Origin of the sequence: Roseovarius confluentis (assembly GCF_002917925.1) — a bacterium.
Lineage (GTDB): Bacteria > Pseudomonadota > Alphaproteobacteria > Rhodobacterales > Rhodobacteraceae > Roseovarius > Roseovarius confluentis.
Genome location: NZ_PPFE01000001.1, coordinates 168,709 through 281,057, shown reverse-complemented (window position 1 = coordinate 281,057; position 112,349 = coordinate 168,709). Strand labels below are relative to the sequence as shown.

The window sequence follows — 112,349 nt, the reverse complement described above, 5'->3', positions numbered from 1 at the left end:
CTTGCAAAACGCGCCGAGACGGCCGCGCAAGAGGCCGAAAAGGCCGAGACCGCCGCCGAGGAGAAATCCGCCGCCGAACGCGAGTTCAACGCGGGCCGCCGCTACTCCGGGTCCCGGGTCGATCGCTCGTCCTCGCGCAGCCGCAGGGAAAGCGACAGTATCGGCGGTGCCGTGATGAACGCCGTGGTCAAGGAACTGGGCGGCACCACCGGGCGCCGGATCGTGCGCGGCATTCTGGGCGGGCTCTTCAAGGGCAGGTAGCCATCGCCGTCCGGGGCACTTCACGAGGCGCGCCTGCCGGATCCTTAGCCTCAGGAGCTCCCGGATCAAGTCCGGGATGCGACTGGCTTTAACCAACGTTTAACAGCTAAGGCGCACGGTTTGTTAAATTCGGTCGCCGGAACCTGGCACCGTCGCGATACCGTAGGAATACCGACGCTTTACCGACGTGGTTTTCGCGCCTCCGCTGCCGTTAACCTTCGAGTCGCCTAGCGCCCGATCCGTTCCAGGTCGGCCAGCAGCGCCTCCGACATTTGCCGGGCCCGCCGCACCCGGCTTTGCGAGAGGTTCCGGGTCTCGGCCCGCAACAGCGCCTCCACCGCGATGAAGAAGGGCAGGGTCAGTTCCCGCTCTTCCGCCGACAGCCGGAACGCGTCGCAAAAGGCGATGAAGCCTTGCCGGTCCACACCAAGGCAGGCCTCGCCCGACGGGATCATCGCGCGACGGCCCATATGCATCAGGAACCGCGCCATATCCTTGTATATGGGCGCCGGACGCGACCCGCCACAGTCAATTCCGGTCACCATATTTTCGTTCACGATCAAATTGTTGGGGTGAAAGTCCCCATGCGACACGGCAAACCGCCACTGGCTTTTGTCCATCAGCGGCACCAGGCGCTGGATTTCCTGCAGGATCGGCTTTTCCACTTGTTTCAACCGGGTGAACGCCTGCGTCTTCGCCGCCCGCTCGGCCCGCTTGGCCCATCCCGCGGGCTGGGCGGCGGCCTCGGTTTCGGTGCATTCCGTATAAGCCCGCAACCACCGCGCCGCGGGCTCCAGGTACCGCGCCCGCTCGGCCTCCGGCGCGCGGTAGATCCATTGCAGCAAGGGCGTGCCCTCGACCTCCGACACCGCCAGAAGGCCGGCTTCGGGTGCAAATCCCAGCGGCGCGCAGACCCGCAATTCGCCTTCACGCATCTTTGGCCAGATACGGCACAGCTCGTTCCAGTCCCGCGTGCAGTCCTCGACCCGGTCGAGATAGAGCCGGAAAACCGCCCGCTGCCCCCCGATCCGGCCACGCAGCACGACCCGCTTACCCGAAACCTCGCGGATGAGCTCCGTCACCTGAGTTGTTGAAAACGCGGCATCTTCCGCCGTCGCAGAATCCAGCCGCCGGGCGACTAGACTGGACAAGTCGGGGTCGGCCACGGGCGCGGCATCGGACGTGGAAAAGGGCTTCATGGCCGGTATCCTTCCCCATGCCCTGCGGGGCGTCAACCGAATTGAAGCCCGCGCCGCGCAACGCTATGGTGCCTGTTGAAAACCCATGCAAGAGGCCCCTGAAATGGACGACGACGCGATCAACACCATGTCTTTCGAACAGGCGATGAAGGCGCTCGAGGACGTCGTTACCCGGCTGGAGCGCGGCGACGTGCCGCTGGACGAATCCATCGCCCTGTACGAGCAGGGGGCCAAGCTGAAAAAACGCTGCGAAACCAAGCTGAAAGAAGCCGAAGAGAAAGTCGCGGCCATCACGCTCGACGGCGAGGGCACCCCCAAGGGCACCACCCCGGTCGAGGGGCTCTGATGCTTCAGTCCGCGCTCGCGGCGGACGCGACGGCCATCCGAAGCTGCCTCGAGGCGCAAATCACCGGCGATCTTCCCCTGCATGCAGCAATGCGCCACGCGCTCTTCGGCGGCAAGGCCCTGCGCGGCTTTCTGGTGATGGAAACGGCCCGTTTGCACGATGTTAACCCTTCGCGGGCAGTCTTTCCCGCGGCAGGAATCGAGGCGATGCACGCCTACAGCCTGGTGCATGATGATCTGCCCTGCATGGATGACGACGATCTGCGTCGGGGGCAGCCCACGGTGCACGTGAAATGGGACGAAGGCACAGCCGTTCTTGTGGGCGACGCACTGCAATCGCTGGCGTTCGAACTTGCGGCCCATCCCGAGGGCGCCGACACATCCGAGGCCCGCGCCGAGCTTGCGCTGACGCTGGCGCGCGCAGCGGGAAAGGACGGCATGGTCTTGGGGCAGGCCCTTGATATCGCGGCGGAAACAGCGTCGGACCCATTGACGTTGGACCAAATCATCGCGCTGCAGGATGGCAAGACCGGCGCGCTTTTCGGCTGGGCTGCCTGCGCAGGCGCGGTCATGGCCCGCGCCGACATCGCGCCGCTCGCCGCCTATGCCAAGGCGCTTGGCCTGGCGTTCCAGATCCAGGACGACGTCATTGACGAGACGGGGGATGCCGCCGCCGTGGGCAAGGCGGTGGGCAAGGACGCCGCCGCCGGCAAGGCCACGTTCGTGTCGCTTCTCGGTCTCGAAGGGGCGCGACGGCGCGCCGCTGCCCTTGTTGACACCGCCTGTGACAGCTTATCTGCTTACGGAGAGGGGGCCGACCGCTTGCGCGACTTGGCCCGCTTCGTTATCTCGCGGCAGAGCTAGCCGCCCGGTCCGGGCCGGCAGCCAAATTCAAGGAGCGGCGACGCGTGACACGCCCCCAGACCCCCTTGCTGGACACGGTGTCCAGCCCCGCCGAGCTCAAGCGTTTCTCCGATGCGGAGCTGCGTCAATTGGCCGACGAACTGCGCACCGAAACCATTTCGGCCGTGTCGGAGACCGGTGGGCATCTGGGCGCGGGCCTCGGCGTGATCGAACTGACCGTCGCGCTGCACCACGTTTTCGACGCGCCGCGGGACAAGATCATCTGGGACGTGAGCCACCAGTGCTATCCGCACAAGATCCTGACCGGCCGCCGTGACCGTATCCGCACCATCCGGCAGGAGGGGGGCCTCAGCGGCTTTACCAAGCGCTCTGAAAGCCCCTACGACCCTTTCGGTGCCGCGCATAGCTCCACGTCGATCTCCGCCGCCCTGGGTTTTGCCGCGGCGCGCGACCTTGGCGGGGCCAGCGACACCGGCCATGGCGATGCCATCGCGGTGATCGGCGACGGGGCGATGTCTGCTGGCATGGCCTTTGAGGCGATGAACCACGCGGGCCACCTGAACAAACGCCTGATCGTGATCCTTAACGATAACGAGATGTCCATCGCCCCGCCCGTGGGGGCGCTGTCATCCTACCTGTCGCGCCTCTATGCGGGTGAACCGTTCCAGGAGTTCAAGGCCGCCGCCAAAGGTGCGGTGTCACTGCTGCCCGAGCCGTTCCAGATGGGCGCGAAACGGGCCAAGGAGGTGCTCAAGGGCATGGCCGTGGGCGGGACGCTGTTCGAACAGCTGGGGTTCAGCTATCTCGGTCCGATCGACGGGCATGACATGGACCAGTTGCTGCCGGTACTGCGCACGGTCAAGGCCCGCGCGCAGGGTCCGATCCTGATCCACATGATCACCAAGAAGGGCAAGGGCTATGCCCCCGCCGAAGGCCGGCGCGACGGGGGGCACGCGACCGCGAAATTCGACGTGGTCACGGGCGAGCAGAAGAAATCGCCTTCGAACGCGCCCAGCTATACCAAGGTCTTTGCCGAGGCGCTGCTGAAACACGCCGCCGAGGATGACCGGATCTGCGGCGTCACCGCCGCCATGCCGGACGGCACCGGGCTGGACCTGTTCGAGAAGCGTTACCCGTCGCGTTGTTTTGACGTCGGCATCGCCGAGCAGCACGCCGTCACCTTCTCCGCCGGGCTGGCCGCGGGCGGAATGCGGCCGTTCTGTGCGATTTACTCCACCTTCCTGCAACGCGGGTTCGACCAGGTCGTGCACGATGTCGCCATCCAACGCCTTCCGGTGCGCTTCGCGATCGACCGCGCGGGGCTGGTTGGGGCCGACGGTGCCACCCATGCTGGCAGCTTCGACGTGGCCTTTCTTTCGAACCTGCCGGGCTTTACCGTCATGGCCGCCGCCGATGAGGCCGAGCTGGTGCACATGGTCGCGACCGCCGCGGCGCATGACAGCGGGCCCATCGCGTTCCGCTATCCCCGCGGTGAGGGCGAGGGCGTCACGATGCCCGAACGCGGCGAGGTGCTGGAGATCGGCAAGGGCCGCATGATCCGCGAAGGCTCGCGCGTTGCGATCCTGTCCTTCGGCACCCGTCTTGGCGAGGTGATGAAGGCCTGCGAGGGGCTGGGCGCGCGGGGTATCACGCCGACCGTGGCCGATGCGCGGTTCTCAAAGCCTCTGGACACCGACCTGATCGACCGACTGGCCGCGGATCACGAGGCGCTGATCACGATCGAGGAGGGCGCCATCGGCGGGTTCGGCAGCCACGTGGCGCACCACCTGGCCGAGCAGGGTGTGTTCGACGAAGGCTTGCGGTTCCGCTCGATGGTGCTGCCGGACATTTTCATTGATCAGGCGAGCCCGGCCGACATGTACGCCGTTGCCGGGCTCAATGCCGCGCAGATCGAGGCGAAGGTGCTGGATGTGCTTGGGATTGGCCAGATCGCGGGAAGACGAGCCTGAGCGGGCTACACCGGATCGGCGCGACGGATGGCCCGCAGCATCGGGCGCGTCCGGCTCATTGATCTTCGACGGACTTGACCGAGATGCCTTGCTCTAACGCCGACGCCAGATTGTTAACCCCGCCTTGTGCGGTTTGCAGTGCGCCCAGGCAAAGCCAGGTGACGGCCGCCGCCATCACGACCCAGTCCACGGTCACGGCGCCGTCTTCTTCGGCGATGAATTTCTGGAGTGCGGAAAACATGGCAGTGTCTTTCCTAGTTGGTTGCGGAGCCGGTGCCCTTGGCGTTGCCGGCGAAAGTTAAGGTTCAGGGGTCAACACCCTCGACTGTCTTCGTTTCGACCGACGTCTTGATCGAGTCGGCAAGGCCAAAGGTTCCGTCCCGGGCCGTGCCGACCGTCAGGCATCCAAGGCAGATCACGCTGAATCCAAGAACGATCCAGTCAACGCTCACCACGCCGGTGTCGTCGGTCAGAAAGTTTCTCAGGTGGTCCAGCATTCGGCTTCGGGCCATTGGTATTGTCTCGGTCTTTCGAAGTTGCCGCGTTTCGAAAGCAGCTTCGGCACGCATCGACGAGGATGAAGGTGGGTCTGAAATGGGGCGGAAATGTGGCAAATGGGGCAAAAGCGGGATGTTAACCTTTTCTAGGGCCAAATTTATGCCCCTTTCTGTGATGCCGAGATTTCAATGGAGCCGCATGTCGAAAACCGTTGAGTAGAGCGAAACAGTCAAACCGGGTCGGACCACGCAAATGCCATCTGATTGTCACATTGCACGAATCAATTTTAGCAAATTTTGCGTTGTCAGCGGATATGCTCAGTCTGCCTGATCAAGCGTAGCGCCTTTGAAAAAAGGCCGGTGCGCCGAGCTACGATACAAGCACCGCGACGCAAGCGCCCAAAGTGAGCAGAAATTTGAACCCACGCGCCTCATTTTGACCCAGTTTCGACGGGCAGCCTCCACAGAAGACCTTAGCGCAGGGCGTCAGCCGTGTAGGACCGCGACCTCTAGGCAATCAGGACCGTTCATGGCAACCTGACTGCGATATCGTTTTGGGAATATTGGGATTAGAAGCATGTCCAGATATTTCGCCGCCCTGCTTGCCATCGTGACGATCAACTTGGCGGCTCCCTCTGCTGCACAAGAGAACCCCGAGTCTGTCTTTCGGGATTATGACCACATGCGCAGCATCATGGATGACGGCATGATGAACCAGAACATCGTCATGCTGATGCGCGCGTTCGGTGCGTCCGACGAGATGACGGCCGACGAATTGCAAAGCCTCGAGGCACAGGTGAAAGCGCTCTTTCCCAAGCCGCTGGATACGGTCGAAGTCATGAAATCCGAAAAGCTGGGCGATCATTGGACGCGCGAGATGTACGTCTACTACAGCGGAATCAATTACATCTACGCCTTGGTGCTGTTTCATACACGGCCAGACGCCGTGGTCGCCGTCAACTTCAAGTTCAACACCGATCCCATTGTTCTGCTGGGCGAATTCTGAGCCACCGGGGCAGGGCGGTTACACCCGAGGCGCGTGAACTAGACAGACAGCCTTGCCGCCTGGCTGCCACGCTCGCGGTAGGGCGTGGTGTTGTAATGCGAACGGTAGCATTTCGAGAAATGCGACGGCGAGGCAAAGCCACAGGCAAGGGCCACGTTGATCACTGTCATGTCGGTCTGCATCAGCAGGTTGCGGGCTTTTTGCAGGCGCAGTTCCATGTAGTAGCGCTTCGGCGAACGGTTCAGATAACGCCGGAACAGCCGCTCCAGCTGCCGCGTGGACATGGCCACCTGCTTGGCCAATATCGCGGGGCTGATCGGCTCCTCGATATTGCTCTCCATCATCTGGATGACCTGGCTGAGCTTGGGATGCCGGACCCCGATGCGCGTGGGCACGGACAGCCGCTGCGTGTCCTGGTCGGTGCGGATCGAGGAATAGATCATCTGGTCGGCCACTGCGTTGGCCAACTGCTCGCCATGGTCGTCGGCGATGAGTTTCAGCATCAGGTCGATGGACGAGGTGCCACCGGCCGTCGACATGCGGTTTCCGTCGACCACGAAGACGGACTTCGTCAGTTCCACCTCGTCGAATTCCTCGGTAAAGCTGTCGTGGTTTTCCCAGTGGATCGTCGCGCGCTTGCCATCCAGCAGCCCGGCCTTGGCCATGATATAGGACGCCGTGCAAAGCCCGCCGATCCGCGGGCCCCGGCGCGCTTCGCGGCGCAGCCAGTTCAGCATTTTCTTGGTAGCCGCTGTCTGGATGTTGGCACCGCCACACAAAAGGACGACGTCCTCGCGGCGCAACTCCTCAAGCCCGATATCGACCTTGAACCGCGTTCCTGCCGAGCAGGATACGGTCTCCTCGTCGTCGGAGTCACCCGCCATAACCCATTCGTACAGGGTCTCGCCGGCCATGCGATTGGCGATACGCAAACAATCAAGCGCCGAGGCAAAGCTCAGCAGCGAGAAATTCTCCAGCAATACGAAAACGAAACGTTTTGGCCCGGACGTGGGGCCAGCGCTTGTTTTGGTCGCTTCCGTGCGCATGTTCTCTACTCCCTGCGCAATGGCCTATCGGATAGCTGTTCCACGAAAACCGCGAGGTTGGCAAGAGCACCGGCGGTCAATTTCCGACATATTCTGTCGAACTCGTATGGTGTCGTCCGGCCTGCTTTAGTATAGACGGGTCTCGTAATTCGATGAGCGGAGAAGAACGATGAGCGATTGGCAGAAATCGGACTGGCGCAGCAAGCCGCGGATCCAAATGCCCGATTACACCGATGCAGAGGCGCTGCAAGCGGTGGAGTCGAAGCTGTCCAAGTATCCGCCTCTGGTGTTTGCCGGCGAAGCACGACGCCTGAAGAAAGAGCTCGGCGCAGCATCGCGGGGCGAAGCGTTCCTGTTGCAGGGCGGTGATTGTGCAGAAGCGTTCGACCAATTCTCGGCCGACGCGATCCGCGACACGTTCAAGGTGATGCTGCAGATGGCGATGGTGCTGACTTACGGTGCCAAGGTGCCGGTGATCAAGGTCGGACGCATGGCCGGTCAGTTCGCCAAGCCGCGCTCGGCACCGACCGAGGTGGTCGATGGCATGGAATTGCCCAGCTACCGCGGCGACATCATCAACGAGCTGGCCTTCACGCCGGAGGCACGGATCCCCGATCCGAACAAGATGCTGCAGGCCTACACGCAGGCGGCCGCCACGCTGAACCTCCTGCGGGCTTTTTCAACCGGGGGTTATGCCGACGTGAACCAGGTGCATGCTTGGACGCTGGGCTTTACCGACGGCGAAAAGGCGGAACGCTACCGCGAGATGGCGTCGCGCATTTCCGACACGCTGGACTTCATGCGTGCGGCGGGCGTCGACAGCGCCAGCGCTCCGACGCTGCACTCGGTCGATTTCTATACCTCGCACGAAAGCCTGCTGCTGGAATACGAAGAGGCGCTGGCGCGCGTGGACTCGACCTCGGGCAACTGGCTGGCGGGGTCGGGGCACATGCTTTGGATCGGCGACCGCACGCGGCAGCCGGACGGCGCACATGTTGAATTCCTGCGCGGCGTGCTGAACCCGATCGGCCTGAAATGCGGCCCGACGATGGAAACGGATGACCTGAAAAAGCTGATGGCGACGCTGAACCCGGAAAACGAGGCCGGGCGTCTGACGCTGATCGCACGCTTCGGTGCGGGCAAGGCGGGCGAACACCTGCCACGTCTTATCAAGACTGTTCGCGAAGAGGGGGCCAACGTGACCTGGGTCTGCGACCCGATGCATGGCAATACTATCAAGTCGGCCTCGGGCTACAAGACGCGCCCCTTCGACAGCGTGCTGCGCGAAGTGCAGGAATTTTTCGGCGTGCACCGGGCCGAGGGCACCATCCCCGGCGGCGTGCATTTCGAGATGACAGGTCAGGACGTGACCGAGTGCACCGGCGGCGTGCGGGCGGTGACCGAAGAGGACCTGTCGGACCGTTACCACACGGCCTGCGATCCGCGGCTGAACGCCTCTCAGGCGCTTGAGCTGGCCTTCCTCGTGGCGCAGGAACTGTCGGACCTGCGCGAAAGCCGGGCGGCTCAGAAAGTCAGCTGAAGCGATTGAAAAGAAAAGGAAAAGGCCGGCGCATTCGCGTCGGCCTTTTTTCGCGGAGCACCGTGAACGCGCGCGCAAAAACGCATTCGCCTTCGTGACCGAAGACGTGAAAAGGTTCTGCCTGGCAGCTTTAGCGCGGCCTCAGAACCAGCTTTGAACGCCGCGCGACGCGCCGGAAATATCCCGGCCGACACCTTCGATCGTGGCGCAGCCAGACAGGGCTGCGGCGATCAGCGCGAAAACAGCGATTTTCCTCATGATACCTGCTCGATTGTTACTGTCGTTTTTTATTGTTCACTTGCCTCGGACCACCAGACCTCGGGCAGGAACCAGATCCCGTCCCCGTAGACCGGCAGTCGGTCGGAAGGGTATTTCAAGTGGCTGAGATGCGCAATCCTGCCGACGGCATACTCGTGGATCGGGATGACATAGCGACCTGAAATCAACACCCTGTCCAGCGCGCGCACAGCGGCGACAAAGTCTTCGCGGCTGGTGGCGTTCAGCATAGTGTCGATCATCGCCTCGGCGGCGGGGGACTTCATGCCCATCACGTTGCGGCTGCCGGGGATGTCGGCGTACTCGGCGCCCCAGTAATATATCTGCTCGTTGCCGGGGCTGAGCGAGAACGCGCGGCGAAAGAAGGTGAGGTCGAAATCGAAATTCTGCTCGCGCTCGTTGTACTGCGCGGGATCGGTGGTCTCAACGGTCAGGTCGATGCCGAGACGCTCCAGCGCCTGGGCGTAGATCTCCATGTAGGTCACGGCCTGCTGCAGCAGCCCGTCCTGACGCAAAAGTACGGTCAGCTCCAATGGCGCGCCCTCGGCATTGCGCAACTCACCCTCTTCGACGGTCCACCCGGCTTCGTTCAGCAGGTTCATCGCCTTGCGGATATTGCCGCGGTTGCGCTTGGTGCCGTCGCCGTGGGGCACCGTGTAGCCCTCCAAAGCCCCGGGCAGAAGCGTATCGGCGTAAGGTTCCAGCAATGCGCGCACGCGGCCCGTTGCGGGGCCGTCACGCATACCCAGTTCGGAGCCCGAAAAGTAGGAAGTGATGCGCGGCTGCCGTCCGCCGGTCAGCGTGTCGTTGATATATTCGAAATTGAAGGCGAGGATCAGCGCCTCGCGCACGCGCCAATCGTCGAGCGGCGCGCGGCGGGTGTTGAACACGAAGCCGGTCATGCCCGAGGGCTTGCCGTGCGGGATTTCCGACAAGGTGACATCCCCGGACTGCACGGCCGGAAAGTCGTATTGCGTCGCCCATTTCTCGGCGTTCAGTTCGCGAACGTAAGAGATCGCTTGCGCCTTGAACGCTTCTTTCAGAACGGCATCGTCGCCGTAGAACTCGATGCGGATCTCGTCGAAATTGTTGGTGCCACGCCGAAAAGGCAAGTCATTGCCCCAGTACTCCGGGTTGCGCTTCAGCGTCACATGCCGCCCGACTTCATAGTCCGCGACCACGTAAGGCGCCGAACCGATGGGCACGTCGGCCAGCGCGGCCTCGGAGAAATCCTTGCCTTCCCACTGGGCCTTTTTAAGGATCGGTCGCAGACCGGCAATGAGGGCCAATTCGCGGTCCTCTGTGTTGAAGGTCAGCCGGACGCTGCGCGGGCCTGTGGCCTCGATCTTTTCGACCTTCTGCCAGAAGCCGCGATAGCGACCGTGACCTTCGGTGCCAATGGTCTGGTAGGACCAGATCACGTCGTCGACCGTGACGGGGGTGCCGTCGGAAAATTCGGCCTCTTCGCGCAGGGTGAATTCGACCCATTCACGGTCGGGACCCGTTTCGACCGATTCGGCCAGAAGGCCGTAAAGCGAGAACGGCTCGTCATAGGAGCGGCCCATCAGCGACTCGTGCGTGAGGTGGCGCAACTGCCAGGGCGGTTCGCCTTTCTGGACGAATGGATTGAGGCTGTCGAAGCTGCCGACATTGCCGCTGACCAGCCGACCGCCCTTGGGCGCATCGGGGTTGGCGTAGGGTAGGGACACGAAATCTGGTGGCAGGGCGGGGTCGCCGTACATAGCTATGCCATGCGACGGCTCGGCCATGCCGGGCGCGGCCGCTAAACCGGCGCCAAGAATCGCGACTGCGTGCAGCGCGCGGTGGAAAAAATCTAATCCCATTTGGGCAACAATCCTGCTCGGGCCTTGTTTGTCTGACCAACGAGGTTAAAGGCGGATTTACGTCTTTTCAAACTTTTAGCTTGGATCATCACGGTGAATTGCGTATAAAGGTGTCACTGCTCGATAGGTTTCTTGCCTGTATGAAACCTGCCTCAATAACTTAACGCCGGCCTTGTGCCGGCGTTTTTTTTACGCGATCGGCAGTTTTTTCTCAACATGACCAACATGCGCCCATATGCGCCAAAACCCGTGTATGGCAGGTTTTCAACGGCCCGCGAAACGCGCTAGGTCTGACGAGCAAGTTAACAAAAGGGTGCTGTCTCATGTCTCTCGCCGGAAAAACCGCAATCGTCACCGGATCGACCTCGGGAATCGGTCTTGGAATCGCCACTTCTCTGGCCGAGGCAGGAGCGCGTGTCGTGCTGAACGGGCGGGCCGCGCGGGACGAGAATTACGAAATCGCGGAAAGAATTCGTAAAGACACCGGGGCGGAGGTGGAATTCATCGCCGCGGACATGAGCGACCCCGAGGCCTGCCGCAGGCTGATCGAGGAGGCCGGAGGTTGTGACATCTTGGTGAACAATGCGGGCGTGCAGCACGTGGCGGGCATCCCGGACTTCCCGGTCGAGAAATGGGACCAGATCATCGCGGTGAACCTGAGCTCGGCCTTTCACACCACCGCCGCCGCGCTGCCGGTGATGCGCGAACGGGGTTGGGGCCGAATAATCAACATCGCCAGCGCCCATGGCCTGACCGCGAGCCCGTTCAAATCGGCCTATGTGGCGGCCAAGCACGGGATCGTGGGGCTGACCAAAGTGACGGCGCTGGAGACGGCGGAAGAGCCGATCACCTGCAACGCGATCTGCCCCGGCTACGTGATGACGCCGCTGGTGGAAAAGCAGATCCCGGACACGATGGAAAAATACGGCATGGGCCGCGACGAGGTGATCCGCGAGGTGATCCTGGAACGCCAGCCGTCCAAGCAGATGGCGACGGTGGAGCAGATGGGCGGGACGACGGTCTTTTTGTGTTCCTCTTCCGCAGAGCAGATCACCGGCACGACGATCAGTGTCGATGGCGGCTGGACGGCGCTGTGACAGGACGGGCCGAGGGGCCAGCCCCTCGGGCTCCCCGGGATATTTATGGCCAGAAGAAGAGCGTGTGACTTGGGTGGCAAACGGATCAATCTGGCATTGCAGGGCGGGGGCGCCCACGGGGCGTTTACCTGGGGTGTTCTGGACCGACTTCTGGAGGAGGAAGCGATTGAGATCGCAGGCATTTCCGGCACGTCAGCCGGGGCGTTGAACGGGGCGGCGCTGAAGGCCGGCCTGTTGGCCGGAGGCCGGGAGGGGGCGCGCGAGAACCTTGATTGGCTTTGGGCGCAGATGGGCGCGGTGGAGGATTTTCGCCTGCCCGCGTGGATGGCGGGCCGGTTGCCCGGGATCGGCACGTTCAGCGACGTGCTGGAACTGTCGCCGGCCTATACGCTGGCCGACGCGGCCAGCCGGGCCATCTCGCCCTATGCCTATGGTCCGTTCTACGTGAACCCTTTGCGGCGGGTGGTGGACAAGTTCGCCTATGACAAGGTCTGCAAGATCTGCGAGCCGCAATTCTTTGTCGGCGCCACCAACGTGCATACCGGCAAGATCCGGGTGTTCGAGGGCGATGCGATCACGTCGGACAGCCTGCTGGCCTCGGCCTGTCTGCCGACGCTGTTCCAGGCGGTCGAGATTGACGGCGCGCATTACTGGGACGGGGGGTACAGCGGGAATCCTGCACTATTTCCGTTATACCGCAATGAGTTGCCGGACGACATCGTGGTCGTCAACATCAACCCGCTGGTGCGCGACGAGGTACCGAAATCGCCGCAGGAGATCCAGAACCGGATCAACGAGATCAGCTTTAACGCCGCGCTTCTGCGGGAGTTGCGGGCGGTTCATTTCGTGCAGGGCCTGATCGATGCCGGCACCATCGCGGAGGGTGCGATGAAGCGGGTCAGGGTGCACATGATCGCCGATGACGACCTGATGCGGGAGCTGTCGGTGGCCACGAAACTGGTGCCGAGCCCGCTGTTGCTGGACCGGCTGAAACGGGCCGGACGGGCGGCGGCAGAGCGGTTCCTGGAGACGGATTTCGAGGCTGTCGGTACGCGCGATACGGTCGATCTGGAGGCGATGTTCGGCTGAGTCGCCGCCGCATGGTTAACGGCGCCGGACAGGCCAAAACCGAACGTCGGTATCGCGTCGGTATTCCAGTGGTATTGCGACGGTGCGAAAATCCCGCTCGGCGCTGATCAAGAGACCGGTTGCCGCATTTACCGGCCGGTAACCATTTCAGTGCTCACTGTCGGGCTGGACCACCTTGCCATTCTGCCCCGGATAAACCAGCCCGGCGGAGATCACCAGCTTGGCCGCGTCCTCGATCGACATGTCCAGCTCGATCACGTCGGAGCGTGGAAAGAACAGCAGGAAGCCCGAGGTCGGGTTCGGTGTCGTGGGCACGAAGACGCTGAGCATGTCCTCTGATATCTGCGCCTTTTCGGCGACCTCGCCCTTGGCCTGGGTCGAGATGAAGCCGACGGCCCAGATGCCCTTGCGCGGGTACTGGATGAGGCAGGCCTTTTCGAAGCTGCGTTCGGATTGGGCAAAGACCGTCTCGGCGATCTGCTTGACCCCGGAATAGATCGAGCGGACGACCGGCATCCGGTCCACCAGGCTTTCGCCGTAGCGGATGAGCGAGCGGCCGATCAGGCCCTTGGCGACCCAGCCCACGAAAAGCGTGAACACGAGAAAGACGATCACGCCCACGCCGCGAATGTTGAAGTGGACCCAGTCGGCATCGTCGGGGCGCGTGTTGCCCAGAACGAAGCGGTTGATCAGGTATTCCGGCTGATAGATGTCCGGGACAAACGGCAGAACGAACCCGTCGACCCAGCCGACCAGCGTCCAGATCAACCAGATGGTCAGAACAACCGGCGCAATCACCACGATGCCGGTCAGAAAGCTGGCGCGCAGCCCCGCGAACCGTCCGGGTTTCTTGGGCGGGGGCGGGGGATCTTCGTCGAAAGGGGTGTTCATTGGCGCCTTCGGGGGTTCTGTCTGGCGATATCTAGGCGCTTCAAGGGGACGCTACAACGGATTTCAGCGCCGAGCGCCGCTTTGAGGCTCATTGATTAGGCAGGTGGCGATTTTCGCGGCAAGCCTGGCATTGTTGACAACCAGCGCGATATTGGCGTCGAGCGAGCGGCCCTCGGTAAGGGTGTAGATCCGGTCGAGCAGGAAGGGCGTGACCTCCTTGGCGGTGATGCCCCGGTCGGCGGCCTCTTGCGTGGCCTGTTCGATGATGGGGGTGATCTCGGCGGCGGAGATTTCGGCCTCGGCCGGGATCGGATTGGCGACAAGCTGTCCGCCCGGCAGGCCGAGCGCGGCGCGGGTGAGATGCGCGCGGGCGATCGCGTGCGCATCGTCGAGGCGCAGGGGCGCGGGCAGGTTCGAGCTGGCGGACCAGAAGGCCGGCAGGCTGTCCTGACCAAAGGCGATGACCGGCACGCCGAGAGTTTCCAGCACTTCCAGTGTCTTGGGCAGGTCGAGAATGGCCTTGGCCCCGGCGCAGACCACGGTAACGGGGGTTTGCGCCAGTTCCTGCAGATCGGCGGAGATGTCGAAGCTGTGTTCGGCGCCGCGATGCACGCCGCCGATGCCGCCCGTGGCGAAGGTGACGATGCCGGCGGTGTGCGCGGCGATCATGGTGGCGGCGACGGTGGTGGCGCCGGTGCCGCCGGTGGCCAGGCAGACCGCGAGGTCGGCGCGGCTGAGCTTGGCGACGTTCTGCGCCTTGGCGAGCGCTTCGAGCTGGCCTTCATCGAGGCCGATATGCAACTGCCCCTCCAGCACGGCGATGGTGGCCGGGGTCGCGCCCGCCTCGCGCACCGCATCCTCGACCTGCCACGCCGTTTCCAGGTTCCGCGGATAGGGCATGCCGTGGGTAATGATGGTGCTTTCGAGCGCCACGATGGGGCGCCCCTCGGCGCGGGCGGCGGCGACCTCGGGCGAGAACTGCAGGGGCAGGGTGGTCATGACGGGATCTCTCCGGAAATGTGGGTGGCGGCGGCCTGAAGCGCGCGGTCGAGGGCGGTGGCGCGGTCCTCGCCACGTGTTTCGGCGGCAATATGCGCGGCCATGAATGTGTCGCCCGCGCCGGTGACACGGGTGACGAGCACGGGCGCCGGCTGGCCGGTCAGAAGGCCGCCCGGATGGGCGTCGGCGGCGGTCTCTGCGCCGTTGGTGACGACGGCGCGGGCGGCGCCCCGGTCGCGCAAGGCCTGCGCTGCGCCGGAGGCGGAGGCAAAGGTTCGGCCGCAGAGGATGCCTGCCTCTTCGAGGTTGACATAGAGGATGCCCCGCCCGGTTTGCAGGAACGGCAGCAGGCGTTCGGCCTTGCCCGGCGAGGCAGGGGCGACACGAAGGTCGGCGGCGGAAAAGGCGGGGTCGTGGGCGATCCGGCTCAGCAGCGTGGTCGTCAGGTTGCCGTCCAGCGCGATGGGGCCGGTATGTGGCTGGGCGGCGCTGCCCAATGTGCCGTCTTGCAGCGGCGCGAGAATCCGGTCTCCGGCGGCTTCGAGCGAATGGGCGTCGGCGATGGCCGCCACCAGTCCGCCCGCGCCCTCAATGGCCATGTATTGATCGGTCGGCAGCTCGGACGAGCGCCAGACATGGGACGTGTCGATGCCGCGCGCGGTGCAGAGCGCCAGAAGCTCTTCGCCCGGGGCGTCGCGGCCCACGGCGCTGAGCAGGGCGGGGCGCAGGCCGAAGCGCAGCAGGGTGAGCGCGATGTTGAGCGCCACGCCGCCGGGGCCGCGGGTGATGCGGCCGGGCACGTCCGAACCCTGGCGCATCGCGCTGGCGGAGCGGCCGATGATGTCCCACAGGACCGAGCCGATGCAGAGGATGTCGGGCGGAGGCGTCATGCGATCATTTGCACCGCCGGGAACGGCGAGAGCAAGCGGTTTGCGAGGCGCGGTGACGCGGCGTAGGGTGGCGCAATGGAAAAGGCTCGTCGCTTTCGCATCCCGCTGAGACCCGTGCTGGCGCTTCTGGTGTTGGCGGCGGTTGCCGCGAACCTGCCGGCCTCGTGGTTCACCGAAGAGACGGCAAAGGACCGGCGGGCGGAAGTGTTTTCCGCCTTTGCCAACCTCAGCGCCGCGCCGGGGGAGGGGGCCTTTGCCTTTCTCGGCACGGTCGCGGACCTGTCGGGACAGGAGGCGCGGGTGCGTCGGGACCGGCGGGCGCATGTGTTGCCGGGGCTGCTGGACGCCTATGCCGACCGGATCGACATGCCCGCCGACTGGCTGCGGGACGCGGTGCTGGACCCCGACTATGCGCATCCGTTCGATATAGCGGCATTCGAGGTGACCGCGCCCGCATTCGACCGATACGGGTCGCAGGGCGACTGGCAGTGGGGTCTGGCGGCCAGCGGGACCGAAGGTCTGTCGCCAGAGGACGCGGTCACGAATTGGTGCGCACGATGGCTGGTGGTTTGGGATGATGCGGAATGGTTTTATGCGCCGGTCGGGACCGAGGTCCTTGAAGACATGCTGGCCGAGGCAGCGCCTGAACTGGCGGAGATCCGACTGAGCGAAGTGTGCCTTTAGCCCAAAGTCTTGGAGCGGGCTGGTGCAGATTACCAGCGGAAGTTTGACGATAGTTGCGCGAAGAAGGCGTTAATGGTACACTTATTGCGCGAGTGCCGGCCCTGGGCGTTTTTGTATCCACGGGTCGCCGGCCCTGTGTGCATAGTTTTTTAAATCTATTTCCAAAGCCGCCTGAACTGGCGTCAAAACTTTGATATTACGGAGAATTTTTCATGGCTATCTCGATCAATTCAAACACCGGAAACATCTCGGCAGGCGGTGACAACACCGATGGTGACCTGCTTTTGAACGCCAATGACGGCACGCGGCGCATTCACCTGGATGCGGGCAGCGGCAACGCGTATCTGGGTGGCAACGGTGCCGACGGGGACCTGGTGCTTATGCCCGCCGGGGCGACCAGCCAATCGGCCTCGGCGGGTACAATCCACATGAGCGGCGACTCGGGCAACTATCGCGCCGGGGGCAATGGCGCGGACGGGGATATTACGCTGAATTCGAACAGTGGCGACCGGCGCATCCATCTCGATGCGGGCGGCGGCAACCTGTGGCTGGGGGCGAATGGCGCCGACGGCGACCTAGTTCTTTTGCCAAGTGGTGCGACCACCCAATCGACCGCCGCGGCGACAATCCACATGAGCGGCGACTCCGGTAACTACCGCGCTGGCGGTAATGGTGCCGACGGAGATATCACGCTGCAGGCCGATAACGGCGACGACCGCATCCGGCTGGACGCGGGAGGGGGCAACATGTGGATCGGTGGGAATGGCGCCGACGGCGACATCGTGGTGTTCGCTTCGGACGGGGACAACACGACGCTGAGCCAGGCCACGATCCATATCAATGGCGACGCCGGTGACATCATCATGCAGAACGCCGACTTCGCCGAGGATTTCGACGTGGCCGCCTGTGCCGTGGCCGAAGCAAGCCCCGGCACGGTCATGTCGCTCACCGATGACGGATCGCTGGTACCGTGCGAGCGCGGCTATGATCCGAGGGTCGTGGGCGTGATCTCGGGCGCCGGAGACTTCAAGCCGGGGATCGTCATGGACAAGCGCCACGACGTCGAGGACCGGATGCCGATCGCTCTGGTCGGCAAGGTCTATTGCAAGGTCGATGCGCGCATGGCCGCGATTTCGGTCGGAGACCTGCTGACCTCGGCGGACATGCCGGGCCACGCGATGAAGGCGGTCGACCGCGAGCGCGCATTCGGCGCCGTGCTGGGCAAGGCGCTGGCACCGCTGGAGCAGGGCACCGGCCTGATCCCGGTCCTGGTCAACCTGCAATAGGAGGCCGGGACATGAGTGCAAGCATCAGAAACGTGGCGGACACGTGCCTGGACAAGACCGGGCGCCTGTCGCTGCGCGAGGACATCCTTGGCGTCTATGCCAATGACAATCCCCGCAACCGGTCGGTCCTGGCGCAGATGGACCGCATCCAGAACATGCCCTTCGTCAAGGTGGCGCTGGTCACGATCCAGGGGGCCACGCCCCAGATTCAGCGCGACCTGGACAATGGCAATGACGTTTACCAGAATGAGTGCGATGTCTGGATCTATCCCACGGACAGCATAACCGTGAACAACCCCGGGCTGCTGGTGTTCGAGCAGGACGATTGCCGGGGCAGCGGGCACAGTGTGAGCGACGACGAGGACGAACTGTTCGACCTGGGCCGGAACCTGGGTGCGAATATCGTCGGGTATTACGTCAACAACCCCAGCCCGTTCGGCTGTGCCGCGCACCCGTCCGACCGGCGCGGATTCTGGGTGGGGCCGGGGGCGTCGCCCTGGACTTGGGTGCATGAATTGACCCACGTTGTCGGGGACAATCCCCATATCGACAGCGATGACAGTTGCGACCTGACGAACCTGATGACCGGGTGCGGCACCAACAACATCAACGTCGCGCTGCCCAACCTGAACAACACGCAATGCGACAACATCAACGACGACGACGATGTCGAGGAATGCTGAGGAGGCAACAATGGCAGAGCTAGACAACATTGCCGAGCGCATGCTGGCCACCGATTGTGGCCATTCGCTGGAGGAACTGGCCCGCAAGGCGACGGCCGAGGACCTTGCCGCGCTGGTCCGGGTGATCGAGGAGAACAGCGCACCCGATGCCCGGAAGATCCGTGCGATGTTCGTGCTGGGGCGCATGAACAAGAAGGAAGCGGTGCAACCGATTTTGAAAGCGCTGCCCAAGCTGGACACGGGCGGAAAGCTTGCGGCTGCGGATGCGCTTGGCCGTCTGGGCGGAGCCAAGGCTCGGGGTGAGTTGGTCAAGATGACGGCAGCAGATGATGCTCAGATCCGCAAGGTTGCTTCGCAGGCGCTGGCACGGATCGGAGACAAGGCGGCAATGGACCGGTTGAAGGAGATCGCCGAGAGCGATGCCGAAGCCTTTGTGCGCCGTGCCGCCCGAAAGAAACTGGACCGCGCGAAATAGACCCGCGCGGGCGCCGACGCTGCGCGGCGCACGGCCTTTCCAACAACGCTCTTGCAAAGCGATCGGCTTTGGTTTAGGTCCGCGCCATTCAATCCCGCAGGTATGGGCGGGCTTTTCGGGGGAGACATCCCCGGAAGTCCACCGGTTGAAGCATCCGCTTCTCATCCCGTACCGAGGCGCAAACCGGAAAGGAAAAAGACCATGGCTCTTCCAGAGTTCTCCATGCGTCAGCTGCTTGAAGCTGGCGTTCACTTCGGCCACCAGACGCAGCGTTGGAACCCCCGTATGGGCGAGTTCATCTATGGCGCGCGCAATGGCATCCACATCATGGACCTGACGCAGACCGTGCCGATGCTCGACGCGGCGCTGAACGTCATCCGCGAGACCGTGGCCAAGAACGGCCGCGTGCTGTTCGTGGGCACCAAGCGGCAGGCCAGCGCGCCGATCGCCGAAGCCGCTGAAAAATGCGCGCAATACTACATGAACCACCGCTGGCTGGGCGGCACGCTGACCAACTGGCAGACCGTGAGCCAGTCGATCAAGCGCCTGAACGAGATCGACGAGATCATGGAAGGCGGCGCCGAGGGGCTGACCAAGAAAGAGCGTCTGGGCCTTGAGCGCGACCAGGAGAAGCTGAACGCGTCGCTGGGCGGTATCCGCCAGATGGGTGGCGTGCCCGACCTGCTGTTCGTGATCGACGTCAAGAAAGAATCGCTGGCCGTGGCGGAAGCCAACAAGCTGGGCATTCCCGTGGTCGCCGTGGTCGACACCAACTGCTCGCCCGATGGCATCGACTACATCATCCCCGGCAACGACGACGCGGCACGCGCGATCTCGCTTTACTGCGACCTGGTGTCCCGCGCCGCGCTGGACGGCATGTCGGCGCAGATGGGTGCGGCCGGTATCGACGTGGGCGCGATGGAAGAGGCCCCGACCGAGGAAGCCGTGAGCGAAGCGCCGGCCCCGGCCGCCGAAGCGCCCGCACCGAGCGACGAGGCGATGCACGACGACTCCATGTCCAAGGACGCGCCGCTGGACATCGAGTCCGCCGAAGAGGTCAAGAAAGAGGCCGCTGACAGCTGAGCCTGTCACGAAACCTATACCTTGTTGATATAACTGGGCGCGGGTCGACCTGCGCCCATGACAGCCCCAATATTCGAGGAGAGCCAAGATGGCGATCACAGCTGCAAGTGTGAAAGAGCTGCGCGACAAGACCGGCGCGGGCATGATGGACGCGAAGAAAGCGCTGACCGAAACCGATGGCGACATGGACGCCGCCGTTGACTGGCTGCGCACCAAGGGCCTGGCGAAAGCCGCCAAGAAATCCGGCCGCACCGCCGCCGAGGGCCTGGTGGCCGTCAGCGTGACCGGTGGCACGGGCGTTGCCGTCGAGGTGAATGCCGAGACCGACTTCGTTGCCAAGAACGCCGATTTCCAGAAGATGGTGGGCGACATTGCCGCCGCCGCCGTGGGCGTGGCCAATATCGACGCGCTGCAATCGGCAGAGATCGGTGGCAAGAGCGTGGCCGACACCATCACCGACAAGATCGCCACGATCGGCGAGAACATGGGCCTGCGCCGCATGGAGAAGATCGAGGGCGACACCGTGGTGAGCTACATCCACAACGCCGCCACCGATGGCATGGGCAAGATCGGCGTGCTGGTCGCCATGAAAGGTGGTGACGAGGCGTTCGGCCGCCAGGTCGCGATGCATATCGCCGCCACCAATCCCGCCGCGCTGAACGAGGCGGAGCTGGATCAGGCCGTTGTCGACAAGGAACGCCAGGTGCAGATCGACATCGCCCGCGAATCCGGTAAGCCGGAGCAGGTAATCGAGAAGATGATCGAGGGCCGCATGAAGAAATACATGTCCGAGATCACGCTGGTGAACCAGTCCTTCGTCATCAACCCCGACGTGACCGTCGGCGCCGCCGCTGCCGAAGCGGGCGCCGAGATCACCGGCTTCATCCGCATGGAAGTGGGCGAGGGGATCGAGAAGAAAGAAGAGAACTTCGCCGAGGAAGTCGCCAAGGCGGCTCAGGGCTGAGCTTGGCTTGACCGTGGGACCGAGGGGCCAGCCCCTCGGGCTACTGGTTCAAAGCGGGGGGCAGCCCCCCGCACCCCTCGGGATATTTCCGGCCAGAGGAAAATGGGCGCGTTCCGAGTCATCGGGGCGCGTTTTTTGCTTGGTTCGACGCAAGAGTTGTTGCTAGATCGGAGCCGGGCAGAGGCGATGGCGTCGCCGGGCCGGGTGGCGTTGTCCTTTCATCACATCCTGTACGCCGGGGCCGTCGGAAGATCGGCGGCCGCGCGATTTGCGTGTCGTATCTGCGCGACGCCTTTGCTTTTGGCGGCAAGCTGCATTGGGCGGGTAGGGCGCCAAGAGAAACGGTGCCGCCCGGGCGGACGACACCGTCATTCCTTGCACCTGAAACGGGATGAGACGGTGCAGGCAAATCCGGCCGGTCCGCCGATGAATAGGCAAACCGACCGGCCTCCGGCAAAACCGGCAGGCCGGTTTCTCCCTGGTATCGCAGAGAGGTCCGACCCATGTTCCCAGGCTTAAAAGCCACCACTCACGGAACGCCCCAATAATGCGACGTAACGTCAATTCGGGGAAGTAAGGGAATCCTTACCAAGTGGTAAAACATGTCGCCAGGAGGGAAGTATTTGAAACTATATTTCGCGCATAGGTTGCGCCGATGTCAGGTTTCGAGCACGAAGATCTGATTCTGGAACGCGGCCTTGAGCACCGCCTGAGCGGTGGTCTCGACGCTCAGGGCCTCGCGCGCGAGGCGCAGGTGCTTTTCCACCGTGGCCGGTGTCAGTTCCATCAGGAGCGCGATGTCCTGGATTGTTTTGCCGTCGCCAACCCAGCCCAACACCTCTTTCTGGCGCCTGGTCAAGGACCGGCCCGGGGCCTCGTAGGGCAGGGTGAGGATGCGCAGATGCACGATGTTGTTGAGCAGGATGATGTCGTCGCCATGCTGTTCCCACAGCGTGTCGCAGGCCGCCTGGTCACGATCGGCATGCGCAGTGAGCGCGACGGCGCCCTTGGTGCGCGGCGACATGGATTTGAAACTGATCGAGTAGCCGCAGGTCACGCCCATCGAGGCGTTGAATTCGACCACCTTGCGTTCCTGCGGGGTCAGCGTATCGGTTTCCAGCATCTCGGCCATGACCCGCCAGGAACAGGCGCCTTCGTTGTCCAGCGCCCAGCGGACCATCGGCGCGTGGTGATAGAGACCGTCGCCGATGAACGTGTCCATGTATTCGGGCGAATGGTTGCTGAGCAGGACAAAATCGTCCGGGTCGCCCAGCGACGTCGACGTCCGGTACCGGGTGAAGCCGTAGATCAGCCGGTCGAAGCCGTAGTCGGCCATTTGCGCGACGTGCATATCCCAGAGCTCTTCGACGCTGGGTGCGTTCAGGAGCGTGTTGAGATGCGCGGTTGAGATCACGTGGTAGCCTCCAGGTGGTTGGCCATGGCCTGAAGCGCGAGCGTGTAGCCATGCGCGCCGAAACCGCAGATCACCCCGAGGGCGACTTTTGCGATGTAGGAGGTGTGACGAAACTCTTCGCGTGCGTGGATATTGCTGAGATGCAGCTCGATCGTGGGGATCCCGACGCTGGAGATCGCGTCCATGAGAGCGATGGAGGTGTGTGTGTAGGCGCCGGCGTTGAGGATGAGGCCGTCATGCGTGCCGCGGGCCTCATGGATCATGTCGACCATCGCGCCCTCGGAATTGGATTGGGCAAAGGCGAGGGTCAGGCCGAGCGACCGGGCCGCCTTGGTGCATTGGGCCTCGATGTCACCCAGCGTCGTGGTCCCGTAGACCTCTGGCTGGCGGGTGCCGAGGAGGTTGAGGTTGGGCCCGTTGAGGATCAGGATGGAAGTCATGTGGCGCGCGTCCTTTCCGCTACGTCATAGACCGTGACATACGGTGGTGTCGAGTGAGAGTTGCGGGGTCTGGCTCTCTGTGCGGCAGTGTGGCATCGTGGCTGACGACTTCGGTACGAGGGTGAGCTGATCCGGTCAAACCTTTGCTGTGTCTGGGTTTTAGCTGGCCGAGGGAGTTTTCCGGGATGCCTACATATTTAACATAATACTGATTATGCGCTTACCACGTATCAGGAAGTGTCCGGTTGGAAACTTCTCGCCCCGTGTTTGCGTGGCTTTACATGACCTGTATCCGCGCATGGACCGGGACACGACGCCAGGGAGACGCTTGATGGCCGCGACAGACCCCACCCCGACCGCAACGCCAGTGACCCTGCGCGTGGGACGCACGTTGATCGCGGTGTTGTTCCTGGCCGGTGCGGTGCAGAAAGCGTTGGGACCAGAGCAAGGCATGGCGCTGCTGGGTAATCTGGGCTTGCCCGGTTGGCTGATCTGGCCCGCGCTGGTGTTCAACGCGGTGGCCGGTCTGGCATTGTTGATGGGATACGCCACGCGTTGGGTGGCGCTGGCGCTGAGCGTCTATTGCATGGTGACGAGCATTTTCCACTTCCAGCCCGAGGATGGCTGGCAGATGTCGATCTTCGTCAAGAACTGGGCAATTGCCGGCGGCCTGCTGGTGCTGAGCGATTACGCGCGGCGGTTCACCGGCAACGGCCCGTAGAGCAGGGCAGTCCCCTGCCCCGCAACGCCTTGTTTCGGCTTCAGAAAAACGCCTGAAGCCCGGTTTGCGCGCGCCCGAGGATAAGCGCGTGCACGTCGTGTGTGCCTTCGTAGGTGTTGACGGTTTCGAGGTTCATCATGTGGCGGATGACGTGGAATTCCTCGGAAATGCCGTTGCCGCCATGCATGTCGCGGGCCTGTCGCGCGATATCGAGCGCCTTGCCGCAATTGTTGCGCTTGATGAGGCTGATCATCTCGGGCGCGGCCTGGGCGTCGTCCATCAGGCGACCGACGCGCAGCGCGGCCTGAAGGCCAAGGGCGATTTCGGTCTGCATGTCGGCCAGTTTCTTTTGAAAGAGCTGGGTCTGGGCCAAGGGACGCTTGAACTGCTTGCGGTCGAGGCCGTATTGGCGCGCGGCGTGCCAGCAGAACTCGGCCGATCCCATGACGCCCCACGCGATGCCGTAGCGGGCGCGGTTGAGACATCCAAAGGGGCCTTTAAGCCCTTGAACATTCGGCAAAAGTGCATCCTCTCCCACCTCGACGCCGTCCATGACGATCTCGCCGGTGATCGAGGCGCGCAAGCTTTGCTTGCCCCCGATCTTGGGGGCGCTGAGGCCTTTCATGCCCTTGTCGAGCACGAAGCCGCGGATCTTGCCGTCATGGGCGTCGGACTTGGCCCAGACGACAAAGACATCAGCGATGGGCGCGTTCGAAATCCACATCTTGGAGCCGGAAATCTTGTAGCCGCCATCGGTCTTCTCGGCGCGGGTTTTCATTGCGGCGGGATCGGAGCCCGCATCGGGCTCGGTGAGGCCGAAACAGCCGATCAGCTCGCCCGAGGCAAGGCCCGGCAGGTATTTCCGGCGCTGTTCCTCGCTGCCATAGGCGTAGATGGGATACATCACGAGGCTGGACTGCACCGACATCATCGAGCGATAGCCGGAGTCGACGCGCTCGATCTCGCGCGCGACGAGGCCGTAGGTGGTGTAATTGGAGCCAAGCCCGCCGTATTCCTCGGGGATGGTGGTGCCCAGAAGGCCCATCTGCCCCATCTCGCGGAAGATGCCCGGATCGGAGGCCTCGGTCGCGTAGGCGTCCTTGACCTTGGTCTGCAGCGTCTCCTGCGCGAAGGTGCGGGCGCTGTCGGCGACCATGCGCTCGTCCTCTTCCAGCTGGGCGTTCAGCAGGAAGGGATCGGCCCAGTCGAACCCGGCGAGGTCGGGCTTGTCCTTGTCGCGCAGTTTGGGGGCGTCGAGGCTCATGGCGGTCTCCTTATACAGGGCGAATGTGCTTTGGCTTGAATTTATCCTGAGATAAGCGCAATAAAAAGCGGCAATTCGGCATATGTTCATGAGGAAACCGCATAGATGTCCCTGCCCCGTCGCTTTCTGCCATCGCTGGGCGCCTTGCGCGCGCTGGAGGCGCTGGAGCGGCTGGGCAGCCTGACGGCGGTGGCCGAGGAGCTGAACCTGAGCCAGAGCGCGGTGAGCCGGCAATTGCAGACGCTGGAGAGCCAGCTGGGCGTGCCGTTGTTCGTGCGCGAAGGGCGGCGCGTGCGGCTGACACCCGAGACCCGGGAATACGCCGGCGAGACGCGCGCGGCGCTGACCCGGATCAGCCAGGCCTCGCTTAAGCTGGCGCTGAACCCCGGGGGCGGCAGTCTGAACCTGGCGATATTGCCGACCTTCGGGATGCGCTGGCTGGTGCCGCGGCTGCCGGAGTTTGCCGCGGCGCATCCGGAAGTGACACTGAACCTGTCGACCCGGTTGAAGCCGTTCAACTTTGCCGCGGAACCGTTTGATGCGGCTATACTTTTCGGGGATGGTGGCTGGCCCGGCACGCAAAGTCTGCGGCTGAAAAGCGAGGCGGTGGTGGCAGTTGCCGCGCCAGCGCTGCTGGAACGGATGCAGGTATCGGGACCGGGCGATGTGCTGTCCCTGCCTCTCATGCATATCGAGACGCGGCCCGAGGCGTGGCGCGCGTGGTTCGCCGCGCACGGTGTCGAGACGGGCACGGTGGCGGGCACGATCTATGACCAGTTCTCGACCATCACGCAGGCCGCCTTGCACGGGCTGGGCGTGGCGCTCTTGCCGGACTACCTGGCCGAACAGGACCTGGCCACGGGCAAGCTGGTGACCGTTTGGGGTGGGCGCACGGACAGCCCGGGCGCCTATCACCTGGTCTGGCCCGAGGAGAAGGCGCAGGACAGCGCGGTGGTGAAGTTCCGCGACTGGCTGGCGCCGCAGGCGGAGGACGAAGACCCCCTGCCCCGGTAACATGTGGCGTGACCCGATTGTGTGGCTGCGCCACGCTTTATTTTTTTGATTTGAGTATTTGGAGCAAGAAAAAGCCGGGCGCATCCTGCTGCTTTTTCTTGCCGAAAATACTCATGTCTCGCCGCCGACCACGGGCGCGCGGTCAGCCGAGGGAATACCCGGCTCCGCGCACCGTGCGCAGCGGGTCGTCGCCGCCATGCTGACAGAGCGCCTTGCGCAGCCGGCCGATATGGACATCGACGGTGCGGGTGTCGACATAGATGTCGCGGCCCCAGACGCGGTCGAGCAGTTGTTCGCGGCTCCAGACGCGGCCCGGTTTTTCCATGAAGGTCGAGAGCAGCCGGAACTCGGTCGGGCCCAGTTTCAGGCCCTCGCCCTTGCGGGTGACGCGGTGGGTCTCGGAATCGAGGATGATATCCTCGTATTCCAGCCGTTCGCCCACGGTCGAGGGCCGGGTGCGGCGCAGTTGCGCGCGGACGCGGGCCATGAGTTCGATGACCGAGTATGGCTTGATCACGTAGTCGTCGGCGCCGGTTTCGAGCCCCCGCACGCGGTCCACCTCCTCGGAGCGGGCCGAGAGCATGATGATGGGCACGTTGCGCGTTTCCGAGCGGGTCTTGAGCTGGCGGCAGACCTCGATGCCCGACACGTTGGGCAACATCCAGTCCAGCAGGATGAGGTCGGGCGCGCCTTCCTCGACCAGCATCAGGGCCTCTTCGCCGTTTTCCGCCTTGGTTACGGCAAAGCCGTCGGCCTCGAGGTTGTAGGCCAGCACTTCGCGCTGTGCCGGTTCATCCTCGACCAGAAGAACGCTGGGCTGTTCGCTTGCCATGACGATTGATGTCCTTCGTTATGCGCCGACCTGGGGCGAGACCTTGGGATCCAGCGATGTCTTGTCGCTCTTGGGGCGGCCGTCCTCCGGCATGGTGCCGGTGACGAGATAGACCACCTGTTCGGCGATGTTGGTGACGTGGTCGCCCATGCGCTCGGTGTTCTTGGCGATGAAATGCAGGTGCATGCAGGGCGTGATGTTGCGCGGGTCTTCCATCATGAAGGTCAGGAACTCGCGGAAGAGCGCGTTGTACATCTGGTCCACGTCGTGGTCGCGCTGGATCACCTCGCGGGCCAGCTCGGCGTCGCGCTGGATATAGGCGTCCAGCACGTCGCGCAGCATGCGTTCGGTCTCGCGGGCCATGCGGCGCAGCGAGGCGGTGGCGCCGGTGATCGGGGTCATCTGCGACAGCACCGTGGTGCGCTTGGCCATGTTCTTGGCGTAATCGCCGATGCGCTCCAGGTTCGAGGCGATTTTCATCACCGTCAGGATGACGCGCAGGTCGATGGCGGTGGGCGCGCGCAGGGCGATGGTCCGCGCGGTTTCCTGGTCGATCTGCTCTTCGAGGTCGTCGATCACGCGGTCGCCGGCACGGACCTTTTCGGCCAGTTCCTCGTCGCGGGTGTCGAGCGAGATGGCGGCGTTCATGATCGCCTCTTCGACCAGGCCGCCCATCTTCATGATTAGCGCCTGGACGGTTTCGAGGTCGCGGTCGAAGGCCGATGAGATGTGTTCGTCGTTCATAGCGTGCGCTCCTTAGCCGATCCGGCCGGTGATGTAGCTTTCGGTGCGGGGATCTTCGGGGTTGGTGAAGATCTTGCCGGTTTCGCCGAATTCCACGAGGTTGCCCAGGTGGAAGAAGGCGGTCTTCTGGCTGACGCGCGCGGCCTGTTGCATCGAGTGGGTCACGATGACCACGGAATACTGCGTGCGCAGCTCGTCGATCAGTTCCTCGACCTGGGCCGTGGCGATGGGGTCGAGCGCTGAACAGGGCTCGTCCATCAGGAGCACTTCGGGCTCCGTCGCGACGGCGCGGGCGATGCAGAGACGCTGCTGCTGGCCGCCCGAAAGCCCGGTGCCGGGCGCTTGCAGGCGGTCCTTGACCTCGTCCCAGATGGCGCCGCGGCGCAGGGCACGTTCGACGATCTCGTCCAGGTCTGCCTTGTTCTTGGCCATGCCGTGGATGCGGGGGCCGTAGGCGATGTTGTCGTAGATCGACTTGGGGAACGGGTTGGGTTTCTGGAACACCATGCCGACCTTGGCGCGCAGTTGCACCGGGTCCACTTTCTTGTCGTAGATATCCTCGCCATCGAGCAGGATATCGCCCTCGACCCGGCAGATGTCGATCGTGTCGTTCATCCGGTTGAGACAGCGCAGGAAGGTGGACTTGCCACAGCCGGACGGCCCGATGAAGGCGGTGACGGTCTTGTCTTCCAGCGCCACGTCCACGTCCTTGATGGCGTGGGTGTCGCCGTAATAGACCTGAACGCCCTTGGCCGAGAATTTGATGTCTTTCTGATCCACGGCTCTCTCCGTATTTGGCGTATCGTACATGGGGAGGTCCCTTTCTACCAGCGGCGCTCGAAGCGGCGGCGCAGGATGATGGCGATGATGTTCATGGTAAGCAGGAAGGCCAGCAGGATGATGATCCCGCCCCAGGCTTTCTCATAGAAGCTGGCGTCGGCGCGGGCGGCCCAGGTGTAGATCTGGGCGGGCATGGCCGAGTTCGGTTCGGTGAAGCCGGCGACGAAGCCGTCGGGGTAGCCGCGGGCGACGAAGCCGACCATGCCGATGAGCAGCAGCGGCGCGGTTTCGCCCAGGGCCTGCGCGAGGCCGATGATGGTGCCGGTCAGGATGCCGGGCATGGCCAGCGGCAGGACGTGGTGAAAGACCGCCTGCATCTTGGACGCCCCGACCCCGAGCGCCGCGTCACGGATCGACGGCGGCACGGATTTGAGCGAGGCGCGGGTCGAGATGATGATCGTCGGCAGGGTCATCAGTGTCAGCACCAGCCCGCCCACCAGCGGGGCCGATTGCGGCAGGTGCATGAACTGGATGAAGACGGCAAGGCCAAGGATGCCGAAGACGATGGAGGGCACGGCGGCGAGATTCGAGATGTTGACCTCGATGAGGTCGGTGAAGCGGTTCTGCGGTGCGAATTCCTCGAGATAGATCGAGGCGGCGACGCCGATGGGCAGCGACAGGACCAGCACCACCAGCATCATGAAGAACGAGCCCACGACCGACGCACCGATGCCCGCGCCGCCGGGGTTGTCCACGCCGGAATCCGCGCCGGTGATGAAGTTCCAGTTGAACTCGGACTTGATGATGCCCGCCTCGGCCATGGCATCCACCAGATCAAGGTCGGAAGCCATGAGGAACCGGCTGTCCTGCATGCTTTCGCGGGTGACGCGACCGTTGAAATAGCCGTCGACGCGCGACGAGGCCGAGAGCGAGAACTCCACCGGCTCGCCAATGCGGTTCTGGTTGCCGGCATAGTATTCGCGCAGGTTGCCGCCGACCTTGCCCAGCAGGCGTTCGATGGCGGCTTCGTCGAAGTCCAGCTCCAGCCCGCGTTCTTCGAGTTGCTGCTGAAGCTGGGTGATGAACAGGTTGGAATAGGCCTTGGTCTTGAAAAGCTGGCCCTCGGCCTCCTCGTACTGTTCCTGCGTGATGGTGAACTCCATCTCCACCACGGTCTGGGTGAAGGCCGGAAGGCCCGAGCGGATGATCGAGAAGAACAGCACCACGAGGAAAAAGAGCCCGATGCCGATGGCCGCCATGCCGTAGGCGCGGAAGCGTTTCTCGGCCGCGTTTCGCCGTTTGGTGTTCGCGTCGATGGTCTTGAGCGAGGAGCGGCCGTGGCCGCCGCCGCTGGCGCCGTTGAGCGTTGCGTCGGTCATTCGTACTGCTCCCGGTATTTGCGCACGATGTAGAGGGCGAAGACGTTGAGCCCCAGCGTGATGACGAAGAGGGTCATGCCCAAGGCGAAGGCGACCAGCGCCTCGGGCGAGGCGAAGTCGGCGTCGCCCGTCAGCTGGCTGACGATCTTGGCGGTGACGGTGGTCATGGCCTCGAACGGGTTGAGGCTGAGCCTTGCCGCGGCCCCTGCCCCCAGAACCACGATCATCGTCTCGCCGATGGCGCGGGACGCGGCCAGCAGGATGGCGCCCACGATGCCCGGCAGCGCGGCGGGCAGCACCACCTGGCGGATGGTTTCCGATTGCGTGGCGCCAAGGCCGTAGGAGCCGTCGCGCATGGACTGGGGCACGGCGTTGATGATGTCGTCGGAAAGCGAGCTGACGAATGGGATGAGCATGATGCCCATCACCAGACCGGCGGTCATGACGGCGGTGCCGGCCTGCATGATGCCAAGCCCGTCATCGCCGAAGACCTTCAGCAACAGCGGGCCGACCGTCAGCAGGGCGAAAAGACCGTAGACGATGGTGGGGATACCCGCCAGCACCTCGAGCAGCGGCTTGGCGACAGAGCGAACCTTGGGCGAGGCGTACTCCGACAGGTAGATGGCGGCGAAAAGCCCGATGGGCACGGCCACGGCCAGCGCCACGATGGAGATGTAGAACGTGCCCCACAGAAGCGGCAGCACGCCGAGGTCGGAACTGCCGCCCCGGCCCGAGAAGCTGGGCGCCCAGTTGGTGCCGAAGAAGAAATCGGACGCGGGATAAAGCCGGAAGAACTCGATCGTGTTGAACACGAGCGACAGGATGATGCCGATCGTGGTCAGGATGGCGATGGAGGCCGCGCCGATCAGCAGCGCGCGGATGCTTTTCTCGACCGTGTTGCGGGCACGGAAATCGCCGTGGGATTCGCGCAGGCCCCAGAGCGCGCCGAGCACGGCCAGCACGAGCACCGCGATGGTCATCATGAGGTTGCCGGTGGCGTTCATGACCCGGTAGCGCTGCGCAGCGTTCAGGATGGGCTGGGTCACCTCGGAGGTGACGATCTGGCCCGCATCCTTGAGCCGCTGTGTGACATCGGCGAGGTCGGCGCGAGCGTTGTTGACGAAGTCTTCGTCCATCAGCCCCTGGGCAATGGCATTGTCGAGGCCTTCGGCGGTGCGGCGGACCTCGGCCATCACCAGCCCCAGCGAGCCCTTGTTGTCGACCGAACGGTCAGGGATCATGCCCGAGATCGTGTTGCCGACCACGATGGGCTGGATCAGCAGCCAGGCGATCATCAGCAGAAAGGCTGGCACGACCACTTTGATCAGGACGTTCGATCCGTAATAGGACGGCAGGGAGTGGAGCTTGCGGTTGTCGCCCTCCACGCTTTGAAGCGCCCGCCCGCGCCCGAGCACATAGCCCGCGGCCGCGACGCCAAGCACGATCAGGAATAGCCAGAGTGTCGGCATGAGCCCCCCATCCGTCTGTCTGGAAAAATTACCTAAAAGGGGTTGGGGGCGGCGGAATATGCCGCCCCCGGAAGGTCAGAGGCTCAGGAGCCGCTGCCCATGGTTTCTTCGGCCTCGACAGCCGACTGCGTGGCCGCCAGTTCCGGGTCCGCGACCAGGCCGTAGTTCGACAGCGGGCCGCCGGGGCCTGCGATCTCGTCGGCGACGAAGAACTGGGCGTACTCTTTCAGGCCGGGGATCACGCCGATATGCGCTTTCTTGACGTAGAAGAACAGCGGGCGCGACACCGGATATTCACCCGAGGCGATGGTGTCGGTCGAGGGCTCGATGCCGCTCATCGTGGCGACCTTCAGTTTGTCGGTGTTGTTCTCGTAGAACGCCAGGCCGAACACGCCGATGCCGTTGGTGTTGGCGTCGATGCGCGCCAGGGTTTCGGTGTAGTCGCCGTCGATATCGACCGACTTGCCGTCCTGACGGACGTCGAGGCACGAGTCCTCGGCTTCGTCTTCGCTCATGCCGCTGTCCAGCATGGCCTGCATCGCGCCGGTTTCCTCGCAGCCGATCAGCAGAACCTTCTCTTCGAAGACTTCGCGGGTGCCGTGCTTGGTGCCGGGGATGAACATCGCGATTTCGGCATCGGGCAGGTCGGAGTTGAACTCGGCCCAGCTTTCGTGGGTGTTCTCGACCAGCTCGCCGTCTTTCAGGACGGTGGCGCCGATGGCGTTGAAGATGTCGGTGGGCTCGAACGCGGTGAACGCGGGACCGGACTGCTGGCTGGCGAAGACAATGCCGTCATAGCCGATGCGCACTTCGATGATGTCGGTCACGCCGTTGTCGGCGCAGGCCTGGATCTCTTTTTCGCGGATGGCGCGCGAGGCGTTCGCCACGTCGATGGTGTTTTCGCCAACGCCTTCGCAGAAGCGTTTCAGGCCAGCCGACGAGCCGCCCGATTCCACGACCGGGGTCGGGAAGTCGGTGTTTTCGCCGAAGAGCTCGGCCACGATCGACGCGTAGGGCAGAACGGTGGAAGAACCGGCAACCTGGACGTTGTCACGTGCAGCGGCAGCGGTGGCCGAAACGGCCGCGATCGCCAGGGTGGAGGCGGTCATTTTCATGAAGGACATATATAGCTCCTGATATCCATGTATCCCGGTCACCTTGCAGCGGGCGACCTTGGCGCTCTGCTACGCCTCGGGCACGACGCTTCTGTTACAGTTTTGTAACGGTTTCATGACAGGCTGCATTTTCCGGGCGTTAAGGACGAATTAATTGAGGTTGACGTCGGGGCGCGAAAATGAGCGGTGCATCAGGTCTGCTGCGCGGTCGGGCGCGAGGGCAGAATCACGTCGAATCGGGTGCCCTGCCCCAGTTCCGAATGCACCTTCAGTCGCCCGCGGTGGCGGTTGACGATGTGCTTGACGATGGCCAGCCCCAGCCCGGTGCCGCCCATCTCGCGCGAGCGGTGGCTGTCGATCCGGTAGAATCGTTCGGTCAGGCGGGGGATGTGCACCTCCTCGATGCCGGGGCCCTGGTCGATGACGGAAATCACCGCCGAGGGGCCGCGCAGCGCGGGGTGATCGGCATGGGCCTCGAGCATCAGGGTGACGGTCTTGCCGGGGCCGCCATACTTGATGGCGTTCTCGATCAGGTTGGTGAGGATCTGATGCAGCTGGTCGGCGTCGCCGGGCACGGTGACGTCGGACAGAGTCGTCTCGAACGCGATCTCGACGCCGGCCTCGTCCGCGATCGGGCGCGTGGCATGGATAACGGCGCGCATCAACCGGACCAGATCGACCCGGTCGGTGGGACGCACGCGTTCCTGCGCCTCGACCCGGCTGAGCGAAAGCAAGTCCTTCACCAGACGCTCCATCCGGCTGGCCTCGACTTGCATGGTGCCCAGGAAACGCTCGGTCGCGGCGGGATCATTGCGCGCCGGGCCGCGCAGGGTTTCGATGAAACCGAGAAGCGCGGTCAAGGGCGTGCGCAATTCGTGGCTGACATTGGCGACGAAATCGCGGCGCATCTGGCCCACCTGTTCAAGATGGGTGACATCCTCGAAACACAAGAGCACGCCGGAGCCCGCCTCGGTCTCGACCGGGCTGCAGGTGACGGCAAAGGCGGTGTCCTGCGTGCCCGCGCTGGAAAGGTAACGTGTCTGGCGCGTCTCGCGGTCGCGCAGGGACGCCTCGACCGCGTCCAGCACGGTGGGCTGGCGAATGGCGGTGATGAAATGGCGGCCGATCAGCCCCGGCCCCAACAAGGCCGCGGCGCGGTCGTTGGCACCGAGAATGCGCTCGCCCCGGCCGATCAGCAACGAGGCCAGGGGAATCGCCTGCAAGAGCGTGGCGATATTGCCCTGGTTCATTCGATCTCGACGCGGCGCATCCCCGCCCGGTAGCGCGCGGCGTTCTTCTGATAATGCAGCGCGGTGGCCTTGAACGCCGCGATGGCCTTGTCGTCCAGGTCGCGCACGATCTTCCCGGGCGCGCCCATCACAAGGCTGCCATCGGGGATCTCCTTGCCCTCGGTGATCAGCGCACAGGCCCCGATCAGGCAGTTCTTGCCGATCTTCGCGCCGTTCAGCACCGTGGCCCCCATGCCGATCAGGGAGTTCTCGCCGATGGTGCAGCCATGCAGCATCGCCTTGTGCCCGATGGTACAACCGCGCCCGATGGTCAGCGGAAAACCCGGGTCGGTGTGCATCACGGTGTTTTCCTGCACGTTGCTGCCCTGCCCCACGACGATGGGCTCGTTGTCGCCGCGCAGCGTGCAGCCGAACCAGACCGAGGCGTTTTCCTCCAGCACCACCTTGCCGATGATGTTGGCGTCAGGCGCGACCCAGGCGCCCTCCTCCAGTTGCGGTATCACGTCGTCAAGCGCGTAAATGGGCATTCATCTCTCCTCGAATTCGGCCTGAAGGCGTTGCACGTGGGCATTCAGGTCGGGCTGTTGCAGGCGGCGCAGGCGGGCGGCCGAGACGATGGTCTTGAGGGCTTTGTCCGTTGTCTCGAGGTCGTCATTGACCAGCACGTAGTCATATTCGCCCCAGTGGCTGATCTCGTCCCAGCTTTTCTGCATCCGCTTGGCGATGGTCTCGGGGCTGTCCTGGCCGCGGGTTTCCAACCGGCGGTGCAGCTCGGTGATGCTGGGCGGCAGGATGAAGATCGACAGGGTATGCGGGCCGAGGACCGAATTCTGGATCTGCTGCGCACCCTGCCAGTCGATATCGAACAAAACGTCGCGGCCTTCGTCGATGGCGGCCTGCACGGGGCCGCGGGGCGAGCCGTAGAAATTGCCGAAGACATGGGCGTGTTCCAGCATCTCGCCGGCCGCCACCTGTTTGCGAAAGGTGCTGTCGTCAAGGAAGTGATAATCCTGCCCGTCCACTTCGCCCGCACGCGGGGGGCGCGTGGTGGCCGAGACGGAAAACGAGATCGTCTCGTCCCAGTCGCGCAGGCGGCGCGACAGCGTGGATTTGCCCGCGCCCGAGGGCGAGGACAGGATGATCAGAAGGCCGCGGCGGTGTTTCATGGGGCCTCCGGTATGGGCGCATGGCCCGGCTTTTTCTTGCCCAAAATACTCATGCAAGCGCCGAAGGCGCGCTGCGGCGACGCCGAAGGTGGCGCAAACCCTTTAGCCGGGAGGTCCCGGGTCATGCCCGGGACAGGCAGGGTCAAGCCCGGGACGTGGTAGCGCAAAGAGGCCAGGAGATCCCGGATCAAGTCCGGGATGACCTGCAAAATTTTGTTTTGCAGGTCACTCCACATTCTGCACCTGTTCGCGCATCTGCTCTATCACGCTTTTCAGCTCCAGCCCGACGCTGGTCAGGTCGCTGCTTTGGGCCTTGGAACACAGCGTGTTGGCCTCGCGGTTGAATTCCTGCGCGAGGAAATCGAGCTTGCGGCCCGCGGGGCTGCCCCCGGCGATAAGGTCGCGGGCGGCAGCGACGTGGCTGCGCAGGCGGTCGATCTCCTCGGTGACGTCGGACTTGACCGCCAGCACCGCCAGTTCCTGGGCGATGCGGGCTTCCTCGATGCCGTCGGTGTTGTCCATCACGTGCTGAAGCGCGGCACGGAAATTGGCCTCGGTCTCGGGGCGGCGGGCCTCGGCGGCGGTGGCGGCGGCGTCCGTCAGCGCGGCGATCCGGTCCAGCTGGCCGGTCAGAACCTCGGCCAGCGCCACGCCTTCGCGGCGGCGCATCGACTGGAAACTGCTGAGCACGGTTTCGAAATCGGCCACCAGCGCCTTGCCCAGGGCGGCGGTATCCTCGTCCTGCGCGCCCGGCTCGAACACGCCGCGCAAGCCCAGCACATCGGCGGCGTTGGCGGGCGCGAGCGACAGGCCAAGCGCCATGGCGCGGGATTCGATCTCGGTCATTGCCGCCAGCACGTTGTCCAGTTGGGCCGTGTCCAGTTGCGCGGCGGCGCCGCCATCCTGGGCCTGCAGCTTCAGCGACAAGGTGACATTGCCACGCCCGAGCGCCTTGGTCAGGCGTGCGCGCAAGGCGGGCTCAAGCCCGTCGATCCAGTCCGGCACCCGCAGCCGCAGATCCAGTCCGCGCCCGTTGACCGCGCGCAAGTCCCATGTCCAGCCGAAGCGGCCATGCATTCCCTGCCCCGAGGCATAGCCGGTCATGGAGTTCAGCTGCGCGGGGGCTTGGGTCACGGTCATTTGATCCTTTGCGGGGCGGGCCGCGAAAGGCCCGTTGTTGCAATGGTTTCCTAGTGCGTCGGCGGCCTGTTCGCAAGCGTCACGCGACGCCGGGCGTTAACCACTCGGCAAGAAAGTTGAACAAAATCGGGCGGAAATGTGGCAAGCTTGTTTCAAGTTGAACTGCATCCGATTCAAGTTGAGCCTTTCAGGTGGATCGGGCCGCAGGGACGCGCCGGGGCGGCTTGCCTCGGTCGCGGAACCGCAGGACCGGGGCGGGTGGCCCTGGTGACGGGATTGAAAATTGAGTGGCGAGACCGGCCCCTGCGCCGGATGGGGAAAGACCGATGAAGGATGATTCTGGAAGCTCATTTTTGGACAAGTTTGCCGATCTGCGGCCCTCGGGCAGCGGCGGTCACAGCGCCCGCGTCGAGGCCGATCTGCAAAAGTTCGTCGGCTACTGGTCGGGGATGCGCCGGGGCGGCGACGTGCCGCTGCGCACCGAGATCGATCCGCGCGGCATCGAAAGCCTGCTGAGCAACGCCTTCATTGTCGAAAAGGTCGCCCCCGGCATCGCCCGGCTTCGGATCGCCGGCACGCATCTGTCGGACGTGATGGGCATGGAAGTACGCGGCATGCCCCTGTCGGCGCTGATCGCGCCCGAGGATCGGGGGCAGTTGGCCGACGCGATGGTCGACCTGTTCGAGCGGCCCGCGACGCTGCGGATTGACCTGACAGCGCCCGGCGGCCTGCGCCGCGCGGCGATGGCCGCGACGCTGATCGTGCTGCCGCTGCGCAGCGACCTCGGAGATATCTCGCGTGCGCTGGGGTGTTTCGTGTCCTCGGGGCCGATCGGCACCACGCCGCGCCGGTTCAAGATCGTGGAGAGCAAGGTGACGCCGCTGGACCTGACCGACACCAAGGCCACCGGATTCAGTGAAGAGCAGGCGCCACTGGCCGCCCCTGCCCCGAAGGACCGCCAGGAGCAGTCCGCGGACCTGTCACATCCCAGCGAGCGGCCCTACCTGCGGTTGGTTCACAGCGACTGAGCCGCGTCCAGCCGGGCCTTGAGAGCGGCGTTCTCGGATCGCAGATCGGCCAGTTCCTGCTGGAACGGCGCGAGGATGGGGTCGAGTTCCTCCATGGTCAGACGGACGGGAATGTGCTGCGGGCAATTCCAGTCGAAGCCTTCGACGGTGATGACCACGGCCCGTTCTGGGCGCGCCTTGTAGCCCTCGTCCATCAGTCGGGAAATCAGGTCGGGATCGTCGCTGATCCTCACGCGGCCCAGGATCTTGAGCCGGGCGCTGTTGGGGTAGTCCATCAGGATAAGCGAGATACGGTCGTTGTCCGCCAGGTTGCCGGTGGAGATATATTGGCGGTTGCCGCGATAATCCGCATAGCCCAGCGTCTGGTCATCCAGCATTTTCAGAAAGCCGCGCGGGCCGCCGCGAAACTGCACATAGGGCCAGCCCGTGGCGCTGACCGTGGCTTGGTAGAAGCCGTCGCGCAGGGCGATGAACTGTGCCTCGTTGGGCCAAGACGGTCGTCGGCGGGGGCCTCGGGGGCAAGGCTGCGGGCGTACATCGCCGCCGAGCCCTGTTTTTCCTGCATGGCGCGGACCGCGTCGGTGAAGGCGAGTTCGTGGAAGGTCTTGGCCAATGTCTTGCGTCCTTTCCGGTGCTTCTGGCCGCTAGATCGGCATGCGCGTCGGTTTTCGCAAATCACGAGGCCGCGAGGCACGGTGTGCTCAAAGCCCGTCGAACTGCGATTTCTGCGTCTCGTTCCAGCGTACGGTCAGGGTATAGCCGTCTTCGTCCTGCACCTCGTCCTCGACAAGCCCCTTTTCGAACAGCCAGGCGCGTTTGCGACCGGCGTCAAAGCCCAAGGTGAACGTCTCGACATGGGTGGTGCCCGCCAGCCGGGTGATGATGGTGTCGCTGAGCGCGTCCATGCCCTCGCCGGTGATGGCCGACAGAAGCTGTACGTTCTCCATCCGGCTGGCGCGGTTTTCGACCAGGGTGCGGTCCTCCGGCGTCAGGCGATCGATCTTGTTCCAGACCTCGATCTGCGGCGTGGTTTCCAGCACGCCGAGGCTGGTGAGGATCTCGTGCACGTCGCCGGCCTGGTCCTCGGTCTCGGGGTGCGAGATGTCGCGGACATGGACGATCAGGTCGGCGGCCAGCACTTCCTCGAGCGTGGCGCGGAAGGCGGCCACCAGTTCGGTGGGCAGATCGGAGATGAACCCGACGGTGTCCGACAGGATCACCTCGGGGCCACCACCGGGAAGCGCGATCTTGCGCATGGTGGGGTCGAGCGTGGCGAAAAGCATGTCCTTGGCCATGACCTCGGCCCCCGTGAGGTGGTTGAAGAGCGTCGACTTGCCGGCGTTGGTGTAGCCCACGAGCGCCACGATGGGGAACGGCACCTTGGCGCGGGCGGCACGGTGCAGGGTGCGGGTCTTCACGACCTTTTCCAGCTGGCGGCGCAGGCGGACGAGCTGTTCGTCGATGGCGCGGCGGTCCGCCTCGATCTGCGTCTCGCCGGGGCCGCCGACAAAGCCCAATCCGCCACGCTGACGTTCGAGGTGGGTCCAGGCGCGGACGAGCCGGGTGCGTTGATAGGAAAGCGCGGCCATCTCGACCTGAAGCACGCCTTCGCGAGTGGCGGCACGGTCCGAGAAAATCTCGAGGATCAGCCCGGTGCGGTCGAGCAGTTTGACGCCCAGCTTCTTTTCGAGATTGCGCTGCTGCACGGGCGAGACCGGCCCGTCGATCAGGACCAGCTCGACCTCGTTGTCTTCGACAAGCTGCTGCAGTTCGGCCATCTTGCCCTTGCCGAAGAGCATGCCGGGATGCGGGTCGCGCAGGCGCACGACCGAGCCGCCCAGCACCTCCAGCCCCGGCAGGGCATGGGCCAGCGACACGGCCTCTTCGAGCGCGAGCGCGGGGTCACGCTCGCGGTCTGAACTGGGGATATCCGGGTGCAGGACCCAGGCGCGGGTGTCCGAAACGTCGGTCTGCGTCAAGACCCGTCATCGCCCTCGTACAGGCTGACCGGCTGGGACGGCATGATCGTCGACACGGCATGCTTGTAGACAAGCTGTGACTGCCCGTCGCGGCGCAGCAGGATGCAGAAATTGTCGAACCAGGTGATGACACCTTGCAGTTTGACGCCATTGATAAGGAAAACAGTGACCGGGATCTTGGTCTTGCGTACCTGATTCAGAAATGCGTCTTGCAGATTTTGTCGGTCTGTCGCCATTGTTTTTATAGCCTTTGTTCTTGCATGAGGCCTCTTGCGGCCCCGGTCTCCCTCGGGAGGGAGTATGGAGTGCGCGTTTCGGAGTTTCCAGCCCAAAAATCAAATCGTTGCGGTGTCTTGCCGGGGTGGTGTTTCAGGAGTGTGACAACATTGCCGCGCGGGGCGGATATTCCCGACGGTCAGCGGCGCCACAGGCTGGGGTTGAAAAGCGCGATCAGGGCCAGCGTCTCCATCCGGCCCAGCACCATCGCGGCGGAAAAGACCAGCTTGGCCGCCGGGTGCATTTCAAGCAGGGCGATAGGCGCGTCGGCGCCGACTTGCGTGAGCGGCCCGGCGGTGGCCAGCGCGGCGGTCGAGAGTACGATGGCGTTCTGCAGGTCCTCGCCGAAGGCCGCCATCAGGACGGTCACCAATGCCAGCGACAGCGCGAAAAGCATGAAGAAGATCCACGCCACGAAGGCGCCCTCGCGCCGCATGCGGCGGGTGTGGACCCCCGCGCGGCCCACCGAGGAGGGATGGATCAGCCGCTCCATCTCGCGCTGGCCGTTGAGGTAGAGCGCGTAGATCCGCAGGAGTTTCACACCGCCCGCCGTGGTGGCCACGCCGCCGCCGAACATCGCCAGCCCCATCAGCAACAGCCCCGGCGTGCCGAGACCCGACCAGGATTGCGCGGCCTCCCACGCCGCACTTTGAAAGCCGGTGGTGGACAGGAAGGACATGACGGTAAACGTGCCGCCCCAGAGCGCCTGCAGTGCCTGGCCCAAATCCTCGACCTGGTCGACGTCGAAGGCGCCCAGCCAGTGGCGCGAGAACAGGACCAGCGGCACGCCCAGCACCAATGCACAGCCGATGCGGAACTCGGGGTCGCCCAGCACGCTGGTGGACTTGCTGGTCAGCGTGTCCGACGAAAAGGTCAGCCGCGACAGGGCGAAGAACATGAACAGGAAGATCACGATCTCGCCGCCAAAGCCGCTGCCGGCATTCTCGACCCCGCCGACGGCGGAGATGCCGCTGGTGGCCATCGTGGACATGGCATGCACCGCCGCCACCAGCGGACGGTCACCGCCGATCACAAGCAGGAACCACACGACCCCGGTGAGGCCCACATAGACGGGCGCCAGCGCCTGCGTGCTTTGCGCGATGCGACGGGCAGAGCTGGCGCGGCGGAACCGGCTGAGCGCATCCTCCCCCTGCCCCGGTTCGGCCGAGACGGTGATCTCGAACCCGCCAAGGTTCATGGGCGCCAGCACGGCCGAGGCGGCAATCCAGATCAGAAGCCCGCCGAACCAGCCGACCATACCGCGCCACAGATGCAAGCTGTCGACCAGCCGCGCGGGATTGTCGAAGAGAGTGGCGCCGGTCGTCGTCAGGCACGACACCATCTCGACATAGGCGTTCAGAAAGCGCGTCGTCTCCAGCCCCTCGTAGAAGGGCAGCGCCAGGAACACCGGCAGCGCGGTATAGGCCAGCGCCAGCGAAGCGAGGTTCTGGATGTCCGAATTGTCCTGTTGCCGGCGGCCCGCGATGGCCAGGCCGACGAGCAGGATGAAGGTGACCCCCAGCACGCTGGAATAGAGAAAAGCGCGGGCGACGGAATGATCGTCCTGCACGAAAGCGTGCAGCGCGGGGCCGAGCATGGCGATGCTGGCGATCCCGGTCAGTACGAGGATGAGTGGGAACCGCAGCAGACGGGCCGTGAGGCCCGGCGAGGATGTCTCAGAAGAAATCAATCGAGACCTGCAGGAGCTGTTCCACCCGGCCCACATCCGAAGCCAGCGCGAAGATCACCACCACGTCGCCCGCCTCGATCCGCATGGACCCGGAGGGTTTCAGCACCTTGCCGTCCCGCAGCACGCCCCCCACAAGCACCCCTTCGGGAAAATCGATCGCGCGGATCGCGGCGCCGGCGATGTTGGACGTGGACATGACCTCGGCCTCGATCACCTCGGCCTCGGCATCGCCGATGGAATAGACCGAGCGCACGCGGCCATGGCGGACATGGCGCAGGATCGAGCTGACGGTGGTGGAGCGCGGGTTGATATAGGCGTCGATGCCCAACGGCTCCATCATCGGCAAGAGCGTGGGGTCGTTGATCAGCGCGATGGAGAAAGGGCAGCCTTCGGACTTGGCGCGCACGGCGGCCAGCATGTTGGTCTTGTCGTCGTCTGTCACCGCCAGCACCGCATCGGTGCGCGAGATATTCGCCTCGGCCAGCAATTGCGCGTCCAGCCCGTCGCCGTTGAGCACGATGGTGCGTTCCAGCGCGTCGGCGGCGCGTTCGGCCACCTTGCGGTCGCGCTCGATCACCTTGACCCGGGTGCGCTTGCCGCGCTTCTCAATCCGCTTGGCGACGCTGAGGCCGATATTTCCGCCGCCGATGATGACCAGCCGTTCCTGTGACTGCGAGGTCTTGCCGAAAACCTCCATCGTGCGCGGCACGTCCTCGGAGGGCGCGAAAACATAGGCGTCGTCGCCGACGAAAAGCTGGTCCTCGGCCTCGGGCGCGAACAGCTTGCCGTCGCGGCGGATGGCCACGACCACCACTTCGAGGGTCGAAAAGAGATCCGTCAACTGTCGCAGGGGCGTGTTGACGATCGGGCAGTCATCCTCGATCCGCAGGCCCAGAAGCTGCGCCTTTCCTTCCATGAAGGTTTCGGTGTCGAAGGCGGCGGGGGCGGCAAGGCGTTGCAGCGCGGCCTCGGCCACCTCGCGCTCGGGCGAGATCACCACGTCGATGGGCATGTGGTCGCGGCGGTAGAGGTCGGAGTAGATCGCGTCCAGGTAGGATTGGCTGCGCAGGCGGGCGATCTTTCGGTTGATGGAAAAGACCGAATGCGCCACCTGGCAGGTGACCATGTTGACCTCGTCCGAGTAGGTGGCGGCGATGATCATGTCGGCATCGCGCGCCCCGGCCTGGTCCAGCACGTTGGGATAGCTGGCAAAGCCGTTGATGCCCTGCACGTCCAGCGTCTCGGTCGCGCGGCGAACCAGGTCGGGGTTGTTGTCGACGACGGTGACGTCGTTGCGTTCGCCCGACAGGTGGCGCGCGATCTGCCAGCCGACCTGCCCTGCCCCGCAGATGATGACCTTCATGGGCTGTGCCCTTATTGACCCAATCGAGGGCTTTGCATGACAGATGGGGCAGTCACGGTCAATTGCTTTGTCCTGCGCGGATTTGCGGATAAGCTGGCGGTTATGAGATGGTACCTTGTCCCGATTTTCGCCTGTGTCGCGCCGCTGTTGGCGGGCTGCCTGCCGACCACTGTCTATTACAAGGAAGGCGCCCCGGTGAGCGGGGTCGCGCGGGACCGCACGCAATGTGACGTGGCGGCGCTGCGCGAAGTGCCGGTGCGCACGCTGACGCGCTATATCCCGCCGACCTACAGCTATCGCCCGGTCTGCAACGCGGCGGGCGCGTGCAAGACGGTCCGGGTGCTGCTGTCGCCCGGGCGGTGGGAAAGCTATGACGCCAACGAGGGGCTGCGCGCACGGGTGGCCAAGCAATGCATGGCCGACCAGGGGTACCAGAAGGTCAGCCTGAAGCCCTGCCCGCCCGAGGTGGTGGAGGCCACGGTGATCACCGCGACGCGGGTGCAGCCGCCACTGACGGAAAACTCCTGCGCGATCCGCATCAAGGGCGGGAAATACCAGATCGTGAACCCCGAGTAGGTCTGCGTCGCCTGAAGGAGCGCCTTCGGCGCGCTTGAAGTCTCGGCGGCGGGGGCGTCTCGGGTTTGCCTTCGGCGGGGATGTTTTTGACCAGGGGAAGCGAGGCGTGTACGCGATACCCTGCCCTGTCAGCCCGTCGCGGCCTGCTGGCTGTCCTCTTCCTCGTCGGACACGCGTGCGCCCTTGGTCCCGGTGACGACCCCCAGCGATTTCAGCTTGCGGTGCAGGGCGCTGCGTTCCATGCCGACGAATTCCGCCGTGCGGCTGATATTGCCGCCAAAGCGGTTGATCTGGGTCATCAGGTATTCACGCTCGAACGCCTCGCGGGCCTCGCGCAGGGGCATGGTGGCCACCGTGCCCGACAGGACAACGCGATCCCCGTCGCTGGGCGTGGCGCTGTCGCCGGGGATTTCGCGCGCGGTGATGTCACCGTTGGACTCGCCCAGGATCAGCACGCGCTCGATCACGTTGCGCAGCTGACGGACGTTGCCGGGCCAGCGCATGGTCTGCAGGAGCGCCGCCGCCTCGTCAGCCAGGGCGCGGATGGGCAGGCCCTGTTCGCTGTTGAGCTTTTCGATGAAATAGGCCGCCAGCACCGGTATGTCCTCGCGCCGGTCCTCGAGGCTGGGTACGGCGATCGGCACCACGTTCAGGCGGTGGTAAAGCTCGCGGCGGAACCTGTCGGCCTGAATCTCGGCCTCGAGATCGCGGCTGGTCGAGGAGATGACGCGCAGGTCGACCTGCACCTTGTCGCTGCCGCCCACCCGCAGGAAGGTCTGATCGACCAGCACGCGCAGGATCTTGCCCTGCGTGACCAGGGGCATGTCGGCGACCTCGTCGAAATAGATGACGCCGGTATTGGCCTCTTCCAGCAGGCCGGCGGTGACGGTGCCGTCCTCGGCCTCGCGCCCGAAGAGGACCTCTTCCATCCGGTCGGGCTCGATCGAGGCGCAGCCGGCGCAGACGAAGGGGCCATTGGCACGGTCGGAATTGGCGTGGATGTAGCGCGCCGCCAGCTCCTTGCCCGAGCCGGCAGGGCCAGACAGCATCACCCGGCCATTCGACCGGGTGACCTTGTCCAGCTGGCCCACCAGCGTGCGGAAGACGGGGCTTTCGCCCAGCATGTCGGCGGGGCCGCTGCCCTGCCGCTTGAGCGCGAGGTTCTCGCGGCGCAGGCGGCTGGTTTCCATGCCGCGGCGGATCACCACCATCAGCTGGTCGATGTTGAAGGGTTTCTCGATGAAGTCGTAGGCGCCCTGCTTGATGGCCGCCACCGCGATCTCGATATTGCCGTGGCCCGAGATGATCACCACCGGCACCTCGGGGAAGTCGCGCTTGACCGCCTTGAGGATGTCGATCCCGTCCATGTTGCTGTCTTTCAGCCAGATGTCGAGGATCAGCAGGCCCGGCGGCTGGTTCCGGATCTCGGCCATGGCCTCGTCGGAATTGCCCGCGAGGCGGGTCGTGAAGCCTTCGTCCTGCAGGATGTCTGAAATCAGTTCGCGGATATCGCGTTCGTCGTCGACAATCAGGATGTCACTCATGGGTCTACCTCATACGGCCTGTCGTTGGTCATATTCGTTCAAATCGGGGTCGGTATCCGGCGCGGCCTCGGCCCGGGTCAGGGGAAGGCGGATCACGGCCATGGCGCCGGGGCGCGCGCCCTCGGCGAAGGGCTCGGCGTCTTCCAGGCCAAGGCTGCCGCCATGTTCCTCGATGATTTTCTTCACGATGGGCAGGCCAAGGCCGGTGCCCTTTGCGCGGGTGGTCACGTAAGGCTCGAACAGGCGCGAGCGATCCTCGGGCAGGCCGATGCCGTTGTCGGAGATGCAGATCACGGCCGCGTCGTCCTCGCGCGTGCTGGTGACGCGGATCTGCGGCTGGTGCCCGTCGGAGCCTTCTTTTTCATAAAGGCTTTCAATGGCTTCGCCGGCGTTCTTGATCAGGTTGGTCAGCGCCTGGTGCAACATGGTGCCGTCAACTTCGGCCATCAGCGCGTCATCGGTCAGCGTGGCCTCAAACGTGACATCGGGCTGCCCGGCTTCCTGCAGCAGGACCGCCTCGCGCAGCAGGTGCGTCAGGCTTTCGACCTTGGTCTGCGGTTCGGGCATGCGGGCGAACTTGGAAAACTCGTCGACGATGCGGCGCAAATCGTTGGTTTGGCGCACGACCACGTCTGTCAGCTGTTCCAGGCTGGCGGCCTGTTCGTCATCCAGCACGCGCGTGAACTTGCGCTTGATGCGTTCCGCCGACAGCTGGATCGGGGTCAGAGGGTTCTTGATCTCGTGCGCGATGCGGCGGGCGACGTCGCCCCAGGCGGCCATGCGCTGGGCGGTCACGAGGTCGGTCACGTCGTCGAAGGCCACCACGTAGCCTTCGCGTCGGCCGCCGTCATTGCTACGGGTCGACATGCGCACCAGCAGGTTTTCCATCCGGCCCGTGCGGCTGACCTTGATCTCCTCCTGCACGAAGCCGGTGTTGGACTCCTTCAGCCGGTCAAAGAGCGCGCCGAATTCCGGGATCGCCACGGAAAGCGCCAGCGATTGCTGGTCCTCCTGCCAGTCGAGCAGGCGTTCGGCGGCACGGTTGACGAAGGTGACCCGGCCCTTGGCATCCAGCCCCACCACGCCGGACGACACCGAGCCCAGCACGGAATCGAACAGCCGCCGGCGGCGTTCGATCTGCTCGGTGTTGGTCAGCAGCGTGTCGCGCTGTTGCTTCAATTGCCGCGTCATCTGGTTGAAGTAGGTCGAGAGCATGCCGATCTCGTCATCGGCATCCTCCTCGCGCACCTGGGTGTCCAGATCGCCCTCGCCCACGCGCTGCGCCGCGCTGGTCAGGCGGCCCACGGGACGGCTGAGACGTTCGGCAAACCACATGCCCAGCCAGACGGCGGCAAGGATCAGGATCAGCGCGAAACCGAGATAGAGCACGCCGAACTCAAAGAGCACGCGGTCGCGCTCGTCCTCGCGCTGCTGGTAGAAGCGCGCGGTTTCCTGCGTGTCATCCAGCAGGCTGAGGATGTCGCCGTCGACATTGCGGCTGACGTAGAGATAGCGGTCGGGGATCTCCTCCAGGGGAAGAAGCGCGCGGAACTCGTTGTTGTCCCAGTCGCGGATGATGACGACGCCCTCTTCGTTGGCCTCGTCGAACATCTCGCGCGAGGGTTCCTCGTAGTCGAAAAGGTAGGAGCGTTCCCCGCGCGAGCGGATGTCGCCGGTGCCGTCGATGACGAACGCCTCGCGCAGGCCGCGCTGGATTTCGCGCTGGCCGCGCGACAGGATCTGGCGGATGTCGCCATCATCCAGGAAAACGGCGGCGCGCTTGGTGGCGTTGATCAGCGACGCCAGGGCGCGGGCATCGACCAGCAGATCGCGGCGGTGTTCATCCTCGTAGGCCTGCGCCGCGGCGACGGAGTTGTCGACGACGCGCCCCACCCTGTCGGAGAACCATGCCTCGAGCCCCATGTTCACCGACAGCGTGGCAAAGACGGCGACGGTGATCGTGGGCAAAAGCGCCATCAGGGCGAAGACCCCAGTCAGGCGCAGGTGCAGGCGCGAGCCCGCTGATTTGCGGCGGCGGGCGGCGACCATCTGGGCGACGCGCTGTAGCACCAGCGCGGCGACCATGATAATGTAGACCATGTCGGCCAGCAGGATGATGCGCAGAACGTTGGACGAACTGCCCTGATCGAGCGGGCCCATCACCAGATAGGTCAGAAGCGCCAGAACGGGGCCAAGCACGACAAGGCTGAAGGCGGCGGCATTGCGCACGCGTTTCATGCGCCGAAGGCGCCCGAGCTTTTCCCACGTCAGTCTGCGTGCTTTTACAGCCACGCAATCCCCCCATCAGGTTGTGGCGCGGGATGCGCCAGACCTCCAGATGTGGCTTGGAACCTGGCAGAGCTTCCGAAGGGCCACAGTGATGTTGCAGTTTTACATCAACTTGCGGCGCCGTGTCACGCGAATATCAAGGTCGGTGATTTTCTTGCGGAATGTATTGCGGTTAATGCCCAGAAGGTCGGCACATTTGGCCTGGTTCCCGCCCGTCGCATCGAGCGCGATCTCGATCAGGGGCATCTCCATTTCCTTGAGGATTCGCCCGTAGAGGCCCGGTGGCGGCAGGGTGTTGCCGTGCAGGTCGAAGTAGCGGCGCAGGTGGCGCGAGATCGAGGTCGAGAGGGTCTCACCGCCGCCGCCACCGACCACGGGCGCGGCCTCGGGCTGGTTGCCCAGCACCGCCTCGACCTCGGAGCGGGTGATCTCGGCCGACCGCGCGGTCAGGCCAAGACGCTGCACCGCGTTTTCAAGCTGCCTCACGTTGCCCGGCCAGCTGTAGGCGCGCATCAGCTCCATCGCATCCTCGGACAACGTGCGGGGCGGTTGGCCCTCGCGCTCGGCCTTCAGCAGGAAGTGCTGGGCCAGAAGCGGGATGTCGTCGACGCGGGCGCGCAGGGACGGCACCTCGACCACGGCCCCAGACAGGCGGTAATAGAGATCCTCGCGCAGCTTGCCCTCTTCCAGTCGGTCGGCCAGACGCCCAAGGGACGTGGCCATGAAGCGCGGCACGTGATCGCCGGGCGCGTCCATCATCCGCACGACGCGGGCCTGCGCATCGGTGCTGAGGTCCCCCACCCCGTCCAGCACGATGGTGCCGCCCTTGGCGCGGGCCATGACCCGCGCGGGCCCTTCCAGATCGGCCAGGTCGCTGGGTGTGACGGTGACGAAGGGCAGCGTGCGCCGGTCGGAAAAATCGTGGATCGCGCGGGCGATGAGCGTCTTGCCGGTGCCGGATTCGCCGGTGATCAGCACCGGCAGGTCGGTATTCATCAGCCGCGCGACGACGCGGTAAAGCCCCTGCATCGCCGCGGTGCGCCCGACCAGCGGCAACTCGTCCGGGCGGTCCTCGGACTTCGCCTCGGCCGGGGTGCGAGTGGTCCGGGCGTCGAGCGCGCGGGCGGTGCGCTTCATCAGGTCGGGCAGGTCGAACGGCTTGGGCAGATAGTCGAAGGCCGCGGCCTCTTCGGCCTGGATGGCGGTCATGATGGTGTTCTGGGCCGAGATCACGATCACCGGCATGCCGGGGCGGTCCTGGTTGATCTTGGGCAGCATTTCCAGCCCATTGCCGTCGGGCATCATGACGTCGGTGATCACCGCGTCGCCCTTGCCCTCGCCCACCCAACGCATCAGCGTGGTCAGCGACGAGGTGGCGTGCACCCGGCACCCCGCCCGCGTCAGGGCCTGCGTCAGAACCGTGCGGATCGTGCGGTCGTCATCGGCGACCAGTACCGTGCCATCCATCTAGCTTTCCTCCATGTCCTTGCCGGCGCGCGGCAGCGATATCCTGAATACTGTGCGTCCCGGCACCGAGTTGACCGAAAGCCAGCCATCGAGGTCCGAGACAATTTTGGCTGCGAGCGCGAGGCCGAGGCCGGTGCCGTTCTCGCGGCCCGAGACAAACGGCTCGAACACGTTGCCGGCGATTTCGGGCGGCAGGCCGGGGCCGTCGTCGATCACCTCGATCTGCAAAGGCAGCGACTTGCCCGGCCCCCCGCCGTCGCGGCGGACGCGCAGGGATTGCTCGTAATAGCTGTGCAGGGTGATCGTGCCGCCCTTGTCACCCGCGGCCTGGGCCGCGTTCTTCAGCAGGTTCTGGATCACTTGCAAGAGCTGGTCGGAATCGGCCAGCGCCAGCGGCAGCGACGGGTCGTAATCCTCGACAATGGTCATGTGCGCGGCAAAACCCACCAGCGCCGAGCGGCGGGCGCGATCGAGCACGTCATGCAGGTTGACCGCACGCAGCTTGGGCAGGCTCACGTTGCCGAACTGCTCGACCTGTTCCAGCAGGCCGACGATGCGGCGGCTTTCCGACACGATGAGGTCGGTGAGTTCAAGGTCGTCCTGGTCGAGGTTCATCGACAGAAGCTGCGCCGCGCCGGTGATGCCGGCGAGCGGGTTCTTGATTTCATGCGCCAGCATTTCCGCCATGCCGATGGCGGACTTGGCGGCGGATTTGACCGATTGGCTTTGCGTCACGCGGCCCGCCAGTTCGCGGGGCGAGATCAGCAGGATCATGTGATCGTCCCAGCCCGAGACCGGCGCGATTTGCAGGTTGCACTGCATCGGTGCGCGGTCGCCGGTGCCCACGTCCACGTCATTGACGAAAAGCGGCGCGGATTTCTCTCGGGCGCGTTCCAGCGCCTCTTCGATGGGCGCGTCGACGGCCAGCTTGTCCCATACGGGCTGGCCGACGATCGAGCGGGCCGAGGTCATCAGGAAGCCCTCGGCGGCGGGGTTGATCTGCGCGATGCGGTCCTGCCCGTCGAGGATCAGCCCGGGCACCGGCAGCGAGGTCCAGACCATTTCGTCCAATCCGGTCATGCGGCGGTCCTTTCGGGGGCGCTCATGGCGTCTTCGAGCAGGCGGTTGACATTGGCGGGGTCGCGTTCGGTCAGGATGCGCTTGCGCAAGGCCTGGGGCGTGTCGCGCCCGTCCATGTACCAGCCCAGGTGCTTGCGGGCGACGCGGATGCCCAGATCGCTGCCATAGAAGGAAAGCATGGCGTCGTAATGATCCTGCACCAGTCGCGTCAGGTCCCCGCCCTCGGGGATCTGCGGCGCGGGCGTGCCGTGCAGCTCGTGCGCCACCTGTGCCAGCAGCCACGGGCGGCCCTGTGCGCCGCGGCCTATCATCACGCCGTCCGCGCCGGACTTCATCAGCGCGTCGCGGGCTGTGGGTGTGCCGGTGATGTCGCCATTGGCGATGACGGGGATGCTGACCGCATCTTTTACGGCGCGGATCGCGGCCCAGTCGGCATAGCCCTTGTAGAACTGGCACCGGGTGCGCCCGTGGATGGTGATCATGCGCACCCCTGCCCCTTCGGCGCGTCGCGCCAGTTGCGGCGCGTTCAGGTTGGTATCGTCCCAGCCCAGCCGGGTTTTCAGCGTCACGGGGACCGAGACCGCGCCGACCACCGCTTCGATCAGCGACAGCGCGTGGTCGAGATCCTTCATCAGCGCCGACCCGCTGGCGCCAGAGCCGCTGGCGCTGGTCACTTTCTTGGCGGGGCAGCCCATGTTGATGTCGATCACCTTGGCGCCATTGCCCTCGACCTGGCGGGCGGCCTCGGCCATCCAATGCGCCTCGCGACCCGCCAGTTGCACGGAGGTGTCCGCCGCTTCGAAACCCAATTCCGCCTTCTCGCGCACGCCGGGCTTGGACTGCACCATTTCCTGGCTGGCGACCATCTCGCTGACCACGAGCCCCGCACCGAACCGGCTGACGAGGGTGCGGAATGGCAGGTCCGTAATGCCCGCGAGCGGGGCAAGAAGGACCGGGGGATGTAGGTTTCGGGGGCCGATGTTGAGCATGGGTGCCTAACGAATGAGCATGTGGAGCTTTTATGTCCGTGCGGCGCCAAGTACAATTTATGCATGCCCAATTTGAAATCAAAAAAGTGCGAGTGATTAAAAATTAAGCAGATGCCCGCAATGACGCCCCCATTGCATGCCCCAGCCTGCTTGCGTAAGCAAAGCGTATGAGCACCGCAGCCATCATCGTCGCCGCAGGGCGTGGCACCCGCGCCGGGGGCGAACGGCCCAAGCAATGGCAGCGCGTGGCCGGCAAACGGGTGATCGACTGGACGCTGGCGGCGTTCCGCGCGGTGCCGGCGATCGAGCGGATCGTGGTGGTGGTGCATCCCGACGACATGGCCGAACTGACGGGCGAGACAGGGGTCACGTTGACCGAAGGCGCGGCCACGCGGGCGGGCTCGGTCTGCAATGGTCTGGCGGCGCTGGAGGGGACGGATGTGGCCCATGTGCTGATCCACGACGCGGCGCGGTGCTGCGTGTCCCCGGACCAGATCGCCGATGTCATCGCCGCGCTTGGCCCCGATTGCCCGGCGGCGGCCCCGGCCCTTCCGGTCAGCGATGCGCTATGGCTTGGCCTGGACGGGCTGGTGAGCGGCACGCAGGACCGCGCCGGGCTCTACCGGGCGCAGACACCGCAGGGCTTTGACCGCGACGTGATCGTTGCCGCCCACGCCACCGCGCCCGAGGACGCCGCCGACGATGTCGCGGTGGCCCGCGCCGCGGGCATCCCCGTTCGCATCCTGCCCGGGCGCGAAAGCAACCTGAAGATCACCACGCCCGAGGATTTCGCCCGGGCCGAGACCATCCTGAGAGGCCCCATGGACATACGCACCGGAACCGGCTTTGACGTGCACCGTTTCGGCCCCGGCGACCACGTGATGCTGTGCGGCGTGGCGGTCCCGCATGACAGGGGGCTGCAGGGGCATTCTGACGCCGATGTGGGGCTGCACACGCTGGCCGACGCGATCTATGGCGCGATGGCCGAGGGCGACATAGGCCGGCACTTCCCGCCCAGCGATCCGCAGTGGAAAGGGGCGGAAAGCCATGTCTTTCTGTCCCACGCGGCGGGTCTGGCCGCCGAAAAGGGGTTTCGCATCACCAATGTGGATTTGACCCTCATCTGCGAGACGCCCAAGATCGGGCCGCATGCCGCGGCGATGCAGGCGCGGGTGTCCGAGATCATGGGACTGGAGGTGGAGCGCGTGTCGGTCAAGGCCACAACATCCGAGCGGCTGGGCTTTACCGGTCGCGGCGAAGGCATCGCGGCGCAGGCCGTGGCGACGCTGGTGCGGCCATGAGGGCGGCGCAGCTGATCGCGACTTTCGGCGGCGTGGGCTACCTGCGCCCGGCACCGGGGACCTGGGGCTCGCTGGCAGCCCTGCCTGTGGCGGCTCTGTTGCATGTGCTTGGCGGGCCGGTGCTGTTGGGCTTGGGCGTGGTCGCCTCATTTGCCTTAGGGTGGTGGGCGACTGCACTGGAAACAAAGGGAAAAGACGATCACGACCCAAGCGAGATCGTGATCGACGAGGTTGCCGGGCAATGGCTGGCCTTCCTGCCCGTGTCGATCGGGGCCACCCATGCAGGCGCGGCGCTGACCGCATTGTGGCCGGGTTTCGTGACGGCCTTCCTGCTGTTCCGCCTCTTCGACATATGGAAACCCGGGCCGGTGGGCTGGGCAGACCGGCAGGGTGGGCCGTTGGGCGTGATGCTGGATGACGTGATCGCGGGGCTTTTCGCCGCGCTGGGGGTCATGCTCTTCGCGTGGCTATCGCACGGGGTGCTGGGGCTGTGAGCGCCGAGGCCGTGCTGAACGCCGCCAAGGCGACCGGGCTGATGGTCGCCACGGCAGAATCCTGCACCGGCGGCATGGTGGCCGCCGCGCTGACCGATATCGCGGGCTCTTCGGCCGTGGTCGAGCGGGGGTTCGTGACCTATTCCAACACCGCCAAGCAGCAGATGCTGGGCGTGCGGGTCGACACGCTGGAGGCGCATGGCGCGGTGTCCGAAGAGGTCGCGCGGGAGATGGCCGAAGGCGCGCTGGATCATTCCGAGGCGGATGTGGCGGTGTCGATCACCGGTATCGCCGGCCCCGGCGGGTCCGAGCACAAGCCCGAGGGACGGGTCTGTTTCGGGCTGGCGCGCGTGGGCCGGGTGACACAGGTGGAAACGGTGGAGTTCGGTGCCCTGGGCCGCGCCGAGGTACGGGCACAGGCGCGCGATCATGCGCTGGACCTGCTCTTGCAGGGGATCGGCTAGACGCCCTGCCCTGCGGACATGGATGGTACGGCGCCGTCAGCGAAGGACGACACGACATGACGACACGCGGCCATTGCCATTGCGGTGCAACGCGCTGGGCATTCGAGGGCGCGCCCAACTGGGCCTGCTATTGCCATTGCGACGACTGCCGCCGCAATTGCGGGGCGCCGGTGGTGGCGTGGCTGGGCGTGCCCGTGGCGGCGTTCCGCTGGACCGGCACGGCGCCCGCGACCCGCGAGAGCTCGTTCGGCGCTTACCGGCATTTCTGCGCCGCCTGCGGCACGCCCATGGCGTTCGAGGCGGATCACTACCCGGGCGACATGCATGTCTATGCCGCGTCGCTGGAGAATCCGGGCGCTGTGCAACCGGCATTTCACGTGCATTACCGCAGCCGCCTGCCGTGGCTGACGATCGACGACGACCTGCCCAAGTATGACGGCAGCGTGGTCGACCTGCCGAAGGACGCGGTCATTTTCTCCAAGGACTGACCAGCGAGATCTAACGGACCAGCAGCGCCGCGAATTCCTCCGGCGGGGCGTCGGCCTCGATCGCCTGCCAGATCGCGTCGGCCCGGCCTTCGCCCAGCAGCGTGGCCGCCTTGGCACGTACGCGGTTCTGGCGCGCGGCCAGGCCCGGATCGGCGTCGAGGTCGTGGAAGAGTTCGTGCACGCTGCCGTCCTTCAGCGTCACGCGCAGACGGGCCTGCATCTCGGTCAGGCTGTCGTCGCTCTGCACGCTGACCCGTTCGCGCAGCGCGGCAAGACCAGCGTCGGCGCACAGCGCGTCGTCGAAGGTGTCCAGCCGCGCGGTGTCGTACCCGCTCAGCGCCATCGCGGTGACCATCCGGTAGCTGAATTTCGACTGAAGCCCGCTTTCGGGCGTGGCGATGTTGCAGACGCTCAGCCAGCGGGGATGGGTGGTGATTTCAACGCTCTCGACCGCGTCGGCGCCTGCGTCGAGGTCGCGCAACGCTTCCAGCGTGGCGTGCAGGCCATGGCAGCAGGCGTGGAACTTGTGCTGCACGCTCTCAAAAAGCCACTCTTGGCCCAGCGTATCGAACGCCGCGCCCTGCCCTTCGCCATGATGCGTCGGTCCGAAACCGTTCTGCCCGTCCATCGCGCCCGGCGCGCTGACAAATCCGCGCGCGGCCAGCTGCGCGGCCTCGACACCGTTGGAGGCGGCAAGGCCCGCGTTCATGGGTTTGCCCATGGTGCCGAACTGCGCCTTGATCCCCGAGGCACGGGTGGTGACGAGGCCGATGGCGTGCTGCATCTGTCCCGCGGTCAGCCCCATGAGCCGCCCTGCTGCCAGCGTGGCCCCAAAGGCCCCGGCGGTGGCGGTCTGGTGATAGCCCACCTGGTAATGCGCCCGGCCCAGCCAGACACCCACGCGGATCGACGCCTCGACGCCGATCAGCGCGGCCTCCTGCATCGCGGGGCCGGAGGCGCCCACCGCCTCGCCCACGGCCAGGGCGGCGGGGATCACGGCGACGGACGGGTGACCGATATGGGCAAAATGCGTGTCGTCATAGTCGAGCGCGTGCGAGATCGTCCCGTTGACCAGCGCCGCCATGCGGGCCGGTATGCGCAACTCGCTGCCGATGAGGGTGGCCTGGGGGGTGCCGCCTTCGTCCGCAGCCTGTTCGCGCAGGACCGTAGCCACGGGTTCGTCCCGCCCGGCCACGCTCACGGCGGCCCAGTCGAGCAGCGACAGGCGCAGGATTTCCATGGCATTCTGCGCCGTGACCGCGCCGAGCGCGAAGCCGGCCAGCCGTTCGCCGATCTCAACCCCGTCCATAAAGCTTTTCCGCCCGTGTTTCGAAGGCGCGCACGATGCGTTTCATCGCCTCGTAGAAAAACAGCTCCGCCGCGCCCTGCAACAACCTGTTCTTGAACTTGAAATCCACGTCGAACCCGACTTCGCACTGGCCCTCGCCAATATCACGGAACTCCCAGTTGGAGCGCATGTGGTGGAACGGGCCATCGAGGTATTCCGTCTCGATCCGCTTCTGTTCCGGCCACAGGACGACCCGGCTGCTGAACCGTTCGCGGAAGACGCGAAAGCTGATGACCAGGTCGGCCTCCATCACCTTGCTGCCGTCGTCCTGCGGCGTGATGCTGTTCACGCGCGCGGCGGCGGTCCAGGGCAGGAATTCCGGGTAAGAGCCGACATCGGCGACAAGATCGTACATCTGCTGCGCGGTATACGGCAGCGTCCGGGTTTCGGCGTGGGAAGGCATGCGGGCAGATCGGTCCGTAGGGTTGTGGCGGTATGGGACTGTGTCGTAAACTGGCCCGCGAAATGCAAGGGGGGCCGGGTATGCCGCGCGAAAAAGTCATGGGTTTCGGAACGGGACCGGCCCGTCAATGAATCCCAGATGGCTGTTTCGCATGTCCCGCTGGGCGCAGAACCCGCCAAGCGCGGGGCGGGTCAAGTTCGTCTTCGCGATCATCGGGATCTGTTTGCTGATCTTCGGGATCGAGTATTTCGTCGGGCTGCCCGACTGGATGGCGGTCGATCCCAAAAGCGGCCGCTATCGCCCGTGATCCCGCGCGGGACCGCCCAAGATTCTTCGTACGAAGAATCTTGGGCCCAGAAAATTCGTACGACTTTTCATGGCGTCGCGCGGAGCGTATTGACCGTTTCGAGCCAGGCTCAGATTGTCAGGTTGAGAGCAGCATCCCATACTGTCGACTGCGAGCGGTCATCCGTCCGAACGCGAGAGCTTTCTGGCCATCACCCGACCTGAAACGTATCTCAGGCGTGCCAGTTCGGGCCGCGGGTCCTTCACACTCCACATTGGATAGATCTTCCGGCCGGACCTGACGCTCGCAAGCCACTCCCGCACGCTGAGTTCACCACGCCGGTAGAGCTCGATCGAGGCAAACATATCGCGCAACGGGTTCCACAGCCTGATGTCTTCGCTGGACTGGGACATCTCAAACTTTTCCTGGCCGGTCAGGTGCGCATAGATGAATTCATCAATCTTCATGCCCGATGCCGTCACCAGGGCATGGCCGCCAGTGAAACGTGGATTGCATTCGATGACCTTGAGCTGACCGTCCCGCTCGTCCCTTTTGAATTCTATGTTGGCGGTGCCCCGCCATGGCATGTATCCGAAAAATCTCCGCCCCATCTCTGCGGTTTCGGGCAGTATCACGGACTTATGGTGGCAGGTGCCTCCGCGGTTGATCGGATAGCGCCGGATGACGCATTTCGTGTAATCGAACAACGTTTCGCCGTGCTGGTCGATATAGGTGTAGTAACTGCTCAGCAACGAGTCGGGACCCGGTATCATCTCGACCAGCATGACGTTCAGTCCGTGCGACTGAGCCAGCGTGATCTTGTGCCGCGCTTCTTCGAAATCGCTGTTGATGATGAACAATTTGCACCCGAACACTTTGGTGAACAGATGCGAATGGATCGGCTTCACCATAACCGGGAAAGTGATCTCGTCCCGAATTGCATCAAGGTCTTCGACACTGTTGACGGTCCAGAAATTCGGTGTCGGCACCCCAGCAGCCCTGGCTATTTCCAGCGTTTCCTTCTTGTCCAGCATGGCCAAGCGAAGCTCTGGATCGAAATCCTCCAAGATGTATCGCTCCTCCAACCAGTCCTTGTTCTGGCAGACAAACGTGATTGAATCGTCGCAAAGCGGAAAGATGACAGATCCTTCCAATTCGCTATCGGATCGCAGGAGGTCATTCCAGAAGCTCGACGCGTCAACACCCTTGGGCACCGGATAGCGCTTGTCGCAATAACGCGAATTCAACACCCATGCACCGTGCTCGCCGGACGCGGAAACGTGAATACCGAGGGCCGATAGGTTCCGCGCGACAGAAACGCCGTTCTCGCCACCACCAAGTAAAAGCACACCAGCTTTGGGTAAGGTCAATCAAGGTCTCCTCGCTAAATCGTAAACAATTTATTTTTGTCATTTTGATTGCTTTATTCGCAATAGTATTGAACCGTAGTGACTGTGTCACGGATCGGCACGATAGTAGACTACATACAATATGTTATTGAGAGTTTGGTGAAAATTGAAAAAAGATTGTTTCGAAACCAGCGACGGTGCCGTTGCAAAGCCGAAGTCGTCCGAGATGAATCCGGGTCCCGGTTTCATGGTCAGGAAATCATTCGCGCGTGTTGACGAGGACGTCATAGATGGCTTCCGTGAATTCGAGACGACGGATGTCTCCGACGCCTTGAACCGGATGTACACGACGGGCAGTGACATTCAGAACCTGGCCAATCACAAGAGCCTTGTCGGCACGGTCGTCACCGTGAAGGTCTTTCCCGGCGACAACCTGATGGTCCACAAGGCACTCGATCTTGCCAAGCCCGGAGATGTCATCGCCGTCGATGCCAGCCAAAGCAAAACAGCCGCGGTTGTGGGCGACCTGATCGCCAACAAGGCAAAATCCCGCGGGATTGCGGGTTTTGTCATAGATGGTTTCGTTCGCGACCTGCCCGGGATCGTGGAATGCGGCTTGCCGATCTATGCTATCGGGGTCACGCCTTTCGGCCCGCTTCACCGCGGCCCGGGCGAGATAAACTACCCCATCAGCCTGGGAGGCGTTGTCGTCCAAGCCGGCGACATCGTGAGCGCTGACCGCAGTGGCGTTGTCGTCGTGCCCAGTTGGGCCGCCAAGGACACGCTCGAACGGCTGAGGGAAAACCGTGACCGGATGAGTCAATACGTTGCGGACGTCAAGCGCGGCAGGTTCTCGAATGCCTGGGTTGATGATCAATTGAACGCCGAGGGTTGCCAATTCAACGAATGACGCCACCGTAGCAATCGAACAAGGCTACAAAGATCGTGCAGTACCATTTCGAGAGGCTTAGGCGCCGCCTACTAAAGTTGCGGGATCTGGACGCGGTCCTCAAGCGGCGACGGTTTCGAGGGCTGCGCGACGAATTTTATGATCGTCTTTGGGCCGAGGCCGCCCGGGATGTGAGTGCCAAGGTCGAAAAGACCGATGGGCTGACGCAAATCAAGGCCGGTTCGCTATGTACCTTCGTGCATCATTCGGACCTTATGCTGGACGATACGATTACGACACGGGTCATGGCGGACAAGGCCGTGACCTATGGACTGCTTTCAAAGCTCGGGCATCCGGTACCGGATCACTGTGTCTTCTCCATTGACGATTTGGCGAAGGCGCGTTCCTTCCTCGCGCGTCATCCCGGCGGGATCGTCGTCAAACCGGCGCGTGGAACCGGCGGCGGCAACGGCGTCAGCGTGGGCATCCGTTCCAACGAGATGTTAAGCCAGGCGGCCAGACACGCGGCCAGTTTCAATGCGAAACTTCTGGCCGAACCTATCCTCGAAGGGTCAAGTCTCCGCTTGCTTTACCTGGATGGCGTGTATCTGGATGCAGTGCTACGCGACCGCCCAACCGTCATCGGAGACGGACGCGCCACCTTGCGGCAACTTATCAGGAACGAGACGCGAAATCGGCTGATACGAAAACCAATCGTCGCGCTGAACCCTCTGAACATTGATGTGGACTGCCGCAGCTTCCTGACGCGACAGAAACTCGCGCTAAGCAGCCGTCCGAGTGCAGGGCAGCGTATAGCAGTCAAGAATGTCGTGAACGAAAACGCCGCGCGCGACAACCGCTCGGTTCGTGACGCTGTCAATTCGGAAATCATCGAAGCGGGCGGGCAGCTCGTCGCAAATCTGAACGTCCGCCTTGCCGGGCTGGACGTCATCGTGCGCGATCACACGGCCCCGATGCAGGAAAGCGGCGCCTATTTCCACGAGGTGAACATCGGACCGGGATTGCATCATCATTACCTTATCGCCAACCGTGACGAAGGCGTGCCCGTTGCGAGCCGGATCCTCGAAATCATGTTCAGCCAGAAGAAAGGCGTGATCCGGACATGACGGTCACCCCCTGCAGAATCCTCCCCGAGATGCTGTCGGAGTTCATGCGAGACGCACTGGTGCGATCCGGCGCAGACGCTAAGGAGGCCGGTTGTGTCGCGGAAAACCTGATCTGGAACGATCTCGTCGACCGTCGAAACCATGGCTGCGAGAGGCTGTCGATCCTTTGCACCAAAGTGCGGTCGGGCGCGATCCGGTCACCGTCCCGCATTCGGTTCACGAAATTGGGGTCAGGCGCCGGATCGCTGGATGCTGACGACGGGTTCGGGCAGATAGCCGGGCAGCGCGCGATGGCGCATGCAATCGATCTTGCCGGAACCGCCGGCATGGGCGGCGTCAGCGTGTCCGGAAGCAACTTTTTCGGCACCGGGGCGGCCTTTCTTGTCGAAGCGACCAAGGCCGACATGATCGCCCTGATCATGAGCAACTCTTTCGCCAAGGTGGCCGCGCATGGCGGCGTGGCGCCTGTCTTGGGCACAAACCCGATCGCCTTCGGAGCGCCCCGACGCGATGGCCGCGCCCTTCTCGTGGATATGTCGACGGCCGGGCTTGCCGGGTCGACCCTGCGCGCGCACCGCAGGCAAGGCCTGGACCTGCCCACAGGGCTCGTGATCGACAAGGCAGGCAATCAGTTGACCGACCCGGAACTCGCATTGAACGGCACGTTGCTGCCGGCTGCCGGTGCAAAAGGTTTCGGCTTGTCGCTTTGCGTAGAGATTCTTGCCGGCGTCCTGAGCGGCTCTGCGATGTCCAAACAAATCGGCTCACTATATGCAAACTCCTCGCAACCGGGAAACAACGGGCATTTCGTCCTGGCTTTCGACATCAAGCACTGGATGCCGTTGGAAGCGTATTACGATCGATTCGACGCGATGGCTTCGATGATTGCGTCCTCCAGCCCGGACGGTTCAGTTCGCCTGCCTGGCGAAGCCCGCTGGGACGCGTTGGATCGGAATTCCCGCGAGGGGATAGAGATCGAGCCTGAGACGGCCCGACACCTGGAAGAACTGGCCGCAAATCTGGGGATGCAGACACCATGGTAACGCCAGCATTGACCCGGATGGCTGCAAGGATCGGCCGGCTTCGAGATTGCACAGGGTAATCCGATGCGTCATTTCGGAAAGCTGCTTTTGTTCCTGCTCGTCGCCTACGTCCTATTGGTAGGCGCTATGCGGGTGTATGTGGAAACTTACAGGCAAGATTTGGTGCAGGGCCCGGTCAGCGCCATCGTGGTCCTGTCATCAGGCCCGATGAGAGACGACCGGGAGGGGCGAACCGGTATGCGCACACGGTCCGGGGTGGATCTGTACTTCAGGCTGCGTCAGGCGGGCGACGACCCGAAACTCGTCCTATCCGGCGGCAAGGTTTATTCTGACCACCCCAGCATGGCCGAGGACATGAGGGACCTGGCCGTCGATCTGGGCGTGCCGCCCGACAAAATCATCGTCGAAGGCCGCTCTGGCTCCACGCTTCAGAACGCCTTGTTCTCCCTCCAGTTACTTGGGGATGAGGCAAGTGGCCAGATTGCCGTCGTCACTGACCGCTTTCATATCCCGCGCGCGTGGACCAGCTTTCGCTGGGCGGGGATGTCAGACCTCGTGATGGTCTCGGCCGACGGGGAAACCGAGCCGGTGGACTGGGACAACCTGATGGGTGAAGGCATAAAATGGCCTGCCAATGCATTACGCGGCTTGGTTTTCTCGATCCTGACCACACTGGGGCGGGCAGAAGAAGATACTCTGTGGATCATCGAATGAGTCGAAATGCCCTGCGCAAAGCCTGAACCTGGGCGGCTTTTGCGGGCTGATGTGTCCAATTTTTCATCCGCCGATCGACACGCGTCGGTAAATCTTATTATTTAGGTAGGTTTTTTCCGGATTGCGCTTAAAAAGCCTTGAGAGGATGGCGACTCTTTGCAATCTTCGTGAACATCAATTTGCTTTATTTCTGCAAAGTCACAGATATGACCTATTCCGAACTGAAAAGCTTAACCGTTTTCTCACATGCCTGGGCCGCACAAAGCCTGGTTCAACTGGTGTTTTTCCATAGTGTTTGGTTCGAGCAAGGCGTGATCCTGGGCTACATTTTCGCCGCGCTCGCGATACTTGTTTTCATGTTTCCCGGCCGGGTCTGGCTCTTCGGCGCCATGATCTTCGCGAGTATCGTCTATTTCGTTTCGCAGTGGCCGTTTGTCGTGAACCACATTTTCATCGACACGTTTATGTCGGCAAGCATGCTGGCGGCCCTGATCTGGATGGTCTTGCATTTCAAGCGTCGGCAAATTCCGTTCGATCGTGACTTGGCTGACGCCTGGTTCGACAAATTCGCCCCGGTGTGTGGCGCCGCTTTCGCATTCATGTACTTCTCCATCATCGTTTCAAAGCTGAACACCGACTTCTTCAACCTCGATATAAGCTGTCTCGCGGGAATGATCGAAGAGGCGCATGACAGGCGCCCGTTGCTGTCGCCCCTCCTTTCGATAGCGAGTGTCGAATTTTTCTTCTGGTTCTTCATAGTCGCCGAAGCTCTTCTTCCGCTGATGCTGGCCATCCGCAAGACGCGGCTTCTTGCATTCTACTTCGGCGTCCCATTCCACGTCCTGCTTGGCTTGATGGGTCACTGGCCGTTTTCGTCCTTCATGATCGCCCTTTATGTTCTGGTCGCTGCGCCGGCCCTTGTGGATGTGCTCGGCAAGGTGACGGATTGGGCAGACAGGTTGCGCAATAAATTCGTTCCAGCGGTGTCGCCGACTTTGGGATTTGCGATCGTGAGCGGATTGTTCCTGGCCAGTGTCTGGGTCATCAAACCCAGCTGGGCCTGGCTTATCTGGACGCTCGGCGTCGCGACGGCCCTGCTGTGTGCGACCGTGCGTGAACATATCAAGCACGGCTTGTTCGCCGGGACCGGCGTTTCCCCTATGTGGACCTCGAAACCGGGCTTGCTGTGGGTCTTCTTCGTACTGGTCGTGTTGAACTCCTTGTCACCCTATGTTGGCCTCAAGACCCAGACCAACGTCGCCATGTACAGCAACATGCGGACCGAGGGCGGGGTGAACAATCACATGTTTATGCCTAGGTTTCCGTTGTTCGACATTCAGGACGACCTCGTGGAAATCGTTGCGTCGAACAACGCAAATATCGAAGAGCTGAAGACACATCCGGCCCGGTATGGTTTTGGCGGACAAGACTTCGACGTTTACGTGAATTACTTCGAACTTCGCCGCAGCGTCGCGGGGCTGGAAGATCGGGATCTGGAGATTACCTATATTCGTGACGGTAAGCAGAAGACGTTCAAACGCGGCGAAAGCAACGAAGCCGATCCCGACCTCGATATCGCTCCGTCCATATGGATGCAAAAAGCTCTGTATTTCCGGCCGGTGTTTAAAGGAGATTTATCCTATTGTCTGCACTAGACGCGAATTCCGGAACCAGCACACCGCCGGGCAAAGCGGATAACTGGTTGCTTTATGACGGTGAGTGTCCGTTTTGCAGCCGCTATGTAGAGCTTGTTCGCATCCGTGACGCCGTCGGACCCTTGCGCCTTATCAACGCACGGGACGGCGGACCCGAAGTCGACGAAGTCAAAGCCCGCGATCTGGACCTTGACGAAGGCATGGTGCTGAAGATGTCAGGCAAGCTGTATCACGGGCAGGACTGCATTCACGCTTTGTCTCTGCTGAGTTCGCCGGAAGGCGCATTCAATCGGTTCAACGCGTGGGTGTTTCGTTCAAAGACCCGCGCCGGGCTTTTGTATCCCGTTCTTCGTGCTGGGCGTAACACGACTCTCAGGTTGCTCGGCCGCAAGAAGATGCGGTCGAGTTAACGCGGTAAGGCGGTCAGCCCGCTTCGATACATGAAACGTCTATCTATCCGGCGACGTCGTGCACCAATCGATCACATATCGGTCCCGCAGCATGTTGAGGTGATGCAGACCAATGCTGCCCGGCTTGTCCTCCGGCGTGAACCTGTGCACCAGCCTTTCTTCGTATGCCATGTGATCGAGGCGCGTGATCTCCATGATGTTCAGCCCGTACCCGTACACACCGAAGCTGTTGTTCTGAGATGGGCGATAAATACTCGCCTCCCTCCGGATCACGGACCCCGCGTTACGCGCAACATCAGAGCCGATCACCACAGGATTTTGCGGATGCGGAACGATGGTCGCGAGATCAGGGCCGTCCACCGCAAACAGGTAAAGTTCGCTGGAATGATCCTGGAAGGCATAATGGTCTGAAAGATTGGTCAAGAGCCAGCACTGTCCATCCTCCGTCCGAAACAGGCTGCTATCGGCAAGGTACTCGCCCTCGAACGCTGTCGCGTGCAGTTCCCATTCCGTGGGAAACGTCTTGGCTTTCCAGACTTCCAACCGCATTTTCTGCTGTGTTTCAGGAACCATGAAAATGTCGTTCCCTTCTCGAAACAGGTAAGGATAGGAAAGGTGGTATGGACGTTTCAGCGCCACCACCGAAGGCGATAAAAATCCATCGCCCAGCCGCGCCGCTTCGATCCAACCATTGCTGTCGTTCTGGCCCATGGCCTCGTAGAAGATCCAGGTCTCGCCATCGTGTTCGAACAGAAAGGGATCCGCCATGAAATATGCGTTTGCCGGAAGATCCCAGGCGTCACGCAGGTTGATATCCATCCTGTCGGACGTGCCGCTCATGACCCTCCAGGTAAGATTTGGGCTCGACAGCTTTCCAGGAAGGCGCCGCGCCAGCCTTTCGCAGGCCGTCGAAAGGAAACTGCCGACATAGGGCAGAAGGTCAGCATGGCCCGAGGGCGCGCGTGGTGGCAGTGGTTCCGCCAAGTCGTGGCCGAAGTCCGGGTTGGATTGCAGGTCCTTCAATGTCCGTAAAACCAAAAGGACGGTCTTCTCCGCTACGAACGCCCCGGTCAGGACGGCCCCCGGCTTTGGATTGTAAGCCGCACGCCGCAGGGTTCGCCCAATCGTTTCCCCAAGCTTTCGGAGTACGATGTCCACCTTGATGTTGGGCGCTGTGAACACGGTGCGACAGGTCCCGATCCAGTCGGGTGTCGAGGACCCCTCGTAGGTGACGGAAACCTCACCGACGCGCGCCAATTGCAAGTGCTTTTGCGCAAGCGTACTTGCGCCCAACACAAGAGCGACGTCAAAGACAGGCCGTGCGGCGTCGTCACGGATCTCGGACAGCTCTGCCAGCCGAGCGGTCGCCGCCGCTGTGTCGTATTTGGCAATACGGCGGCTCATGAGATATCGCTCCGCCGCCAGCGCCCAACGAACAAGGAAAGGCGGCCGTCGCATTACAGTCGGCCGTTGACCTGCAAGCTTTCCGACAAGCTGAAACTCTCCCGACGCGCTCAGTCGGTCAATCAGCATGGCTTGCGCATCGGTCAGCGTCTCGCCGGGCGTGTAAGCCAGCGCCAACCTCAGGGGCGTCGACGGTTTCGCGCAAGCATCACGCATGATCAAGCGCGCGCCCGGAGATGTTTGCATCAACGGCAAACTGGACAGAAATCACCACCGCGACGTGCTGGAGAAACATTGGAGTATCACCTGTAAAAAACTGTTGAATCAATCTGTCGTAAAAATCGCATACCATCGCCAGTCAAACCCAAGCTTGTCGAAAACAGAAGCGATTTCGGGCCAAATATGCGATTTCTCGGAAACCAGTCTTTCCCGGCTAGGTTCGCCCGCCATTTGCCCTCTCATTTGGCGTCAGGCGCGCTCTTGTCTGGCCTTCCACGGTATCTTCGAGCAGGTCCCCGTAGAGGTCGCACAGCGCATCGCACCACTCTTTCGCACTCAACGACAGCTGCCGGCCGTTGGTCTTCGCTGCCTGGGACATGTCAGCCACTGTGCGAGCATCACCACTCAACTCCCGCAAGATTGCCGCCAGCGCCTCATGGTTGCCAGCCTTGAAAGTTCGTCCCATGCCAAGCCTGTCTATATCCTGTCCAAGCAGCATACTGTCCGAGATGATTACGGGAACTCCGGACAAAAGCGCCTCGACCGGTGCCAGGCCGAATGGTTCGGGGCCAAGAGTGGGAGCGATCAGCAACCGTGCGTTCTTCATTGCGTCTTGCAGCCCTGCCCGATCCTGCCAACCGCTGTAAACATGCTCGGGATATTTATCGAGAAGCCTTTCCCTATCCCTTCCTTCGCCGACGAAGGTAACAGACACACCAGCCTGCCGGCCTGCCTCCGCCAACAGGAACACGCCCTTGTAGGCATGGATGTCTCCTATGTAGAGAACGCCCCGGTTTCGTTCCGCTGCGACCGGTGTTTCCAAGAGCGGATCGACCGGATTGGGAATTGTACGAACCTGCCCTGCCGCCCCATCCGGAAACAGGCGAGTCTCCATTCCTTCGTGGATCAGGATCGTGGTGACTTCGGGCGACAGCCGCGCCCGAGCGCGGTTCTGCAGCGACTGGCGCGCGACACGCCAAAGCTTCTGCGCATAGCTGCGCTTGTCGCAATTCCTCAGCACACATCTCGAAGACATCGCCCGCCGATCACAGGTTTCTCCCGATCTGAAATCGAAGAACGCCCCGTTTGGACAGGCCAGGAAATAATCGTGCGCATGCATGACCGTTCGCGATGCGACGCCTTCAAGGGCGGCAAGGACCGATGGTGAGAGCGTTTGATGATAGCCGTGGACATGGTAGATCGTACCTGGGTTGTCGTTTGCATCTACCCAGTTTCTCAGCAGCCGAAGTGTATTGGCGTTCCAGAGCCCGCCAAGAGCAGCTTTGACCTTGCCCTGCTCCAGCAATCTGTTGCCACCTGTCGAAACCGCGTGCACGCCCTTCATGGACAGGTCATTGGAATCTCCCGAAAAGAAGGTCACGGGCACAGCTCGGTCTGCCAAAGACCGGGCGTGCAGCAGCGCCAACTTCGACGCCCCTCCCTGGACAGTGGAGAAATCGCTCAGGATGACAACGCGGTCGAGTTGCAACGAAATCACTCGAAAGAAAGAATCTGTTCAGGAGCCAGGCGCCCGCGGGCCAAGTCCTTGAAGGCGCGAAAATTACCTACGAGCCGCCCCCTGCGATCAACCTCTGGCTCAGGTTTCAAAGATTTCACGACATTGCTCACCAAGTTTCGGGACATGATGTTCAAGGCGCGAGGCTTGGACATGGTCCCTTTCTTGGCGAGATATATAGGGTTTGCGATCTGAGAATAGCCGAACCTCAGGCCGCTGCCTCGACCAGTCTTCGTGCCGAGATGCACCCCCCTCAGCAAAGGGGACGAAACGATTTTTCCATAGCGCGCCACCTGGCGGGAAAAGTCGACATCCTCGAGCCAGCAATAGGCTTTAAGCCGTTGATCGAACCGCAGCTTGTTCTGCATGACTGGATTGGCCTTGAGCGCCATGTTGCAACCGTAGCAGTTATATACACCAGCCAGCGCAAAATCTTCAGACGCAACAGGTTCCGATATAAGCCTACGGCCAAAGTCGTGGCTCAGCCCCGGCCCATGAATTCCGTCCGCCAAAACGTGACCGGTGCACATGGCCACGTCAGGATGCTTTTGGAACAGCCGTTCCAGGTTGGCGAGATAGTCAGGCGCAAGAAGGAAGTCATCATCCAGAAAAAGCATGATATCGTCTTCGCGCAAGATGCCCAGAGCCGCATTCCGCTGGATCGTGAGCCCCCTCTCCGTCTGAATTACGGAGACCGGAAACGAGACTTCCGAAACCGAGCCTGTATCGACATCGCTTTCGTCGGCGACGACAAGCAGGGTCAAATCGGGTTTACGGGTTTGACGTTCCAGATCTTTAACCGTCGACATCAGGATCGAACACCGGTTCGTCGACGGGATTGCCACTATAATACGCATATCTGAAGAAGCTTTCTCATCACACCTAATTACAAAAACATCAACGATCCGAAGCATTTATTGACTTGCTTCAAGCGACCCTTCAACATTTGATACAAAACAAAAACAAACGAGCAGTCAAAAATGAAATCCGCTGTACTTGCGAAGCCTACCCTTTGTATGGGTATTGTGAAATCAATTCCAGCCAGCACACACAGAACCGCCGTGTTACTTGGTTGTGCAACTTTCTGGATCGCAGTTATCGGGGCTGTTGCGGCATAGCTTTCCAAGCTTTGTGAACGTCTATTTCGCGCCATCCACCGTAAGCATGACCTTCACGGTCTTCAGTATGATCCGGACGTCCCCCCAGAACGTGCGGTTGCGAACGTATTCAACATCCAACGCGACCCGTTCCTCGTAGGTGGTATTGCTGCGACCACTTACTTGCCAAAGCCCAGTTATGCCCGGGCGGACCGAAAGATAGACGTTGGCATGGCGACCGTAGTGTTCCAACTCGTCCTTGACGATCGGGCGCGGACCGACGATGGCCATTTCCCCGCGCAGAACGTTCCAGAACTGAGGCAATTCATCCAAGCTGGTTATGCGGAAGAATTCTCCGATGCAGCTCACACGTGGGTCATCGTCCAGCTTCTGATTGGCAGCCCATTGGGCACGTGCGTCAGGATCGCTATCGAGCAGTTTCTTCAATTGCTCATCAGCGTCCACAACCATGGTTCTGAACTTGATGCATTTGAATGGTTCGCCGTTCTGACCCACGCGCTTGTGCGCGAAGAAGATCGGTCTGCCCTCTTTCAGAAGGATGACCAGCGAAATTGATAAGATAAACGGCGCAAAGAGTAGAAGCGCCAAAAATGCAAAGGATTTATCGAAGAGCGACCCTAAGATACGGGCACTCCTGTGCTTACGCGGGGTTGGAAACTGGGAACTGACATATCCTGGATGGAATGCCCTTAGATCTGTTTCCCCATGAAGTTGATCTCTAGAGCTCATAACTTATTCACTGAAATATTTAAGATTTGCATGACGGGTACCGCACAAATGACAAAACGAATCGGAACCAATGGTTTGTGAGTTCAAAGACAAGCATAGAACAAACTGCCCTTTTTGACTCAAATCTTTACAGAAAATTAACGAATTGAGGCAAGAAAAAGGCGTAACAGGCCGATTTCAAAAGAGTTTTTTCCAAAAAGATCGTCGAATTTGTCCAAAATGTAACCACTTTAGGGCCTTCGATTTTCCGTTGATTTAAACCAATCCTGCACATTTGCGCTGGTTGTGCAGATCCGCGCACTAAAGCGCGGCGCCCGCCTCGAGCGTCGTGTCTTCGCGACTTGCGGAATTGAACGTTTGAACCGCCTCGTCTCGAGAGACGGTCGCGAGCGCAGCCAAGGACATGAGCAACAGCGTCGGATCGGCCGAAGTTGCCGACAGGAGCATCGAGCAGAGCAACGTCAGGCTGCCGATCCGGCTCGCATAGAACGTGCGCTGGATGTCGGCATCGTGATGCCCGATCGGCCTGATAAGGGCATAATACAGAAAGCCTCCAAAGGCGATCAGCCCCGGCAGTCCAACACTTCCCATAAGAACGGACAACAGCCCGCTCCCCCTCAGCGAACCTACCCCCGCCCCCAGCCCCCACGTTTCCCAGAAGGCGGCGAAGGCGGAATAGGCCCAGGCACGGCGCTCGATACCCGACATTGAATTGCGCTTTTCAAGAATCTGGTGTTCGACCATGTCGGCAATCAGGTCCGGCGCAGGTGTCAAAAGCAGGATCATGCACACTGCAAAGACAACGGTAGCTGCCAGGATGACCAGCATATGCGCAAAGGTTCGGGACAACGTATTTGTAAGAAACCCGCGCCCATGCAGAAGGATCAGCACAAAGGCACAAACCAGCGCCACTGTACCGGTCGACGAAAAGGCGAACACCGTACATATCAGATTGCCTACAGCCAGGACGACATCACGCGTCTTTCGACCAATCAGAGCGGACATGGCGAAATAAGCCGTCAGGGCCGCTGATGTCGTAGCAAAGCTCGCGGGCTCCGAGAACCCACCTATGACACGCGCAATTCCCGCCATTTGCTGCTGATTTGCAAGAGAATAGTCAGCTGTCCTGATTATCGCCAGCAAGTTGTCCAGAGCCAGGAAATCAAGGATGCCCAGAAAGATGTTGATTGACGCCGCGATGACGAGCCCAAGTTCGATGATCTGGCGGCCAAAGCGTTTCGAAGCACTGATCGCCGCGATGAAAAAACCGCAGGACAGCAGGATGTAGAAGGCTTGGGAAATATTGGCGTTACTCGGACGCAGCAGCCACACCGATGATGGAAAGAAGATGCTGACCTGAGTTGTTCCCGCATTGAGGTTCATAGGGAATACGAGAAAATCTCCCGCGAACAGTCGGACGAGAACAAGCGCCGAAAACAGCGCGTAAGCCGCAAAAAAAACTAGATATCTACCATCTGTCGGCAACAACACCGATGTCCCCGAGGTCCGCGTCGTGATCCAACGCACGACCAATGCAACCATGGTCAGCATCGCGAGAAAATGTGCCAGAAGAAGAGACAATCCGGCGACGCTGATCGCTGCAAACATGCCAAAAGGCAGGACTGCGATCACAAAGGTGATCCCATTCTCCAGCTTGCGCAGAGCCACCCACAACCAAGCGATTATGAATATGGCGGCGAATGGGGCGAAAGACATGTCGGTGTTCCGGATAAGTCATTAGGTGTTGGTCGCGGACGGCGTCGCTGACGTGGGTGAAGCCTGCCGTGGGCCGAACAGAACTGCCAAATCACATTGCCCTGTCTGCCAGCACCCGATCAACAATTTCAGAAAATTCGCGCCGGAAACGGTCTGCCGCGAAAGTTTCAGCATGCGCACGAATCGCCGAAGCATCAAACAGCGCGGCTTGGTCCTCGAACCTTTTGACCACTTCGCGAATGGCATCGGGGGTTTGAGAATAAAAGAACAGGCCCGTTTGGTCCTCCACGACGCTATCCAGCGCTCCGCCGCGTCCGTAGGCCAGAACCGGCGTTCCGCAGGCCATGGCCTCCACTGGAACTATGCCGAAATCCTCTTCCGCCGGGAAAACGAGTGCACGGGACGTCTGATAGAGCTTGCGCAGTTCCGAGGCCGGCACGCTTCCGAGCAACGTCACGTTCGCGGGCAGGTTCTGTTCAAGCTGCGCGCGTTGGCTTCCGTCGCCGACAACAATCAGCTGTCGGTCCAGTCCCCGGAACGCCTCGATCACAAGCTCCGCGCGCTTGTAGGGCACCAGTTGCGAAACGAACAGGTAAGTCCCACGCTCCGCGCCCGCGTCGGGAAGTCCGTATTGTTCAAGGTCGACAGGCGGGTGCACCACGCTGGCGTCTCGGCGATAGTAGCGCTTGACCCGCGCACCGACGAACGTCGAATTGGCAACGAATTGATCGACCCGCGCCGCTGTCGTCACGTCCCAGATGCGCAGCCTATGGCAAAGCCGGGAATAGTACATGCGGCCCAGGCGCCCCAGCTGCCACTTGTGCAGCTGGTAGTGATCCCAGATGTACCGCATCGGCGAGTGAATGTAACAGATATGCGGTGTTCCCGGGGGGACGATCACGCCCTTGGCGGGTCCACTTTCCGACGAAATGACCAAGTCGTACCCCGACAGGTCCAGTTCTTCCAGGGCCCGCGGCATGAAGCCGAGATACTTCTGGTAGTGGCGCTTGGCCCCCGGCAGTCGCGAGACGAAGGTTTCCACAATTCTCTGGTTCGCCAAGAGATCTGACAACTTCTCGCGGTCCGCCACATGCGTGAACAGGTCGGCTTGCGGATAAAGCCGGACAAGTTCCTCGAGAACCCGCTCCCCTCCGCGCATGCCAACCAGCCAGTAATGGACGATCGCAACCTTCACCCTTAACGCGCCTTAGTACTCGTAATTGAACATGTCGAGTTCCGTAGATTTTGAATGGGAACGACGCACCATCGTCAAAACCGTTCCGACCACATTCGCATCCTTCGCCTTCTGCAGGCGATGCAGCGACTCGGTGACGACCTTGGAAGACGTGCTGTCGCACTTCACCGCCAACAGAGTGGCATCGGACATTCCGGCCAGAAGCAGCGTATCGGAAAGATGGAGTACCGGCGTCGCGTTGATGACGATCATGTCGTACTTTTGCGACACGCGCGTAATCAGTCCCAACAAGACCGGAGAGGCCAGCAGATCGGAGGCATTGTCCGCGCTTCGGCACGGGGCAATGACATCCAGTCCAAGCGACTCAGACCTCTGGATCAGGTTTTGCTGCTTGATCTTGCCTTCAAGGAAATCAACCAGACACCCGCCGTGTTTCGGCATGTCCAGAGCTTGCCGAATATCCGGACGGCGCAGGTCAGCATCGATGATGAGAACGGATTTCTTCGGCTGGATGAGAACTTTCGCCAAGGTGCAGCTCAGCGATGTCTTGCCTTCGTCCGGTACCGACGACGTGATCATGATGACCTTGGGTTGCTGTCCTTGACCGACATTGAAGAGTTCCGTGCGAATTGCCTTGACCCGCTCGAGGTACGGTGAGCCCTGCTCTGCCGCGAGCTCAGTTTTGAGCCACGCGTTTTTGTCTTTGAACGCACTGCCGACAAAGGGCAGAACCGCCAGGTTCGGCAAGTTCGTCAGTTCCCTGAGTTCCGAGGGGTTCGAAACGGGCGAGCGAACCAGGTTGCGAAGGAACACGAACCCTATCGCAGCGGCCAGCCCCATAATCATCGTGGAAAGCAGAAAGAGCGTTTTCTTCGGCCCGGACGGGACGACGGGCGTAACCGCCGTAGCAATCACGCGGGCCTCTGGTGTCTGAAAATCGGCCTGAGCCCTGGTTTCCTTGAAGCGCGTGAGGAAGTTCTCGTAAACAAGCCTCGTTGCTTCCGCGGTCCTCTCCAGCTGTCCAAGCCGGACCGAGTCCTTCGACAGCTTGTCGGCCTGCTCCGACACGACCAGGATTTGATCTCTCAGTGCGATTTCCCGGTTTCCGGTAACACGCACATTGCTACGCAGTTCTTCCACCCGACGACTCAGCTCGCCATCGATGCTGTTATTGATGTCCGATATCTGCGCCGAGATCCGGACCATGTCCGGATGTCGCGGGCCAAGGGAGCTCTCCAATTGCGCCCTGTTGGCCGTGATCACGGCCAGTTCCTGCTGAAGAGTTTCAAGTAACGGTGAGGTCAGGACATCTCCCACAGCGTCCAAGCCACCGTCCGCCAGCAAACTTTCGACCTGTTGCAGCCGAATTTCCGAGTCTGCCCGATCTGTGGTGCTCGCGACCAACCTGGTGTTCAGCTCTGCAAGCAGTTGATTGATGGTCTCTTCGCTGCCGCCGGCGTCGTCTATCATTTTGGCCTTGAAATCCACGACCGCGTCGTCGGCTTCCTCCACCTGAACGCTCAATTCGTTCAATCTTTCGGCAAGCCAGGCGTTGACGCGTTGTGTGGCCACGGCCTTGGTATCGAGCAGACTATCGATATACTCTTCCGTGACTGCGTTCGCGATTTCGGCCGCAAGTTCCGGGTTCTCGCTGTCCACCCTGATCGCGATCACGTAGGACACGCCGACTTGCTCGACGGCGATCCGTTGGCGCAGCGCATCCACGACCCATGACCGAAGGACGCTGTCAGGAAGCCTCTTGGCAACCTCGTGACTGGGCTCGCGTCCCGTGAGGAAACGCTTGAAGAACGGCCAGAGACCCGGCCAGCGCGGCACGCGGGGATCGAATTCGGGGTTGTTCGTCAGGTCCAACCTGTCAACGACCCGGCCGATCAGGACGTTCGAGCGTATCGTTATGATTTCACCCGCCAGCACCGCACTCGTCACGTTCAGGTTCGAAATGACCTCCTGCGCCGGGGTTATCTGCTCCTCTCGGGTGTCGAGGATGACCGACGCATGCGCGGAGTATTCAGGTGGTAGCGATTGCAGGTAAACGTAGCCGAGGATAATGAACGTGACGGTGATCGCCAGGATCAGCCGCAGGTTCCGCTCAAGAACCGAGTACATTCCCATCAAATCGATCGACTGAAAGGGCTGCTGAAGCCTGCTCGTCCCTGCCTCGAACGCAGAATTCCGCCAGCCGCGCGTATGGGGTGTCGCTTTCATCCCTCGGTCTCGAGCGTGTCTGGTGACTTGACGACGACCACGAGCAGGTCGCCCGGCAACAATTCGTCATAAGGCTGCAGGACCTCGTTCACGAACTGGCCATTCTCGCGGCGGCGCACCTGGTACTCCAGCAGGTATTCGGTATCCAGCCCCGATGCCGCGTTCATCCATTGGTCCAACAGACGAATCCGGTCTTCGATAGACGCCCTGCTTGCCTTCAGCTTCTTGATATCGCTCCAGAACATCTGCGACTCGTTCAACAGCTGCTTTTTCCAATCGGAGTCGAATTGCGACAGTTCGGATTGGATATCCGCAAGCTGTCCGCGGGCATCCGACTTCTGCTCCTTCAGCCTCAGCAAATCGCTTTGCGCCTGCGCAAATCCCAGTTCGCTTGTGTTGACGCTCGAAGTCTTTACCAGTCCGCGTTCGGCCATGTCCGTGACCCGGGCCAATTCCTCTTCCGTGACCTTCAGTATCTGCAGTTGAATGCCTTCGCGCTGTTCCAGCAATTCAATACGATTGCGAGCCTCCTCCGCCGCATCCGTAAGCAGTTTCCGCCTTTTCGAGACGTCCTCGGCGGACAGGGCGATGATCTGGTCTTCCTTGATCTTGTGCTCGTCGAACAATTCGCGGTTGATGTCGGCCCTGGCGTCTTCCGGCAGGTTCGACCACGTGGCGCTGTCCTGCCCCTGCAATTGCGCCTGTACACGTGCGTATTGCGCCGCCGCCAGCGCCAGGTCGAATTCGTGATTGTTCAGCGCCCCTTTGAGGTTACGGCGCTCAAGCACCCGCGCCTCCTCGTTGTTGGCGGCGATCGTTGGCCCGCCGGCCAGGCCAACCGCCTGTTCCGCGGTCATGAATGGCTGGTACTCGTAGTTGCCAGGTTCACGCACATCGCCCAGCACGGAAATCGGCCGAAACGCTGCGATCGACAACTCGATCGAGGGATCCACGAAGATCTGATGCTTGATATACTCTTTCCTGATCTGCAACCGTGCGTCCCCGACGGTTTTCGATGAGACGACAAAACTGCCGATGAAGGGAAGTTGCACGGCCCCGTTCCGGCCTACGATGAAGCGCTCCGGCGGGGCGGCATCATCAAGAATGTCCAGCTCAAGTTCGTCGCCCACATTTATCAGGTAGTCTTCGGGTGTTGCTGCCGATACCATCGTGGTCAGAACAAGCATTACAAGTGAAAAAAGCCACGCAAGGCAATGCACACGGGATCTCCAAGATCTGGAAAAAACGGAGTGACCGGCGTCAAAGAACATTTCGAATCATTAAATCCACAGCGAAAAAAACATGATAGCAATTAAATCTTCATATGCCAGCGGCTTGCATCTGCCAAATTTGTCTTCTGCAAGCTGCACCGTCGCTACCTGACAGCTTCTTTATACTAACAGTGTTAACGACCGCACGCTATTAAGATAAAACAATAATTCAGCTTCAGGTGATAATGAAAGACACTTTCTCATGAGCAAGTCCCACCGGACTAGCGCCAAATCAGCTTCGGCATTAAGAGGCGGATCCTGGACGCTAGTGTCGCGCGTCATCATCCAGGCAATTCAGCTCGTTGTATTTATCGTTGTCGCGCGATGGGTTGATCCGGCGGCATTCGGGGTATTTGCGCTTGTCGCGGCCTGCGTGGTGATACTTGAGCAACTGTCCATGGCGGGCTGGGCTGAATACATCATGCAGAGCGAAACCGCCGAAGAAAAAATGGGAAGCGCGGTCTCCATAGCCGTCGTCAGCGGATGCGCTGCGTCGGTATTGGGTGTAGCGATTGCGATACTGGCGGGGCCGCTCTTCGATACCCCCGACTTGGTCCTGCTTGCCGCGTTCATGTCGATCCGCGTTGTGTTTTCCGCCACGGCAGCCGCCTATGCCGGAGTGCTGAACTGGCAAGACAGGCTGGAGTCGGCCGCGGTCTGCGCCGTCCTGGGCGAGGTCACAAGCCTGGTCGTGTCGATCTGGGGACTCTTGGCAGGGTATGGCATCCTGGCCCTCGCTTTTGGACGTGTTGCCCACGGTGTCACGTGGGCGCTATCGGCAGGCATAAGTGCAGGGATACGCCCGCAGCTTCCGACAGACGTATCCCTGATCAAGGACATGGTGGGCTTTTCCAGGCACATCATCCTGACCAAGGTCCTGTTTAATTTGCGCCTCCACGCCTCGACATTCATCATCGGCGGCTTTGTGGGGCCGACGGCCGTCGGCCTGTTCCGAGCTGCACAGCGCGTTATCAGCGGCTTTGAAGAGATTTTCAGCGAGCCTGTCCGAGTCCTCTCGTGGTCGCTTTTCCGAAAGGCTCGCGAGAGCGAAGAAGGCAACCGGATCGGGAAGTTCGATGAATTGTCGCAGACCTTCTTCCGCGTTCAGCTTTACTGTGCCACGCCGGTGTTTGTGGTCATAGCAATCCTCGGACAGGATCTGATCGTCGGACTGGTGGGCGACGAATGGGCCGCCGCGGGACCCGTGGTTCAGATATTGGCTTTGGCCGGCCTCGTCCGACTTCCCAACCACGCGTCGATCCCGGTCCTTTCGCTGGCCGGAAGAGCCGACCTCCTCCCCCGTATAATCCTGCTATTCTCGATGATCACCGTGTCCTGCATCCTGATCGCGGCAAGCTACGGCATCGTGGCGATCGCGCTGTCCGAACTTGCCGCTGCACTAATCGTTTTCGCCATCAACGCGTATATTCTGAAACGTTTTGCGAACATCCACTGGACCCGGATTCTGAAAGGATGCTGGCGAATCCTGCCGGCTTTGGGTCTGGCGGTTGCCGGCCACTTGTTCGCGGTGCGGATGGAGATTGCACAAGAGCTTCCCGCCCTGCTGCGGGTTTTGATCCTGGGTTCTGCGATGGTCGCCCTCTACACACCCGTGATCCTTGTTCTTGACGGCACTATCCGGCGAATGCTGACCAGCCAATTCAGAAAGGACCGCAGCACAAGCACGAAGGTCTAAACACCATTGCAACCTAAAATTGTTTGCCCTACACTCGGCAAGCGTCTACGCGATGAGACGCATACACCGTTTGGACTATCCTGGTGCTGGAAGTGACCAGAAAATAAGCGGTCGGACATCACGCGCGTGACATGCGCCATCGGCCAAATCTTGCGGTAAATCGCGGGTAACGTAAAAAATAGTTATTTTGTTGCACATGAGAGTTACAACGCGGCATGGACATACAAGATCACACCAAGCTTGAAAACTGGCCTTCGAAGCAACAGGCTACGTACCGGTCCAGTCGACAGTGTGTTCCGTTTGGCAAACGCACGCTCAGAATTTCGGTCGTTGCCGGATGTGCCATGACTTGGGTTTTGATAATCTTAGCGTTTGCCCTCTAAGCCTTTGAATAAAAATATTTGTTCACATTAACGAAACAATTCTTCCGACATTAGCCCTCTGTTTCCTATTGAGAAACAAACTTCTTTTTGACTTGTGTAAGCGAGTCATCCGCCGACGTGGTCCCTTATTCACACAACCGGAAGAGCGAGCGGGCATTCGGGCCTGCTCAATCGAAAACGAATCACCACGTACGGGAAGAAATTAAGCTTTCCGAGCCAACCTCCTTGGCTGCCAGATTGCAGAAAAGCCCGGCGATCGACTGAGGAGTCGCCTTGAAACGGGACCACACGCTGCGTCATTCTTCTGCTGACAGCCGAAGCACCTGGATACGTCGCCGCACCGAGCTATCCCCCGAAGGCCCCGTTGGAACCAGTTCGAAATCGATGACGTCACCTGCTTCCAGGATAAGTTCGAAATGATCGAGATCGTACGGATCCGAAGACAGCTTTGGCGCCTCCGCAACGATGTTCCGGTTGTGTCGGATGATCAGGCGGGACGGTTCGGAATCGTCTGTCGTCTTCCACCACCCTTCGACGGCATACGTGCCGGGCTCATTTGCGGTGAATCGCTCTATGACGTGGTAAGGCTTGCCGTGAAACCGCGCCATCGTGATGCTGGTGTCCCGCACGGCCAGTGGAGCCAGGTCAGGCGAACCACGATAGCTGGTCCACTCCCAGTCAATGATTTCCAGAGGCCTCAGGCTCTTGCCGGCCCGAAGGACCAGGTAACTCCAAGGCGATTGATTGAACTGATACAGACTGTCGGCCACCACCCCTGCGGAGGCTACCGTTACCTCTATGTTGTCTCCGATCACGTAAATCGGAGTTTCGGTCAACACTTCTACCCGGTCGATAGGCCGACCCCGCGTGTCAAAGAACTCGGCCGCTCCGTCGACCTTCAACCGACCGCCCACGCCCCAGACTGCGTAGGCTTTGCTGTCTGAACCGAATTCGAAAACCCGGACGGACGGCAGATCACTGCGCAAGACCGGCCGCCCCAACGGCAACAGGGTCTGCTGGAGAAAGCGAAACGCGTCCGCCGCAGGCTTTTCTGTTGAACCGTCCTCTTCCAGCAATCCCATATTCGGCCACCAAGGCTCGTCGGTCAGCGCATACCAGTGCGCTTCACGCACGCCGGCGGATGCAAGTTCGATCACCATCTTGCTCATGTAGTCCGGCGCGTCTTCCGGATCGTCCAGCCAGATACCGAATTCCGTCGCGTAAAGCGGTTTTTCCCCCCCGAAAAGCTGCATCAGGTCCTTCAGTCGATCAATTTCGACGCGCAGCGTTTCAGGGAAATCGCGATAGGGATGGAACGAAATGCCGTCGCAGGCCAGCAATCCCCCTGCCCGAAAAAAATCGCGGTAGAACTCCATCGCGATCGTATTCAATCCCGTGCAGACAATCTCCGCGCCTGGATTATCCTGTGCCAGTTTTTCGTCCACGGCCCGAACGACCGCAGCAAGGTTCCCTGGCTTATCTTCCGCGAAAGGACCCGTTACGAAATCATCGGAATTCACCTCGTTTCCGATCTCGACCGTCAGGTTTTCTGCACCGTAATGGGTGTAAATCGCACTGATGAAGTTTGCCAATCCTGCAATACCTTCATCGGAATAGGGCGTTTGCCCGCCATCGTATAAAGGGTTTCGGCCCGTAAATACGATGAAAGGCTTGATGCCGGCTTCGATCAAAGGCTCTATGTACTGGTCGGCGACCGAAAAATCGTAAATGCCCTTCGTCGTCTCGGTCTTGCGCCAGTTGATTTCGTCGCGCACCGAGACCGCGCCGAGGTCTGCTGCGCGATCAATAAGGTGTGTCGGCCAACCTTGCTCGAAATGAGTTTGTACCCCAAGCCGGAACGTCGGTAGACCTTGCTCCGCGCTGGCTTCGGGTCCTGCAAGCATCATGGAAGTGAGAAGCAATGGGCGCAGAATGTGCATAGGACTCACCAATTTGAAAAAGGTCCCTGACAAGGGCAGGATTACCCGCAATGGAGTTAGCTATAAACGGGATCACAATAACATACTCAGCCCTGCCCGCGCGACACAAAGCGATCATCCGAGTCAGCCACATGCGTGTCAAAACCATGCTCAGGACGCGCGAAAGAGGTGCTGTATTCTCATGCAACGAGGACGCCGAATGTGGTCGCCGCTCTGTTGCTCTCGACCGGTCCTGTTAAAGACCGACGTGATGCCGTGACTGCACAAGCCACGACCAACCATATCCGAGCCGGCCAGTAATTGCCCGAGACCCTGCTTAACCCGCAGAACACGCGGGTTAAGCAAAACCTTCCAGTCGACCTAGGCGGATGCAGGTACCTTATTCGGCCACTGCCAAACTCGCATATATGTTTTCCCCCAAGGGATCAGAGCCATCGTCGTTAACCTTGATGTACAGCACCGCCGTGCCGGCAGCCTTAACTCTTTCATGGTAAAGGCTGGAACCAAGAAAAGCGACAACATCGCCCAGGCTTTCGTTCAGCATCCGGGCCTCCGGGCCGTCATAAAGCGCTCGGATCTTCTCGGGGTCGCCTTCTTCGAGAAACACCGCTTTCGGTTCGGTGTTTGGCCCAGCCTTAAGGCTCGGGAAGACACAAACAGTCGATCCCTCCGACATCCGGACCGGCAGACCGATCGAAAAGTGAGAGGCCGAACGATCCTTGTGCGGCGCCGGATAGGGATTTGCCGCATCGTCATAGACCTTCAGATGCCGCTCGGATATCGTAAAGTCTTTCTCTGCGATGCCCGTAAGCTTGGCCATCCCCTTGCGAAATTCCTCCGCCGCTTCGTCCGAAGGAAACTCGAATACAAACTGTCTTTTCTTGCCTTTGATCTTCCAGTCATCGCTTTCATTCGACGCTTCTGTCATCGCAGCGTCCAGAAAGGTTTGAAGATAATTCCGAAAGTCGTCAGTCAAGACGCCTTTCAAATGAGCGTAGCCCTTCGAGGCGATCTCACCCGCTTGCGTTCCCGGATCATAGTTGAACATCATTTTTCACCCAATTTTGCTAACATCAATGGTTAAGATTACTTATGATTCTCGCTTCATGTCGCTTCAATCAACAAGATATTACCAAACATCCCTATCTTACGCGCGACATGTCAACTGAGATTGTTATTTTAGCGCTGGAAACAACGCTTTTCATCTTTGTGAACAATTAACGATCACCACACCTCGCCGCAAAGTCAACGATTCTCACTAATCGCGTTCCGCTCCAACCAGTCTGGAACGGACCACTTCATCGCTCACGCGGCAAAGCTCAACCCTGCGCTCTAAATCAAAGATTTGCTGGCGCGACATAATTAATTTTCAAGCGTTGGTAACTTGGCGATCTCACCAGGATTCGAACCTGGGACCTCTACCTTCGGAGGGTAGCGCTCTATCCAGCTGAGCTATGAGACCGACGAGCGTTTACTACCGTGTCCAAAAACCGGGCGCAACAGGAGAGTTTCAGGACCATTTCAGGACAAGTCGGTTTTCATGTGTTTTTTTATCCATGAAGAACAAGGAGTTGCCGATAGGCGCTTGCCTTCGGAGGGCAGCGCTCCGTCCAGCTGGGCTACAGGGGCCTGCGCGAACAACAACCGCCTCGGTCCAGTGCCGCAACGGTGAAAAACTCCGCGATATGGCGCAGGCTGCCGCTGGTGTCTAGGCCCGGGCGGATGCGCCCGGGCCGGACGGTTCAGGGACGCGCGCCGCCCTGATTCCCTCCACCGGGGTTGCCTCCGCCGCCCGTTTGGGGCTGGCCCGGGGTTCTGGGCGGGGTTTGCGGATAGGTGTCCGGCAGGCACTCATCAGAGCCGCCGGCGGTGCCTTGCTGGCTGCCGCCGGGACAGCCGCCACCACCCCCATCGCTGTCATACTTGGTCAGGATCGGGTCCGGCGTGATCGCGGCCCGACTCTGAGCCGTGGGCGCCTCGGTGCAGGCCGACAGGGTTGCGCCCGCAAGGGCGACGAGAATGGTGGTGCGAAAATTGAACATGATGATCTCCTTGGTGTTCCGGCCATGGGTCGGCCCACCAAGGTCATTGGTTCAAATGAACCGGATCGTCAGGCGAACAACTCGTGCGCCAGTTCCAGCGCATCGACCAACGCATCGACCTCGGCCTCTGTATTATAGAGCCCAAAGGACGCCCGGCAGGTCGCCGTCAGTCCGATATGATCCATCAGCGGCCCGGCACAGTGGTGGCCGGCGCGCACCGCGACGCCCTTCTTGTCCAGGATGGTCGAGATGTCATGGGCATGCGCCGCGCCGTCCAGCGTGAAGGAAAAGATCGCCGCCTTGTCCGGCGTCTGCCCCTGCACCTGCAACCAGTTCAGACCGCCCAAGCGGCCCACGGCATAGTCGCGCAGCCGGTCCTCGTGGGCGGCGATGTTCTCCATCCCCAACCCCATCATGTACTCCAGCGCCACACCCAGCCCGATGGTCTGCACGATGCCGGGCGTGCCGGCCTCGAACTTCATCGGCGGGTCGGCATAGGTCACTTCGTCCTTGGAAACCTCGCGGATCATGTCGCCGCCGCCCATGAAGGGGCGCATCTCGGCAAGGCGCTCTTTCTTGACGAAAATCGCGCCCGATCCGGAGGGGCCATAAAGCTTGTGCCCGGTGATGGCGTAGAAATCCACGCCCAGCTCGTCGAGGTTGACCGGCATATGCACCGCCGCCTGGCTGCCATCGACAAGCACCGGCACGCCCTTTTCATGGGCGGCATCGGTGATCGCCTTGATATCCACCTTGGTGCCCAGAACGTTCGACAGGTGCGTGAGCGCCACCAGTTTCGTTTTCGGCCCGATGGCGTCGATCACCTTTTGCGGGTCCAGCGCGCCGGTGCTGTCCGTATCGACCCATTTCAGCGCCACGCCCTGCCGTTCGCGCAGGAAATGCCAGGGCACGATGTTGGCGTGGTGCTCCATCACCGACAGGACGATCTCGTCGCCCGCCTCCATCCGCGGCATGGCCCAGCCATAGGCGACCATGTTGATTCCCTCGGTGGTGCCGGAATTCAGCACGATCTGGTCTTCATCCGCCACGCCCAGGAACCGTGCGATGATCCCGCGCACGCCCTCGTATTTCTCGGTCGCCAGGTTGCTCAGGTAATGCAGCCCCCGGTGGACGTTGGCATATTCCTCGGCATAGGCCGTGGTGATCGCGTCGATCACGACCTGCGGTTTCTGCGCGCTGGCCCCATTGTCCAGGTAGACCAACGGCTTGCCGTTCACCTCGCGCGACAAGATCGGAAAGTCGCGGCGGATCGCGTCGATATCGTACATCTCAAACTGCTCCTGTCGTTGCGGCGAAGAGGCCGCCGATAACGCCCATGATGATGGACAGCCCCACCACCACGCCGAAGATCGCAATCACCATCACGCCGAACGCCTTGAGCGGGCTGTCGAAGCCATGCGCCACGTCCAGCATGTTGGACACCGCCCACATCCACCAGACGATGAAGACCAAGAGGCCCAGCGACGACAGAAACGGGATGAACAGCCCAACGATGGTAAAGCCGGCCACCATCACGAAGCTGACCGCCTGCAACAGCGTGATCACCGCCAGGATGTCGGGCACCGTGCCCCGTCCACCAAACGCACGGCCGATCCAGAACAGCATGAAGACCGAGAAAACCGCCCGCGCCCATTGCGTGGCGGCAAAGATCAACGGCGAGCTATAGACCGGCGACGCCTCCAGCAGCCTGCCCAGATCACCTTCGGGCAACGGCGCGGCCTGGACCAGCGCCGCGACCACGGCAGAGGTCACGACAGAGATCAACGTCAGCGCGGTCCACAGCGCCTGGGCGGGCCAATTCAGGGCAATCGCCCGTTCGGCGGCACCGCGCGGGTTCCGGATGGTCGTCACGAACAGGGGTTTCAGCACGGTCGTGTTCATGTCTGCCCCCATCCGGCTTCGCGCAGGTCCGACGCCCACACCCAAAGAAACGCCAGCAGCCATATCGCACCCACCGCCGTCAAGCCCGGCCCGGGTCCGATGAAACCGGCCACCAGACCGTGCAACAGCTTGATCGGGCTGGCCACCAGCCACGCCCAGAACAGCGCCAGCCGCGCGGCATAGCCCGAGGCGGTGCCGCCAAAGATCCGCAAGACAAACCGGCTGAGCGTGCCGATGGCATAGAACACCAGCGGCGCGATGAAGATCCAGGCCATCAGCGACCCGCCCAGCAGCGGGTTCAGCTCCTGCCCGGTCAGATGCGCCTCGCGCGCCAGGCGCGGCCACTCGGAAATGAAGAAGACCGCGCAGCCGGCCATCACGATGGCCAGCGCACGCCCTTCATTCGCGCCCATCGCCAGCAGGCGACGGAACACCGTTCTCGGGCCGCGATAGGCAGCCACGATATCGGTGGTGACCGGCATCAGCCGCGCCGCCGCACCAGCCAGCCTTCAAGGCGCTCGACGATCCCGTCGCGCAGGCCCTCGTCCTCGATCTCTTCCACGGCCTCGGCCAGGAAGGCCAGCGTCAGAAGGTCGGTCGCGATGGACTTGGGCACGCCGCGCGCGCGCAGGTAAAACAGCGCCTCTTCGTCGATCGCGCCCGAGGTCGAGCCGTGCGAGCAGGCCACGTCGTCGGCATAGATCTCCAGCTCCGGCTTGGCCAGGAACTCGCTGTCGCCATCCAGCAGCAGCGACTGGCTGATCTGGTAGCCGTCGGTCTTCTGCGCGCCTTCCTTCACCAGGATCTTGCCCTGGAAGACGCCCGTGGCGCCGTTGCGCAGCACCTTCTTGAACACCTGCCGGCTTTCGCAATTCTCGGCGTCATGGGTGATGAAGACCGTGTCGTCATGGTGAAAATCACCGTCTCCCACGCAGGCGCCCGCGACATGCGCGATGGCGTCGTCGCCGGTCAGCTCGATCACGCATTCGTTGCGCGTCAGCACGCCATTGGCGGTCATGGTAAAGGACTTGAACGCGCTTTCCCGTCCCAGCCGCGCAAAAATATGCGTGACGGCGCGGCGCTCGTGGTCGCGGCCTTGTGTGCGCACGTGGTTGAACGCGGCGGTGTCGGCCACGTCGACCTCCATCACCTTGTTGAACCGCGCGGCGGCGGGGCCGTTTTCCAGCACGGTCAGCTCGGCACCGGCATCCAGCTTGATGACATGGTGCAGGATCGCGTCAGACGTCTCGGATTCGTGGTGATAAATCAGGTTGATCGGCTTGCTGGCCTTGCCGGTCACATGGATCAGCACCCCGTCTGTCGCGGCGGCCGTGTTCAGCGTCGCCAAGGGCCGCGCCACGGGCGTCTGGCCATTGGTTTCCAGCGTGCCGTACAGATCCTTGGCCCAGTGAATATCAGCCTTCCCGGCCTCGGCCAGGCGGTCGATCTTCACGCCTTCAAGGCTCAGGTCGTCGCTGGCCTCGGCGTCGAACACGCCGTCCCGGAACACGATGCTCAGGCGATCGACATCGTCGAACACCTGCGTCTCGTCGCTCTCGAACACGGCGGCCTTGGGCACCTCCGCGTCGACCAGCGTGTCGGGGCGGGTGAATTTCCAGTACTCGTCACGCCGATGCGGCAGGCCCGCGGCCCGCAGCCGCGCCAGCGCATCCTCGCGCGGCGCTTTCGTCCAGCCCGAGGCGTCGGGCAGGCTCAGCGCGGCAAGGCGCGCCTCGGTGGCGTCCTGTTTCGCTTGGGGTAACGCCATTACGCCACCTCCGCCTTGATGTCGGCATACCCGTTCTTCTCGACCTCGAGGGCCAGTTCCGGCCCGCCGGTCTTCACGATGCGGCCATCGGACATGATGTGCACCACGTCGGGTTTGATGTGATCCAGCAGGCGCTGGTAGTGCGTGATCACCAGGAAGCCACGGCCCGCGTCCCGCAGCGCGTTCACGCCCTGCGACACCAGCTTCATCGCGTCCACGTCGAGGCCCGAGTCGGTCTCGTCCAGAATGCACATTTTCGGCTCCAATACAGCCATTTGCAGGATCTCGTTGCGCTTCTTCTCACCGCCCGAAAAGCCCACGTTCACCGGGCGCTTCAGCATGTCGTTGCTCATCTCCAGCGTGGCGGCCTTTTCGCGCACCAGCTTCAGGAAATCGGCGGCGCTGATCTCGTCCTGCCCGCGCGCCTTGCGCTGCGCGTTCAGCGCGGTGCGCATGAAGGTCATGTTGCCCACGCCGGGAATCTCGACCGGATATTGGAACGCCAGGAAAAGCCCCGCCGCGGCGCGCTCTTCGGGCTCCATGCCCAGGATGTCCTCGCCTTCCAGCGTGGCCGTCCCGCAGGTCACCTCATAGCCGTCCCGGCCCGACAGAACATAGCTCAGCGTCGACTTGCCCGAGCCGTTGGGCCCCATGATCGCGTGCACCTTGCCCGCCTCGACGGTCAGGTCCACGCCTTTCAGGATGGTCTTGTCCTCGTCTTCAAGATCGACCTTCAGGCCTTTGATCTCCAACATCTTTCTCTCCTTTTTCCTGTCGCTGGCGCCTCACGGGCGCAGCATCATCTCGATCACGTTCAACAGCTCGTTTTGCGGCAGGGTCAGCGGTTCCACCTCGAACCCCGCCAAGCGCCCCGTCATCCTTGGGGCGCCAATGAATTCTTCGACCACATGGTACTGCTTGCGCCGTTTGTAGTCGTCGACGAACACCTGCACCGGTCGCTCGGTGCGCAGCGCCGTGGCCATGACGCAGCCCGTGCGGAACCGCCCATCCACCAGCACCACGTCGGGCTGGCGGAATTCGGGCAGGTCCCAGACCTCCAGCGGGTAGCGCGGATAGCGCATGTAGTGCCCCGCATCGGTCGGATAGCCCCACTCCTTCGTCGGCCCGATGTCGGACCAGATCACGTCCACCTCGGTGCCTTTCGCGGGCGCATTTTCCTCGAACCAGGCGCGCATCATCAGCGCCCAGTCCTTGTCGCTTTCCACCGAGAAGACCCGCTTGGCCGGCATCTCGCCCGCCATCACGGTCGACCCGCCCGACCCGTATTCCAGGATCACGTCCGCGCCTGCATAGGCCGCGCGCAGCACCTCCGCTTCGGCCTCCGGCAGGGTCAGCTCGGGCCGCGATATGGTGGCGGTCGGGCTCATGTCAGTCCAGCACCACCGCCGTCCCGCTGGCCGACACCATAAGCATGGAATCCGCGACCACCTCGTAGTCCAGATCGACGCCCACCACGGCATTTGCACCCGCGGCCTTGGCGCGCTCTTTCAGCTCGCGCATGGCGGTGTCGCGGGCATCCTGCAGCTTGGTCTCGTAAGCGCCCGAGCGACCACCGACGATATCCGTCACCTGGGCAAAGAAATCGCGGAAGACATTCGCCCCCATGATCGCCTCGCCCACCACGATGCCGCGGTAGTCGATGATCTTGCGCCCTTCGATGTTATTCGTCGTCGTGATGATCATTTTATCACTCCGTTTCGTCGTGCGAAGCCGCCCGCGCTCCATTAAGGATTCCGACGAGGTGCACGCTCAGCCACCCCCAGATCACGAACAGAACCAGCCCTATTCCCAGTTCGGCGAGTTCTCCCCGACCCGGTCGGATCCAGCCAGTCTCGACGGCCTGCAGGGCGATTTCGTCATGGCTCATCGCAAGGACGAACACCAGGAAATGGCCAAGCAGCAGCATGGTAAATGTCCGGGTGCCGGACCGCAGGCGCCCCGAATGGCCAAGCCTCGGCAGCCGGCTCCGGGTCGCCTCGGGTGTCCGGCACCCTTCGGTCATCCCACGCTGCCTTCCAGCGAAATCGCCACCAGTTGCTGCGCTTCCATGGCGAACTCCATCGGCAGCGCCTGCAACACATCCTTGCAGAACCCGTTCACCACCAGCGCCACGGCCTCTTCCTCGTCCATGCCGCGCTGGCGGCAATAGAACAGCTGATCGTCATCCACCTTCGACGTGGTCGCCTCGTGCTCCACCCGGGACGAGTTGTTCTTGACCTCGATATACGGCACCGTGTGCGCCCCGCATTCCGAGCCAATCAGCAAGCTGTCGCATTGCGTGTAGTTGCGGCTGTCCTTGGCCTTGGGATGCATCGAGACAAGCCCGCGATAGGTGTTCTGCGCATGCCCCGCGCTGATGCCTTTCGACACGATCCGGCTCTTGGTGTTCTTGCCCAGATGGATCATCTTCGTGCCGGTATCGGCCTGCTGCCAGTTGTTGGTGATGGCGATGGAATAGAACTCGCCCTGGCTGTCGTCGCCGCGCAGGATGCAGGACGGGTACTTCCACGTCACGGCAGAGCCGGTTTCCACCTGCGTCCACATCACCTTCGCCCGGTCGCCCCGGCAATCGGCGCGCTTGGTGACGAAGTTGTAGATGCCGCCCTTGCCTTCCTCGTCGCCGGGGAACCAGTTCTGCACCGTGGAATACTTCACCTCGGCGTCTTCCTCGACAATGATCTCGACGACGGCGGCGTGCAGCTGGCTGGTGTCCCGCTGCGGCGCGGTGCAACCTTCGAGGTAGCTGACGTAAGAGCCCTTGTCGGCGATGATCAGCGTACGCTCGAACTGGCCGGTATTCTCGGCATTGATGCGGAAATACGTACTCAGCTCCATCGGGCAGCGCACACCCGGCGGGACGTAGACGAACGACCCGTCCGAGAAGACTGCCGAATTGAGCGTCGCATAGAAGTTGTCGCTGACGGGCACGACCGAACCGAGGTACTTCTTCACCAGTTCGGGATGCTCGCGGATGGCCTCGGAGATCGAGCAGAAGATCACGCCGGCCTTTTCCAATTCCTTCTGAAAGGTCGTGCCGACGGACACGGAGTCAAAGACCGCGTCCACGGCCACCTTGCGGCCCTCCGCAGGCGCCTCCTCGGCCCCTTCGACCCCGGCCAGGATCATCTGTTCCTTCAGCGGGATGCCTAGCTTTTCATATGTTTCCAGCAGCTTGGGATCGACCTCGTCCAGCGACTTGGGCTTTTGCTCCATGCTCTTGGGCCGGGCATAGTAATACTGGTTCTGAAAGTCGATCTGCGGGTAGTCGACCATGGCCCAGTCGGGCTCTTCCTTCTGCAGCCAGCGTTCGTAGGCCTGCAGACGCCACTCGGTCATCCACTCGGGCTCGCCGTTCTTTTCCGAGATCAGCTTGACGATCTCCGGCGTCAGGCCCTTGGGCGCGTATTCCATCTCGATGTCGGTTTCCCAGCCGTATTTATACGTGCTGATGTCGCGCACCGCATCGACGGTTTCCTTGTCGACGCCTTCCTTGACTTGGGTTTCGTCCAGTGCCGCCATTGGGCCACCTCCTCGGTTATCTCTCACGCCGCACGGGCGCGGAATTTTTCATGTTGTCTGGCCCAGGCTTGCGCAAAGGCCACAACGTCGTCTTCGCTCGTGTCGGGGCCCAGCGAGACCCGGACGGCGCTGGCCGCCTCTCGCTCGTCGAACCCCATCGCCGCCAGCACGCGGCTGGCCTTGACCTTGCCGCTGGAACAGGCCGAACCGGCCGATATCGCGAACCCCGCAAGGTCCATCGCCATCACCTGCGTCTCACCCTTCCAGCCGGGTGTGATGAAGCAGGACGTGTTCGGCAGCCGGTCATCGGATTTCCCGACAAAAATAGTCGCTGGGGCGGATTCCTCAATAGCGTTTTCTAGAATCCTTCTAAGTTTTTTCACCCGGTCCCATGCGCCCGCCTCCAGATCGCGCTGCGCCGCTTCCGCCGCAGCGCCGAACCCGGCGATGCCGATGATGTTCTCGGTCCCCGACCGGCGGCCCATCTCCTGCCCGCCGCCAAGGCTCAGCGTTGGGATATCCAGCCCCTGCCGCACGATCAGCGCACCGACGCCCTTGGGCCCGCCCAGCTTGTGCGCTGACATAACCGCCATGTCCGCCCCGGACCAGGCAAAGGAAAATGGCAGGCGGCCCACGGCTTGCGTGATATCCAGAAGCAGCAGATCTCCGCCGGTCTCGGGCTGCGTCACGATTCCGGTCTCGGAATTGGCCAGCCCCATCGCGCGCACGATTGGTGCTCCATCGCCCGGCGCGTGATACGCCCACAGCGCGTCATGGGCGGTCGCCTGAACCTCCACGGTATCGAAGCCCGCCAGCACCCGCGCCGCCTCGGTCGCGCCCGAGGTGAACACCACCTCCTGCGGCTTGCATCCCACGGCAGCGGCCACCTGGCCCCGCGCCCGCTCCACCAGCGCCTTGGCCGTCCGCCCCTCGCCATGCACCGACGACGGATTGCCGACGATATCCATCGCCGCGATCATCGCCTCCCGCGCCTCGGCCCGCAAAGGCGCCGTCGCATTGTAATCGAGGTACACCCGGCTCAAACCGTTCCCCTCTTCTGTTGGCCATGAATATCCCGGGGGTCGTCGAAACACCGTTTCGACGTTGGGGCCAGGGCCCCCGCCCACCGCGACGCGGAACGCGGCGCAAAACCTGTCGCCGAAGGCGCCCTCATTCCTCGTCCACGACGGCAAACAGAGACGGCACCGCGGGACACGGCGCCAGCGAGTTGCCCACCACGTCGCTCAGCCGGGTCTGGTGCAGGAACACGTAGACCTGCGCACTCAACCCCTCCCACAGCCGGTTGGTCATGCTCTGCGCCCGCGAGCCGCTAGTCGCTCCCGACGCGCCCGCGCCCTTGTGCATCGCGTCGATCGTCTCGTCCACCGCGGCCAGGATATCCACCGCCCGGATCTCGGAGGCGGGCCGCGCCAGCTTGTAGCCGCCGCCCGGGCCCCGCACGGACGTCACCAGCTCGGCGCGGCGTAGCTTGACGAACAGCTGTTCCAGGTAGGGCAAGGAAATGCTCTGCCGCCCCGAGATGTCGCTCAGCGTCACCAGCCCGTCCTTTTCCTGCAGCGCGATATCGACCAGCGCCACCATCGCGTAACGCCCCTTGGTGCTCAGTTTCATCGTTTCCCCCCAAAATACCGGCGCTTCAGGGGCTTGACAGGCGGGGAAGTGATTGACCTTGGTCAATCAACCCCCTATCTCGCTTGAAGCCGCAGAATCCATACGGTTGTTTAGAATTGTTCTAAGGTGCTTGATCAATTCCGTCAAGAATTGAGCGGCGCCGAAATGCAAGGGGACACGCATGCCCGAGGTCATCTTTCCCGGCCCCGAGGGCCGCCTGGAAGGCCGCTACCACCCGCAACGCGAGCGCGACGCGCCGATTGCCATCATCCTGCACCCGCACCCGCAATTCGGGGGCACGATGAACAACAAGGTGGTCTACAACCTGCATTACGCGTTCCACAAGCTGGGCTTCACCGTCCTGCGCTTCAACTTTCGCGGCGTGGGACGCAGCCAGGGCGAATATGACCAGGGCGTGGGCGAGCTTTCCGATGCCGCCTCGGCGCTCGACTACCTTCAGTCGATGAACGCCAACTCGAAACATTGCTGGGTCGCGGGCTTTTCCTTCGGCGCGTGGATCGGGATGCAGCTCTTGATGCGCCGCCCCGAGATCACCGGCTTCGTGTCCGTGTCGCCACCGGCCAACATGTACGACTTCTCGTTCCTCGCCCCCTGCCCGTCCTCCGGCCTGATCATCAACGGCAGCGCCGACCGCGTGGCGCCGCCGGCCGACACCCAGTCGCTGGTGGGCAAACTGCATGAACAGCAGGGCATCACCATCACCCACGAACAGGTCGAGGGCTCGGGGCACTTCTTCGAAGAGCCGCACATGGAGACGATGATCGACACCGTCAGCGATTACGTCAAACGCCGCCTGACCGAGACCACGAGATAAGCCCATGGGCGTGACCGAGGATCTGGCAGACGAACTGGCGCTCAAGGTCATCAAGTACGTGGATGCCTCCGGCGACGATGGCGTCATTTCCGAGATCGTCGGCATCCTCGGCGCCACGTCCCAATCCGCCGAAGAGGCGTTCCTGACCTCGATGCGGGTGCGCCGCGCCAACATGGCGGCGCGCGCGCACCTGCTGAACCGGGTCAAGAAATTCCAGGAAAAGCAGGCGGACGGTGGCGACGCGGCCAATGACGCGCCCGAAACCTGACCGCGATTGCAATTCGCATGGGCGATCCCCGTCAAGCGGGCTAGGTGCCCGACAAGACGTGTGCGGCGCATTCCATGACGGCCGCGCATGACAAGCAAGGAGAGACCACAATGGCACGCACCATCATCATCGAAGAGTTCGGCGGTCCGGACAATCTCAAGCTCGTTGACCGCGAGGTGGGCGATCCCGGCCCCGGCGAGGTGCGCATCGCCCATGTGGCTTGCGGGCTGAACTTCATCGACGTGTACCAGCGCACCGGGCTTTACCCGCTGGAGCTGCCCCATGCCCTCGGGATGGAGGCCGCGGGCATCATCGAGGCCGTGGGCGAAGGTGTCACGCATCTGCAAGTGGGCCAGCACGCCGCCTATGCCGCCACGCCCCCCGGTGCCTATTCAGAGGCCCGCGTCATGCCCGCCGCACAGGTCTGCCCCCTGCCCGACGACATCCCGTTCGAGGACGCCGCCTCGATCATGCTGCAGGGCATGACCGTGGAATACCTCTTTCACCGGGTCTCGCCGCTGAAAAAGGGCGACACGGTGCTGTTTCACGCCGCCGCCGGCGGTGTGGGCCTGCTGGCCTGCCAATGGGCCCGCTCCGAGGGGATCACCCTGATCGGCACCGCCGGGACAGACGAGAAATGCAAGCTGGCGGTCGATAACGGCGCGTCGGCCTGCATCAACTACCGCACCGAGGATTTCGTGGCCGAAGTCAAGAAACTGACCGATGACAAGGGCGTCGACGTGGTGATGGACGGCGTCGGCAAGGACACGTTCGACCGTTCGCTCGACTGCCTGAAGCCCTTGGGCATGATGATGTCCTTCGGCAACGCCTCGGGCCCGGTCGAGCCGGTCAGCCTGCTGACCCTCGCACAGAAAGGCTCGCTCAAGCTGACGCGCACCACGCTCTTCACCTTCCTGGCCGATCACGAACGCTGCCAGGACATGGCAAAGCACCTCTTTTCAAAGGTGCAGTCGGGCGACGTGAAGGTGAATATCGGCCAGACATGGAAGCTCGAGGATATCGCCGAGGCGCATCGCGCGCTCGAGGCGCGGGAAACCACCGGCTCGACCATCCTCACGCTTTGATCACGTCTTCGGGAACTTTCCCGCTCCGGGTGCAGTTACCTTCCTGCACGCCACGAGCGGGCACGCCAATTGTGCCCGCCCGGCAAACCGGAGTAGAAGACCCATGAACAATATCATCTATATCGTCGGCCTTGTTGTCATCGTCGTTGCCATTCTTTCGTTTATCGGTATCGGCTGAAGCAGGTCCCGGGGTCCGACCTCCAGGGAAGAACTGAATGAACAAACGGGCGCTCTTGCTCAAACTGGCGCAGGACGTACGCGCCAGCTACTGGTTCATTCCGGCCAACATGGTGTTGTTCGCGATCCTTCTGGCCTACGGGTCGGAATGGCTCGACCACAACGCCGAGATCCTGCCTTACCAGCTTCCCGAAACCCTGATCGACACTCAGGTCGACGGCGCGCGCAGCACGCTGTCGACCATTGCCACGTCGGTGATCGGCGTCACCGGCGTTATGTTTTCCATGACAATGGTCGCGGTGTCCTTTGCCGCCGGCAATTACGGCCCGCGCCTGATCGGGAATTTCATGCGCAACCGGGGCAATCAGATCAGCCTCGGCATCCTGATTTCCACCTTCGTCTATGCCCTTCTGATCCTGCGCGCCGTGCAGGACCCGTCCGAAACCGCCGAAATCGAAGCCTTCGTGCCGCAATATTCCATGTTGCTGGCGATGTTGGGCTGCATCATCGCGGTCTTCACCATGATCTATTTCGTGCACCACGTCCCCGAAACGATCAACGTCGGCAACATCACCGCCGGCCTGGGCCAGCGGCTGGAAACCGAGATCAAGGCCATCATCGACGCCGAGGACGCCCGCGACAAGCGCCGCGAGTTGGCCTATCCCGACCGTGACCCCGACCACCGGATCACCATGAACTCCGCCGGCTACATCCGCACGCTGAACTACGGAAAGGTCGAGCAGCTGACCGACCGCGACGACTGGACCCTGCGGATCGAACAGCAGCCTGGCGACTTCGTCAGTTCCTTCACGCCCGTGATGTCCGTCTGGTCACGCGACGCGCTGTCGGACGAGGATATCGCGGAGCTGCGCGACTGCTACGCGCTTGGCACCAGCAAGACCGAGCATCAGAACGTGCTCTTTCTCGTCGACGAACTGGTCGAGGTGCTGGCCCGCGCACTCTCCCCCGGCGTCAACGATCCTTTCACTGCGATCAACTGCCTCAACTGGATGCAGAACGCCCTGTCGGTCGCGCGGCATCATGGCGAGGGCCTTGGCGAGGACGGCGCCGGCAAACATGCGCTTGGCCCGCGCCTGACCTACGACACCCTGTTCGAGCGCAGTTTCCTGGCCTCGAAACCCTATACCGACACCGACGAGCTGACCAAGGCGCACTACGACAAGCTGGTTGCGGAGTTGAAACGGTCGGCCTAAGCGCCGCGCGGAATCAAGGCGCGCCCTGCGCGCCGCCGCGCGATCGCCCGCTGACCGAAAGGCGGTTGCAAGCAACCGCCGAAAGGGGGGCCGCCCCCCGGGCTGGCGATTGGGTGAAGTCAGCGCTTCGATTGGAAGTCTCGCGGAATTTGCGGCGATAAAGTGCCCTGAAATGACGTCGGATCGCCACCCCGCGGTCTGGCAATCACGCGGCCGAAGCTCTCACCCCTTCTTGCCTTCCTTCACCTTCTCCGCCAAGTCCCGCGCGATGGCGAACGCGCCCTTGATCTTGTCGGCGTCGGATTTCCAGCTGCGTTTGACCACGATCTTGTTGTCCTTGACCTTGGCCAGCCCCTTCTGATCCTTGATGAATTCCACCAGCCCCTGAGGGTTGGAAAACTTGTCGTTGTGGAACTGGATCGTCGCCCCCCGCGGCCCGCCGTCCAGCTTGGCGATCCCGGCGCGTTTGCACATCGCCTTGATCCGCACGACCAGCATCAGCGTGTTCACTTCGCGCGGCAGCTTGCCGAACCGGTCGATCAGCTCGGCGGCGAAGCCTTCCAGTTCAACTTTGGTCGCCAAGCCACTGAGACGGCGGTACAATCCCAATCTGACATCCAGGTCGGGGACGTAGTCCTCGGGGATCAGAACCGGCACGCCCAGGTTGATCTGCGGCGCCCATTGCTCGTCCGCCTCGCTGAGCCCCTCCAGCTGCCCCGACTTGATCTTGGCGATCGCCTCTTCCAGCATCGACTGGTAAAGCTCGTACCCCACGTCGCGCATCTGCCCGGACTGTTCCTCGCCCAGCAGGTTGCCCGCCCCGCGAATATCGAGGTCCTGAGACGCCAGCGTGAACCCCGCGCCCAGCTGATCCAGACTGCCCAGCACCCGCAATCGCTTCTCGGCGGACGGCGTAAGGCGCATCCGTGGCTTGGTCGTCAAATACGCATAGGCCCGCGTCTTGGCCCGCCCCACACGGCCCCGGATCTGGTAAAGCTGCGACAGGCCGAACATGTCGGCGCGGTGCACCACCATCGTGTTCGCCGTCGGGATATCCAGCCCTGATTCCACGATCGTCGTGGCCAGCAGCACATCGTACTTGCCGTCGTAGAACGCGTTCATGCGTTCATCCAGCTCCTTGGCCGCCATCTGGCCATGCGCCACCACGAAACTGACCTCGGGCACATGGGTGCGCAGGAAGTCCTCGATCTCGGCAATGTCGCTGATGCGCGGCACCACGTAGAAACTCTGCCCGCCCCGGTAATGCTCGCGCAGCAGCGCCTCGCGGATCGTCACCGTGTCGAACTCGCTGACATAGGTGCGGATCGACAGCCGGTCGATGGGCGGCGTGCCGATGATACTCAGGTCCCGCACGCCGCTGAGGCTCAGTTGCAGCGTCCGTGGAATCGGCGTCGCGGTCAGGGTCAGCACATGCACCTCGGAGCGCAGCGATTTCAGCCGCTCCTTGTGGGTCACGCCGAACCGCTGTTCCTCGTCGATCACCAGCAGGCCAAGGTTCTTGAACCGGATGTTCTTGGCAAGCAGGGCATGCGTGCCCACCACGATATCCACCGTGCCGTCCGCCAGGCCCGCGCGGGTCTTGGTGGCCTGGCTTGACGACACGAAGCGCGACAAAGGCGCCACCGTCACCGGAAAGCCCCGGAACCGCTCGGCAAAGCTCTGGTAATGCTGCCGTGCCAGCAGGGTCGTCGGCGCGATCACCGCCACCTGCATCCCCGACATGGCGGCGATAAAGGCCGCGCGCATCGCCACCTCGGTCTTGCCGAAACCGACGTCACCGCAGATCAGCCGGTCCATCGGCGTGCCGCTGTCGAGGTCGGCCACCACGTCCTCGATGGCGCGCAACTGGTCGTCCGTCTCCTGGTACGGGAACCGGGCCGAGAACGCCTCCCACGCGTGGTGCTCGGGCTCCAGCACCGGCGCCTTGCGTAGCGCGCGTTCTGCAGCGATCCGGATCAGGCGGTCGGCCATCTCGCGGATGCGTTCCTTCAGCTTGGCCTTCTTGGCCTGCCACGCGCCGCCGCCCAGACGGTCCAGCAGACCCTCCTCGTGGCCGTATCGACTCAGCAGTTCGATATTCTCGACCGGCAGGTAAAGCTTTGATTGTTCTGCATATTCCAGCAGCAGGCATTCATGTGCCGCGCCCGCCGCCGTGACCACTTCCAGCCCCGTGTAACGCCCGATCCCGTGGTCGACATGCACCACCAGGTCGCCGGGCGACAGGCTTTGGGCCTCGGTCAGGAAATTCTCGGCCCGCCGCCGCTTCTTCGGGGACCGGATCAAACGGTCGCCCAGGATATCCTGCTCGGCGATCACCGTCAGACCGGGCGCGGTAAACCCATGCTCCAGCCCCCAGACCGCCAGGTGCAAGCCGCGCTTGCCAATGGCCCCGGCATTCTTCACCGTCACCGCACCCAAGAGGCCCTCGTCTTCCAACAGCCCTTCCAGCCGCTCGCGCGCCCCGTCCGAATAGGACGCGACCAGCACCGGCCCCTCGGCCATGCGTGCATCAATATGGTCTTTCAGGACGCTGAAAAGGTTAATCTTTTCCTGCTGACGCTCGGGCGCGAAATTGCGGCCGATCCGCCCGCCCGCGTCGATCACGCCCGGCCCCGGCGCTTGCGGCAATGGCGACAGGGCCAGCACGCGACGGTCCCCCAAGGCGGCCCCCCAGGCATCGTTATCGAGATACAGAAGATCGGGCGCGATGGGCTTGTAAACGCTGTCCTCGCGGCCCTTCTGGGTCATGGCGTGCTTGCGCGCATCGTACTGGTCGGCGATGGACACCCACCGCGCCTCCCGCGCCGCCTCGACCTGGTCATCCAGGCTGACCGGCGCGCCGGGGATATAGTCGAACAGCGTCTCCAGCCGTTCGTGAAACAGCGGCAGCCAATGCTCCATCCCCGCCTGCTTGCGCCCCGCGCTGACGGCCTCGTAAAGCGGGTCGTCGCTGCCCGCCGCGCCGAACTCGATGCGGTAATTCTGCCGGAACCGGGTGATCGCGGCCTCGTCCAGAATGACCTCGCTGACCGGGGCCAGCTCGATCCGGTCCAGCTTTTCCGTGGTGCGCTGCGTGGCCGGGTCGAACCGCCGCACGCCGTCCAGCACGTCACCGAACAGGTCCAGCCGCACCGGGCCGCTCTCGCCCGGCGGGTAGATGTCGATGATCCCGCCGCGCACGGCATAATCGCCCGGCTCCATCACCGTGGGCGCCTGGGTAAAGCCCATGCGCACGAGGAAGGATTTCAGCGCCTCCTCGTCGATCTGGTAATCGACCTGCGCCGAAAACGCCGCCTCGCGCAGCACGTCCCGCGCGGGCACCCGCTGTGTCGCCGCATTCAGCGTGGTCAGCAGGATGAACCGCGACGGTCCGCCATGCACCAGCCCGGCCAGCGTTGCCATCCGCGTGGCGGAAATGTCGGCGTTAGGCGAGACCCGGTCATAGGGCAGACAATCCCAGCCGGGAAAGCGGATCACCGGCATGTCCGGCGCGAAAAAGCGCAGCGCCTCCTCCATCGCCGCCATCCGCTTGTCGTCGCGGGCGACATGGATCACGGGGCCCTCCGCGCGGGCGGCCTCGTCCAGGATCAGCCTTGCGTCGAAGCCTTCGGGCGCGCCGCCAACGGCGATACGTTTGTTTTCGGCCATTTGCAGCCCCTCAGCCAAGCGCGCCGGTCGACATGTTGACCAGCATGCCCCACATCGCGGTCGCAAGGATCGACAGGATGCCGAGGAACTGCGTCGTGACGCGGTGGTAATGCATTCGCTTGTAAAGCGCCTCGCCCACCAGCCCGTCACGGTTGATGCGGTGGGAGGTATAGATCGACAAAAGCGCCACCAGCGTCATCGGAAAGGCCAGCAGGAACACCGCCTGGCTGAACTCGTTGCGATAGACGAACCCTAGAAGCCCCAGCGTGGTCAGCACGAAACAGGCGAACCCGGCCAGCAGCATCCCGGTTTCGCGCGCGATGTAAAGCAGGCGGTTGCTGTTGATGCGCACCATGTCGTGCAGGTCGATGACCCCCTGCTCATCGCCGCTCCTGGCGCGCTGCACCATGTCCCACGGCACGCCCAGCACCCAGTGGCTGGTCGACGACCACAGCACCGCCAGCACGATCCAGAACCAAAGGTTGCTGAAGCTGCGCATGTCGATCAGCTCGAAAATGGTCTCGATCAGGTCCAATGCCGGTGCCTCGTTGCGTCTTTGCGCTGTGCCGCGTTCTATCCGGGCACCTCTTAGCGCCGCTCTGCGCCAATTCCTACCCTTGAGATGGCGGAATTTCCATGCCACTCAGAAGGCGACTAAGAAAAAGGATGGCTACAATGCGTCCCACCCAAGGGCCCTTCCCCGTCACGCGCCTGCGCCGCACCCGCGCCACGCCGGCAATCCGGTCGCTGGTGGCCCAGAACACGCTGACCCCGGCAGACCTCATCTGGCCGGTCTTCGTGTGCGACGGTGAAGGCCAGGAAGACCCCGTGCCCTCCATGCCCGGCGTCCTGCGCCGCAGCGTCGACCGCGTGGTCGAGGCCGCCCGCGAGGCGCAATCCCTCGGCATCCCCGCAATCTGCCTCTTTCCCTATACCTCGGCCGAGAACCGCACGTCGGATTGCGCCGAGGCGTGGAACCTCGACAACCTATCGAACCGCGCCACCCGCGCCATCAAGGACGCGGTGCCCGACATCGCCATCATGACCGACGTGGCGCTCGACCCCTATTCCGACACCGGCCATGACGGCTTTGTCGAGGAGGGCGAGATCCTCAACGACGAGACCATCGAGGCGCTGGTGAAACAGGCCCTCAGCCAGGCCGCGGCGGGGGTCGACATCATCGGCCCCTCGGACATGATGGACGGCCGCATCGGCGCCCTGCGCGCCGCGCTGGAATCCGAAGGCCACAAGAACACGCTCCTGCTCAGCTATGCCGCCAAGTACGCCTCCGCCTTCTACGGCCCGTTCCGCGACGCGGTCGGCGCCTCCGGCGCGCTGAAAGGCGACAAGAAGACCTACCAGATGGATCCGGCCAATTCCGACGAGGCGCTGCGCTGTGTCGCCCGCGATCTTTCCGAGGGCGCCGACATGGTGATGATCAAGCCCGGGATGCCCTACCTGGACATCTGCCGCCGGGTGAAGGACGAATTCGGCGCGCCCACCTATGCCTACCAGGTGTCGGGCGAATACGCGATGATCCAGGCCGCCGCGCAGAACGGCTGGATCGACCACGACCGCGCCATGGTCGAAAGCCTGATGGCCTTCAAACGGGCCGGTTGCGACGGCATCCTGACCTATTTCGCCCCCGCCGTCGCGCGGATGCTGAACGGCTGATACCCACGCGGGTTCTTGCTTATCTGCCCGGACACCACAAACTGTGGTGACACCGCCTGTCTTCCCCTCTATAGTGTAGGGACAGGCCGGCATTTTACAAAAGACCGGCCACGGATCAGGCAACGAACAGGCAGTATCATGAAAAACCTTTCCCGGCGAAGCTTCACGCTCGGTGCATTGGCCGCATCCCCCCTTCTGGCCGCTTGCGGCAACGGGGTCGGCAGCGTCGGCTCGCAGAAGATTGACGCCCGCGTCGACTCGACGCTCAATTACCTTTACCAACGCTACCCCCAGACTCGCGACATAGCGGCCAAGTCCGTGGGCCAGCTTGTCATGCCCCTGATCACCGAGGGCGGTTTCATCGTCGGCGGCGGCTATGGCCGCGGCGCCCTGCGCGTGGGCGGTGCGACGGTCGATTATTATTCTGCCGCCAAGGGCAGCGTCGGGCTTCAGATCGGGGCGCAGCAATTCGCCCACGTGTTGTTCTTCATGACCGAAGACGCGCTGGCCGGCTTCCGCCGCGCTTCCGGCTGGGTCGCGGGCGCGGATATCGAATACGTCTTCTCGGACAAGGGCGAAAACCTGCGGGCCGACACCACCACGGCCAGCACGCCGGTGCTCGCGGTGATCTTCGGCCAGGCGGGGGCACTGGTAGGCGCGTCGCTCGAAGGCACCAAGTATACGCGCATCATCCCCTGATCTGCCCCGGGGTTTGAACCCCGGACAGGGATCAGACGACATACAGGGGCGCGTGAACATCTCACGCGCCCTTTTTCAGTGAGGTCACCCCATGTCCCGCACCGCAGCCCTTGCCGCCCTTGTCACCCTCTGCTCTGCCGCGCAGGCCGCCGCCTGCGCCCTGCCTCCGCCGGTCTGCGAGGTCTCGAACGGTCAGCGAGCGATGCTCGAACACGCCAACGGCAGCACCGTGCTTTTTTCGCAGCTTGATCCCGACGCCGCGGGATACCGGCCCACCTACGTGCTGGTCGATTGCAGCAAGCGGCAGGCGGTGGCCCTGGGACACCTGCCGGAAGATGCCGATGACACGGCAAGCCAGGTCCACTTCGATGGCCGCATGGTGATGGATCGTGAACTCTCGACCGGCGCACGCCCGCGGCTGGGCCACGTGCATCGCCAGCTTCAGCGGATGGGGCTGCGCAGCAAGCGGTTCACCCTGCTGAAATCCCATTGCGGCTGTGCCCTGCCCGACTTGCCCCCGCCACCGTCCAGCTGTCCGCCCTATTGATCCGGGCGCAGCTGGCCCGCTTCACTCCTTGTCGTCGCCGAAGTCGATCTTGATTCCCTCGAACGGGTTGTCGTCGTCTGTCGCGGTCTCGTTCAGGCGGCGGGCGCGCTGGTCGTGCAGGATCTCCATCTGCCGGTCCAGGTACTCGGCAAATTGCGGCCCCGCGCCGTTCTCGTCCCAATGCGCATAGACCCGCCCCTCGATCAGGGCCAGCCAGTACAACCGCAGCACCCGGTTGATGCGCGCGCCATAGCCGGGGCCAAGGCGGCGGAACCATTTCAACATGTCGCTGTCCAGCCGGATGGTGACCCGCGTTTTCGGGCGGGCGATCGGCTCGCGGCTTTCCAGCCCCTCCCACTCCTCGGGCAGGGATCGGTCCAGCCAGTGTTCGGTCAGCGATTCCTGCAACTGCCGCAATTCGTCCATCAACGCGGCGCGGGTCTTCTGCGGGGGCGGTGTACGGCGCATCAGGGGCTCCTTTCAGCGGGATGACGCGGGTAATGCCCGTCATGCTGCCGCCGAGAAGTTAACGCCGCTTGGCTGCACCGCCCGGTGCACGGGCGGTGTACGCGGGGTGCACGCCTGTCACCCCCGTGATTTCGGCCCGTTGCGCCGATCGGTTAACCGACCGCGCTCAGTTCATGTAGAACTCGCCGGTGACCTGCCGCCATTCCCCGGGGCTGATCATCTTGCGATGGATGAACTGCACCGAATGCAGCGGCCCCTCGATCTCGTCCTGCCAGAACTCGATGAACTTGAAAAGCTTGGGATGATCCGGCGCGAGGTCATAGTCCTGCCAGACGAAGGTATTGATAACATGCGCATAATCCGGCATGTGGTAATAGAATTCCGCTGTCGTCAGGCCATAGCCTTTCAGCATCAGTTCGGTTTCCGAAAGCTCCATTTCCGTTCCCATGTTGGCACCACTCTTGATTGTTATGTCTTTCAGTGTGCCACGAAATTATTAGTTTTCAATAAAAACAGTATGTTATCACCCTGCCCGGCTGGCTGCCAATGGCGCGGGACACGGGCCATTGCACCCCATATCCTGCCTCTGGTATAGTTTCCGCAACAAGATATAGAACAGTTGCCACAGGACGGGACAGCACGTGAACGACACGCCGGAAACCCCTGAAAACGAAGACGAAATGCCGCCAGAGCGCCCCGCGTATGACGGCCCGACGGTGTCGATCATCGACGAGATGAAGACGTCCTACCTGGACTATGCCATGTCGGTGATCGTCAGCCGCGCCATTCCCGACCTGCGCGACGGTCTGAAACCCGTGCACCGGCGCATCCTTTACGCCATGCACGAAACCGGCAACACCCACGACAAGGCCTACCGCAAATCCGCGCGCCCGGTGGGCGACGTCATGGGTAAATACCACCCCCACGGCGACAGCGCTATTTACGACGCTCTGGTGCGCATGGCGCAGGATTTTTCCATGTCTTTACCGCTACTTGACGGTCAAGGCAACTTCGGCTCGATGGACGGCGACAACCCCGCCGCCATGCGCTACACCGAGGTCCGCATGGACAAGCCCGCCAGCGCGTTGCTGGCGGATATCGAGAAGGAAACCGTCGACTTCCAGGACAACTACGACGGCAAGGACCGCGAGCCCACGGTCCTGCCGGCGCGGTTCCCCAACATGCTCGTCAATGGGGCCGGCGGCATCGCGGTGGGCATGGCCACCAACATCCCGCCCCACAACCTGGGCGAGGTCATCGACGCCACGCTGGCCCTGATCGACAACCCCGACCTGAGCTCCGAGCAACTGATCGAGTATATCCCCGGCCCGGACTTTCCGACGGGCGGCATCATGCTGGGCCGCTCGGGCGCGCGGAAGGCTTACATCGAGGGACGCGGCAGCGTCATCGTGCGGGCAAAGACCCGGATCGAGGAGGTCAGGAAAGACCGCTATGCCATTATTATAGAAGAGATTCCCTATCAGGTGAACAAGTCGGCGATGATCGAGAAGATCGCCGAAACCGTGCGCGAAAAACGCATCGAGGGCATCACCCATGTGCAGGACGAATCCGACCGTCACGGCGTGCGCGTGGTGGTCGAACTCAAGCGCGACGCCACCGCCGAGGTGGTGCTGAACCAGCTGTTCCGCTTTACCCCGATGCAGACCCATTTCGGCTGCAACATGCTGGCGCTGAATGGCGGACGTCCCGAGCAACTGACGCTTTACGGCTTCCTGAGCGCCTTCATTTCCTTCCGCGAGGACGTTGTGGCGCGGCGGACCGCCTATGACCTGCGCAAGGCCCGAGAACGCAGTCACGTGCTATGCGGCCTGGCCGTCGCGGTCAGCAATGTCGACGAGGTCGTGGCGACCATCCGTGCCTCCGCCGACGCCGCCGAGGCGCGTGAAAAGCTGATGACCCGGCGCTGGCCGGCTGGCGATATCCTCGAATATATCGCGCTGATCGACGACCCCACCCACAAGGCCAACGAGGACGGCACCTATAACCTTTCCGAAACGCAGGCCCGCGCCATTCTGGAGTTGCGCCTGCAAAGGCTGACGCAACTGGGCGTCAAGGAAGTCACGGACGAGCTGCAGGACCTGGCCGGCAAGATCAAGGAATACCTCGCCATCCTCGCCAGCCGCGAGAGAATCATGCAGATCATCTCGGACGAACTGACCGAGGTGAGAGAGCAGTTCGCCGTCCCCCGCCGCACCGAGATCGTCGACTGGTCGGGCGACATGGAAGACGAGGATCTGATCGAGCGCGAGGACATGGTCGTGACGGTCACGTCAGGCGGCTATATAAAGCGCACCGCGCTGGCCGATTTCCGCGCGCAGAAACGCGGCGGCAAGGGGCTGTCGGGGATGCAGACCAAGGAAGAGGACGTGGTGACCACGCTCTTCGTGGCCAACACGCACACGCAGCTTTTGTTCTTCACCACCGACGGGATGGTCTACAAGCTGAAGACGTGGCGCCTGCCGCTGGGCGGACGCACGTCGAAGGGAAAGGCGATCGTCAACATCCTTCCCATTCCCAGCGGCGTCAGCATCGCGGCGATCATGCCGGTGGATGTGCCGGAAGAAGAATGGGAAAACCTTCAGATATTCTTTGCCACCTCGGCCGGGGACGTACGGCGCAACGCGCTGAGCGACTTCACCAACGTCAAGTCGAACGGCAAGATCGCGATGAAGCTGCCCGACGAAAACACGCGTCTGGTCAACGTGCGCATCTGTTCCGAGGATGATGACGTGATGCTGGTCACCGACTCGGGCCGGGCGATCCGTTTCCGGACAACCGATGTGCGGGTCTTCAAGGGGCGCGACTCCACCGGTGTGCGGGGGATCAGGCTTCAGAATGGAGACACCCTCGTCTCGATGTCGATCATTCGCCATTTCGAGGCCAGCCCGGACGAGCGGGCCGCCTATCTGAAGATGCGCCGCCAGATGGCCGGCGCGGATGACGAGGGCACGGGCGAGGACGAAGGCAATGCCGACGCTCCCCTGCCCCCTGAACGGTTCGAGGAGATGAAAGCGGCGGAGAACCTAATCCTGACGATCACCGAGCAGGGCGCTGGCAAGCTGAGTTCGAGCCACGACTACCCGGTGCGCGGACGTGGCGGCATGGGCGTGCAGGCGATGGACAAGGCGATGCGCGGCGGCGCGTTGGTCGCGTCCTTCCCGGTGGATCTCGAGGACCAGATCATGCTGGCCACTTCGCGCGGGCAGTCGATCCGGGTGCCGGTCGAAGGCATTTCGTTCCGGTCGCGCAGCGCGGGCGGTGTTAAGGTGTTCAACACGGGCAAAGGCGAGAAAGTCGTCAGCGTCGCTTGGATCGCCGAGACCGGAGAAGAGGAACTGCTGGATGGCGAGGCGACGACGGACAAGGCGGAGGACCAGGAGGCAACCTGATTTTCTGAACGCGCCGCGCAAAGCGCGCCGTTTTGAACGACTTTCGCCTCAGCTCGTCGGCAAACAAGATTAAGGAAGCCCCGGATTTCTGCTGCCCCGGGGCGGCAATCGGTGGATCCGGATATCGATGTCGACAACATCTTCGTCGCGATGTGATCCTGACCCGTCGCGTGTGGCGGTAACCAATTGGCAAGGTTTTCGTGCAACGATACGCGCAAACCCACTGGGAAACCGCGTGTCATGAACGTCTATACGTGCCAGATCGACCTCAAGAAAGACGCCAAGTCGTTGCCATTCGCCGGGCACTGGAAGACTGGAAGTCCCACCTTCAGGCGGGCGGAGATGGTCGGAAACTGCTCGCTGTTGCGCCGCAAGCTGAACCTGGCTTCGGGTGCCCATCGCGACTTCCTGTTGCAAATCGAGCTGTCAGACTTGGCGCAACTTGACCGGGCATTCAGGTGGGTCGGACAACAAAGCGCCTAGGCCGAGACGCTCTACGCTCGGATGCATGACATGATCGAAAGCGCGGATGTCGCACTGGACCGCCCGTTTCCGGAGCCTGAACGCGCCGAACGGTTGGCGATCATTTGAGCGGTTGGCCACTAATCGGGGGTGTTGTGTCAGTCGGTGACGCGGTTGACCGAAGTGGAGACACCGATGACCGTGCCGATGAGACCCATGATGGTTCTGGCCGAATTGATCGGCGACTCAGTCGCGTAAAGCGTGTCGTCGGGCTGCATGTAAAACTGGCGCGCAGAAAAGAGCCCGTCGGCAGACGTGAGGTCGAAGCTGAACACGACCTGCTGCTTGTTCGGGCCGGCAAGACCGGGTTTGAGATCCTTGGGCTGGTAGTCGCGCAGGACCAGAACACCTTTGGGATTGGCCGTGCCGGAATTGAGACCGCTGGTCGAAGAAAGCGCCTCCATCACGGTCATGCGTTCCTTTTCGAAATAGACGATCCGCTGGCTGCCGGTCGCCCCGAGGGAGGTAAAACTGCGCTCGTCCTCTACGACGACGATCTGGTCTCCGCCGATAACGCGGACATTGCGGTTGGCGTTCTCGAGCACCGAGGAGACACGTGTTTCGTAGGTGCGGCCACCGCGCTGCAGGCGGACCAACGGGTTGCGCAGCGAAGAATTGACGCCGCCCGCGAGGGCGATGACACTGAGCAACTTTGTATTTCGGCTTTCCAGCGGCACGCGGCCCGGAGACCCGACGCCGCCGACCATATCGACCGAGTTGTTCCGCCCGGGGATAACCGAAAGCTGGACCTGGACGGACGGCTGGATCTGCTCGAACTGCGACTGCAGGCGGGCTCGCGCGGAGGACGGCGTAAGCCCCCGTACCGAAACCTCTCCGACATAGGGCAGGAAGATGCGGCCATCGGCCGTGACCGTCTGCGGCGGGATCTCGGCAGCGGTGCCGTCCAGTCCCGTTAGCAGAGAATTCTCCTCACTGTCCCAGACGACGATGTTGACGATGTCGCCAGTCTGGATCGCGGTCGATTCAGGGCCATGGTCGGCACCGAACCAGTGATACTGACTGTGCACGCCGCTTCGCGGCCATTTGGCCAGCAAGGGGGTCAGGGCGCGCGTGACCTCGACAAGCTGGAACGAGGGGTTTTCGGACCTCTGTTCCCTGAGCACCTCGGACTGAACCGCGGCGCCGCGTGGGAGGGCGCAGGCGGACAGCGCCGCAACACAGAGCGCCAGAAAAACAAACCTGATACTTTTCTTCAATGTACCTGTCCCCCCCCGGGCATGCACCGGTTTCCTATCTCATGGACGTGATGATAGACAATGGGGTAATCGAAAAAGTCGGCAATCGGGCAGGATTGCCCCAAGTGGGACGGCCATCATGCGGATGTTGATCACTGGCTCAGGCGGACGGCTCGGGCGATTGCTGTACGCGGCACGGGCCTGCGGCGTTGCGGCAGACTCAGAGATCGTGTTTCAGTCGCGCAAGGCCGGACGAGACGTGCAGTGGCAGCCCGAGGAGCCCATCACACGGCTGCCCGCGTGCGATGCGGTGGTGGCACTGTGGGGCGCGACCGCAGGAAATGCTGAAGAGCTTGCGGTGAACGCGACCCTGGTCGAGACGTCAAGACAAGTGGCACAGGGCCTTGGGGCGCGGGCAGTGTTTCACCTGTCTTCTGCCGCGATCTACGGACCCGGTGCGCGACTGACCGAAGCGGCGGATATAGCGCCGCATACGCCCTATGGCGCGGCCAAGGCCGCGATGGAACGGTCGGTGCGGTGTGGCGACCGCGGAACGGGCGCAGCGGATTGCGTCCTGCGCCTGGCCAACGTGGTCGGGGCCGACAGCCTGGCCGTGGCGTTGGCCGGGAACGCACCGGTGACCCTGGACAGGTTTGCGGACGGACACGGCCCGATGCGCAGTTATATCGGCGCCAGCGACCTTTTGCAGGTCCTGTGCGGGCTGGCGGACCCGGATATCGAGACACTGCCCGATGCGCTCAATATCGCGGCACCTGTACCGGTGGCGATGCAGGACCTCGCCAGCGCGGCGGGCAAGGACGTGGTGTGGCGCCCTGCCCCGGCCGAGGCCTTGCAGGAGGTGTCGCTCGACACGAAACGGATGCAGAAACTACTGCCGGAAATCCGACTTAACGCCGACGCCAAGGCCCTTGTCGCCGACCTGAGCGCGTTGAAGGGTGCGGTATGACCCCCGGCAAACGCCTGATGGATATCGTTCTGGCATTGGTTCTTGTCGTCTTGCTTTGCGTGCCGGCGGCGCTCGTGGCACTCGCCGTGCTCGCGCAGGATGGTCGCCCGGTCCTTTACCCGTCGAAACGGATGAAAGCGCCGGGACAAAGCTTTACGCTGTGGAAGTTCCGCACGATGTCGAACGCAGCTCGGGACGCGTCAGTGTCCGGCGCCTACAAGCAAAGCAGGATCACGGCGACCGGGCGTTTCCTGCGGCAGAAGCGGTTGGACGAACTACCGCAACTTTGGAACATCCTGCGCGGGGACATGAGTTTTGTCGGGCCGCGCCCGCCCCTGCCCCGATTCGTGAGACTCTGCCCGGAGATCTACCGCGAGGTGTTGAAGAACCGTCCCGGCGTGACCGGTTTGGCAACGCTGGTTTTTCACAAGCGGGAGGAGCGATTGCTGGGACAGTGCCATACGCAGGAGGAGACCGATGCCGTCTACATACGGCGCTGCGTGCCCGCGAAAGCCAAAATTGACCTGATCTGGGCGCGTAACCGTAGCTTGTGCTACGACATGGCATTGATCGCCGCGACTGTTAGGCGAGTTTTCGCTTCCGGTCGATAGCAGTTAAAAGACTTTTAACTTACAAGCACTTTACTGGAGTACACGTCAGGTTGTTTTGCATACGCAGCATAATATAGCTTGAGAGGGCTAGACCAATCGTCCCGACGGTTTAGGTATTGTGAAGTTGAAAGGTGAATTGTAATGCTTGGGTTGTGTTGTCTCGACTTTCTGCAATCATAGGTGAAAGAGGACGCGACTTGATGCTTTACAAGTTGGCGATTTCGCTTTCCCGTCACCAGAAGCAAAAAATCCTTTTGGCCATCGACAGTGTGCTGATTGCCTTGTCGCACGTGGTTGCCGGTATTCTGCTTCTTGGGATGGACGCGGTCGGCCGCAATATAGAGGCCTTCGTGGGGAGCATCGGTGTTGTGACCTGTGCCGGCGTGGCACTGATCTTGTTTCTGGGTCTGCACAAAATCAAGCTGAACGCCTACCAGATGCAGGGCGTGGTGGAATCAGCCGTGGTCGCCAGCATCCTGATCGTCACGGGTGTCGCGACCTCCTTCACGTTTCTCGGGATGGTGTTTCCGGTGTCGCTTTACGTCGTCATGGGGATGCTGTTCCTGATCCTATCTATCTCGTCCCGGTTGGTGTTGAGGCAGGTCCTTTTGTCGGTGTACCGGCAGGGCAACGCGCGGCTGCCGATCATCATCTACGGGGCTGGTCAGACCGGTCAGCAGCTTGCCACTGCGCTGACGGTCGATGACGCGGTGGCACCGGTTGCCTTTGTCGATGACGATCTGCGGCTTCAGGGAATCACGATTGCGGGGCTGCGGACTTATTCGCCCGGCGACCTGGAGGACCTGATCAGGCGCCATCAGGTGAAACGTGTGGTTCTGGCGATGCCAAGCGCCAATCGTGCGGTTCAGTCGAGCATCATCAAGCGTCTGGCCGATACCTCCTGCGAGGTCCATGCAATGCCGTCTTTTGCGGACCTCGTTGTCACGTCAGGATCCAGCCTTGCGGAAACCAAGCCGGTGGACGTGAATACCCTTCTGGGGCGAGCCGGCTTCGACGACGACCTGCCCGGGATGTTCGACACCTATCGCAATCGGAACATCCTGATTACCGGAGCCGGCGGCTCGATCGGGTCGGAACTGTCGCGCCAGCTTTTGTCGTGCCAGCCCGCCAGATTGGTGTTGCTTGATCACAGCGAACTCGCGCTCTTCGACACGCATCGCGAGCTTAGCGCGATCCTGCCCGAGGTGACCGTGATTCCGGTGCTGGGCAGCGTGACCGAGGAAAACCACATGGCCGATGTCATGCGGTCCCACGAGATCGACATCGTGCTGCACGCCGCCGCCTACAAGCACGTGCCGATGGTTGAGCAGAACGCGCTGGAAGGAATCCGGAACAACGTCTTCGGGACGCGGACCGTGGCCAGCGCGGCGATGCGCGAGGGCGTGGACCGGTTCATTCTTGTGTCGACGGACAAGGCTGTGCGCCCGTCGTCGATTATGGGCGCGTCCAAGCGCTTTGCCGAGCTGGCGGTACAGGACCTTGCGACGCGATCGAGCACAACGCGATTTTCAATGGTGCGCTTCGGCAACGTACTAGGCTCTTCGGGTTCGGTCATTCCGCTGTTCCAGGAACAGATTGCGCGCGGCGGCCCTGTGACACTGACTCACCAAGACGTAACGCGGTATTTCATGACCATTCCCGAGGCGGTTCGCCTGGTGCTGCTGACCGGATCCTTCGCGCGGGGTGGCGATGTCTTCGTGCTGGACATGGGCAAACCCGTGCCGATTTACGAATTGGCCCGGCGGATGATCGAAAGCGCCGGCCACACGGTGCGCGACGACGAAAATCCGGGCGGCGATATCGGGATCGAGGTGACCGGCCTGCGCCCGGGCGAGAAGTTGCACGAGGAATTGCTGATCGGGTCAGACATGCTGACCACGCCGCACCCCAAAATCCTGCGGGCGCAGGAAAAGCACCTGTCGGAGATTGAAATGGCCAACGCGCTGCAATCGCTGCGGCAGGCCATCGACAGCCGCAACGTGGAACAGATGGAAGCCACGTTGCAGCAATGGATGGAAAAGAGCGACATGAAGGTCGGCGGGAAATCCGTCAACGAGTGAGCTGCCGTCAGCCTGCGTGCTCGGACTTCTCCGCCAGTACCAGCCATTCTTCCTCCGCCTTTGCGAGCGCGGTCTGGCGCGTGCTGAGTCCCTCGCTCGCCTTGGCGAATTTGACCGGCTCGCGGGTGAAAAGATCAGGGTCGGACAGCAGGTCTTCCAACTTGGCAATCTCGGCTTCGAGCCGCGCGATTTCGTCGGGAAGCGTGTCGAGCCGGTGCTGATCCTTGAAGCTGAGTTTGGTTTTGCGGGGCTTGGCCGGTTCGGCGGATTTCGACGACGCGGGCGCGGCCGGCGCCGGTTTGTCGGGCTTTCCCTCTGTTGCGGACTCCGGCGGAACGCGCTGCGCCATGTAATCGGTCCAGCCGCCGGCGTAGACGGTCTGCCGGCCGCGTCCTTCCATGGCGACGGTGGTGGTGGCCACGCGGTCAAGAAAATCCCGGTCGTGGCTCACCAGAAGGACGGTGCCGTCGTAGTCGTCGAGCAGTTCCTGAAGCAGGTCCAGCGTTTCGATGTCGAGATCGTTGGTCGGCTCGTCCAGCACCAGCAGGTTGCTGTCCCGTGCCATCAGCTTGGCCAGTAGCAGGCGGGCTTTCTCGCCCCCGGACAGCGAACGGACCGGCGCACGGACCTGGCGTTCATCAAAGAGAAAATCCTTGAGATAGCCCACCACATGGCGCGGTGTGCCGCGCACCATAACCTGGTCGGCCTGCCCCGAGACGCGCATGTCGGAATCGCCGGTCAGGCTGTCCCAGAGGCTCATGTCGGGGTCGAGCTGGGCGCGTGCCTGGTCGAAAACGACAGGCACGAGGTTGGTGCCGTGGCGCACCTCGCCCGAGTCGGGCTCGAGCGTCTTCATCAGGAGATTCAGAAGCGTCGTCTTGCCGACACCGTTGGGACCGATGAAGGCGACGCGGTCCTTGCGCTGGATGGTGAGGGAGAAGTCGCGCACGATGGGCGCACTCTCGAAGCTCTTGGAGACGCCAAGCGCCTCGATGACCTTGCGCCCCGATTGCGGCCCGCTGGACAGCGCCATGGCGGCCGTACCCTGCCGCTTGATCTGCGAAGCGCGCTCGGCCCGGAGCGCCTGTAGGTTGCGCACCCGGCCCTGGTTGCGTTTGCGCCGGGCCGAAATGCCCTCGACCGCCCAGCGGGCCTCTTCGGCGATCTTGCGGTTGAGCTTGTGGCGAGCCTGGTCCTCTTCCTCCCAGACCTTGTCGCGCCAGGCTTCGAAATTCTCGAACCCCTTTTCCTGGCGGCGTGTGGCGCCGCGATCGATCCAGAGCGTGGCACGGGTGAGCGCGCGCAGGAAGGCCCGGTCGTGGGATATGAGAATATAGCCTGCGCGGGTCTCGCGCAGTTGTTGCTCAAGCCAGCCGATCGCCTCGATATCGAGGTGGTTGGTCGGCTCGTCCAGCAGCATGAGATCAGGCGCCTGCGCCATCAGCTTGGCCAGCGCGGCGCGGCGGCGCTCACCGCCCGACGCGGTGGCGACGGGGCGGTCGGGGTCGAACTTGAGGCCCTCGGCGGCCATTTCGATCCGGTAGTGTTCGGCCACGTCCAGCCCGTCGGCGGCAAAGGCCCCGAGCGTGTCGAAGCCGGTCATGTCCGGCTCCTGCTCCATGTAGCCGACGGAGGTGTTGGGATGCAGCACACGGGTGCCGCGATCGGGCTCCACGAGGCCGGCGATAACTTTCATCAGGGTCGACTTGCCGGACCCGTTGCGGCCCACCAGCGCCACGCGGTCGCCGGCTTGGACGACCAGAGACAGGTCGTCAAAGACCGGCGCTCCGCCGAAGGTCAGGGAGATGTCGGAGAGTTGAAGAAGGGGTGCACGCGCCATGGCGCAGCGCTATCCCGCGCGAGGTACGGCGTCAAGCGACGACGCGCTAGCCCGAAACTGCCCTCAGCAGGCGCTTGCGCGCGGCCGGGATGGCGTTGATCTCGAGCCCGGTGAAAACGTGCAGGGTATTCATCTGCCGGTCCACAACCGCATGGTCGCTGACCCAGCCCCCCATCACCAGGTAGGTGCGCAGGAGAGGTGGCATCCGTAGCATCGCCTGCTTGGCGTCGGGTTTGCGCAAGCGCAGTGCTTGGGCAAAGCGAAATACAGACGGCGCCTTGACCTGCGGCAGCCAGCGGCGAGGCGCAAGGTGGCGGTCCTTTAGCATGGCAAAAGCGTCGAGATAGGTGTCAGCCTCGGTGCCCTTGAACGAAGAGCAGCCGAAGAGCAGTTCGACCTCGTTTTCATCGACATAGCGGGTCATCGCGGCCCAGGCCAAGCGCAGGATATCCGGGTCGCGCGCCTCGGGATGGACGCAGAAGCGGCCCATCTCGACCATGCGGCCGGGAAAGGCGCGCAGCGCGGACAGCTCGTAAAACTGGGCGGAATAGCTGCGCTCGATCTCGTCCCCGCCATTGAGAGGCAGCATCCTGAAACTGCAGATCAGGCGATTGTCCGTGGTGTCCTCGACGAGGATGTGCGTGCAAATGCCGTCAAAGCTGTCCTGGTCGAGCGCCCCGGTCGCCTCGTCACCCTTGAAGGCCAGATGCCGCAGGCGTTGCGCCGATTCGATATCGGCCGCGCTTTCGGCCGTTCGCGTCCTGTAGCGTCCCTTGCTCAACATGTCAGCCTCATCTGTGACGGTCGCCTAGACGGTATATATATGCGAACCGCTTAGCATGAAGCATGTGACAGGCGAATGACGTCGAAGGTCAGAAGAACTCGCCCGGATCGACATTGCCGAAGTTGCCCAGAATCTGACGCAGGAAGCCGTTGTTGACGACCGAGGAATCGGTCACCCGACGGGTCAGAGGCACGATGTTGCCGTCGGCCAGCGAGAAGGTCTCGATATTGGCAATGGTATCATTCGGGGCGAAGCTGATGGCCAGCACCTGACGCTCGATCACCTCGGGGCGGTACATGCCGAGCTCTTTGACCCGACTGCGTACGTAATAGTAATCGCCGCCGCTGAGCATGCCGGCTGAGGACGGCGGGCCGACCACGTCGTCGACGGTTTCGCGTGTGTCCACACCCACCTGAAGGTTGTTGAGGTCTTCTTGAAGCGGAATATACCCGTGGTTGCGATAGGTCGGCGTACAGGCCGCGAGCGCCACGAACAGGCACAACATGACCCCCATCTTGGCAAACCAGATTTTCATGCCACACCTCTTCGCCTCTTGAACGGGTCCCCATTGCCCTTTTATTCCGATACAACAAGGTAGCGGTAAGGTTCAAGAAAGGATAGGTCATACGCCCATGACCGGAAAGACAGAAAATACGACCGTGCTGCATCTGGCACAGATGGCGATGAACCGACCGCATCCGTTTCGGATCGAGCCCGATACCGCAACCATGGCGCGGATGGCCGAGGATCTTGGGATCCTCTCTCTGAAAAAGACCGTGTTCGAAGGCACGATGCATCCCGAGGACGGCGAGAACTGGCGGCTGGAAGCGCGGTTGGGCGCGACGGTGGTGCAGTCCTGCGTAGTGACGCTGGACCCGGTCACCACCCGCATCGAAGAACCGGTCACCCGCAAGTTCCGCAAGGACTGGCCCGGGGTCGACACCGATCAGGAAGAGATCGAAATGCCCGAGGACGAGACAATCGACCCGCTGACCGACCATATCGACCTGTCGGCCTTCATGCAGGAGGCCATCGCACTGGCCTTGCCCGCTTACCCGCGTAGCACAGCGCAGGAACTGGGAACCGCTCGGTATGCGCCCCCTGGCGTGACCCCGCTGACGGACGCGGATGCCAAGCCGTTCGCGGCACTGGCAAAGCTGAAGGAGCAGTTGAAAGACGACGATTGAGAGCTCGAAAGAATCGCTGGACAGCAAGCGATTTCCTTGTATTTTCGCGCTCTCACCGGATTTAGGGTTGCACGCCGGGCTCTTCAGGGATTAAGAGCCGCGTCAGCGTATGAAACCGGGCCGAAAGGCCCATAAAATTTGAGGTTGTGACATGGCCGTCCAACAGAACAAAGTATCGAAATCGCGCCGCAACAATCGCCGGGCGCATGACTCGCTGGAGGGTGCAAACCCGAACGAGTGCCCGAACTGCGGTGAACTGAAGCGCCCGCATCATGTGTGCGTCGCCTGTGGTCACTACGCGGATCGCGAAGTCATCGCGTTGGATGACGAGGTCGACCTGGACGAAGACGCAGCCTGAACGGCGGCATCAAGGGACGCGTCCAATGACGGCATCGGCCGACAGTAAGACAAGCGGGCGCATCCTTATTTCCGTAGACGCCATGGGTGGTGATCTTGGCCCGGCAACCGTCGTTGCCGGGATTTCCGTGTCTGCAAAGAAGAATGACCGGATCGGGTTTATCCTGCACGGGCCCGAGGACGTGCTGAAACCGCTGGTCGCCAAGCGAAAGCACCTCGCCGGGCGATGCGAGATTCGCAACGCGGGCGACGTGGTCGAGATGGAGGACAAGCCGAGCCAGGCGCTGCGCCAAGGCAAGGACACCTCGATGTGGTCGGCACTGGAATCCGTGCGCAACGGCGAGGCGAGCGTCTGCGTGTCCTGCGGCAATACCGGCGCGCTGATGCTGATGTCAGTCATTCGCCTGCGCAAGCTGCCGGGGATCTATCGCCCCGCTATCGCGGTGCTGTGGCCGTCGCAGAATCCACAGCGGCACAACATCATGCTGGATG

At 62.5% G+C, this 112,349-nt stretch carries 110 protein-coding genes, 1 tRNA gene and 1 pseudogene (2 of these 112 only partly in view); 45 read left to right on the top strand and 67 right to left on the bottom strand.

All coding sequences use genetic code 11. The features are described from left to right. Window positions 1-261, top strand: partial view of a helicase HerA-like domain-containing protein gene (locus C2I35_RS01385; protein ID WP_103761242.1) — the end only. 1,281 nt of this gene lie to the left of the window's left edge; the window shows 261 of its 1,542 coding nt (coding positions 1,282-1,542); the start codon falls outside the window, past its left edge; the stop codon is at window positions 259-261. Between the two features lie 227 nt (window positions 262-488). On the opposite strand, the gene C2I35_RS01380 is transcribed toward C2I35_RS01385, so the two are convergent. Then, entirely contained in the window at window positions 489-1,460 is a 972-nt protein-coding gene (locus tag C2I35_RS01380) for a phosphotransferase (protein WP_103761241.1), read from the bottom strand. A 103-nt stretch (window positions 1,461-1,563) separates the two neighbouring features. Between C2I35_RS01380 and C2I35_RS01375 the strand changes: the two genes are divergently transcribed. The 3 genes from C2I35_RS01375 to dxs are packed head-to-tail and all read left to right on the top strand — an operon-like array spanning window position 1,564 to window position 4,639. Continuing rightward, entirely contained in the window at window positions 1,564-1,806 is a 243-nt protein-coding gene (locus tag C2I35_RS01375) for an exodeoxyribonuclease VII small subunit (protein WP_103761844.1), read from the top strand. Next, window positions 1,806-2,669 carry a polyprenyl synthetase family protein gene (locus tag C2I35_RS01370; protein WP_103761240.1) on the top strand — a complete coding sequence of 288 codons (864 nt, stop codon included), beginning with the start codon at window positions 1,806-1,808 and terminating at the stop codon, window positions 2,667-2,669. Before C2I35_RS01375 ends, C2I35_RS01370 begins: the two co-directional genes overlap by 1 nt. A 44-nt stretch (window positions 2,670-2,713) precedes the next feature. Beyond that, window positions 2,714-4,639, top strand: coding sequence for a 1-deoxy-D-xylulose-5-phosphate synthase (dxs, locus tag C2I35_RS01365; RefSeq protein WP_103761239.1), 1,926 nt, complete (start codon window positions 2,714-2,716; stop codon window positions 4,637-4,639). A gap of 55 nt (window positions 4,640-4,694) precedes the next feature. Here the strand turns inward: dxs and C2I35_RS01360 are convergent, their stop codons facing one another. Together C2I35_RS01360 and C2I35_RS01355 are read right to left on the bottom strand one after the other, a co-directional pair. Further along, a complete protein-coding gene (locus C2I35_RS01360) occupies window positions 4,695-4,880 on the bottom strand; it encodes a Flp family type IVb pilin (RefSeq protein WP_103761238.1) in 186 nt (61 codons plus the stop codon). Window positions 4,881-4,944: 64 nt separating this feature from the next. Then, complete coding sequence (locus tag C2I35_RS01355) at window positions 4,945-5,151, bottom strand: hypothetical protein (RefSeq protein ID WP_146049943.1); 207 nt, start codon at window positions 5,149-5,151, stop codon at window positions 4,945-4,947. Window positions 5,152-5,713: 562 nt separating this feature from the next. Between C2I35_RS01355 and C2I35_RS01350 the strand changes: the two genes are divergently transcribed. Further along, window positions 5,714-6,142 (top strand): hypothetical protein, encoded by a 429-nt coding sequence (locus C2I35_RS01350; protein ID WP_103761236.1) that lies wholly within the window; start codon window positions 5,714-5,716, stop codon window positions 6,140-6,142. A 38-nt stretch (window positions 6,143-6,180) separates the two neighbouring features. Here the strand turns inward: C2I35_RS01350 and C2I35_RS01345 are convergent, their stop codons facing one another. Beyond that, window positions 6,181-7,188, bottom strand: a complete 1,008-nt coding sequence (locus tag C2I35_RS01345; RefSeq protein ID WP_103761235.1) for a GlxA family transcriptional regulator — start codon at window positions 7,186-7,188, stop codon at window positions 6,181-6,183. Between the two features lie 169 nt (window positions 7,189-7,357). Here C2I35_RS01345 and C2I35_RS01340 point away from each other — a divergent pair, with 169 nt between their 5' ends. Then, a complete protein-coding gene (locus C2I35_RS01340; protein WP_103761234.1) occupies window positions 7,358-8,728 on the top strand; it encodes a class II 3-deoxy-7-phosphoheptulonate synthase in 1,371 nt (456 codons plus the stop codon). Between the two features lie 141 nt (window positions 8,729-8,869). Here the strand turns inward: C2I35_RS01340 and C2I35_RS01335 are convergent, their stop codons facing one another. Both C2I35_RS01335 and C2I35_RS01330 read right to left on the bottom strand, forming a co-directional pair. Next, on the bottom strand, window positions 8,870-8,986 hold the full coding sequence (locus tag C2I35_RS01335) for a lipoprotein (RefSeq protein ID WP_057789274.1): 117 nt from the start codon (window positions 8,984-8,986) through the stop codon (window positions 8,870-8,872). 29 nt (window positions 8,987-9,015) lie between these two features. Continuing rightward, window positions 9,016-10,848, bottom strand: coding sequence for an extracellular solute-binding protein (locus tag C2I35_RS01330; RefSeq protein WP_425442868.1), 1,833 nt, complete (start codon window positions 10,846-10,848; stop codon window positions 9,016-9,018). A gap of 323 nt (window positions 10,849-11,171) precedes the next feature. Between C2I35_RS01330 and C2I35_RS01325 the strand changes: the two genes are divergently transcribed. Together C2I35_RS01325 and C2I35_RS01320 are read left to right on the top strand one after the other, a co-directional pair. Continuing rightward, window positions 11,172-11,945 (top strand): 3-hydroxybutyrate dehydrogenase, encoded by a 774-nt coding sequence (locus C2I35_RS01325; protein ID WP_103761232.1) that lies wholly within the window; start codon window positions 11,172-11,174, stop codon window positions 11,943-11,945. Window positions 11,946-11,990: 45 nt separating this feature from the next. Further along, the gene (locus C2I35_RS01320; protein ID WP_103761231.1) at window positions 11,991-13,034 is read left to right on the top strand and encodes a patatin-like phospholipase family protein; all 1,044 of its coding nucleotides are present in this window, start codon (window positions 11,991-11,993) and stop codon (window positions 13,032-13,034) included. Between the two features lie 147 nt (window positions 13,035-13,181). Here C2I35_RS01320 and C2I35_RS01315 read toward each other — a convergent pair whose 3' ends face one another. The 3 genes from C2I35_RS01315 to C2I35_RS01305 all read right to left on the bottom strand — a co-directional run bounded on the left by C2I35_RS01315 (window position 13,182) and on the right by C2I35_RS01305 (window position 15,814). Next, window positions 13,182-13,925, bottom strand: coding sequence for a DUF502 domain-containing protein (locus tag C2I35_RS01315; protein WP_103761230.1), 744 nt, complete (start codon window positions 13,923-13,925; stop codon window positions 13,182-13,184). 63 nt (window positions 13,926-13,988) lie between these two features. Next, window positions 13,989-14,924, bottom strand: coding sequence for a pseudouridine-5'-phosphate glycosidase (locus C2I35_RS01310; protein ID WP_103761229.1), 936 nt, complete (start codon window positions 14,922-14,924; stop codon window positions 13,989-13,991). Beyond that, the gene (locus C2I35_RS01305; RefSeq protein WP_103761228.1) at window positions 14,921-15,814 is read right to left on the bottom strand and encodes a PfkB family carbohydrate kinase; all 894 of its coding nucleotides are present in this window, start codon (window positions 15,812-15,814) and stop codon (window positions 14,921-14,923) included. Before C2I35_RS01305 ends, C2I35_RS01310 begins: the two co-directional genes overlap by 4 nt. 75 nt (window positions 15,815-15,889) lie before the next feature. Between C2I35_RS01305 and C2I35_RS01300 the strand changes: the two genes are divergently transcribed. The 6 genes from C2I35_RS01300 to tsf all read left to right on the top strand — a co-directional run bounded on the left by C2I35_RS01300 (window position 15,890) and on the right by tsf (window position 20,989). Beyond that, on the top strand, window positions 15,890-16,498 hold the full coding sequence (locus C2I35_RS01300) for a hypothetical protein (protein WP_103761227.1): 609 nt from the start codon (window positions 15,890-15,892) through the stop codon (window positions 16,496-16,498). Between the two features lie 212 nt (window positions 16,499-16,710). Then, a complete protein-coding gene (locus C2I35_RS01295; protein ID WP_103761226.1) occupies window positions 16,711-17,784 on the top strand; it encodes a hypothetical protein in 1,074 nt (357 codons plus the stop codon). 11 nt (window positions 17,785-17,795) lie between these two features. Beyond that, entirely contained in the window at window positions 17,796-18,467 is a 672-nt protein-coding gene (locus tag C2I35_RS01290) for a hypothetical protein (protein ID WP_146049942.1), read from the top strand. A 10-nt stretch (window positions 18,468-18,477) separates the two neighbouring features. Then, window positions 18,478-18,942, top strand: coding sequence for a HEAT repeat domain-containing protein (locus tag C2I35_RS01285; protein WP_170067089.1), 465 nt, complete (start codon window positions 18,478-18,480; stop codon window positions 18,940-18,942). 201 nt (window positions 18,943-19,143) lie between these two features. After that, on the top strand, window positions 19,144-20,025 hold the full coding sequence (gene rpsB, locus C2I35_RS01280; RefSeq protein WP_103761223.1) for a 30S ribosomal protein S2: 882 nt from the start codon (window positions 19,144-19,146) through the stop codon (window positions 20,023-20,025). 88 nt (window positions 20,026-20,113) lie between these two features. Next, window positions 20,114-20,989 (top strand): translation elongation factor Ts, encoded by an 876-nt coding sequence (tsf, locus tag C2I35_RS01275; protein WP_103761222.1) that lies wholly within the window; start codon window positions 20,114-20,116, stop codon window positions 20,987-20,989. Between the two features lie 658 nt (window positions 20,990-21,647). Here tsf and C2I35_RS01270 read toward each other — a convergent pair. Both C2I35_RS01270 and aroQ read right to left on the bottom strand, forming a co-directional pair. After that, on the bottom strand, window positions 21,648-22,403 hold the full coding sequence (locus C2I35_RS01270; protein WP_103761221.1) for a LuxR family transcriptional regulator: 756 nt from the start codon (window positions 22,401-22,403) through the stop codon (window positions 21,648-21,650). Further along, window positions 22,400-22,843, bottom strand: coding sequence for a type II 3-dehydroquinate dehydratase (gene aroQ / locus C2I35_RS01265; RefSeq protein ID WP_103761220.1), 444 nt, complete (start codon window positions 22,841-22,843; stop codon window positions 22,400-22,402). The genes C2I35_RS01270 and aroQ overlap by 4 nt, the downstream gene beginning before the upstream one ends. A gap of 331 nt (window positions 22,844-23,174) precedes the next feature. Here aroQ and C2I35_RS01260 point away from each other — a divergent pair, with 331 nt between their 5' ends. Further along, window positions 23,175-23,564, top strand: a complete 390-nt coding sequence (locus tag C2I35_RS01260; RefSeq protein WP_103761219.1) for a DoxX family protein — start codon at window positions 23,175-23,177, stop codon at window positions 23,562-23,564. A 40-nt stretch (window positions 23,565-23,604) separates the two neighbouring features. On the opposite strand, the gene C2I35_RS01255 is transcribed toward C2I35_RS01260, so the two are convergent. Then, window positions 23,605-24,828: an acyl-CoA dehydrogenase gene (locus C2I35_RS01255; RefSeq protein ID WP_103761218.1), complete on the bottom strand. Its 1,224-nt coding sequence runs from the start codon at window positions 24,826-24,828 to the stop codon at window positions 23,605-23,607. 105 nt (window positions 24,829-24,933) lie between these two features. Here C2I35_RS01255 and C2I35_RS01250 point away from each other — a divergent pair, with 105 nt between their 5' ends. Next, on the top strand, window positions 24,934-25,842 hold the full coding sequence (locus tag C2I35_RS01250) for a LysR substrate-binding domain-containing protein (protein WP_103761217.1): 909 nt from the start codon (window positions 24,934-24,936) through the stop codon (window positions 25,840-25,842). A gap of 142 nt (window positions 25,843-25,984) precedes the next feature. Here the strand turns inward: C2I35_RS01250 and phoB are convergent, their stop codons facing one another. The 10 genes from phoB to C2I35_RS01195 all read right to left on the bottom strand — a co-directional run bounded on the left by phoB (window position 25,985) and on the right by C2I35_RS01195 (window position 35,681). Continuing rightward, complete coding sequence (gene phoB, locus C2I35_RS01245; RefSeq protein ID WP_103761216.1) at window positions 25,985-26,674, bottom strand: phosphate regulon transcriptional regulator PhoB; 690 nt, start codon at window positions 26,672-26,674, stop codon at window positions 25,985-25,987. Between the two features lie 18 nt (window positions 26,675-26,692). Further along, window positions 26,693-27,418: a phosphate signaling complex protein PhoU gene (gene phoU, locus C2I35_RS01240; protein WP_103761215.1), complete on the bottom strand. Its 726-nt coding sequence runs from the start codon at window positions 27,416-27,418 to the stop codon at window positions 26,693-26,695. Window positions 27,419-27,430: 12 nt separating this feature from the next. Beyond that, the gene (pstB, locus tag C2I35_RS01235; RefSeq protein WP_103761214.1) at window positions 27,431-28,228 is read right to left on the bottom strand and encodes a phosphate ABC transporter ATP-binding protein PstB; all 798 of its coding nucleotides are present in this window, start codon (window positions 28,226-28,228) and stop codon (window positions 27,431-27,433) included. Window positions 28,229-28,242: 14 nt separating this feature from the next. After that, a complete protein-coding gene (gene pstA / locus C2I35_RS01230; RefSeq protein ID WP_103761213.1) occupies window positions 28,243-29,577 on the bottom strand; it encodes a phosphate ABC transporter permease PstA in 1,335 nt (444 codons plus the stop codon). Continuing rightward, on the bottom strand, window positions 29,574-31,046 hold the full coding sequence (gene pstC, locus C2I35_RS01225; RefSeq protein WP_103761212.1) for a phosphate ABC transporter permease subunit PstC: 1,473 nt from the start codon (window positions 31,044-31,046) through the stop codon (window positions 29,574-29,576). The genes pstA and pstC overlap by 4 nt, the downstream gene beginning before the upstream one ends. A gap of 83 nt (window positions 31,047-31,129) precedes the next feature. Continuing rightward, window positions 31,130-32,170 (bottom strand): substrate-binding domain-containing protein, encoded by a 1,041-nt coding sequence (locus C2I35_RS01220; protein WP_103761211.1) that lies wholly within the window; start codon window positions 32,168-32,170, stop codon window positions 31,130-31,132. A gap of 182 nt (window positions 32,171-32,352) precedes the next feature. Further along, entirely contained in the window at window positions 32,353-33,411 is a 1,059-nt protein-coding gene (locus tag C2I35_RS01215) for an ATP-binding protein (RefSeq protein WP_103761210.1), read from the bottom strand. After that, window positions 33,408-33,938, bottom strand: coding sequence for a gamma carbonic anhydrase family protein (locus tag C2I35_RS01210; protein ID WP_103761209.1), 531 nt, complete (start codon window positions 33,936-33,938; stop codon window positions 33,408-33,410). Before C2I35_RS01210 ends, C2I35_RS01215 begins: the two co-directional genes overlap by 4 nt. Further along, the gene (gene gmk, locus C2I35_RS01205; protein WP_103761208.1) at window positions 33,939-34,577 is read right to left on the bottom strand and encodes a guanylate kinase; all 639 of its coding nucleotides are present in this window, start codon (window positions 34,575-34,577) and stop codon (window positions 33,939-33,941) included. Window positions 34,578-34,802: 225 nt separating this feature from the next. Continuing rightward, window positions 34,803-35,681 (bottom strand): YicC/YloC family endoribonuclease, encoded by an 879-nt coding sequence (locus tag C2I35_RS01195; RefSeq protein WP_103761843.1) that lies wholly within the window; start codon window positions 35,679-35,681, stop codon window positions 34,803-34,805. A gap of 362 nt (window positions 35,682-36,043) precedes the next feature. Between C2I35_RS01195 and C2I35_RS01190 the strand changes: the two genes are divergently transcribed. Beyond that, window positions 36,044-36,745 (top strand): PAS domain-containing protein, encoded by a 702-nt coding sequence (locus C2I35_RS01190; protein ID WP_103761206.1) that lies wholly within the window; start codon window positions 36,044-36,046, stop codon window positions 36,743-36,745. On the opposite strand, the gene C2I35_RS01185 is transcribed toward C2I35_RS01190, so the two are convergent. The 6 genes from C2I35_RS01185 to trkA all read right to left on the bottom strand — a co-directional run bounded on the left by C2I35_RS01185 (window position 36,733) and on the right by trkA (window position 42,053). Further along, on the bottom strand, window positions 36,733-37,158 hold the full coding sequence (locus C2I35_RS01185; protein ID WP_245890357.1) for a pyridoxamine 5'-phosphate oxidase family protein: 426 nt from the start codon (window positions 37,156-37,158) through the stop codon (window positions 36,733-36,735). The genes C2I35_RS01190 and C2I35_RS01185 overlap by 13 nt on opposite strands. Beyond that, on the bottom strand, window positions 37,125-37,358 hold the full coding sequence (locus C2I35_RS22385) for a hypothetical protein (RefSeq protein WP_245890356.1): 234 nt from the start codon (window positions 37,356-37,358) through the stop codon (window positions 37,125-37,127). The genes C2I35_RS01185 and C2I35_RS22385 overlap by 34 nt, the downstream gene beginning before the upstream one ends. An 88-nt stretch (window positions 37,359-37,446) precedes the next feature. After that, window positions 37,447-38,724, bottom strand: coding sequence for a GTPase HflX (gene hflX / locus C2I35_RS01180; RefSeq protein ID WP_103761205.1), 1,278 nt, complete (start codon window positions 38,722-38,724; stop codon window positions 37,447-37,449). Next, a complete protein-coding gene (gene hfq / locus C2I35_RS01175; RefSeq protein ID WP_057789335.1) occupies window positions 38,721-38,960 on the bottom strand; it encodes an RNA chaperone Hfq in 240 nt (79 codons plus the stop codon). Before hfq ends, hflX begins: the two co-directional genes overlap by 4 nt. Window positions 38,961-39,139: 179 nt before the next feature. Then, window positions 39,140-40,726, bottom strand: a complete 1,587-nt coding sequence (locus tag C2I35_RS01170; RefSeq protein WP_103761204.1) for a TrkH family potassium uptake protein — start codon at window positions 40,724-40,726, stop codon at window positions 39,140-39,142. Continuing rightward, complete coding sequence (gene trkA, locus C2I35_RS01165) at window positions 40,677-42,053, bottom strand: Trk system potassium transporter TrkA (RefSeq protein WP_103761203.1); 1,377 nt, start codon at window positions 42,051-42,053, stop codon at window positions 40,677-40,679. Before trkA ends, C2I35_RS01170 begins: the two co-directional genes overlap by 50 nt. Window positions 42,054-42,089: 36 nt before the next feature. Here trkA and C2I35_RS01160 point away from each other — a divergent pair, with 36 nt between their 5' ends. Next, complete coding sequence (locus C2I35_RS01160; RefSeq protein WP_103761202.1) at window positions 42,090-42,629, top strand: hypothetical protein; 540 nt, start codon at window positions 42,090-42,092, stop codon at window positions 42,627-42,629. A gap of 128 nt (window positions 42,630-42,757) precedes the next feature. Here the strand turns inward: C2I35_RS01160 and ntrX are convergent, their stop codons facing one another. The 5 genes from ntrX to dusB form a co-directional block, all read right to left on the bottom strand. Next, window positions 42,758-44,173, bottom strand: coding sequence for a nitrogen assimilation response regulator NtrX (gene ntrX / locus C2I35_RS01155; RefSeq protein ID WP_103761201.1), 1,416 nt, complete (start codon window positions 44,171-44,173; stop codon window positions 42,758-42,760). Between the two features lie 9 nt (window positions 44,174-44,182). After that, window positions 44,183-46,411 carry a sensor histidine kinase NtrY-like gene (locus C2I35_RS01150; protein WP_103761200.1) on the bottom strand — a complete coding sequence of 743 codons (2,229 nt, stop codon included), beginning with the start codon at window positions 46,409-46,411 and terminating at the stop codon, window positions 44,183-44,185. 153 nt (window positions 46,412-46,564) lie between these two features. Continuing rightward, window positions 46,565-47,929, bottom strand: a complete 1,365-nt coding sequence (locus C2I35_RS01145; RefSeq protein WP_103761199.1) for a response regulator — start codon at window positions 47,927-47,929, stop codon at window positions 46,565-46,567. Continuing rightward, window positions 47,930-49,009 carry a two-component system sensor histidine kinase NtrB gene (locus tag C2I35_RS01140; protein ID WP_103761198.1) on the bottom strand — a complete coding sequence of 360 codons (1,080 nt, stop codon included), beginning with the start codon at window positions 49,007-49,009 and terminating at the stop codon, window positions 47,930-47,932. Continuing rightward, window positions 49,006-49,998: a tRNA dihydrouridine synthase DusB gene (dusB, locus tag C2I35_RS01135; RefSeq protein ID WP_103761197.1), complete on the bottom strand. Its 993-nt coding sequence runs from the start codon at window positions 49,996-49,998 to the stop codon at window positions 49,006-49,008. Before dusB ends, C2I35_RS01140 begins: the two co-directional genes overlap by 4 nt. 167 nt (window positions 49,999-50,165) lie before the next feature. Between dusB and C2I35_RS01130 the strand changes: the two genes are divergently transcribed. From C2I35_RS01130 to C2I35_RS01115, 4 genes are read left to right on the top strand one after another with little or no spacing between them, the layout of a single operon-like run. Next, complete coding sequence (locus tag C2I35_RS01130) at window positions 50,166-51,299, top strand: bifunctional 2-C-methyl-D-erythritol 4-phosphate cytidylyltransferase/2-C-methyl-D-erythritol 2,4-cyclodiphosphate synthase (protein WP_103761196.1); 1,134 nt, start codon at window positions 50,166-50,168, stop codon at window positions 51,297-51,299. Beyond that, complete coding sequence (locus C2I35_RS01125) at window positions 51,296-51,793, top strand: phosphatidylglycerophosphatase A family protein (RefSeq protein ID WP_103761195.1); 498 nt, start codon at window positions 51,296-51,298, stop codon at window positions 51,791-51,793. Before C2I35_RS01130 ends, C2I35_RS01125 begins: the two co-directional genes overlap by 4 nt. Then, on the top strand, window positions 51,790-52,257 hold the full coding sequence (locus C2I35_RS01120; RefSeq protein WP_103761194.1) for a CinA family protein: 468 nt from the start codon (window positions 51,790-51,792) through the stop codon (window positions 52,255-52,257). The genes C2I35_RS01125 and C2I35_RS01120 overlap by 4 nt, the downstream gene beginning before the upstream one ends. Window positions 52,258-52,313: 56 nt before the next feature. Then, complete coding sequence (locus C2I35_RS01115) at window positions 52,314-52,745, top strand: GFA family protein (protein WP_103761193.1); 432 nt, start codon at window positions 52,314-52,316, stop codon at window positions 52,743-52,745. Between the two features lie 10 nt (window positions 52,746-52,755). Here the strand turns inward: C2I35_RS01115 and C2I35_RS01110 are convergent, their stop codons facing one another. Then, window positions 52,756-54,054, bottom strand: a complete 1,299-nt coding sequence (locus C2I35_RS01110) for an MmgE/PrpD family protein (protein ID WP_103761192.1) — start codon at window positions 54,052-54,054, stop codon at window positions 52,756-52,758. Next, entirely contained in the window at window positions 54,041-54,496 is a 456-nt protein-coding gene (locus C2I35_RS01105; RefSeq protein WP_103761191.1) for a type II toxin-antitoxin system RatA family toxin, read from the bottom strand. Before C2I35_RS01105 ends, C2I35_RS01110 begins: the two co-directional genes overlap by 14 nt. A gap of 127 nt (window positions 54,497-54,623) precedes the next feature. On the opposite strand from C2I35_RS01105, the gene C2I35_RS01100 reads away from it, so the two are divergent. Next, window positions 54,624-54,803, top strand: a complete 180-nt coding sequence (locus C2I35_RS01100; protein ID WP_103761190.1) for a hypothetical protein — start codon at window positions 54,624-54,626, stop codon at window positions 54,801-54,803. A gap of 158 nt (window positions 54,804-54,961) precedes the next feature. On the opposite strand, the gene C2I35_RS01095 is transcribed toward C2I35_RS01100, so the two are convergent. Next, on the bottom strand, window positions 54,962-56,152 hold the full coding sequence (locus C2I35_RS01095) for a carboxylate--amine ligase (protein ID WP_146049941.1): 1,191 nt from the start codon (window positions 56,150-56,152) through the stop codon (window positions 54,962-54,964). A gap of 226 nt (window positions 56,153-56,378) precedes the next feature. On the opposite strand from C2I35_RS01095, the gene C2I35_RS01090 reads away from it, so the two are divergent. The 6 genes from C2I35_RS01090 to C2I35_RS01065 all read left to right on the top strand — a co-directional run bounded on the left by C2I35_RS01090 (window position 56,379) and on the right by C2I35_RS01065 (window position 61,969). Then, a complete protein-coding gene (locus C2I35_RS01090) occupies window positions 56,379-57,041 on the top strand; it encodes an RraA family protein (protein ID WP_170067088.1) in 663 nt (220 codons plus the stop codon). A 35-nt stretch (window positions 57,042-57,076) separates the two neighbouring features. Continuing rightward, window positions 57,077-58,147: a hypothetical protein gene (locus C2I35_RS01085; protein WP_146049939.1), complete on the top strand. Its 1,071-nt coding sequence runs from the start codon at window positions 57,077-57,079 to the stop codon at window positions 58,145-58,147. Further along, window positions 58,144-59,190 carry an Ldh family oxidoreductase gene (locus C2I35_RS01080; RefSeq protein WP_103761186.1) on the top strand — a complete coding sequence of 349 codons (1,047 nt, stop codon included), beginning with the start codon at window positions 58,144-58,146 and terminating at the stop codon, window positions 59,188-59,190. The genes C2I35_RS01085 and C2I35_RS01080 overlap by 4 nt, the downstream gene beginning before the upstream one ends. Window positions 59,191-59,253: 63 nt before the next feature. After that, the gene (locus tag C2I35_RS01075; RefSeq protein ID WP_103761185.1) at window positions 59,254-59,904 is read left to right on the top strand and encodes a YdcF family protein; all 651 of its coding nucleotides are present in this window, start codon (window positions 59,254-59,256) and stop codon (window positions 59,902-59,904) included. 206 nt (window positions 59,905-60,110) lie between these two features. Then, complete coding sequence (locus tag C2I35_RS01070) at window positions 60,111-61,559, top strand: hypothetical protein (protein ID WP_146049938.1); 1,449 nt, start codon at window positions 60,111-60,113, stop codon at window positions 61,557-61,559. Beyond that, window positions 61,547-61,969, top strand: a complete 423-nt coding sequence (locus tag C2I35_RS01065; protein WP_245890355.1) for a DCC1-like thiol-disulfide oxidoreductase family protein — start codon at window positions 61,547-61,549, stop codon at window positions 61,967-61,969. The genes C2I35_RS01070 and C2I35_RS01065 overlap by 13 nt, the downstream gene beginning before the upstream one ends. A gap of 39 nt (window positions 61,970-62,008) precedes the next feature. On the opposite strand, the gene C2I35_RS01060 is transcribed toward C2I35_RS01065, so the two are convergent. From C2I35_RS01060 to C2I35_RS01025, 8 genes are all read right to left on the bottom strand, one after another. Further along, window positions 62,009-63,589 (bottom strand): glucosamine inositolphosphorylceramide transferase family protein, encoded by a 1,581-nt coding sequence (locus C2I35_RS01060; protein WP_425442874.1) that lies wholly within the window; start codon window positions 63,587-63,589, stop codon window positions 62,009-62,011. A gap of 217 nt (window positions 63,590-63,806) precedes the next feature. Then, complete coding sequence (locus C2I35_RS01055; RefSeq protein ID WP_170067087.1) at window positions 63,807-65,081, bottom strand: glycosyltransferase family 4 protein; 1,275 nt, start codon at window positions 65,079-65,081, stop codon at window positions 63,807-63,809. A 5-nt stretch (window positions 65,082-65,086) separates the two neighbouring features. Then, entirely contained in the window at window positions 65,087-65,965 is an 879-nt protein-coding gene (locus C2I35_RS01050; protein WP_281255049.1) for a glycosyltransferase family 2 protein, read from the bottom strand. Window positions 65,966-66,247: 282 nt separating this feature from the next. Continuing rightward, window positions 66,248-66,955, bottom strand: coding sequence for a sugar transferase (locus C2I35_RS01045; protein ID WP_103761180.1), 708 nt, complete (start codon window positions 66,953-66,955; stop codon window positions 66,248-66,250). A 300-nt stretch (window positions 66,956-67,255) separates the two neighbouring features. Further along, window positions 67,256-68,671, bottom strand: a complete 1,416-nt coding sequence (locus tag C2I35_RS01040; RefSeq protein ID WP_103761179.1) for a hypothetical protein — start codon at window positions 68,669-68,671, stop codon at window positions 67,256-67,258. Window positions 68,672-68,762: 91 nt separating this feature from the next. Continuing rightward, window positions 68,763-69,866, bottom strand: a complete 1,104-nt coding sequence (locus C2I35_RS01035) for a glycosyltransferase (RefSeq protein WP_103761178.1) — start codon at window positions 69,864-69,866, stop codon at window positions 68,763-68,765. A 12-nt stretch (window positions 69,867-69,878) separates the two neighbouring features. After that, window positions 69,879-72,092 (bottom strand): GumC family protein, encoded by a 2,214-nt coding sequence (locus C2I35_RS01030; RefSeq protein ID WP_103761177.1) that lies wholly within the window; start codon window positions 72,090-72,092, stop codon window positions 69,879-69,881. Further along, window positions 72,089-73,279, bottom strand: coding sequence for a polysaccharide biosynthesis/export family protein (locus C2I35_RS01025; RefSeq protein WP_170067086.1), 1,191 nt, complete (start codon window positions 73,277-73,279; stop codon window positions 72,089-72,091). Before C2I35_RS01025 ends, C2I35_RS01030 begins: the two co-directional genes overlap by 4 nt. Window positions 73,280-73,565: 286 nt before the next feature. Between C2I35_RS01025 and C2I35_RS01020 the strand changes: the two genes are divergently transcribed. Continuing rightward, a complete protein-coding gene (locus C2I35_RS01020; RefSeq protein WP_103761175.1) occupies window positions 73,566-75,059 on the top strand; it encodes an oligosaccharide flippase family protein in 1,494 nt (497 codons plus the stop codon). Between the two features lie 679 nt (window positions 75,060-75,738). On the opposite strand, the gene C2I35_RS01015 is transcribed toward C2I35_RS01020, so the two are convergent. The 15 genes from C2I35_RS01015 to iscR form a co-directional block, all read right to left on the bottom strand. Next, window positions 75,739-77,382, bottom strand: a complete 1,644-nt coding sequence (locus C2I35_RS01015) for a hypothetical protein (RefSeq protein WP_146049935.1) — start codon at window positions 77,380-77,382, stop codon at window positions 75,739-75,741. Window positions 77,383-77,761: 379 nt separating this feature from the next. After that, the gene (locus C2I35_RS01010; protein ID WP_103761173.1) at window positions 77,762-78,433 is read right to left on the bottom strand and encodes a hypothetical protein; all 672 of its coding nucleotides are present in this window, start codon (window positions 78,431-78,433) and stop codon (window positions 77,762-77,764) included. Between the two features lie 334 nt (window positions 78,434-78,767). Beyond that, window positions 78,768-78,844: transfer RNA gene (locus C2I35_RS01005), tRNA-Arg, on the bottom strand. Window positions 78,845-79,124: 280 nt separating this feature from the next. After that, entirely contained in the window at window positions 79,125-79,424 is a 300-nt protein-coding gene (locus C2I35_RS01000) for a hypothetical protein (protein ID WP_103761172.1), read from the bottom strand. Window positions 79,425-79,492: 68 nt separating this feature from the next. Further along, window positions 79,493-80,713, bottom strand: coding sequence for a cysteine desulfurase (locus tag C2I35_RS00995; RefSeq protein ID WP_103761171.1), 1,221 nt, complete (start codon window positions 80,711-80,713; stop codon window positions 79,493-79,495). 1 nt (window position 80,714) lies between these two features. Further along, complete coding sequence (locus C2I35_RS00990) at window positions 80,715-81,326, bottom strand: Yip1 family protein (protein WP_170067085.1); 612 nt, start codon at window positions 81,324-81,326, stop codon at window positions 80,715-80,717. Then, window positions 81,323-81,808: a YIP1 family protein gene (locus C2I35_RS00985; RefSeq protein ID WP_103761169.1), complete on the bottom strand. Its 486-nt coding sequence runs from the start codon at window positions 81,806-81,808 to the stop codon at window positions 81,323-81,325. The genes C2I35_RS00990 and C2I35_RS00985 overlap by 4 nt, the downstream gene beginning before the upstream one ends. After that, the gene (gene sufD / locus C2I35_RS00980; protein ID WP_103761168.1) at window positions 81,808-83,094 is read right to left on the bottom strand and encodes a Fe-S cluster assembly protein SufD; all 1,287 of its coding nucleotides are present in this window, start codon (window positions 83,092-83,094) and stop codon (window positions 81,808-81,810) included. The genes C2I35_RS00985 and sufD overlap by 1 nt, the downstream gene beginning before the upstream one ends. Continuing rightward, a complete protein-coding gene (gene sufC / locus C2I35_RS00975) occupies window positions 83,094-83,849 on the bottom strand; it encodes a Fe-S cluster assembly ATPase SufC (RefSeq protein ID WP_103761167.1) in 756 nt (251 codons plus the stop codon). The genes sufD and sufC overlap by 1 nt, the downstream gene beginning before the upstream one ends. 30 nt (window positions 83,850-83,879) lie before the next feature. Further along, window positions 83,880-84,482, bottom strand: coding sequence for a hypothetical protein (locus C2I35_RS00970; protein WP_103761166.1), 603 nt, complete (start codon window positions 84,480-84,482; stop codon window positions 83,880-83,882). Window position 84,483: 1 nt separating this feature from the next. After that, window positions 84,484-84,798, bottom strand: coding sequence for a heavy metal-binding domain-containing protein (locus tag C2I35_RS00965; RefSeq protein WP_103761165.1), 315 nt, complete (start codon window positions 84,796-84,798; stop codon window positions 84,484-84,486). Window positions 84,799-84,802: 4 nt separating this feature from the next. Then, window positions 84,803-85,117, bottom strand: coding sequence for a hypothetical protein (locus tag C2I35_RS00960; RefSeq protein ID WP_103761164.1), 315 nt, complete (start codon window positions 85,115-85,117; stop codon window positions 84,803-84,805). Then, on the bottom strand, window positions 85,114-86,634 hold the full coding sequence (gene sufB / locus C2I35_RS00955) for a Fe-S cluster assembly protein SufB (RefSeq protein WP_103761163.1): 1,521 nt from the start codon (window positions 86,632-86,634) through the stop codon (window positions 85,114-85,116). The genes C2I35_RS00960 and sufB overlap by 4 nt, the downstream gene beginning before the upstream one ends. Before the next feature lie 23 nt (window positions 86,635-86,657). Beyond that, a complete protein-coding gene (locus C2I35_RS00950) occupies window positions 86,658-87,677 on the bottom strand; it encodes a cysteine desulfurase family protein (RefSeq protein ID WP_103761162.1) in 1,020 nt (339 codons plus the stop codon). Window positions 87,678-87,804: 127 nt separating this feature from the next. Next, window positions 87,805-88,266 (bottom strand): Fe-S cluster assembly transcriptional regulator IscR, encoded by a 462-nt coding sequence (gene iscR, locus C2I35_RS00945; protein WP_103761161.1) that lies wholly within the window; start codon window positions 88,264-88,266, stop codon window positions 87,805-87,807. 181 nt (window positions 88,267-88,447) lie between these two features. On the opposite strand from iscR, the gene C2I35_RS00940 reads away from it, so the two are divergent. From C2I35_RS00940 to C2I35_RS00925, 4 genes are all read left to right on the top strand, one after another. Further along, complete coding sequence (locus C2I35_RS00940) at window positions 88,448-89,101, top strand: alpha/beta hydrolase (RefSeq protein ID WP_103761160.1); 654 nt, start codon at window positions 88,448-88,450, stop codon at window positions 89,099-89,101. Window positions 89,102-89,105: 4 nt separating this feature from the next. After that, window positions 89,106-89,369: a hypothetical protein gene (locus C2I35_RS00935; RefSeq protein ID WP_103761159.1), complete on the top strand. Its 264-nt coding sequence runs from the start codon at window positions 89,106-89,108 to the stop codon at window positions 89,367-89,369. Window positions 89,370-89,479: 110 nt separating this feature from the next. Further along, window positions 89,480-90,454, top strand: a complete 975-nt coding sequence (locus tag C2I35_RS00930) for a quinone oxidoreductase family protein (RefSeq protein WP_103761841.1) — start codon at window positions 89,480-89,482, stop codon at window positions 90,452-90,454. A 215-nt stretch (window positions 90,455-90,669) separates the two neighbouring features. After that, complete coding sequence (locus C2I35_RS00925; RefSeq protein ID WP_103761158.1) at window positions 90,670-91,845, top strand: DUF2254 domain-containing protein; 1,176 nt, start codon at window positions 90,670-90,672, stop codon at window positions 91,843-91,845. Window positions 91,846-92,067: 222 nt separating this feature from the next. Here the strand turns inward: C2I35_RS00925 and mfd are convergent, their stop codons facing one another. Together mfd and C2I35_RS00915 are read right to left on the bottom strand one after the other, a co-directional pair. After that, complete coding sequence (mfd, locus tag C2I35_RS00920) at window positions 92,068-95,514, bottom strand: transcription-repair coupling factor (RefSeq protein ID WP_103761157.1); 3,447 nt, start codon at window positions 95,512-95,514, stop codon at window positions 92,068-92,070. A gap of 10 nt (window positions 95,515-95,524) precedes the next feature. After that, window positions 95,525-96,049: a component of SufBCD complex gene (locus tag C2I35_RS00915; protein ID WP_103761156.1), complete on the bottom strand. Its 525-nt coding sequence runs from the start codon at window positions 96,047-96,049 to the stop codon at window positions 95,525-95,527. A gap of 140 nt (window positions 96,050-96,189) precedes the next feature. Here C2I35_RS00915 and hemB point away from each other — a divergent pair, with 140 nt between their 5' ends. From hemB to C2I35_RS00900, 3 genes are all read left to right on the top strand, one after another. Beyond that, a complete protein-coding gene (hemB, locus tag C2I35_RS00910) occupies window positions 96,190-97,188 on the top strand; it encodes a porphobilinogen synthase (RefSeq protein ID WP_103761840.1) in 999 nt (332 codons plus the stop codon). A 138-nt stretch (window positions 97,189-97,326) separates the two neighbouring features. Then, complete coding sequence (locus tag C2I35_RS00905; protein ID WP_103761155.1) at window positions 97,327-97,887, top strand: lipid-binding SYLF domain-containing protein; 561 nt, start codon at window positions 97,327-97,329, stop codon at window positions 97,885-97,887. 91 nt (window positions 97,888-97,978) lie between these two features. Then, the gene (locus C2I35_RS00900) at window positions 97,979-98,434 is read left to right on the top strand and encodes a hypothetical protein (RefSeq protein ID WP_103761154.1); all 456 of its coding nucleotides are present in this window, start codon (window positions 97,979-97,981) and stop codon (window positions 98,432-98,434) included. A gap of 21 nt (window positions 98,435-98,455) precedes the next feature. On the opposite strand, the gene C2I35_RS00895 is transcribed toward C2I35_RS00900, so the two are convergent. Both C2I35_RS00895 and C2I35_RS00890 read right to left on the bottom strand, forming a co-directional pair. After that, window positions 98,456-98,902 (bottom strand): BrnA antitoxin family protein, encoded by a 447-nt coding sequence (locus tag C2I35_RS00895; protein WP_211286092.1) that lies wholly within the window; start codon window positions 98,900-98,902, stop codon window positions 98,456-98,458. A gap of 166 nt (window positions 98,903-99,068) precedes the next feature. After that, window positions 99,069-99,338 (bottom strand): usg protein, encoded by a 270-nt coding sequence (locus C2I35_RS00890; RefSeq protein ID WP_103761153.1) that lies wholly within the window; start codon window positions 99,336-99,338, stop codon window positions 99,069-99,071. A gap of 244 nt (window positions 99,339-99,582) precedes the next feature. Here C2I35_RS00890 and gyrA point away from each other — a divergent pair, with 244 nt between their 5' ends. After that, a complete protein-coding gene (gyrA, locus tag C2I35_RS00885; RefSeq protein WP_103761838.1) occupies window positions 99,583-102,312 on the top strand; it encodes a DNA gyrase subunit A in 2,730 nt (909 codons plus the stop codon). 240 nt (window positions 102,313-102,552) lie between these two features. Further along, window positions 102,553-102,903, top strand: a pseudogene (locus tag C2I35_RS00880) (DUF6614 family protein). A 29-nt stretch (window positions 102,904-102,932) separates the two neighbouring features. On the opposite strand, the gene C2I35_RS00875 reads toward C2I35_RS00880, so the two are convergent. Then, entirely contained in the window at window positions 102,933-104,051 is a 1,119-nt protein-coding gene (locus tag C2I35_RS00875; RefSeq protein WP_245890352.1) for a polysaccharide biosynthesis/export family protein, read from the bottom strand. 118 nt (window positions 104,052-104,169) lie between these two features. Here C2I35_RS00875 and C2I35_RS00870 point away from each other — a divergent pair, with 118 nt between their 5' ends. The 3 genes from C2I35_RS00870 (at window position 104,170) to C2I35_RS00860 (ending at window position 107,689) form a co-directional block, all read left to right on the top strand. Further along, window positions 104,170-104,997, top strand: a complete 828-nt coding sequence (locus C2I35_RS00870; RefSeq protein ID WP_103761152.1) for an NAD-dependent epimerase/dehydratase family protein — start codon at window positions 104,170-104,172, stop codon at window positions 104,995-104,997. After that, window positions 104,994-105,608 (top strand): sugar transferase, encoded by a 615-nt coding sequence (locus tag C2I35_RS00865; RefSeq protein ID WP_103761151.1) that lies wholly within the window; start codon window positions 104,994-104,996, stop codon window positions 105,606-105,608. Before C2I35_RS00870 ends, C2I35_RS00865 begins: the two co-directional genes overlap by 4 nt. A gap of 200 nt (window positions 105,609-105,808) precedes the next feature. Next, window positions 105,809-107,689 carry a polysaccharide biosynthesis protein gene (locus C2I35_RS00860; protein WP_103761150.1) on the top strand — a complete coding sequence of 627 codons (1,881 nt, stop codon included), beginning with the start codon at window positions 105,809-105,811 and terminating at the stop codon, window positions 107,687-107,689. 7 nt (window positions 107,690-107,696) lie between these two features. Here the strand turns inward: C2I35_RS00860 and C2I35_RS00855 are convergent, their stop codons facing one another. The 3 genes from C2I35_RS00855 to C2I35_RS00845 all read right to left on the bottom strand — a co-directional run bounded on the left by C2I35_RS00855 (window position 107,697) and on the right by C2I35_RS00845 (window position 110,848). Next, window positions 107,697-109,529, bottom strand: coding sequence for an ABC-F family ATP-binding cassette domain-containing protein (locus C2I35_RS00855; protein WP_103761149.1), 1,833 nt, complete (start codon window positions 109,527-109,529; stop codon window positions 107,697-107,699). Between the two features lie 46 nt (window positions 109,530-109,575). Further along, window positions 109,576-110,313, bottom strand: a complete 738-nt coding sequence (locus C2I35_RS00850) for a GNAT family N-acetyltransferase (RefSeq protein ID WP_103761148.1) — start codon at window positions 110,311-110,313, stop codon at window positions 109,576-109,578. An 88-nt stretch (window positions 110,314-110,401) separates the two neighbouring features. Continuing rightward, window positions 110,402-110,848, bottom strand: coding sequence for an outer membrane protein assembly factor BamE (locus tag C2I35_RS00845; protein WP_103761147.1), 447 nt, complete (start codon window positions 110,846-110,848; stop codon window positions 110,402-110,404). Between the two features lie 97 nt (window positions 110,849-110,945). On the opposite strand from C2I35_RS00845, the gene C2I35_RS00840 reads away from it, so the two are divergent. The 3 genes from C2I35_RS00840 to plsX form a co-directional block, all read left to right on the top strand. Then, entirely contained in the window at window positions 110,946-111,500 is a 555-nt protein-coding gene (locus tag C2I35_RS00840) for a YceD family protein (RefSeq protein WP_211286091.1), read from the top strand. Window positions 111,501-111,651: 151 nt separating this feature from the next. Continuing rightward, on the top strand, window positions 111,652-111,858 hold the full coding sequence (rpmF, locus tag C2I35_RS00835) for a 50S ribosomal protein L32 (RefSeq protein ID WP_057789461.1): 207 nt from the start codon (window positions 111,652-111,654) through the stop codon (window positions 111,856-111,858). Window positions 111,859-111,883: 25 nt separating this feature from the next. Further along, window positions 111,884-112,349: the 5' end (the start) of a phosphate acyltransferase PlsX gene (gene plsX, locus C2I35_RS00830; RefSeq protein WP_103761146.1), read on the top strand. It continues 635 nt past the right edge of the window; only the first 466 of its 1,101 coding nucleotides appear in the window; the start codon lies at window positions 111,884-111,886; its stop codon lies off the right edge, out of view.

Excerpts from the sequence above, each read along its gene's own strand:
- C2I35_RS01380 (WP_103761241.1), bottom strand. The coding sequence starts at position 1,460 with ATGAAGCCCTTTTCCACGTCCGATGCCGCGCCCGTGGCCGACCCCGAC.
- C2I35_RS01375 (WP_103761844.1), top strand. The coding sequence starts at position 1,564 with ATGGACGACGACGCGATCAACACCATGTCTTTCGAACAGGCGATGAAG.
- C2I35_RS01370 (WP_103761240.1), top strand. The coding sequence starts at position 1,806 with ATGCTTCAGTCCGCGCTCGCGGCGGACGCGACGGCCATCCGAAGCTGC.
- C2I35_RS01360 (WP_103761238.1), bottom strand. The coding sequence starts at position 4,880 with ATGTTTTCCGCACTCCAGAAATTCATCGCCGAAGAAGACGGCGCCGTG.
- C2I35_RS01355 (WP_146049943.1), bottom strand. The coding sequence starts at position 5,151 with ATGGCCCGAAGCCGAATGCTGGACCACCTGAGAAACTTTCTGACCGAC.
- C2I35_RS01350 (WP_103761236.1), top strand. The coding sequence starts at position 5,714 with ATGTCCAGATATTTCGCCGCCCTGCTTGCCATCGTGACGATCAACTTG.
- C2I35_RS01345 (WP_103761235.1), bottom strand. The coding sequence starts at position 7,188 with ATGCGCACGGAAGCGACCAAAACAAGCGCTGGCCCCACGTCCGGGCCA.
- C2I35_RS01340 (WP_103761234.1), top strand. The coding sequence starts at position 7,358 with ATGAGCGATTGGCAGAAATCGGACTGGCGCAGCAAGCCGCGGATCCAA.
- C2I35_RS01335 (WP_057789274.1), bottom strand. The coding sequence starts at position 8,986 with ATGAGGAAAATCGCTGTTTTCGCGCTGATCGCCGCAGCCCTGTCTGGC.
- C2I35_RS01330 (WP_425442868.1), bottom strand. The coding sequence starts at position 10,848 with ATGGGATTAGATTTTTTCCACCGCGCGCTGCACGCAGTCGCGATTCTT.
- C2I35_RS01325 (WP_103761232.1), top strand. The coding sequence starts at position 11,172 with ATGTCTCTCGCCGGAAAAACCGCAATCGTCACCGGATCGACCTCGGGA.
- C2I35_RS01320 (WP_103761231.1), top strand. The coding sequence starts at position 11,991 with ATGGCCAGAAGAAGAGCGTGTGACTTGGGTGGCAAACGGATCAATCTG.
- C2I35_RS01315 (WP_103761230.1), bottom strand. The coding sequence starts at position 13,925 with ATGAACACCCCTTTCGACGAAGATCCCCCGCCCCCGCCCAAGAAACCC.
- C2I35_RS01310 (WP_103761229.1), bottom strand. The coding sequence starts at position 14,924 with ATGACCACCCTGCCCCTGCAGTTCTCGCCCGAGGTCGCCGCCGCCCGC.
- C2I35_RS01305 (WP_103761228.1), bottom strand. The coding sequence starts at position 15,814 with ATGACGCCTCCGCCCGACATCCTCTGCATCGGCTCGGTCCTGTGGGAC.
- C2I35_RS01300 (WP_103761227.1), top strand. The coding sequence starts at position 15,890 with ATGGAAAAGGCTCGTCGCTTTCGCATCCCGCTGAGACCCGTGCTGGCG.
- C2I35_RS01295 (WP_103761226.1), top strand. The coding sequence starts at position 16,711 with ATGGCTATCTCGATCAATTCAAACACCGGAAACATCTCGGCAGGCGGT.
- C2I35_RS01290 (WP_146049942.1), top strand. The coding sequence starts at position 17,796 with ATGAGTGCAAGCATCAGAAACGTGGCGGACACGTGCCTGGACAAGACC.
- C2I35_RS01285 (WP_170067089.1), top strand. The coding sequence starts at position 18,478 with ATGGCAGAGCTAGACAACATTGCCGAGCGCATGCTGGCCACCGATTGT.
- rpsB (WP_103761223.1), top strand. The coding sequence starts at position 19,144 with ATGGCTCTTCCAGAGTTCTCCATGCGTCAGCTGCTTGAAGCTGGCGTT.
- tsf (WP_103761222.1), top strand. The coding sequence starts at position 20,114 with ATGGCGATCACAGCTGCAAGTGTGAAAGAGCTGCGCGACAAGACCGGC.
- aroQ (WP_103761220.1), bottom strand. The coding sequence starts at position 22,843 with ATGACTTCCATCCTGATCCTCAACGGGCCCAACCTCAACCTCCTCGGC.
- C2I35_RS01260 (WP_103761219.1), top strand. The coding sequence starts at position 23,175 with ATGGCCGCGACAGACCCCACCCCGACCGCAACGCCAGTGACCCTGCGC.
- C2I35_RS01255 (WP_103761218.1), bottom strand. The coding sequence starts at position 24,828 with ATGAGCCTCGACGCCCCCAAACTGCGCGACAAGGACAAGCCCGACCTC.
- C2I35_RS01250 (WP_103761217.1), top strand. The coding sequence starts at position 24,934 with ATGTCCCTGCCCCGTCGCTTTCTGCCATCGCTGGGCGCCTTGCGCGCG.
- phoB (WP_103761216.1), bottom strand. The coding sequence starts at position 26,674 with ATGGCAAGCGAACAGCCCAGCGTTCTTCTGGTCGAGGATGAACCGGCA.
- phoU (WP_103761215.1), bottom strand. The coding sequence starts at position 27,418 with ATGAACGACGAACACATCTCATCGGCCTTCGACCGCGACCTCGAAACC.
- pstB (WP_103761214.1), bottom strand. The coding sequence starts at position 28,228 with ATGTACGATACGCCAAATACGGAGAGAGCCGTGGATCAGAAAGACATC.
- pstA (WP_103761213.1), bottom strand. The coding sequence starts at position 29,577 with ATGACCGACGCAACGCTCAACGGCGCCAGCGGCGGCGGCCACGGCCGC.
- pstC (WP_103761212.1), bottom strand. The coding sequence starts at position 31,046 with ATGCCGACACTCTGGCTATTCCTGATCGTGCTTGGCGTCGCGGCCGCG.
- C2I35_RS01220 (WP_103761211.1), bottom strand. The coding sequence starts at position 32,170 with ATGTCCTTCATGAAAATGACCGCCTCCACCCTGGCGATCGCGGCCGTT.
- C2I35_RS01215 (WP_103761210.1), bottom strand. The coding sequence starts at position 33,411 with ATGAACCAGGGCAATATCGCCACGCTCTTGCAGGCGATTCCCCTGGCC.
- C2I35_RS01210 (WP_103761209.1), bottom strand. The coding sequence starts at position 33,938 with ATGCCCATTTACGCGCTTGACGACGTGATACCGCAACTGGAGGAGGGC.
- gmk (WP_103761208.1), bottom strand. The coding sequence starts at position 34,577 with ATGAAACACCGCCGCGGCCTTCTGATCATCCTGTCCTCGCCCTCGGGC.
- C2I35_RS01195 (WP_103761843.1), bottom strand. The coding sequence starts at position 35,681 with ATGACCGGCTATGCCTCGGGGCAGGGAATGCATGGCCGCTTCGGCTGG.
- C2I35_RS01190 (WP_103761206.1), top strand. The coding sequence starts at position 36,044 with ATGAAGGATGATTCTGGAAGCTCATTTTTGGACAAGTTTGCCGATCTG.
- hfq (WP_057789335.1), bottom strand. The coding sequence starts at position 38,960 with ATGGCGACAGACCGACAAAATCTGCAAGACGCATTTCTGAATCAGGTA.
- C2I35_RS01170 (WP_103761204.1), bottom strand. The coding sequence starts at position 40,726 with ATGTGGGCCGGGTGGAACAGCTCCTGCAGGTCTCGATTGATTTCTTCT.
- trkA (WP_103761203.1), bottom strand. The coding sequence starts at position 42,053 with ATGAAGGTCATCATCTGCGGGGCAGGGCAGGTCGGCTGGCAGATCGCG.
- C2I35_RS01160 (WP_103761202.1), top strand. The coding sequence starts at position 42,090 with ATGACAGATGGGGCAGTCACGGTCAATTGCTTTGTCCTGCGCGGATTT.
- ntrX (WP_103761201.1), bottom strand. The coding sequence starts at position 44,173 with ATGAGTGACATCCTGATTGTCGACGACGAACGCGATATCCGCGAACTG.
- C2I35_RS01150 (WP_103761200.1), bottom strand. The coding sequence starts at position 46,411 with ATGAAACGCGTGCGCAATGCCGCCGCCTTCAGCCTTGTCGTGCTTGGC.
- C2I35_RS01145 (WP_103761199.1), bottom strand. The coding sequence starts at position 47,929 with ATGGATGGCACGGTACTGGTCGCCGATGACGACCGCACGATCCGCACG.
- C2I35_RS01140 (WP_103761198.1), bottom strand. The coding sequence starts at position 49,009 with ATGACCGGATTGGACGAAATGGTCTGGACCTCGCTGCCGGTGCCCGGG.
- dusB (WP_103761197.1), bottom strand. The coding sequence starts at position 49,998 with ATGCTCAACATCGGCCCCCGAAACCTACATCCCCCGGTCCTTCTTGCC.
- C2I35_RS01130 (WP_103761196.1), top strand. The coding sequence starts at position 50,166 with ATGAGCACCGCAGCCATCATCGTCGCCGCAGGGCGTGGCACCCGCGCC.
- C2I35_RS01125 (WP_103761195.1), top strand. The coding sequence starts at position 51,296 with ATGAGGGCGGCGCAGCTGATCGCGACTTTCGGCGGCGTGGGCTACCTG.
- C2I35_RS01115 (WP_103761193.1), top strand. The coding sequence starts at position 52,314 with ATGACGACACGCGGCCATTGCCATTGCGGTGCAACGCGCTGGGCATTC.
- C2I35_RS01110 (WP_103761192.1), bottom strand. The coding sequence starts at position 54,054 with ATGGACGGGGTTGAGATCGGCGAACGGCTGGCCGGCTTCGCGCTCGGC.
- C2I35_RS01105 (WP_103761191.1), bottom strand. The coding sequence starts at position 54,496 with ATGCCTTCCCACGCCGAAACCCGGACGCTGCCGTATACCGCGCAGCAG.
- C2I35_RS01100 (WP_103761190.1), top strand. The coding sequence starts at position 54,624 with ATGAATCCCAGATGGCTGTTTCGCATGTCCCGCTGGGCGCAGAACCCG.
- C2I35_RS01090 (WP_170067088.1), top strand. The coding sequence starts at position 56,379 with ATGGTCAGGAAATCATTCGCGCGTGTTGACGAGGACGTCATAGATGGC.
- C2I35_RS01080 (WP_103761186.1), top strand. The coding sequence starts at position 58,144 with ATGACGGTCACCCCCTGCAGAATCCTCCCCGAGATGCTGTCGGAGTTC.
- C2I35_RS01075 (WP_103761185.1), top strand. The coding sequence starts at position 59,254 with ATGCGTCATTTCGGAAAGCTGCTTTTGTTCCTGCTCGTCGCCTACGTC.
- C2I35_RS01070 (WP_146049938.1), top strand. The coding sequence starts at position 60,111 with ATGACCTATTCCGAACTGAAAAGCTTAACCGTTTTCTCACATGCCTGG.
- C2I35_RS01060 (WP_425442874.1), bottom strand. The coding sequence starts at position 63,589 with ATGCGTGATGCTTGCGCGAAACCGTCGACGCCCCTGAGGTTGGCGCTG.
- C2I35_RS01050 (WP_281255049.1), bottom strand. The coding sequence starts at position 65,965 with ATGCGTATTATAGTGGCAATCCCGTCGACGAACCGGTGTTCGATCCTG.
- C2I35_RS01045 (WP_103761180.1), bottom strand. The coding sequence starts at position 66,955 with ATGAGCTCTAGAGATCAACTTCATGGGGAAACAGATCTAAGGGCATTC.
- C2I35_RS01040 (WP_103761179.1), bottom strand. The coding sequence starts at position 68,671 with ATGTCTTTCGCCCCATTCGCCGCCATATTCATAATCGCTTGGTTGTGG.
- C2I35_RS01030 (WP_103761177.1), bottom strand. The coding sequence starts at position 72,092 with ATGAAAGCGACACCCCATACGCGCGGCTGGCGGAATTCTGCGTTCGAG.
- C2I35_RS01025 (WP_170067086.1), bottom strand. The coding sequence starts at position 73,279 with ATGCTTGTTCTGACCACGATGGTATCGGCAGCAACACCCGAAGACTAC.
- C2I35_RS01020 (WP_103761175.1), top strand. The coding sequence starts at position 73,566 with ATGAGCAAGTCCCACCGGACTAGCGCCAAATCAGCTTCGGCATTAAGA.
- C2I35_RS01015 (WP_146049935.1), bottom strand. The coding sequence starts at position 77,382 with ATGCACATTCTGCGCCCATTGCTTCTCACTTCCATGATGCTTGCAGGA.
- C2I35_RS01010 (WP_103761173.1), bottom strand. The coding sequence starts at position 78,433 with ATGATGTTCAACTATGATCCGGGAACGCAAGCGGGTGAGATCGCCTCG.
- C2I35_RS01000 (WP_103761172.1), bottom strand. The coding sequence starts at position 79,424 with ATGTTCAATTTTCGCACCACCATTCTCGTCGCCCTTGCGGGCGCAACC.
- C2I35_RS00995 (WP_103761171.1), bottom strand. The coding sequence starts at position 80,713 with ATGTACGATATCGACGCGATCCGCCGCGACTTTCCGATCTTGTCGCGC.
- C2I35_RS00990 (WP_170067085.1), bottom strand. The coding sequence starts at position 81,326 with ATGAACACGACCGTGCTGAAACCCCTGTTCGTGACGACCATCCGGAAC.
- C2I35_RS00985 (WP_103761169.1), bottom strand. The coding sequence starts at position 81,808 with ATGCCGGTCACCACCGATATCGTGGCTGCCTATCGCGGCCCGAGAACG.
- sufD (WP_103761168.1), bottom strand. The coding sequence starts at position 83,094 with ATGGCGTTACCCCAAGCGAAACAGGACGCCACCGAGGCGCGCCTTGCC.
- sufC (WP_103761167.1), bottom strand. The coding sequence starts at position 83,849 with ATGTTGGAGATCAAAGGCCTGAAGGTCGATCTTGAAGACGAGGACAAG.
- C2I35_RS00970 (WP_103761166.1), bottom strand. The coding sequence starts at position 84,482 with ATGAGCCCGACCGCCACCATATCGCGGCCCGAGCTGACCCTGCCGGAG.
- C2I35_RS00965 (WP_103761165.1), bottom strand. The coding sequence starts at position 84,798 with ATGATCATCACGACGACGAATAACATCGAAGGGCGCAAGATCATCGAC.
- C2I35_RS00960 (WP_103761164.1), bottom strand. The coding sequence starts at position 85,117 with ATGACCGAAGGGTGCCGGACACCCGAGGCGACCCGGAGCCGGCTGCCG.
- sufB (WP_103761163.1), bottom strand. The coding sequence starts at position 86,634 with ATGGCGGCACTGGACGAAACCCAAGTCAAGGAAGGCGTCGACAAGGAA.
- iscR (WP_103761161.1), bottom strand. The coding sequence starts at position 88,266 with ATGAAACTGAGCACCAAGGGGCGTTACGCGATGGTGGCGCTGGTCGAT.
- C2I35_RS00940 (WP_103761160.1), top strand. The coding sequence starts at position 88,448 with ATGCCCGAGGTCATCTTTCCCGGCCCCGAGGGCCGCCTGGAAGGCCGC.
- C2I35_RS00935 (WP_103761159.1), top strand. The coding sequence starts at position 89,106 with ATGGGCGTGACCGAGGATCTGGCAGACGAACTGGCGCTCAAGGTCATC.
- C2I35_RS00930 (WP_103761841.1), top strand. The coding sequence starts at position 89,480 with ATGGCACGCACCATCATCATCGAAGAGTTCGGCGGTCCGGACAATCTC.
- C2I35_RS00925 (WP_103761158.1), top strand. The coding sequence starts at position 90,670 with ATGAACAAACGGGCGCTCTTGCTCAAACTGGCGCAGGACGTACGCGCC.
- mfd (WP_103761157.1), bottom strand. The coding sequence starts at position 95,514 with ATGGCCGAAAACAAACGTATCGCCGTTGGCGGCGCGCCCGAAGGCTTC.
- hemB (WP_103761840.1), top strand. The coding sequence starts at position 96,190 with ATGCGTCCCACCCAAGGGCCCTTCCCCGTCACGCGCCTGCGCCGCACC.
- C2I35_RS00905 (WP_103761155.1), top strand. The coding sequence starts at position 97,327 with ATGAAAAACCTTTCCCGGCGAAGCTTCACGCTCGGTGCATTGGCCGCA.
- C2I35_RS00900 (WP_103761154.1), top strand. The coding sequence starts at position 97,979 with ATGTCCCGCACCGCAGCCCTTGCCGCCCTTGTCACCCTCTGCTCTGCC.
- C2I35_RS00895 (WP_211286092.1), bottom strand. The coding sequence starts at position 98,902 with ATGCGCCGTACACCGCCCCCGCAGAAGACCCGCGCCGCGTTGATGGAC.
- C2I35_RS00890 (WP_103761153.1), bottom strand. The coding sequence starts at position 99,338 with ATGGAGCTTTCGGAAACCGAACTGATGCTGAAAGGCTATGGCCTGACG.
- gyrA (WP_103761838.1), top strand. The coding sequence starts at position 99,583 with ATGCCGCCAGAGCGCCCCGCGTATGACGGCCCGACGGTGTCGATCATC.
- C2I35_RS00870 (WP_103761152.1), top strand. The coding sequence starts at position 104,170 with ATGCGGATGTTGATCACTGGCTCAGGCGGACGGCTCGGGCGATTGCTG.
- C2I35_RS00865 (WP_103761151.1), top strand. The coding sequence starts at position 104,994 with ATGACCCCCGGCAAACGCCTGATGGATATCGTTCTGGCATTGGTTCTT.
- C2I35_RS00860 (WP_103761150.1), top strand. The coding sequence starts at position 105,809 with ATGCTTTACAAGTTGGCGATTTCGCTTTCCCGTCACCAGAAGCAAAAA.
- C2I35_RS00855 (WP_103761149.1), bottom strand. The coding sequence starts at position 109,529 with ATGGCGCGTGCACCCCTTCTTCAACTCTCCGACATCTCCCTGACCTTC.
- C2I35_RS00850 (WP_103761148.1), bottom strand. The coding sequence starts at position 110,313 with ATGTTGAGCAAGGGACGCTACAGGACGCGAACGGCCGAAAGCGCGGCC.
- C2I35_RS00845 (WP_103761147.1), bottom strand. The coding sequence starts at position 110,848 with ATGAAAATCTGGTTTGCCAAGATGGGGGTCATGTTGTGCCTGTTCGTG.
- C2I35_RS00840 (WP_211286091.1), top strand. The coding sequence starts at position 110,946 with ATGACCGGAAAGACAGAAAATACGACCGTGCTGCATCTGGCACAGATG.
- rpmF (WP_057789461.1), top strand. The coding sequence starts at position 111,652 with ATGGCCGTCCAACAGAACAAAGTATCGAAATCGCGCCGCAACAATCGC.